Origin of the sequence: Bacillus cereus group sp. BfR-BA-01347 (assembly GCF_022663835.1) — a bacterium.
GTDB lineage: Bacteria > Bacillota > Bacilli > Bacillales > Bacillaceae_G > Bacillus_A > Bacillus_A thuringiensis_K.
On sequence record NZ_JAKUGG010000010.1, the window covers coordinates 1 to 115,343 of the forward strand.

The window sequence follows — 115,343 nt, forward strand, 5'->3', positions numbered from 1 at the left end:
GGTCGGCTACGCATCGTTGCCTTGGTGAGCCGTTACCTCACCAACTAGCTAATGCGACGCGGGTCCATCCATAAGTGACAGCCGAAGCCGCCTTTCAATTTCGAACCATGCGGTTCAAAATGTTATCCGGTATTAGCCCCGGTTTCCCGGAGTTATCCCAGTCTTATGGGCAGGTTACCCACGTGTTACTCACCCGTCCGCCGCTAACTTCATAAGAGCAAGCTCTTAATCCATTCGCTCGACTTGCATGTATTAGGCACGCCGCCAGCGTTCATCCTGAGCCAGGATCAAACTCTCCAATAAAGTTAGTTTGTCTAGCATCTAAAATAAAAATTGACGTTTCACGTTGTTTGTTTCGTTCAGTTTTCAAAGAACTTGTCCGTCGCTTCAGAAGCGACTTCATCATATTAACATCTTCATTTTTCGATGTCAACTAAGTTTTAAAATTTCTTTTTTGTCGTTTTCTGCGTTTCCGCATCAGCGACGTTTATTAATATACCATCACACTTTTTAAATAACAAGTGTTTTTTTATAAAAATATAAAAAAATTATCTACCCTACTTTCTTCTATAGAAATAACTATTATCCTCTCTACTAAAAATAGTTATTCTGATTGTATACTACTACACTTCATTCAACAAAATTGAATTTCACAATACCTTCCCAAATTTTCATTCTCTTCTATATTAAGGTTTATAATAATTATCCTTCTATAAAATAACTATACAAATTAGCCGTAAGAAAAAATCCCATCTACATTAAACAGTCACTCACGCGCATTATCCCCTTCCTTCTCATTCGAAAATTCCCCCCTACAAATTAACAACATTCCAATCCTAATATAAACTTAAGGGTATTGTTAGAATTTTTTTACATTTAATTAATGAAAAATATCCATTTTTTGTTATATAGTAAGAAAGGACGCACTCAACTATAAATAAACCAATGGAGGAATTATTTTATGGATAGGTTAACAAAGTTTTCATTAAAAAACCGAGCTGCCATTATCATCATGATCTTTCTCATTTCCATACTCGGTGTTTATTCCGGCTCTAAATTACCTATGGAATTTTTACCAAGTATCGACAATCCGGCAATTACCGTCACAACCTTATCTCAAGGACTCGACGCTGAAACGATGACAAAGGATGTAACTGATCCTCTCGAAAAACAATTTCGCAATTTAGAACACGTCGACACCATTACTTCTTCTACATACGAGGGATTATCACGTATTGACATTGCGTATACATCAAAAGCAAACATGAAAGATGCAGCACGCGAAGTCGAAAAAGCCGTCAATACAATTAAATTACCTAAAGATGTAACCAAGCCCGTAGTTAGTCAATTAAACACTTCTATGATTCCACTCGCTCAAATTACTATCCAGAAACAAAACGGTTTTTCAAAAGCAGATGAAAAACAAATTGAAAAAGAAATCGTACCACAACTCGAAAACATTGATGGTGTTGCCAACGTTATGTTTTTCGGAAAATCCACCTCTGAATTATCTATCGTACTTGATCCGAACCAATTAAAAAATAAAAACGTAACATCACAGCAGGTACTAACTGTTTTACAAGGAAAAGAAACTTCTACTCCAGCTGGGGCAATTACTGTTAATCAGGAAGAATACAACCTCCGCGTCATTGGGGACATAAAAAATGTAAATGCCATTAAAAACATCACTGTGGCACCCCAGGTGAAATTGGAAGACATTGCTCAAATTGAAATTAAACAACACTACGATACAATCTCACATATAAACGGAGAAGAAGGCACAGGATTAATCATCATGAAAGAACCGAGTAAAAATGCAGTTGCCATTGGAAAAGAGATTGATAAAAAAGTTAAAGAGATAGATAAGGAATATAAAGATCAATTTTCTATTAAACTTTTGGCTTCAACCCATGAACAAGTTGAAAATGCTGTTACTAACATGGGAAAAGAAGTAATACTTGGAGCAATCGCTGCAACTCTAATTATCTTAATCTTTTTACGTAACTTCCGAACAACACTCATCGCTGTTGTCAGTATTCCATTATCTATTTTATTAACACTCTTTTTACTACATCAATCTAACATTACGCTTAACATTTTAACACTCGGTGGTTTAGCTGTTGCAGTTGGACGTCTCGTCGATGATAGTATCGTTGTCATCGAGAATATTTTCCGCCGTTTACAAAAAGATTCTTTCTCTAAAGATATCATTCTCGATGCAACGAAAGAAGTCGCAGTCGCAATTACTTCTTCTACTTTAACAACGGTTGCTGTTTTTTTACCTATCGGCCTCGTATCAGGAGCAATCGGAAAATTAATGTTACCTATGGTATTAGCAGTTGTATATTCTATTCTATCATCCTTAATCGTTGCACTAACAGTTGTTCCACTTATGGCTTTTTTACTACTCAAAAAAACAAAGCATCGAAAGCCAAGTTCTTCATCACGATATGTCGCTACGTTAAAGTGGGCTCTTTCTCATAAATTCATTATTCTACTTACTGCATTTTTATTATTTGTAGGATCAATTGCAGCCTATATATTACTACCGAAAGCAAACATAAAATCTGAAGACGACACAATGTTATCTATTAACATGACATTTCCAGCAGATTATAATGCTGAATCTCAAAAACAAAAAGCATTTGATTTTGAAAAGAAATTACTTTCTAATTCAGATATAACAGACGTTATTTTACGAATGGGATCTAGCGCAGAAGATGCACAATGGGGGCAAACAACTAAAAATAACCTCGCTAGTATATTCGTAGTCTTTAAAAAAGGTTCTGATATTGATCAATATATTAAAGAGTTAAAAAAGGAAAATAAAACTTTTGAGCCTGCTGAACTTGATTATATAAAAACAAGTTATTCAAGCTCTGGCGGCGGCAATAACTTACAATTTAACGTAACAGCTACTAACGAAGCGAATTTAAAAGAGGCGGCTACTATCGTTGAAACAAAACTAAAAAGCATGGATGATCTTTCTAAAGTAAAAACAAATTTAGAAGACTCTAAGAAAGAATGGCAAATTCATATTGATCAAACAAAGGCTGAACAACTAGGTTTAACACCAGAAATAGCTGCGCAACAAGTAGCATTCCTTATGAAGAAATCACCTATTGGCGAAATTACAATTAATAACGAAAAAACTACTATTATGATAGAACACAAAAAAGAAAACATTAATAAACAAGAAGATATTTTAAATACAAACATACTATCACCTATTAATGGCCCAATACCTTTAAAAGACATCGCAACTATTTCAGAAAAACAAACGCAAACAGAAATTTTCCATAAAGATGGAAAAGAAACAATCCAAATTACCGCCGAAGCTTCAAATGAAGATTTGAGCAAAGTAAACACAGCAGTAAATAAAGCGATGACTGACTTAGATTTACCTAGCGGTGCAAAAGTAAATATCGCAGGAGCTACTGAATCTATGCAAGAGAATTTTACGGATTTATTCAAAATTATGGGGATTGCAATCGGTATTGTATATTTAATTATGGTTATCACCTTCGGGCAAGCACGTGCTCCTTTTGCAATCCTATTCTCCTTGCCGCTAGCTGCTGTCGGTGGTATTTTAGGATTAATCATTTCACGAACACCTGTTGATGTAAATTCCTTAATTGGCGCATTAATGTTAATCGGTATTGTTGTTACAAACGCTATTGTATTAATAGAAAGAGTCCAACAAAATCGGGAACACGGAATGGAAACAAGAGAAGCCTTACTTGAAGCAGGTTCTACTAGACTACGCCCAATTATTATGACAGCTATTACAACAATCGTTGCTATGCTCCCACTCCTATTTGGCCAATCCCAAGCAGGAAGTATGGTATCAAAAAGTTTAGCCGTCGTTGTCATTGGTGGTTTGGCAGTCTCAACTGTTCTTACATTAGTAGTCGTTCCAGTTATGTATGAACTGTTAGATAAAATTGGGAGAAAAAGACGCTCCCGTAGGAAAATCAGCACTTCTACAGAAACACCTGATATTTAAAAACAAAAGGCGTTATCTTCAAAAATGAAGATAACACCTTTTCTCTACTTAATCATATAATGCATCATTTTTTCCACATATCGCTCTATAGGTTTACTAGAATCCACAATAAGATATTCATTATTTGAAGGTCTTTTACTACCATTTAACCACTTTTTAAAACCTACTTCCGACTCCACCTTTTCAATTTGACTGATCATACGCTTACGTGTTTGCAGTCTCCTATTAATCTCTTCCATATCATTAAGATAACACTCAATATATTTATATTTCACACCATGTTTATTTGATAGTTCAATCCCTTTTTCAACCATTCCCTCATATAAACACGGACTATCCAATATAACACTATGCCCTTGTTCTAAATAAGAATCAATCAATACCCATTCGGCATCATACGCAAGCCCTCCAACAATCGTTGATTCAATTCCTTTTACTTTTAATGATTTTAACAACGCGGATTTCAAAACATCATGATCTACAATTACAGCACCTGTTGATTTCGCTATATACTTAGAAACTGTCGATTTTCCTGACCCAGGAAAACCTGACATTTGCAGAAAAAACAAATTAAAACTCCTCTCTAAATTACATCTGTTCTTCTTTATAATTAATTACAAATTCAACAATCATTACATCCATTCCTTCTATATTAAAATACAAAAGAACCCCCTACTTATAAATAGAGAGTTCTCCTTTGTAACTTATGCCGCTTTTACCTTCTTCGTCGTTTTACTTTTTCTTTTCGTTCCTGTAAAACGCTTGTGTAATATAGACGCTACCAAGCGTGAAATAACATTGAATAATAATACCATAATAATTAATACAGCTGCAGATTTTGTCGCAATCAACTTCGCATCTGGAATAACTCCTTCAGAATTTAATTTCCAAATGTGAACCGCTAATGTTTCAGCTGGTCTAAACGGATTTAAAGGATGCGCAGGACTTGAGAAATCCGCTGCTGAATTTAAAATCGGCGATGTTAAACCCGCTGTGTAAATTAATGCTGCCGCTTCTCCAAATATACGACCCGCCGCTAAAATAATACCTGTAATAATTTGCGGTAATGACGATGGGATAATAATACGAGCAATCGTTTGCCACTTCGTTGCACCTAATCCAAGACTTGCCTCTTTTACATTATGAGGAACTTCTGAAATCGCATTTTCACAAACACGTGTTAAACCTGGTAAATTTAAAATAGTTAAAGCAAGAGCACCACCCATTACTGTGTATCCCCAGCCTGTCATTGTAACGAACACTAACAAACCGAATAAACCAACAACAATCGAAGGTAAAGACGCCATTGTCTCAATACATAAACGAACAAAATTTAAAAAACGTCCTTGTTTTGCGTACTCCGCTAAATATATTCCAGCACCTAAACCAAGAGGAATAGATATAACAAGCGTTATAACAAGCATGTAGAAGGAATTGAATAACTGTGGACCAATCCCACCACCAGCTCTTGTATTACTTGGTTCTCCAAACAAGAAATTAGGATCCCAAAATCCCCATCCCTTTTGCAGAATTTCAAACACTAAGAATACTAGTAAAGCTACAACAAAAGCTGCAACTGCATAAAAGATACCTGTCCAAACTTTATTTACCGTTCTTGCATTCATTATTATCGCTCACCTCTTTGCCCAATCGCTCGAATTACTAAAATAAACAGGAATGAAATAACAAGTAAAATCATCGCTAAAGTCCATAGCGCATTGTTCCAAGCAGTTCCGTTTAATGTATTTGTCATGTCCATTGTCAAAATACCAGTTAACGTTGCTGTCGGACTGTATATTCCTTCTGGTAATTTAATTGTGTTCCCGATTACCATTTGAACCGCTAATGCTTCACCAAAAGCACGCGCTAAACCTAAAACAATACCTGTTAAAATCCCTTTTTTCGCAGCAGGAACAATCACTCGGCTAACCGCTTGCCATTTCGTTGACCCTAAACCATAAGAAGCTTCTAAATAATCAAATGGAACAGAGCGTATTGCATCAGAAGCGATACTAGCAATAGTAGGTAAAATCATAATACTTAATACAACAATACCTGCAATTAAACTAAAGCCCACTCCTCCAAACGAATCACGTAATAGCGGCACTAAAATCGTAACCCCTAATAACCCGTATACAACCGAAGGAATACCAACTAATAATTCTAAAACAGGCTTCAATACTTTATTTCCAAACTTCGGCGAAATTAAATTCATGAATATAGCAAGAGCTATAGCAATTGGCGCACTAATAATAACCGCACCTAACGAAACCACTGTTGAACCTACAATGAAAATCAAAGCCCCGAAGGTTCCTTCGTCAGCATTTGGATTCCATTTTGTGGATGTTAACATCTCAGTAAATGAAATACCGCTTTGTGTAAAAGATTGAATACCTTTACCACAAATAAACGCGATAATAGCTAATGTAATTAAAACAATAAAAATACCACAAAACGTAACAAGCGATCTTCCTATATATTCACTTTTTACGTAATTAATTTGTTTTTTCCCCTTCATCACAGGTCAGACCCCACTTCATAGATTGAAATGAACAGGACTGGCCTTGCAGCCAGCCCCATAAACTTTATTACTTATTTAATTTAGACATTGGGATGTAACCCATATCTTCTACTTGCTTTTCAAAGTCTTTACCTTTTACATAATCAATGTAAGCTTTTGTTGCTTCTTTCGCTTCACCTTTTGTTACCATGTACTCGTAAGACCAGAATGGATATTTACCAGACGAAATGTTTTCAACTTTTGGTTCAGCACCATCAATTTTCACTGTTTGTAGTGCACCTTTTTTGTCGCCAACCATGTAAGACATCGCTAAATAACTTACTGAACCTGGAGTAGAGTTAATCGCTTGCTCTACTGCACCGTTAGAATCTTGTGTCGTACCAGTTCCATCATTAATCTTTGCTTCTTTCATAACTGTCTTTTCAAATGTAGCACGTGTACCAGATGAAGCCGGACGGTTAATTACGTTGATTTTTTCATCTTTCCCGCCTACCTCTTTCCAGTTTGTTACTTTTCCAGTGAAGATATCTTGTACTTGTTGCACTGTTAAGTTATCAACTTTTACATCTTTATTTACGACAAGTGCGAATGCAATACCCGCAACCTTGTTATCTACTAATTCTTTCGCTTTTTCAGCATCTTTTATTTTATCTCCTGATGGAACATCTGAATTACCAATTTGTACTGCACCCGATGCTACTTGGTTAATCCCAGTTCCACTACCGCCACCTTGTACTTGAATAGAAACTTTTGAATTTTTCTCCATGAATTTCTTTCCAGCTTCCTCCGCAAGAGGTAGAAGAGCTGTAGAACCAGCTGCTGCAATCGTACCTGATAACTCTTGTTTTGTATTATCGCTTCCTTTAGCAGTTTCTTTACTAGCTGTATCTTCTGCTTTCCCACATCCAACTAACGCTCCTGCCACCACTAAAGCTGCTAAAGAAAATTTAATACCTTTTTTCATAACCATGTCTTGTACCCCCATTTGGATTATCGCTTTTCGAATTCATTTTCTTTCGAACACAAATTCATTGTAGGACAACAATATTATGTGAGTGTTAAGCAATTTTTAATTTTAAGTAAATGACGATAATACTCTTTAAAAGCTAGGAATCCCAACATTTATAGTTAAAGAATCCAACAAAAACCACACTAACTATGCTGTAATGTAAATTTATTCTTAACAATGTAAATTCAATGTAAATGTTTTTCTATCTTTTCCCTTTCTAGTTAAAGTTAGATTTACAATTCCGCGCATTTTGTAACTTTTACACGCCTAATTTGTGAACATTAAAAAGAATTTCAGTAATATTTTTTAGTACAACTAAATAAATTGGAACAATTCTAAAATTAAATGAATATTTTTAAAGTACTAATTGACAACATAATCCAACGTGGTCTACTATATTACTAACAAAAAGTTTACCTTAGGAAACTTTTTAAACTTAAACTAACAATATAGAGATGAGGTAACTTTTATGGTATCGGCTAATACAAAACCACTTTCCGAATTTAGAACAGGAGAGTTTGTACAAATTGAGAAGATACAATTAGAAGGAACTATGAAACGACGTTTATTAGATTTGGGATTTATCCCTGGGGCAACGATTAAAGTATTGCAACGCAGTCCACTTGGAGATCCAGTTGCTTATCAAGTAAGCAACACAACTATTGCACTGCGCAAAGAAGAAAGTTCCCTTATTTTCGGGGTATTAATAGGAGATGATTTCAGATGAGCAAACATCGTATCGCTTTAGCTGGTAACCCGAATACCGGGAAAAGTACATTATTTAATACTTTAACAGGCTTAAAACAACATACTGGCAACTGGACGGGAAAAACTGTTTTAAAAGCTGAAGGGGAATATGAACATAACGGAAGTAAATATACATTAATAGATTTACCTGGAACTTACTCACTATATTCAAACTCTGCGGATGAAGAAGTAGCAAGGGATTATATTATATTTGAAAAACCAGAAGTAACTGTAGTCGTTGTAGATGCAACTGCAATGGAAAGAAATTTAAATTTAGCACTTCAAGTGATTGAAATGACGAGTAACGTAGTCATTTGTATTAACTTAATTGATGAAGCTGAGAAAAAAGGCATCGTTATCGATGAAAAGAAATTAGCAAAATCACTTGGTGTGCCTGTCGTTAAAATTTCAGCACGTAACCGAGTAGGTATTGGTCATTTGCTGAATGTTATTGCAAAAGTAGCAAATAAAAAAATAATTCCAACACCAATTAAAATTACTTACAGCGAAAAAATCGAAAATATGATTCAGGAATTAGAACCACAAATTTATAAAGTGTTCGGTGATACGTATCCAGCACGTTGGATTGCGTTACGTATACTAGATGGAGATAAAAATTTCTTAACTACACTTCAAAAACACCATAATGAACCACTTGTAAGGGAGGTCGTAATTAATGGAATCTCACTCAGCCAGTAAAGCTCTTCCATTAGACTATATTATTCAACATGCACAAACACTTTCAAAAGAAGATATACGAGATGATATAGTCGGAGATATTTACCGAACATCTGCAAGCATATGTAAAGAATCCGTCCAATATACAAATACTGATAAATTATATCGTTCCGAAAAACTAGATAAAGTTTTCACATCTCCAATATGGGGATTCCCAATTATGCTTGGTATTTTATCTATTATTTTTTATCTTACAATTGCAGGCGCTAACGTACCATCTGATATGATTGCCGAATTCTTCGGATGGGCCGAAGGATATTTAACATCTTGGTTCCAAGCAGCACATGCACCTGAATGGTTACACGGCATTTTAATACTTGGTTTATTCCGTGGTATCGGTGCTGTTATTAGCGTTATGTTACCACCTATGGCAATCTTTTTCCCTATGTTCGCGCTATTAGAAAACTACGGATACTTACCACGTGTCGCGTTTAATATGGACCGCTTATTCAAACGATCCGGTGCACACGGGAAACAATCTTTAACAATGGCAATGGGATTTGGTTGTAATGCAGCAGCCATTATGTCAACACGTATCATTGAATCACCACGTGAACGTATGCTAGCAATCTTAACAAACAACTTCGTACCTTGTAACGGTCGCTGGCCTATGTTAATTTTAATGGCCTCATTATTTATGGCTGCTGGTTATACAGGTAGTATGCAAACACTTGTTACTGCCGGCGTTGTAGTTGGAATGGTTGTAATTGGTATTATTATGACATTAACCGTTTCTTGGGTACTATCAAAAACAGCTTTAAAAGGCGTTCCAACTCACTACACACTTGAGTTACCGCCGTACCGTAAGCCAAAGGTTTGGAATACAATTGTGCGTGCAACACTCGATAAATCAGTCTATGTTTTAAAACGAGCTGTTGTTGTAGCTGCCCCTGCGGCTGCATTAACTTGGTTACTAGCTAATATTTTCATCGGTGATACAAGTCTACTTATGTATTTTGTAAACTTCCTGGATCCATTCGCTAAAATGTTAGGACTTGATGGCTTTATTCTAGCTGCGTTCATTCTTGGACTACCAGCAAATGAAATTGTTATCCCAATTTTATTAATGTCTTACTTATCAACCGGGGCTTTAACTGAAATAGATGATTTTAATCAAATTAAAAATTTATTCTTAGAAAATGGTTGGACTTGGTTAACAGCGTTAAACACAATGTTGTTCTCACTTCTTCATTTCCCATGTGGAACAACACTGGTTAACATATATAAAGAAACAAAAAGTGCAAAATGGACATTCTTATCGTTTGCAATCCCTACCGTTATCGCTATTGTTGTGACATTCCTCTCTACACAATTGGTACATTGGTTAGGGCTTGTATAAAGCAAAGCATACATAGAAGGTATCCCCCTTCACATATGCTTTGTATAAAAGAAACCTGAAATCATTCAGGTTTCTTTTTTTGCACATCAGTATTCCAAGGTTGCGCTCCATACGTTGTGAGTTTCTTATGAATAAAGTATATGGCTCCTGGAAGAATCGCTATTAATATTGTGCAACTAATTCCTAATCCAGTAAACAACTTCCATCACCTTACTTCACTTTCTTTGGTAATGCTGAACCTGAATGTTCAATTGTTGGATCAACGTGAACATTAATTTCAGCATTACTAAAATAATTCTGACCTTGATCCCAATTCTTACTAATTTTCTTCCACTCTTTATAATTATGCCTCTTATATACCTCTCCTAATTCCAATACATCTACCTTATATTTTTTTTGAACAAGCTGTATAGACTTTTCAATACGCTTCTTCATTTCCTTTGAAATCTCTTTCTTTAAAAACTTTTCATTCATCACTTGTTTCGGTTCATTAAAATGTAACTCAGCTAATATGCCTTCTGTGGACAAATGAATATCAAACTTCGGTTTTGTAGCATTTTCAGTAGACACCTGAATCTTTCGGCGCAACTTATGAATTTCATATGTAATGAGCTGATTCTTTTTACGAACAGTAAAGAAACCTCCAATTTTTTTACCTATTACATAGTTCATTCCTAATGTTTGTTCTCCACTCAAAGTTCCAACGCACTTATTATCCTTTCCACGGATCAATGCCGCTCCTTCCATTTGTACTCCTTGTTTAGTTAATCCTAAGAGAGGTAATGCAAAACTTCGATCTGCGATCATTTTCCCTTGTACCTCACCAATTCTCGCCGCCTCAATCATTTGAGCGTTTTTCGGAGGATGTTCAGCTAACATATCAATGTACTGCGCCGGTAAGTTTTCAGGTTTGGCGCTCTGTTTTAAAATAGATTCTGCATTTTTCTTGGAAACGAACAAACGAATATTTCTTCTCATTTCATGATCACGAAAATATACATCTAACGTATTTTGCAAAACATACGGATTCGCTAGTAATTCATCCGAAAAAATAATGACTTGTATATGCGGAAAAAATAATGTTCGACTAATTTTTTTAGCAATTATTCTTATTTGCTCGAAGACGCTATCTGCTTTCGCACTTACGTTAATATAATTTTCACTATCTCCATCGCCCTGTCCACCTTGTTGTGCTAACTTACTGGGAAGTACCATCTGATACGTCCCTTTCATAATCGGATTTGATTTCTTTTTCTTCACAATATCGTAAGCTGCGCCTACTACAAATCCTCTTTCTTCTATTTCTTCTAGTTCAGAACACCCACTTATAAATCCAGCTAAAACCATAACCATTATAATTTTAAGAAGGTTTTTCATTTCTACCATTCCTTCTTTTCATTTTATATACAATAAAAACTAGCAAAGGAGCTAATACGACAAACCCCATATCTATCCACGCTAAATACGTTCCGTAACTTGATAACGTATCTAAATTACCAGGGAGCATATTCAGCATAAAAATCAGAGGCGCGCTTCCGAAAATAAAAATATGTTTCTTCACTTTCGGAAACATGGCACAAAACAATAAAGATGCGACGTCATAATACATTGCTGTAGTGTTATAAATAGTAATAATCCAAGTCGTAAAAAAAATTGCATCGAACCTTTCTAAAAAGCCTCCACCAATTTCAATTTCTTTCCCTAATTCAATTGTTGGATATGTCAATCCACGAGTTGTCATATACGTAAAAACACTAATACAAGTTACATAAATTAAAATATATGAGAGCACATTTACTATCACGGCTTTTGCAACTGCCATTGGTGCCTTTTTCGCTGTCTTATCATTCAACAACACAGCATAAAACAGAGCTACCTCAAATCCAATAAATGTGAATATAGAATTTTTAACCCCAACAGCGTACTGACTTACTTCCGTTTGAAAAGCTGGAAATAAATTGTTTATTTCCATTAAATTTATATTCAATAAAGAAAGAAGCACTATCGCAATTAAAACAATAGGTAAAAATAGAACATTTAACCTTAATAAGGCCGCTCTTGATCCTGCTATTCCGTAAATAACAACTAGTAAGAAGAAGAAAGACAGTAGTTGTATCGGTGTCTCACTAAATAAATACGTTTGAGAAATAATTGAAATCATTCGCGATTCATATGCTGTCAAAGCAGCAAACGTTAATACTAAAACCATACTAATCGTGTATGCTACCGGCTTTGTCAAATGTGCACTCGTATATTGAACAAAGTTTTGTTTTGGAAATAAAATAGCCACCCTCGTTACAAACCAGCCTAAAACTGCACATATCAATCCACCCAAAAGCAAAATAATCCAACCATCTGAAAATAAAGTTTGGTTAGCAATATCCCTTGGCATAGATAATGCTCCTATACCAATAATGGTCGATGATACCGCAAACCCAATTTCCCGAGATCCAATTTCTTCATCGCCATACTCAAATGGTTTCAATTATTTTCGCTCCTTTGGACGTACTGTAGAATCTTTCGTTTGTAAATATTCCGGTCTCTCTTTCAACATTGATTTTGGCATGCGAATAAACTCCTCTTTCCAATCTTTATAAAATGCAGGAGCAATTGGAGTTGTATACGGTACACCAACACTTGTTAAATTTGTAATATGAACAGCAAGCGCAATAAGAGCTAGAATGATTCCATACAACCCAAAAGCCGTTGCTGCTAATACAAAGACGAAAAGTAAAATCCGAAACGTAATTGTGATGCTATACACTGGAAGTGAAAATGTAGCAATAGCTGTAACCGCAATAATGATAACTAAAAATGGATTTACAATTCCTGCATTCACCGCTGCCTCTCCAATTACAAGACCACCTACAATCCCAATTGTTTGCCCCATCGGTTTCGGCAACCTAATTCCTGCTTCTCGTATTAGCTCCATCGTTAATGCCATCATTAACGTTTCAATATATGCAGGAAACGGAACCCCTTCTCTTGCTCCAGCAATTGAATAAGCCAATTTAGAAGGAATAAGTCCTTGATGATATGAGACGAGCGCTACATACATCGCTGGCATTAAAATCGCAATTATACCAGAACCCATCCGCAAAATTCTTAATAAAGTCCCAATTACCCAGCGCTCATAATGATCTTCCACAGATTGAAAAATATCAACAAATACTAATGGCGCAATAAGAGCAAACGGTGATCCATCCACTAAAATAGCCGCCTTACCTTTCATTAATGAGGCCACAATATTATCAGGCCTTTCTGTGTTCAAAAATTGTGGAAACGGTGACAAATTATTATCTTGAATTAACTGCTCAATCGTTCCCGTCTCAAAAACGACATCTGTCACTATTGATTGAAGACGCCGATCTAACTCTTTTACAATGTAAGGATTAATAACGTCTTCTACATATACTAAAGTTACTTCTTTTTGGGATCTCTTCCCTATAATATAAGATTGAAATCTCAGCTTTGGGTCACGTAAACTACGGCGAATTAACATTTTATTCACGTTAATATCTTCATTTAATCCGATCCTCGGTCCACGTATTAAATCTTCTGTCACTGGTGGTTCTAAACTTCTCTTCTCCCAAGCCCTACTATTAATAACGATAGCAGTTTGAATATTATCAATTAATATAACTGTATCTCCCGCTAAAATCGCATTCATAATGTCTGGAAACTTCGTCTTTACACCAACTTCTGCGATAGAAATAAAACGATCCAATAACGTTTGAACAACGGCTTCCTCACTTGGAATTTCTTCGTATTGCAGCGTACGAACGACATATTTATAAACATTATCCTTGTCTGTTAACCCACATAAAAACACAACCGCACAACGTGTAAAACTCCCAGCAAGAGCAACTTCTCTAATTGTTAAATCATTAGGTGAACCTAACTCATCCCTAATTTCTTTCATAACTTCAAATAAGTTACCTTCAAGCTCTAACAATTTCCCCACCTAACTTCCTTTTCAACAAGTTTTTAGTTAGATTCCGCTAATAGAAGAAAATATATACAAAAAAGAGCTATCTCTTTTCAAAGATAGCTCTAATAAACGAATTACTTTTCTACTATTATGCTGTTTTTCTTTATAGATACACTTTTTGTAAATCCACTAACTACAAACATCACAATCATATTAATTAACAATGCGACTATACCTACATTTAAATCTTTTATAGACTGCGGAAAACTCGGAAACATCGTAGCTATATTAGAGCCCGATAAAGTGATATATGCAACAACTAATAACCCCATTCCCATTCCTGCAATCGCTCCTTGCTTCGTAATAACCTGACGTGGAAACAAGCTACATACAAGTGCAGGGAAAAGTTGTGTAACAATACTGTACCCCATTAATAGAAGGGCTCCTATTGTTTCTCCTCCTTTAAATGTAAATAAAACTGCTACGAGCGTTACTACAGGTACAAATAACTTTGCAGCTTTAGCAACTTGTCTATCTGAAGCAGATGGAACCATCGTTCGATAAATATTTTTCGCTAACAGTGTAGAAGCCGCCATAACAAGCATAGAGCCTGGAACTAACGCCGTTAATACTCCCGCACTACCAATAATTCCAATAAACCAAGGATCAAAAGTTTGTAAAGCAAGACGGAATAACGAAAGATCCACATCCGCTCCCTTTAACCCAGGAACTTGCAATATAGCAGCAAACCCTGCAAAAAATACGAAAAGTAACACTAAAGAATACAATGGCATAATTGCTGCATTTTTACGAAATACTTTTTCATTTTTTGCAGAAAAAGCAGAAGCAAATGTATGAGGCCACATATAAAAACCTAGGGCCGTTAATATAATAGTAGAAACAAACCAAGAAATACTCATTCCTTCTTCAGGTAAAGATAAAAATCCCGGCTTCGCTGCTTCTACAGCCTCAAACATAGGCTGAAATCCTCCATAATAATGATACGGTAAATATATACCTAAAAACATAACGATAAACAGTATCATAATATCCTTCAAAGCAGCCGTCCAAGCCGAACCGTGTATACCTGAAACCATTACATATATAGTTATAACAATAGCACCAATCCATACTGCAACAACAGGTGACACCCTTCCGTAAGAAGCTTCTGAAACGATAATCCCTAGTCCCTTTAACTGTAAAACAAGATATGGGATGATGGAAACAACACCAACAACTGAAACAATAAGTCCAAGAGCTTTACTTCTATATTTCTTCGCAAAAAAATCCGACTGCGAAACAAGGTTATGCTCTTTCGCATACTTCCAAATTGGTGGTAATAAAAAATACGATAAAAGATAAGCTAAAGCACCATATCCCAAAATATAAAAGGTAGGTGCTCCTTTACTATACGCCCAGCCGCTTCCCCCTAAAAATGTAAACGTCGTATAAATCTCACCTGCCATCAGGAGAAAAACAAAAATAGTGCCAAATCCTCTTCCCCCAACTGACCATTGCTCTAAATTCATATCTTTTCCATGTTGTGCCCGAATCCCTAAAAATAGTGCGAGAAACAAAAATAAAATAATGATAAGTAATGCAGTCATTTTACATCCTCCTTATTAGCAGGATCAAACACGTACACAAGCCCCATACAAAGAGATGTAATAAACACTGATAATAATACCCAAAATAATAAAAATGGCATCCCTAATACGTAAGGAGTAACTGAATTCGCAAATATTGGCCCAACTACTAAACAAAGAACTGGGATAAGCGCTAGAATGTGTATTTTCTTCATCTCATTCTCCTTTACTTATAAAGTTCATAATGGCTGATACAAAGACTTCCACTCCAATCGGTAATGCATCTTCGTCAATCGTAAAACGAGGGTGATGATGAGGATATATAATACCTTTCTCTTTATTTCCCGCTCCGATAAAAAAGAATGCCCCTGGTGCCTTTTGTAAAAACGCTGAAAAATCTTCTCCAGCCATCGTCGGCTGCAAACGAACAACTCTATCTCTTCCATAAAGTTGTAATGCCGTTTGTTCAATAAGCTCTGTAACTTCATAATTATTTACAACTGGTCGATATCCATATTCATAAGAAAACGTATATTTCGCTCCGTAAGATTCCGTAATATGCTTCACAATCCGCTCAATCTTCTTCTCTGTTTCACCTCGTAACTCATGTCTTAAACTCCTCACTGTCCCTTCAATCTCCGCTTGCTCTGGTATTACATTATGAGTTGTCCCCGCATGAAATTGCGTAACGGATATTACGAGAGAATCTAATGGATTCGTGAGGCGAGATACAATTTGCTGAAGTTGCGAAACGACTTGTGTACCGATTGCGATACTATCTACCGTTTCATGAGGGATTCCAGCATGTCCACCTTTTCCCTCTATCCTAATTTTAAAAACATCCGGTGCAGCCATTGCAGGACCATAAATAACGCCTATTTTCCCAACCTCTAACGACGCCCAAAGGTGAGCACCAATGATATAATCCACACCTTCCATTACACCTGCCGCAATCATTTCCTCTGCACCACCAGGAAAATTTTCTTCAGCATGTTGGAATAGAAAACGAATCTCCCCTTTAATCTTCTCTCTTGCTTCTACTAACTTATGTACAACCCCAAGTAATATCGCTATATGTCCATCATGGCCACATGCATGCATTACACCCGGATATTTAGAAATAAAGTCAAACTCATTTTCTTCATGAATAGGAAGAGCATCCATATCGGCTCGAACCGCAACTGTTTTGCCCGGCTGTTTACCTACTAACTTTGCCATCACACTATATTTAGTCGGCCGTGACACTTCTAAATATGGGCATTTCCGAAGTATATCGAACACAAACTGCGATGTTTTTTCTTCTTGAAAAGATAACTCTGGATACTTATGAAAATGCCTTCTCCACTCAACTAACTGATTTTTTGACAAAACAAGTTCCTTTGCAACATCCATACCCCTTCACTCCTTCTTCACCAAGTTAAATGTTATTATAACGTGAATTGTTAACTTTTAAAAGAATCTTCTGAATTTTCAATTACAATAAAACAAAAAGAAAAAGCCATCCAAAAGATGACTTTTTCTTTATTATAAAATAGTAATCGCTTGTTTTCCCATTTGCTCCCAAGCTTTCTCAAATTCTGCTCGTGGAACAGCCAAACGTGGATTATTTTTCAGAGGATCATTTACATATACAAAGTTTTGATCATATCCAATTACTACTGCACTATGCTCATAATATGTAATTTTCACTTCGCCTGAACTCGTATTCCATGTTTCAAAACTACTTTCAGCTAGCGGCTTAAACGTCGTATTAATAATGACCCATACCGGGGAGCCAGAACTAATTACTTTATATATATCTTGCATGTCTCTACCTGTTAAATTAATTACTTTTTCAGGAACATATTTTTCTGCTAAATCAAAGATTGGTTTATTGTATACACCATATCCAGGCTTTGCCTTTGTATAAATATTTCCTACAAATCCCTCGTAAGGATTTCCACGCAAACCATTTTGTTCAAATGGAACACGATAAATTTCGCTAGCAAGTTGCATCTTATCTACTTGTACACCTTTATATTGCAGCAACATAGCTAAACTTGTCACTTCACATCCTCGAGGTAATTCTGGTAATTGTTTAATAAACGGAACATCTTCAATCATAGCTGCTTCTTTCATTTCAGATAGAAACTCTAAGCGTAAAACTTGCGCCTTTTGCATGATTTTATCTTTCCCTATAAAAAATGCAGCAACAAGTATAATACCAAAAACAAAAAGATATTTTAACTTTTTCATTATAAACAAAACTCCATTAATTATTATTTTACAGACACAACTCTTATCATTGTACCTTTCTTCTTACTAGTTTGCTAGAAAGATCATGTGAATTATCGCTCATAAAATTAATTGTAAAAATTCTAATTATTTTTAATAAAAAGAAAAATAAATATACATTTCCAGAATATTTTGCTAAAATCAAAATTGTTAACATAGTGAAGATATCACCATGTTAACAAACATTCTTAGAGTATTTAGTCATAGTTCGTTTTTTACATACTCCATTCATTTCATAGCAAATAAACCGAGTGTGTGTTGCATCCCCCACTAATGATTAAAAACTCAGAATAAAATGAAGTTCACACATTCAAGAAAATACGGGGTGAGGGGCATATGAATCAACAAATTGAACAAACAAATTTAAAACGAACAATGAAAAGTAGACACCTATTTATGATTGCACTCGGTGGTGTTATCGGAACCGGGCTATTTATGGGATCTGGTCAAATCGTCCATAATGCCGGACCTGGTGGCGCTATTCTTGCATTTTTAGTCGGTGGATTTGTTATGTATTTAACGATGTTATGTCTTGGTGAATTATCTGTTGCTATGCCAGAAGCAGGTTCATTCCAAAGCTATGCAAGCAAATTCATTTCACCTGGTTTTGGATTTGTTGTCGGTTGGATGTATTGGTTAAATTGGGCTGTTACAGTTGGTGTAGAGTTGACAACTGTAAGTATTTTAATGAAACGCTGGTTTCCAGACGTTTCTTCATGGATTTGGTGCGTTACATTTGCAGCAGCGCTCTTCCTCGTAAACGCTTTATCAGCAAAAGCATATGCAGAAGCAGAGTTTTGGTTCGCAAGTGTAAAAGTCGCAACAATCGTTATTTTCATTGTACTTGGTGGGGCTGTTATGTTCGGTTTACTAGACTTTAATGGAAAGCCAGCTCCGATGCTTCATAATTTCACTGAAAATGGCGGGCTATTTCCAAATGGTGCATTAGCTGTTCTTCTTACGATGATTACAGTAAATTACTCCTTCCAAGGAACAGAATTAATCGGAATCGCTTCAGGAGAAAGTGAAAATCCTGAAAAAACAATTCCAAAAGCGATCAAAAATACAATTTGGCGAACTCTCTTCTTCTTCGTCTTAGCGATATCAGTTGTTGTAGGTTTACTCCCATGGCAAGAGGCTAATCTAGTCGAAAGTCCGTTTGTACTTGTTTTTGATGTAGCCGGTGTCCCATATGCAGCGGACATTATGAACTTTGTTATTATTACAGCTGTATTATCCGTTGCTAACTCTGGTCTATACGCAAATTCTCGTATGCTGTGGGCGATGGCAAAACAAGGAATGGCAAGCCCAGCATTTACGAAATTAACTAAAAAAGGTGTACCGCTAAATGCATTAATTTTCAGTCTGATTTTTGCTAGCCTTTCCTTATTAACAAGTGTATTTGCAGCAGATACTGTCTTTCTAGTTTTAACATCTATTGCAGCAATGGCTGCCGTTGTCGTTTGGATGTCAATCGCCGCTTCACAGTTTTTCTTCCGTAGAAATTTCGTGAAAAATGGTGGCGACATAAATGATTTAAAATATCGTACACCGCTCTATCCACTAGTTCCAATCGTAGCGTTCTCGCTCAATTTCATTACATTTGTTAGTTTGGCTTTCATTCCAGATCAAAGAATTGCTCTTTATTGTGGCATTCCATTTATGATTATTTGTTACATTTTATACCAAGTTAAATATAAAAAAATTGTCACACTTGAACAGCCGCGAACTGTCACACGATAAATAAACTAAATATACAAAACATTCAGCTATCTTTCTTATGATAAGATAGCTTTTTTCTATTTCTTGGATATCCTGGTATAACTTTATTTATCTTAAAATTTTCACAATCACGTTTTTCTCTGGAAAATAGTTTACAATGTAATCAAGTTACAAATGATATTCACCTTAAAAAGTGTGCATTTGTGTCTATTTTTTAACAATATATCAAAAACTATTGCCTTCTATAAATTAATAGGTTTATATTGTTTTATTGGCATAGTTTCAATCCAAGGAGAAAGGAGATTTTCAATCGTGCAACTAAAGAAAGCGTTTTGGAAGTTGGCTTCGCTTCTTCCGTTATCATTACTTCTGTTCCTCGGTGGCTGTGATAAAAAACTCGCAGTATTAAATCCGCAAGGACCTGTTGCAAAAGCACAGTATGATTTAATTGTTTGGTCATTCTTGCTTATGTCATTAATTATCGCAATTGTATTCATTCTGTTTACAGTCATCTTGATTCGTTATCGTGAAAAACCAGAGAATATGGACTATGAGCCACCTGAACAACACGGTAACACATTACTAGAAATTATTTGGACGCTTGTTCCTGTTATTATCGTTATCGCATTATCGATTCCAACAGTAAAAGCAACTTATGCTTCTGAAGAGGTGCCGAAAGAGTCCAAACATATTAAACCAGTTGAAATTTATGTTACATCTGCAAACTGGAAATGGTTATTCAGTTACCCAGAGGAAAAAATTGAAACCGTTAACTATTTAAACATCCCAGCTGGTGTACCAATTCAATTCAAACTGACTTCTGTCGGCCCAATGAATGCTTTCTGGGTACCAGAACTTGGTGGTATGAAGTACACAATGGATGGCATGATTATGGATCTTTATTTACAAGCTGATAAGCCAGGTTCTTACCTAGGTCGTAGCGCGAACTTCTCTGGTGAAGGATTCACACACATGGAGTTCGAAGTTGAAGCAAAAACTAAAGAGAAATATGACAAGTGGGTTAAAGAAGTACAACAAACTGCTCCTAAACTAACAGAAGATAAGTACAACGAAATTGTTAAACCTGGTGTAGTTGGTCGTATGACATTCTCTAGTCACCACTTAAGTTATGTAGATCCAAAATCACTTGAATATTGTGATTACAACTACTACAAAAACAAAAAATAATAGCTATTATTCCAACAGATTGGAGTGAACACAGTGAAGCTTGATGAATTCTTTGTCACAGGTGACCCGATTATTTACGGTGCAGACGCTTCTATCGTTCTTGTGACATTAGCAATCATTTTCGTACTAACAAAGTATAAAAAATGGAAATGGCTTTGGGACGAATGGTTGACAACTGTTGACCATAAAAAAATCGGAGCTATGTATATTATTTCTGCGGTTATCATGTTATTCCGTGGTGGTATGGATGGTTTAATGATCCGTGCACAGTTAACATTCCCAGAAACAACTTATTTAAACGCTGAACACTATAACGGGATCTTTACAACACACGGTACAGTAATGATTCTTTTCATGGCAATGCCATTCGTTATGGGATTAATGAACCTTGTAGTACCATTACAAATTGGTGCTCGTGACGTTGCATATCCGTTCTTAAATGCTTTAAGTTTCTGGTTATTCTTTGTCGGAGCAATGTTATTCAACATCGCTTTCGTAATCGGTGGTTCTCCAGACGCTGGGTGGACTTCTTACTTCCCAATGGCAGGTACAGAGTTTACTTCTGGTGTAGGAAATAACTACTACGCAATTGCATTACAGATTTCAGGTCTCGGTACGTTAATGACAGGTATTAACTTCCTTGTTACTATCTTAAAAATGCGTACACCTGGTATGACTTTAATGAGAATGCCAATGTTTACTTGGTCAATCTTAATTACAACAATTATCATTATTTTCGCTTTCCCAGTATTAACAGTTGCTCTTGCATTAATGACATTTGACCGTCTATTCGATGCTCACTTCTTTACGATGGCGAGCGGCGGTATGCCAATGTTATGGGCCAACCTATTCTGGGTATGGGGTCACCCTGAAGTATATATCGTTATTTTACCGGCATTCGGTATTTTCTCTGAAATCATTAGTACATTCTCACGTAAGCGTCTATTCGGTTACAGTGCGATGGTATACTCAATGGTTGCAATTTCTTTACTAAGTTTCGTCGTATGGCTTCACCACTTCTTCACGATGGGTGCAGGTCCAGCGGTTAACTCATTCTTCTCGATTTCGACAATGGCGATTTCGATTCCAACCGGTGTTAAGATCTTTAACTGGTTGTTTACGCTGTATAAAGGACGTATTCGTTTTACAGTTCCAATGCTTTGGTCATTGGCATTTATTCCAAACTTCGTAGTCGGTGGGGTTACAGGGGTTATGCTTGGTATGGCAGCAGCTGATTATCAGTACCATAACAGCTACTTCTTAATTGCTCACTTCCACTACGTATTAATCGCAGGTACAGTATTCGCTATGCTTGCTGGATTTACATTCTGGTATCCAAAAATGACTGGTCATATGTTAAATGAACGCCTAGGTAAATGGACATTCTGGATCTTTATGAGCGGATTCAACATCTGTTTCTTCCCAATGTACTTCTTAGGTTTAGATGGTATGACTCGTCGTATGTACACTTACTCTGAAAGTCTTGGATGGGGATGGCTAAACCAAATCGCATCTGTTGGTGCGGTAATGATGGGTATTGGTTTCCTACTTCTTTGTTACAACGTAATTTGGAGTGCTCGTCACGGTGAACGTGACACAACTGGAGATCCATGGGATGGCCGTACACTTGAATGGGCTACTCAATCTCCTGTACAACATTACAACTTCGCGAAACTTCCTGAAATTAAAGAAGCTGATGCTTTCTGGTACATGAAGAAGCGCGGGGAAACAGTTACACCAGCAGAAGAAGACATCAAACCAATTCACATGCCAAGTAACTCTGGTGTGCCTATTATTGCGTCTGGATTCTTCGGTCTTGCAGGTTTCGCATTAGTATTTAGCTGGTTCTGGCTTGCAGCAATCGGCGGCATTGGTATTTTAGCTTGCTTAATCTATCGTTCATTCGATTACGATGAAGGTTACTATATTAGTGTTGATGAAATTAAAAAATCAGAACATGTAGCATGAGAGGTGAAATGATATGGCGGCTTTAGATAAAAGCTTACCTTTGGAATATCAATCCGAACAAAGCAGATTGAATATCCTAGGATTCTGGATTTTTCTTGGGGCTGAAATTATGCTGTTCGCAACACTTTTCGCCTCTTATCTAGTACTTGCTGGTCGTACGGCAGATGGTCCAACACCAGCACAACTGTTTGAACTTAAAACGCTTTTAATTCAAACATTACTACTTTTAACAAGTAGTTTCACATGTGGTATCGTGATTCACGAAATGCGTAAGCACAACCAAAAAGCGATGCTTGGATGGTTCGTCCTTACATTACTTTTAGGTGCAGGCTTCCTATTCTTCGAGATTGAAGAGTTCATTATGTATATTGGTGAAGGCGCAACAATTCAAACAAGTGCTTTCCTATCTGGATTCTTCGTTCTTCTTGGAACGCACGGAGCCCACGTAACAGGCGGTATCATTTGGGCAATTTGTGTTATTATCCAAATTTTAAAACGAGGTTTAACACCAGTTACAGCTCGTAAAGTATTTATTATCAGCTTATACTGGCATTTCCTTGATCTAGTTTGGGTCTTTATTTACACACTAGTTTACTTGAACGGGATGGTGGCGTAAATGAGTCAAAATAACAATCAAGCAAACGGGCATGCGCATAGCGGATTCCCTTGGTCACACGTTTTCGGATTTATTTTATCGCTTGCACTAACGTTTCTAGCTCTATACGTGGCACTTTACACAAACCTGCCACTATCAACGATCTTAACTACCATTATCATAATGGCTGTTGCGCAAGCGTTGTTACAATTAATTATGTTCATGCATTTAAAAGAAGGAGAAGGAAGAGTTCAAATTCTTACTATGATCTACAGTTTCTTCGTTGCAACCGCAACTGTTGGTTTAACTGTATGGATCTTCTTCTCAATGTAATGTACATGAAAAGGACTGCTGAGATTGCTCAGCAGTCCTTTTTTTATCCTCTCCCCTATTACATCCACATTACGGAATTAACAACATAATCATGAAAAATATACTTATTATGACAAATGTTAAGAAAACTCTTTCTTTATGAAATCGAATCCATATGCGTTGCTTTTCTACCTATTATATGGCTAAATAGGTACTATATTTATTTGAAGGGAGAGAACGCAATGGAACATCATACTTCTGTTCTATCACTTATGGTTGTCGTTGCAATCGCGTTTTTCGTTCCCCTTTTGTTACAACGCTTTAAATTAAAAGCACTTCCTGTGGTCGTTGCAGAAATTATTGCAGGAATCTTTGTAGGTAAAAGTGGGTTTAATATTATTGAGCCAGATATATGGCTTCAAGTTTTATCAACATTAGGATTTATCTTCCTCATGTTCTTAAGCGGTTTAGAAATTGATTTTTCTATCTTTAAACAAAAAGGGAAAAAGAATACGACAAACGAACCAAATACATTTCAAGCAGCAAGCATTATCTTCTTATTTATTTTCATCTTATCTTATGCCCTATCATTACTATTCGTATGGCTAGGATTCGTAGATAATGCAATGTTCATGACTTTAATTATTTCAACTATTTCTTTAGGTGTTGTTGTACCAACATTAAAAGAGAACAACCTAGGAAAAACTGCAATCGGACAAATCATTTTATTAGTTGCTGTTATTGCAGATTTAGTTACAATGATTTTACTCGCTGTTTTCGTCGGATTAAATTCCGAAAGCGGCCAAAGTATGTGGCTCTTACTTATTCTATTCGGTGCCGGTATTATCATTTACTTTATTGCAAAACGCTTTAAAAACATTCCATACTTAGATAGTTTAAAAGCTGGTAGTGTACAAATTGATACACGAGCTGTTTTTGCACTCATTTTAATCTTAGTTGGGTTATCGGAATCTGTTGGAGCAGAAAATATTTTAGGAGCCTTCTTAGCAGGTGTACTTGTATCGTTATTATCACCAAATGAAGATATGGTGGAAAAACTTGATTCTATCGGCTATGGTTTCTTCATCCCTATTTTCTTCGTAATGGTTGGTGTAAATCTAGAGGTGTGGTCTATTTTCAAAGAACCTTCTAGCATGCTAATGATCCCAATCTTAATTGTAGGACTCTTTATTTCGAAACTCTTACCATCACTCGTCTTAAGAAAATGGTATCCACGTAATATCGTACTTGGAAGTGCAATTTTATTAACATCGACACTTTCTTTAGTTATTGCGGCTGCACAAATTGGTGAAAAACTGGGGATTATCAGTCCAAGTTTATCTGCCTCTCTTATTTTAAGCGCAGTTATTACTTGTATTTTTGCACCTATATTGTTTAAAAAAATGTTCCCAAAAGTAGAAACACCAAAACCAAAAGTAGCTATTATTGGCGCGAGCAGAATTACCCTTCCGTTATCACTAGATTTAAAACGAGAAGATTATGACGTAACGCTATATATGATGCGGCAAAACAAAATAAATGATGAAGAAGCGAAATCACACGACTTTCCTATCGTGAAATTAGATGATATTACAATCGCATCATTAACTGAACAAACAGCATTTGATGCAGATCGCGTCGTTGTTGCAACAAGCGATGATGAACAAAACTTATTATTGGCAGAACATGCAAAAGAGCTAGGTGTTGAACATGTTATTGCAAGTGTAGAAGATCCACTTCTACAAGAAAAAGCAACGCAAGAACATATCGCTGTATTCTCAACAATTAACTCTACACGTATTTTATTACGTGCACTTATTGATAAACCTAGTCTCGTTCGCTTAATTACAACAGCAAACGAAACAGTACGTGAAGTTGAACTGCGCAGCAATAAATATAACGGCGTTGCGCTTCGCCGCCTCCCGTTTTTAGGTGATGTACTTGTCATTCAAATCTACCGCGGTAACAAAGCATTAATACCACATGGTGATACAAGACTACAACACGGTGACACATTACTTGTAACAGGTTCAAAAGAACATATCGATACACTAAAAAACATATTAGAGTAAAAAAATGCCCCTCACATAATTGAGGGGCATTTTTTTAACTTCATATGGTAAAATGTTACTATCACATATTATGAGGATGGATCACATTATGTCTATTGTAACTTTAGCTCTTTTATTATTAGCAGAAATACTCATTGCCATTATTCTCATCGGTGTTAGTATTGAGATTTGTAGTTACGGATGGAAAAAATCGAATGGAATAAAATATTCTTGCCTCCTACTTTCACTCCTTCTCGGAACTGCTAGCATACTCGGACTTCTCGCCGCACCTGCTTATTTCTTTATACAATTAACAGAAAAAGCCTTATAAGAAAGGATGTTAATATGATTATCGTGAAAAATATTGAGGGATCTGAAACTTACGTATTACGTCAAAAAATTTTACGCCCCAATCAAACATTAGCAGATTGTAAATATCCTTCCGATTATGAAACAGACACCTTCCACTTAGGCGCATTTATAAACGATGAACTAATTAGTATCGCTTCCTTCTCAAAAGAAATATATCCTGACCTACCAGCCGGTATTCATTATCGTCTACGAGGAATGGCCACATTACCTGAGTTTCGAAACAACCACGCTGGAAGCTCCTTAATTCAGAATGCAGAACAAATCTTACAAGAGCGTCAAGCAAATATGTTATGGTGTAATGGCCGAATTACTGTAGCTGACTATTACAAGCGCTTAGGCTTTCAGGAACATGGTGAAATTTTTGAAATTGAACCAATTGGCCTTCATAAAGTTTTGTATAAAAAGATATAAGAAAAGCTTTCCTCAATACAGGAAAGCCTTTCTTATATTTCAATCTTCTCTTTTTATTTTTTTCATATATATGTATATAAACAAACTAGGAACTAAAAAACAAGCAAACATAATAAGTCCTGTCATACTAATTTCCTTTATCGAAATATCTGGTGTTACAACGATACAAATAGCTAAAATCCCAATAATAATACCCACCGGAATGAATAATAGCTTCATAAAATAACGACGCGACACTCCGCCCGTATGCTCATACACTTCCACTGAATTTTTCAGATTTAAAAAGTTAATAATTATTATCCCGCCCATAAATACCATTAATAAATCCGAAACACTTTCATATCCTGCCCCTTGCAAGACATAGCGGTAAAAGACGATAGCTAGTATGACGATATTTTGTAAAATGAAAGCTAATCTAATATGTTTTAACCCTTCAATCATTAAACGTTCATCTTTCACGATTTTCATCCTACCACTCCTTTTCCTCCCAAAACAAATCATTCAACGTTTTATCTACTGCATAACAAATTTTTAAACATAAATCTAAAGATGGATTGTATTTCCCCTTCTCAATTAAACTAATCGTTTGCCTTGTAACGCCTACTTTTTCTGCTAATTGTTGCTGTGTTAAATCTAACTGAACACGCGCGACTTTTATTTTACTTACAGCCATTCATGTTCCTCCTCTATCTTTATTGTAACATATATATTCCATTAAGTAATTTATATTTTACGAAACCAATTAAGTTTTCATCTTATCCCGATTGGTGCGGGCTAATACACAGTGAGGATATCCCCTACTGCCCATAGTTTCACTTTATTATACACAAAAAGGGAGCCTCCCATAAGAAGGCCCTCTCCTATATTTATATTATAAGAATAAATGACATCCAAATAAGAATGCAAATAGGTATAGTAATTGATGTACTTCCATCCCTTTACCCTTCACAATTTTCAAGACTGGATATACTAAAAATCCAATTGCGATTCCATTTGCAATACTAGATGTTAACGGAATACCTATAAAAATTAAAAATGCTGGTAACGCATCTTCAAATTCATTCCAATTAATATCTCGAATGCTTTGTGCCATTAAACTACCTACTATAATTAATGAAGGAGCTGTAATAGCGGCTACACTTGATAAAGAAGCAATAACAGGACTAAAAAATGCCGTTATAATTGTTAGACCAACAACTACAATCCCTGTTAATCCAGTTTTACCACCTGCAGCAATACCTGCTGACGATTCAATCGTCGCTGCTGTTGGGCTTGTTCCAAAGATAGAACCTGTAGTCCCGCCAATTGCATCTGCAATAAACGCTTTACCAAAACGCTTCTCTGTATTGTCTGTAATTAAACCTGCTTGTTTAATTAAACCGAGTAATGCACCTGTTGTATCGAATAAAAGTACAAGTAAAAATGAAAATACAACGCCGTATAATCCGTATTCAATTACATCTGAAAAGGCATTGATTGGGTTTGAAACGATAATACCCTCTGGTAAATGAGGCATCGCCACAATTTTATCAGCAAACTTCAATTGCCCTGTAAAGAAGGCAATAATTCCTGTCACAATCATACTAATAAATAATGCACCGCTCACACGCAATGTCATTAATACCGCCGCTAATATTAAACCAATTAAAGTTAAAATAACAGCTGGAGAATGAAAATCACCAATCGTAACTAAATTAGACGGATGATCCACGATAATTCCAGAAAGGCGCAATCCAATAAAAGCAATAAATAGTCCAATTCCACCTGCAATTGCATGCTTTAAACTATCAGGAATTGCTAAAATTAACTTTTGCCTAAACGAAGTAAAAGATAATAAAAGAAAAATAATCCCCGTTACAAATACAGCTGAAAAGGCAACTACATATGTAATCCCTTCTGCCTTCTGTACAACAGAATAAGCAAAATATGCATTCATTCCCATAGCTGGAGCAATAACAATCGGGTAATTCGCGAAAATCGCCATACCTACTGTTCCAACAACGGTTGCAATAATTGTTGCTGTAAACGCTTGGTCAAATGGTACACCTGCATCAGATAATATTTTTGGATTGATGACAAGAATATACGCAAATGTAAAAAAAGTTGTGATGCCAGCTAAAAACTCTTGCTTCACAGAAGTGTTATATTTTTGTAATTGAAACATGCTTATGTACCCTTTCTACACCTGAATTATTATCACACATTCTTTTTCTTACTAGTATGTGAGAAAATATAATACTTAATCTTAACAATCAATAAAAAGAAGAGTCAATATATTCCCTAATAGTTAGAATTTTAAGTTTAAGTCTGACAAGTACAGATGTAGTACAGTTCATTATGATTATTTTTGTAGCATAACAGATAGAAATGTTTTATAATTTGAAATAGTTAAATATTTAGTAAACGCATTCAAATATCGTTCACTCTACAAGGGGGATTCTTCTTATGCAGCACACAAACAAATCTGGAACTTTAAATCGTGGTTTAAAAGAACGACATATTACTTTAATGTCACTGGGCTCAGCTATTGGCGTTGGGCTATTTTTAGGATCCGCTTCCGCCATTAAACTAGCAGGTCCTTCTATTTTGCTAGGCTATATGATTGCCGGTCTCGTTATTTTTTTCATTATGCGAGCGCTTGGGGAAATGGCAATTGAACAACCTGTTGCTGGTTCTTTTAGTAAATATGCATATGATTATATTGGACCACTCGCTGGTTATATTACTGGTTGGAATTACTGGTTCTTATGGGTTGTTACTTGTATGGCTGAGATTACAGCAGCTGGTATTTACATGCAGTACTGGTTCCCAGATATCCCGCGCTGGACTTGGGCATTACTTGCTCTATTATTAATGAGCGCTTTTAACTTCTTATCGGTAAAAGTATTTGGAGAACTTGAGTTTTGGTTTGCTCTCATTAAAATTGTCACAATTATCTGTATGATAGTAGTCGGAGCTGGTATTATTTTATTCGGATTCGGAAACGGTGGTATCGCTACTGGTATTTCAAACCTTTGGTCACATGGTGGCTGGTTCCCAAATGGATTTTCTGGATTACTACTCTCCATGCAGATGGTACTATTCGCTTATTTAGGCGTTGAATTAATCGGTGTTACAGCTGGTGAGGCTCAAAATCCGAAGAAAACACTCGCAAAGGCAATCGATAACGTATTTTGGAGAATTCTACTCTTTTACGTTGGGGCATTATTCGTTATGATGGCAATTTATCCATGGAATGAACTTGGTGAGAAAGGCAGTCCATTCGTATTAACATTCCAGCAAATTGGTATCGCAAAAGCAGCAGGTATTATTAATTTTGTCGTATTAACAGCAGCTCTTTCTTCTTGTAATGGTGGTTTATTTAGTACAGGCCGTATGCTATATACATTAGCTCAGCAGAAAAAAGCTCCTGAAAGATTTGGTCGTTTAAATAAAAATGGCATTCCAAGCCAAGGAATTGTAGCAACTGCTATCGTTTTACTCATTGGTGTTATATTAAACTATCTCGTACCTGCAAAGGTATTTACATGGCTTACTAGCATTTCAACTTTCGGCGCAATTTGGACTTGGGGAATTATATTAGTTGCTCAAATTAAATTCCGTAAAAGCTTGCCTACTCAAAATAAACAAAAGTTATCGTATAAAATGCCTTTATACCCATTAAGCTCATATTTCTCACTCGTTTTCCTTGTATTAGTATTAGGTATAATGGCGTATTCAGAAGATACACGAATCGCATTGATTGTCGGCCCAATTTGGCTTATCGGCTTAGCAATTGTATATTACATGAAAGGGTTTCATAAGATTGATGAAACACCTAACTCAAAAATTAGTTAAGCAAAACATCCCTTCCTTATTACTTGGAAGGGATGTTTTTATATCTATATAAATATTTCTCAACATAATTCACGGTATTTTTACAATCTTTTAATATTTTTTATGTTTTCCGTCTTTATTTTTACAGAAAAATAAATTACATTATTAAAGCACATATATTTATTATTAGGGGGATTCTTCTATGAAGAATAAAAAATGGATTACATTTTCTTTAGCAACAGCAATTACACTAAGTATAGGGACCTCGTTCATACCGTCTACTTATGCCGAAAGCTCTGTAGACCCAGCTCCTGAAATTGCTGCAAAAGTTGTAAATCAAAACAATGGGAAGAAAGTATTATTCGATAATACACACGGTCAAACTGCTGGGACAGCTGACTGGGTTATTGACGGCGGCTTTTCTGACTTCGGAAACGGCATTGCAAAAAATGGATATCACGTAAAGGAACTTCGTAAATCAACACCTATTACATACGAAGACTTAAAAGATTACAATGTATTTATCGTTCCAGAAGCTAATATTCCTTACAAAAAATCTGAGCAGGACGCTATGTTACAATATGTAACAAATGGTGGTAGTATCTTCTTTATTGCTGATCATTACAATGCAGATCGTAATAAAAATCGCTGGGACTCTTCTGAAGTATTTAATGGATATAGACGCGGTGCTTGGGATAATCCAGCAAAAGGAATGTCTAATGAAGAAGCTAATTCACAAGCTATGCAAGGAGTAGAAAGTTCTGATTGGCTCTCTGACAACTTCGGTATTCGCTTCCGCTACAATGCACTTGGTGATGTTTCAGCGAAAACAATTGTATCACCTGAACAATCTTTCGGAATTACAAAAGGTGTTTCGTCTGTAGCAATGCATGCTGGTTCTACTCTAGCAATTACAAATCCAAAACTAGCAAAAGGACTTGTTTACCTTCCAGAAAATCCATCAAAATGGAATAACGCTGTTGATAGTGGCGTTTATAATGGCGGTGGTATTGCAGAAGGCCCATATGCTGCAATTGCAAAAGTAGGACTTGGAAAAGCTGCCTTTATTGGTGACTCTTCTCCTGTTGAAGATGCTACGCCAAAGTACGTTCGTGAAGATTCTGGCCAAACAAAGAAAACTTACGATGGTTATAAAGAAGAAAACGATGCGATTTTATTAGAAAACATCGTAAATTGGTTATCAAATAAAGAGACATTTACAAGTTTAGATCAAGTAAATGGTTTACAACTTGATTCACCTACCGCTCTACAAACATTTGAACAGCCAAGCTTATCAACAGAACCACAACCTGAACCTTGGAGTGCACCAAATGCAGGTTATCAATGGTTTAATACAAATACTTTTAAACCAGGTTCATACGGTTATAACGGTGCGATAACAACAAGCGACTACGTCGTTACACACCCTAGCACTCTACCAAACAATGAAATTTTCCAAATGAAGATTCAAGTAAACAACTTACTACCTAATACAACGTATAACAACTATTCTTTAGGTATCTTCACTACTGGTGGAACACAAGTGGCTAAAGTACAAAATCCAAACGGCACTTGGCCATCTACTTTTGGATATAGCAGTGCATTCTCTTTCACAACAAACAGCTTAGGCTCTGCTGAGAAAGTTGTAAATGTACAGATTGATTCAAATACAACTGGACAAGCAACGCTTCGTCTACGCCAAAATACAACAGCAAAATATAATGAAACTGTAACCATTAATAAGAAATAATGAAAAAGGCAATCCATACATGGATTGCCTTCTTCTCACTTCTCTTCCTTCGAGAAAAACATTCTTGAAATAACGATACCTATACTACCGACGATTAGGAATAACACTGCCCTGATCATCATCGATACCTCTGGTAAGTCAAGTAAGAATAACTTCCCTACCGTTACGACTAAAACGACTAAACCAGCATATAATATTTCATTCATATTTCTATTTCTTCCAAACCAAACTGCAAATAATGCATATACCATCCATAATAACGATACTGATACACTAATTACGCTTCCATCTGTAGATAAAACTTCACCGATTCTCGTAATTGTAATAAATACAATTATCATAAACCAATAGAGCACTATAGAATACATATATTTGCCGAAGCTCGCTAATACTTCTTTCGCTTCTCTCATGCAATAATAGAACGTTCCTATTAAAATAAGATGAGCAACAAAGCCTGCCGAAATAAATTGATCAAACGGGCTAAAAATAGTCTGTATCATTCCAATTGCGTAAACCGTCGCACTAACATACAACTTTATCTGTTGTTTTACTTTAATAGAAGTGACCATGCCGAGGAAACCTTGTAACAATAGTACAATCGCTGCATTCACTAAACTATACTCATATAAAATTGCTAAACTAAATGCTCCCATTGCGAAACCAAATAAGAGATTTGTAAATGTAGAATGTCTATTTTTCCTATATTCAAATACGAACATAACGGCATGCACGAGTGCACTAATAATTAATCCCCATGTTGTAAAATCAGGTATTTTTGAAATAGCTAGTATAAAGAACACTGCATTCGCACTAAATATTGCCAAACGTGGTTCTAGTATAAAACTTCTCTCCGTAAACATATGCCAAAATAATAGTAAATGAATCAAACCATATACAATCGTTAACTGTATTTGCAAGTTCTCTACTAACATTGACATAACAGCAAAGAAAACGAAAAGGACAATGGCAGCAACAGCGTAAGAAATCATATATAAGTATTTATAACGATTCTTCAACGCATACCATAATAAACTAAGTGTTAATACTGTCTCATATCCAAAGAAAATATAAGGATTAGGAGCCGTACTATTTAATAAGAATGGTACGAAGAACGCTCCGACTGCTACGAAAATAGTGAGATATTCCGATTGATATCTTTTCGCTAAATAAATACCTAAAATAACCCATGCAATATTACAGAGAAACGCGACACTTGCCGGAATAAATCCATATAAATAATGTGCTGCAAACGTTGTTAGAACAATCCCGGTAATACTTCCTCCAGCTAATACTAACCCTAACGCCTGCCGCTCTCTTTTAATTTGAATATCTCCTATATAATACAACCCGATAGATAATGCGATACCAAACACAATTCGTATCGCTGGTGTTAATAAGCCAGCATCTACCCCTGCTTTAAATAACCAGATCACTCCAAGCAACATAATACCGACAAATACACGCGGTAACCATGTTTGACAAAACTTAATAATATTAAATGGCTCTGGTTTAAAAGCCGATATATCTACCTGTTTTACCTCACGTTCTTGCAAAGGCTCTTTTATCTTAACTATTTCTTCTTTTGGCTTTTCCTCCATTATCGTTTCAATATATTCTTTCTTATCCTTACTAGCATGTTGCTGAGCGTTTTCTACTTCTATTTCCCTTTGCTTCACTTTTAATTCAGCAAGTGCTTCTTGAATTGTTTCAATTGCCGTTTCGAGTGCTTCTATTTTCTTATCCAAATCCTTCTTCATACGCTCCCCCCTCATTCGTAACTCTCATTAAACCTATATATTACCAATTATCTTTATCATACTCTTAGTCTATTCATTTTCAATAGTATTTTTCCAAAAAAGAAAGGCGTCTTCCAAAATCGGAAAACACCTTTTTACTCAGTTATTCTTATTTAGAACAATGCTAACGATGAAACCAAGACACATGCCTACAATAGCTGGAACAATCCACCCAACACCTTCTGTATAAAACGGAATATATTTTAATACTGACGTCCACTGATTCATCATTACATTTTTATTCAAAATATCAATTGCACTAAATATTGCTACAACCCAAACAGTTACTGCATATACGTATGCATACTTTCCAATATACTTATGGAATAACCCTAGAATAATAAGAGTTAATGCAATTGGATAAATAAATCCAAGAATTGGTACTGATACTTTTAAAATTTGCGTTAATCCTAAATTAGCTAAGATCATACTAACAACGCTTACTATAAATGCCCACACTTTATAAGATACTTTTGGAAATGCACTCGCAAAAAATTGACTACAAGACGTAACAAGTCCAATTGAAACACATAAACATGCGATAGTAAAAATAAGACCTAATAGAACGACTCCGCCCTGTCCAAATAATGTAATCATAACTTGTGCTAACACTTTCGCACCGTTATCAAATGTTCCTAATGAGCCACTAATTGCCCCCACATATCCAAGGATGACATAAATAATCGATAATAATAATCCTGCCCCAATTCCAGCAATACTCATATATTTCGCTAAACCTTTATCATCTTCAATACCCTTTGCACGTAATGCATTTGCAATAACAATTCCAAAAATTAAAGCAGCTAACGCATCCATTGTTAAATATCCATCTAAAAACCCTTGAAACATAGGAGCTTGTCCATAGTTCCCTATTGGTTCTTTCATATCTCCTACCGTTGTAAACATACTCTTTATAAAAATGAGTGCAATCATACATAATAATAACGGCGTCAAGACTTTTCCAAACAACCCCATTAATTTAGATGGGGATAAACTTAACCAGTAAACAATACTAAAGAAAATAACTGTGTAAAACAATAATAATCCGTTTCCTGCTTCAGGGAATAACTGACCTGGCCCCATTTCAAAAGCTAAACTTCCCGCACGTGGTATACCAAGCCCAGGTCCAATAAATACATACACGATACATGGAAAAATAATTGCAAATGAAGAATGAACCCTACCCGCTAACGTTTGAAAGCTTCCTGCTTTTGCAATAGAGATAACACCTAATATAGGAAGACCTGTTGCTGATATAATAAACCCTACTAATGAAATCCAAACATGTTCTCCTGCTTCATACCCAAGGAAAGGTGGAAATATAAGATTCCCTGCTCCAAAGAACATAGAGAATAACATAAGGCTAATAAGTAAAATTTCTTTTTTCTGTAACAATTTCATTTCTTTCTCCTTCTTTAATTTCATCTTTTATGAAATCAATTTCACATATAAAAAAGTACAATAACCCGCTTCCTTACAAAGAAAACATAGTCCATAGTCTATCACAAAAGAAACACCCATTCTATAGCTATTCCTCTTTTCCAATTTCTTCTGAAAAATCAACCTTTATTGACTTATAATAGTTAATAAAGTAAAATATTAAATGTACAAAATTATTAACTTTGTTTTTGTTTGTGTCAGGAGGAAAATAACATGGAATCAGCGATACAACTAGAAAGAGAACAACAAAGAAAAAAGAAACATCCTCCAGGTTTATACTTACTCTTCTTTACAGAAATGTGGGAAAGATTTAGTTACTATGGATTACGAGGATTATTAACATTATATTTAACGACAGCTTTAGTAAGCGGTGGTCTTGGGTTTAGTCCCGCATGGGCACTCTCTATTTACGGATTTTATACTGGAGCCTGTTATTTCACACCAATGATTGGTGGATACTTAACAGACCGTTTTCTAGGTAGACGAAAAGCAATCACAATTGGTGGTATAACAATGGCAATCGGTAACCTTACACTATTTGCCTTGCAAAACCAATTAGGTCTATACCTCGGATTAGCGCTTATTATTATAGGTAACGGATTCTTCAAACCGAACATCTCTACACTAGTTGGAGAATTATACGAAGAGAACGATCCAAAACGTGATAGTGCATTTACCATTTTCTATATGGGTATTAATGTCGGGTCATTTTTAGCTCCACTCGTTTGCGGATTTTTATCAGAAAATTTATTCAAAACAACAGTTGATGGCGTTGTACATTACGGATTCCGTTACGGTTTCTTAGCCGCTTCAATCGGAATGATCATTGGACAAATTTTATTTACAACACTATCAAATCGCTTCCTTGGTAATATCGGTAAGAAACCAACTCGCGATTTACAAACAGCTGCTGGACAACCATCAGTAGGAGATACACCGTTAACCAAAAAAGAAAAACAACGTACCGCAGTTATTGTCATTTTAACATGCTTCGTTGTCTTCTTCTGGGCTGGCTTTGAACAAGCTGGTAGCTCATTAACATTATATACAAACAAATTTGTAGACCGCTCTGTGTTCGGATGGGAAGTTCCAACATCTTGGTTCCAATCGGTCAATCCATTATTTATTATTTTACTTGCTCCAGTCATTTCTGCATTATGGGCAAAACTTGCAACTCGCAAGCAGGGTGATTTAAAAATCCCAACTAAAATGGGACTTGGTATGATCTTACTCGGTATCGGTTATATCATTCTCGTTATCGCTACATTAAAAACAGGTAGTGATGAACATAACATTACAGAAAAAGCAAACTTACTGTTTATCGTCTTTACGTATCTTTTCCATACGTTAGGTGAGCTATTCTTATCACCTGTCGGACTATCAATGGTTAGTGCGCTTGCTCCGGTAAAATTAGCATCTTTATTAATGGGTGTATGGCTAGCAAGTTCAGGTATCGCCAACATTTTAGGCGGACAACTTGCAAGCTTTACAACTTCACTTGGATACGCTGAAGTATTCACAGTTATTGGCGCTGTGGCAATTGTATTAGGCTGTGTTTTATTATTAATTTCTAAGAAATTAGTGAAATGGATGGATTAAAAAAGATGAGGAATTTCTCCTCATCTTTTTTTATGCTGTTTTACCTTTTTCTATTGCTTGTTCGTACAGCTCTTTATGTTCTTTATATTCACTTGGTACGAAACTCTTATAGAAGAATAAGAACCAGCTGTCTCCTTTTTTATACCCTTCTTCTCGAATTTCCGCTGCTTTTTTATTCGATTTAAATCCTTCAGTAAACCATTTCTTCAACAATTCATTTCGTTCATACTTAGCAGGAACTTTTAAATCATAGTTTTCAAATGCATACTTATAGCCAGCCTTTTCTACTGCCTTTTTTGTAGACTTATAGCCTTTTTCATACGCTGTTTCATATGCCTTCACGTATACTTCTTTCTCTCTATTTCCAGGATTCTTTTCAGCTAATTCTTTCCCTGTCTTTTCCCCTAACTCAGCTTGCTCTTTTTCAATTTTTTCTGTTCTTTCTTTATTCCCTACTTTGAACCCGTCTGCAAAGTTTACCTTAAACTCTGGAGCAACCTGACTATCGTCCATCGTCTCTTGTGCTAAACCTTGTTCTTTTCCTTTTTCAAAATGCGTTTTCTTCTGCTCTTCTAAAGACCATGCGGCTGCATAAGTCGTTTTAAACGCTTGTTTATATGCATCAGATTTTCCAGCTACATGTACTTCTGCATCATTTTTTCCTGCTTTAAAATCAGTTTCTCCATTCTTTTGACCTTCAAGTTGACCTTTTTCCATATCAGCTTGGCGCTGCGCTTCCTCTTGCTTACGTGCCTCTTCAGCTTTTCTTTGTTCCTCGGCTACACGTTGTCTCTCTTCTTCAGCTTTACGCTGTGCTTCTGCAGCACTATTATTATTCTGACTAGGAGCTGGGCTCGTTGCGCCACTACTAGAAGCTGGTTTATTGTGATAATGATATTCCCCGTACTGTAATCCCCACTTCTCACAATTTGTACGACACGTATGTCCGCCATTAGCATCTGTACGCCCTGGATGCGCATAAGCTGAAATTGGAGCTACCAATAACGCTATACTCGTTGTTAAAAGAAGTTTCTTCACTTGTTGTCTCACTCTTGTTCCTCCCAAAATACAGAATTCTAAATTTATTATACATAAATAGAAGAATATTTAAATACGAACCGAAATATTCTATTATTTCTCAACATTAGTAAAAAAGAAGGTGAACTCTTTAAAGAGTTCACCTTCTTTTTTACTTCTTCGCCTTCGTTCCTACTAAATCACCAGCAACAACATAACGCTTAGAATTATCCTTTACAGATACACATGTAATAAGCGTTATCTCATCTTTCCCATGATCCTCTACAACTTCCCACTTATCAGGAGTTACTTCAGATACACCAGTAACCGCATACTCATATTCATTTTCATTGTCATACAAATAAATTTTATCGCCTTTTTTCAAAGAAGCTATATCACTAAATAAAACACCTTTTTTAGACATGTTATGTCCTGCTAGTGCGTAATTTCCTTTTCCCATAACTTGATTCTCTTTTACTGTCGCTGCACCTGATAATAAGTTTTTTTCAGTAGAAGCTTTCAAAACAGGCAGTTCTACTGAAACACTTGGAATCGAAATACGACCGATTACTTGTTTCTTATCTAATGATGCATTCGCTACTTCCGCCAAGTCTGGTTGATTAATTTTGGAAGCATCTACAAATTCCGTCTCATGCTTTTCATAATCCATCTTTTGAACAGCCTGCACATTTTCAGTCTGTTTCTTTTCAGCCTGATATCCATCATAAAATGGCTTTCCAATTAACACGCCACCTACAACAAATAGAAGGATTGCTACTATACTATAAATTCTTTGCTTATTCATATACAATTCCTTTCCCTTACAAAATCTTACTCTATATAAAATGATAAAATAATATCGCCATATGTACAAGTATTAGCTGAAAAGAAACCTTCTTGCCGGTGCAAGAAGGTTTCTTTTTAAGCTAATTTATTTCTGTATAGTGATACGTGAAATACTGTCATTTGAATAAAGAAAATCGAAAATATAATATATAATGGGTATCCAGGAAGATATTCATTAATAATAGGCGAAAAAGTTAAAAATCCAACTGCACAAGGTAACACAAACCATAACGATACAAATGTTGTTCGGCAAGCTTTATCCGTAATCGCTTTTTCACGTTCATCTTCTAGTGGAAATAATAATGGATACATCAAAAAAGATAAATTCTTATATTTTTTCTTTTGAATTCTATAAAAAATTGTAACTATAATTGCTCCAATAAATAATAAAATGAATGGTACTCCATTAAACCATACTTCAAATGGGAATTTCTCGTTTTTAATTATATCTGCTAACTCTGTAATGACACTATAAAATTCAACAAATGTCCAGCATGCTAAAGCAGTATAAAGCACGTTTATGATATAAGAAAAAACAATTCTATTCATCCTCTTCCCCCTCCTTATTTAAAACAAACACATCTTCCATCTTTAACTGAAACACATCACAAATCGTAAGTGCTAATAACAACGAAGGAACGTAATCCCCTTTTTCAATTGCTGCAATTGTTTGTCTCGTTACTCCAACCTTTTCTGCTAATACGCTTTGCGTAAAGTTAAAACGAGCTCTTAATTCTTTTACTCTGTTTAAAATGGTCAAATTTACCACCTCTCACCATTATTGTATGCTATCCTTAACAAAATGTAAACTCAACTTAACATTATTATTATAAAAAAATCCAACTTTACATATTGTAAAGTTGGATTTCGCTTTAGTTTAAAATTGTAACTTTAACTGTTCTTCTGCCCCAACTACTTGATGAACCTTTATCTGGCATTAAAACATCAATTCTATGCCCCTTAATAGCTCCACCAGTATCGGCTGCAATTGCTACTCCATAACCTTCAACATTTACAGTCTTACCTAATGGAATAACATTTGGATCTACAGCAATTAATTTCATTCCTGGGTTTGCAGTTAAGTTATAGTGTCCCCATGCAGAAAATACTTGTTGACCTGGTGCATAACCATTTTCCGCTGGATCAGCTGTATAAGCTGTAGCTTCTACATAAATTTCTTTCCCACCAGCAGTTGGCTTAGAAGGTGGTTCAGGTTGTGCAGGTTTGGTAGGTTGTACCTTCGAATTATTATTAGCAACTGGTTCAGCTGGTTTACTAGCTTTTTCCTGCTTTTGCTTTTCAGCAATTTCTGCTTGTGCTTTCGCTAAAGCTTCTTGCTCTGCTTTTGCAGCCGCTTCTGCTTTTGCACGCTCTTCCGCTGCGATTCTTGCTGCTTCTTGCTCACGAGCAATCGTTTCTTGTACTGTCTTCATATTTGATTCAATTTTAGCTTTTTCTTCCGCTGCTAAATTAAGTTGACTTGCAACTTCATTATATTTAGCTTGAACTGTTTGTAAGTTATCTTGACGCTTTTTCAAGTTATCTTGCAGTTCAGCTTGCGCTTTTGCTAATTTTTGTTTGTCTACTACTAAAGATGCTTCTTTTTCGTCAATTGTTTTCTTATCTTCTTCAATTTGACGAAGATCTTGTTCTTGTAGACGTAAAATTTCTTTATCAGCTTCTAGAATAGTAGAAACTGCGTTCATACGTTGTAAGAAGTCTGCAAAGTTTTTTGATTCTACTACAACTTCTACTACTAAACTTGTATTTGAACTGTTTTGAACAGAAACCATACGTTTTCTCATAATATCTTTACGAGCAAGGACTTTATCCTCCAAAACGACAATTTCTTGCTTTTTTTGCTCAATCTGCTTATGTGTTTCATCGATTTTACGTTGAATAGCAGCTTGATCCTCTTTATTTTTTGCAATTGTATTATTTAAATTATGTAGTTCGTTTTCGATACCTTTAATTTCTTTACTAACAGCTTGCTTCTCTTGCTCTTTCTTTTGCATTTCTGCATCGTTTTGTTGCAATTGCTGTTGCATGTTGTTAAGTTTCTCGTCGTTTGACTCTGCTTTAACAGCGACTGTACTAGAAAGACCGATAATTCCTGCTAATACTAGACAGCTGATTCGCTTAAAATAGTTCATAATCCGACTCCCTTCTTATACAGTTATACATGATTTATTTTACAGTTTGTTTACAAAACGATTAAATACAGTTTATTTTTCGTGACAAAAAAAAGAGAATTATGAATAAAATGTAATAGATTCTTAAATATTTAACAATTCCTATATTTAAAAAATACAAAAGATGCTAAAATCCAAATATAGAGAAAATATAACTTTCGAAGGCGGTTGAAATAAATACATGTTTACTCAAAAAAAATCACTCCAACATACAATTGCTCAATTAGAAGAGCGTATACAAGAATTAGAAGCAGAATTAAAACAAAAAGATATTGAAAAACAAGAGACTATTTCTACTATCCACGATCGTGTACAAAGTGTTGTCCAAGAGCATCAACTTGTAAATAACCAACATAATACACTTCAAAATTTAGTTCAACAATTAAGTTCATGTTTCGAAAATGTTTCAACACGTACGACACATTCCAATGAGCTAAATAATGAAATGTTACAAAAGGAACAAAGCTTAATTCAATCTATTGCAGAAATTATTGACTGCTCTAATGAAGGAAAAGAATCCGTTCACCGCTTACTTATTGTAATTAATAAATTAGGTGAACAATCTCAACGCACGTCTAATAGTATGAATCATCTAAGCGAACGCTCAAAGGAAATCGAGCAAATTGTAGAAGTCATTCAAAACATTGCAGCACAAACAAATTTACTTGCTTTAAATGCGAGTATTGAAGCCGCACGTGCTGGAGAGCACGGTAAAGGATTCGCTGTCGTTGCCAATGAAGTAAGAAAACTAGCGGAAAGTACAGCAGAAAGTACAAAAAACATCGGCAACTTAACGAAAAAAATTCAAGAAGAAATTGAAAAAGCATATGATAACACAAAAGATAATTTACATTTAGTCGATGAAGGTGTAGAAATGAGCGCCGATACAAATGCTAGAATTGAAAATATTTTAGTTATGATTCAAACGTTACAAAATGGTGCTACAAATGTTATTAAGGCTATTGAAAACCAAAAATCTTGTAATGATGACATATTACGAGAATTCGCTAACACACAACAAATGTTCCAAAAATTAAATACTACTATTATGAATCATATTCATGATGTTGAAAAAGTCGATGTTCAATTGTCTAAAAGTCTTCAAGGAACAGTAACTTCTTAATTAAAAATAAAAATCCCTTATACTGCTATAAGGGATTTTTATTTTATTTCGAATATTTATTTCTTTTCAATATTCATCCATATCTTTGTTATAATGGAAAAGTTGTTTCTTTCAACTAATAAACAAGGAGGTTATTATGGAACAATTTTACTACGTTTTAAAATATTTAATTCTCGGTCTGTTCCAAGGACTAACAGAACCAATTCCGATTTCTTCAAGTGGTCATCTCGTTTTAGCACAACATTTGCTAGAACTAAAAATAGAAGGGTTTAGCTTCGAACTACTTGTTAATTCAGCTTCATTATTAGCTGTATTACTTATTTATAGAAATGATTTAATTCGTCTAACAAAGAATGGTCTCTCTTATATATTTACAAGAGCAGAAGACGCAAAATCAGATTTCTTCTTTATTATTTATCTTGTTATGGCAACCATTCCAGCAGGTGTTATTGGTGTTTTATTTAAAGATTACATCGATCAGTACTTAAAAGGTGTGAAGATGGTTGGGATTTCCCTTCTTATTACTGCTGTCGGCCTTTGGATTATTAGAAATTTACGCGGTCGTAAAAATGATGGCGACCTTTCTATGAAAGATGCAATCATCGTCGGATTAGCACAAGCTTGCGCACTGATTCCCGGAATAAGCCGATCTGGTGCCACAATCGTAGCAGCAATGTTACTTGGTATGAAGCAAGAAACAGCTCTTCGCTTCTCATTCTTACTATACATTCCTGTTAGCTTAGGTGGCTTATTGTTAAGCATTACAGACATTGCAAATGATCCAAATCTAGACACATTATTCGTACCATATGTCGTTGCATTCATCGCAACATTTATCATGACGTATATTTCACTAAAATGGTTTATGAACATTATGGCAAAAGGAAATTTAAAATATTTCTCTTTCTATTGTATTATCGTAGGTGTACTTACTCTTATTTTCTTATAAAGTAAAACTTACAAATTGAAAGCGAGTCATCTAGTGTAATAGAATAACTCGCTTTTTTATACCTTTATTAAGTTAAAACCTATTATTTACTTATAATTTTCTGAATAGTATATTTTTTATAAAGTTCACTATTACAGTAATTCTATCTTTCCTACTATTATCGTAAAAGAGGTGTTTATATGTTTATAGTTACTAAACTCATTCACATTAAGTACGGATATGAAAATGAGCTACTTTATGGGCTTAAACAATATTATCCTTCCCCCGGAACGAACGGTTGTATTAACATAGAGTTTTCAAATGTTCATCGTACAAATGATAAGGCAGAGTATATGATTCGTATGTTATGGAAAACACAACAAGATTACCATACATGGCTTTCTCAAAAAGAAGGCAATGAAACTTTGAAGCACAAAATACAAGGCTATATCCTTTCTTCCAAATCAAATGCTACCTATGTGCATTAATCCTTCTCTTTTTATTCCTTACGAGGGCCAAAATGATAAAGTGAAACTTTAATCAGCCCTCATCAATTGGGCTGTTCACAAATAACGAGATAAGGACCCTCTTACTTTTCATACTGTAAGAGGGCTTCTCTTATGCATACACTTTCTTCTCTTGACAATACAAACGAATAACATGTTTATTTTGTTGAAATACATCATGTGTCAGCCGAATAATAATAAAGTTTCGTTTTGTTTGATCATCATGAACAAAAATCTGTTCTCCCTCCTGAAAACGCCATGCACTTTCAAAAGTCGTAATATGATCCCCACTTACAGAAAAAAGTTCATATCGCATCTCTTGTACCCTCTCTCAAATTATGTAATCACAATATCCTTATATTTAATTTATTATAACTTAATCCCTATAAAATTAGTAATTATTTCTATTTCGAAAAATTTTAACTTTGTATTTAAATATTTTTAGCGCTATAATGATAAACGAATTTTTATTGAAAGGAGTTTTACTTTGACTGCATATTTATTTCCAGTGAAAACAGCATTTATTTTATTTCCTTTTTTAGCAATGTTTCTTTTAATCCCTTTTTTAATATTTAATTATCGAAAATACGGTTATTTAAATAAATGGCGCTCATTTATTTTATACTCATTATTACTTTACTTATTAAATGCCTATTTTCTTGTTATTTTGCCGTTGCCACAAACGTTTGATACTTGTAGCCTACAACCGGCTAATACACAACACATGCAACTCTCACCATTTTATTTCATACAAGAGATTAGTAGTCATACATCGGCAGTTTTAACGAAACCAACTACTTATTTCTACTTATTAAAAGAGTCTGCGTTTTTACAAGTTGCCTTTAATGTTCTATTAACTGTTCCATTCGGCATTTACTTACGTTATTATTTCCGACGTAGTTTCTTACAAACAATTTGCATTTCCTTTTTCCTTTCACTATTTTTTGAGCTAACACAAGTGACTGGATTATACGGTATATACAATTGTGCATACCGATTATTTGATATCGATGATTTATTTTTAAATACATTAGGTGGCGTAATTGGTTTTATCATTGCACCAATATTTACGTACTTCCTTCCGAAGACAAACGAGTTAGATAGTCATATTAATTTGGAAACGAAACCAGTCGGATTCATTCGTCGCCTTATCGCGATGCAAATTGATTGGATTTTCTTATCTATCGTCGTACCTGTCGTTAAAAACAAAGGGAATTCTTTCTTCGTTTCTAATATGCAATCTTACACGAATATGTATGAACTCATTTTCATTACGTGTTCAATCCTTATTTACTTTATTATTATTCCATACTTTACGAATGGAAAAACAATTGGGAAAGCATTGCTTCGCATTCACGTGAAAGGAAAATCAAATCGTATTACATTAAAAGAACTATTTATTCGCTACGGTATATTTTATTTTGCGTTAGGCGGAATCAATTATATTCTTTCTAGTAGCTCTATTTTAAATCACACAGAGCCTTTAGTATTACTCGTTACATTGTTATTCCTATTTATCATTAACGGCCTATTCATTATTCATGTTTTACTTCATGTATTTAGCCGTGATAAACTACTATTTTATGAACATATTAGTCATACAAGAAATGCAATTACACTAAAAAAAGCTGACAAATAATTATTTGTCAGCTTTTTCATATACATAATGTGAAACTTTAATCAGCCCCGACCTAACTTCTTTGCTTCCGCTGAATTTTGAGGTGGGGGTCTTACTGCCTGACAAATAGCGGGATAAATAACTTTTCTGCATAAGGATTAAAAAACATTCCAAGTTCATCTAGAGATTTCCTCACCTGTAAAAACGAATGAAACTCTGGATATATATCTTGTAATTGCTCATACGATAATGTATGCATTTTCCCCCAATGCGGACGCCCTTCATACTTCAGAAAAATTTTTTCCACTTCGCCAAAGTAAGCAGCATATTTCATACCTTTATACATATGAACAGCGATATACGCTGAATCTCTTCCATAGGCTGGACTAAGCCATATATCATCCCCTTTTACATAGCGGCATTCGATTGGGAAGTGCACCTTATACTTTTTCTTTTCAATAAGATTTGAGATTTCTTCTACAACCGTCCTCATATACTTTGAAGGAATGCTATACTCCATTTCATAAAATGGTACCGTACGTGATGTAGCAAATACTTCATAGCTCGGGCCAATTATTTTTGTGTTTGGTACAGCTTTAGCTGATAATCGACTCACTCCTTTACTTATAGAAGGAAACCATTTACATCCTTTAGATAGTAAAGAGAACATCCTATTTTCAAGTAACTCTACCTTTAGTTTATGCCATTTCAAATCACTGCCTTTATTCGTTGTTTCGTTCGTAAGTTTCACTTGTACTTCATCAGAATAAGGAAAAACGAAAAATTCAAAATGACGATGCTTCTTATATTCTTCTAGTTTGTTCATTACAGTAGATAATGACTGTTTCTCACTTTCATAAACGAGTGAATACGCTGGAATAACCTTCAATTTTATCTTTACAATGATACCTAACATTCCAAGTGACAACTGAAACGCTCTCCAATATTCTACGTTCTCAGCTTCCGAACAAACTATACTCTCACCATTAGATAAAACTGCCGTAATCTCTATAACTTGTGTTGATAAACTCCCAAAGGTAATACCCGTTCCATGAGTCCCCGTACTAATCGCTCCTGCAATAGATTGTAAATCAATATCTCCTAAATTTTCTTGCGCATAACCTTTTTCCTCAAGTAACTTCCCTAAATCATATAACTTTGTTCCTGCCCATACTTCAGCAACCATCTTCTCTGCATCAATATTCACAATACCCTTCAATTCATCTAAAGAAACTAAAACTTCTTCCGTTTGCACAAGGGGTGTAAACGAATGTCCTGAACCGACAACACGAATTTTCTTCCCCTTTTTTCGCGCAAGCCCCACAACTTCTACTACATCTTGTATACTTTCTGGATACATCGTATAATGCGGCGTTCCTTCTACATTCCCTGTCCAATTTCTCCACTTTTGTCCCTTTATAGAAAGCATTGGCCATCCCCCCGATATGTTGAATACTCCCCAACAATCTCTCCTTTTTTAACACGATACAAAAAAGGAAAACGCTCACATAACTCACCAGCTTTACTATGGCGAAACAATATGGACTCTCCTATATCCACTCGTTCCTCGCCGTTATAAAAAATTGGTGTTTGTACCTCTCCAGCACCTTCTAAAGCTAATAGTTTTGCACCCTTCGGTCTCCAAACTTCAGGCTCTTTATCTTTTCCAACTGCTCCTGAAGCAATATATCCACCACCTAGGCAAGTGTAAATAAACGGGACTGGTTTCCGCACAACTGGTAAGGCAAATCCGACCGCTGGATGAAATTTCACCTCTTTATAATAATCAAACAGCTTTGGAGAATAAAAAGCAGAACCTACTGTAATCTCTGAAACTGAATTATCTTTCTCGGTTGTTTTTATGCTTCCTGTTCCGCCTCCATTTACAAACCTTAGCTCAATACCAATGTTTTGTATTGCTTTTACAATATGTTCTCTTCTTTCTTTAACTTCTAGCACTGATTTCTGCTTTAAATACGAAATCACTTTACTTTTCAACCATTGATTCGGTATATGATCTCCCACCCCAGCAATTTGAGCTTCATAACCCATCACACCATCTAACATTAAATATGATGACCTTCTCACCTTTTCTACTACTTTCAACGCATCCTGCACATTTTTTACTGGGGACCTTTGTACACCAAAATGAAATTGAAAGAAACGACTACTCATATCAATATCCAAACAAACACGAAAACATCCTTTAGATTTCTCAGCAATGTTTTCTAAATACACAATATGCTCTTCACAATCCACCATACAAGTTATAATGAAACCTTTCTTTGTTAACAAACTAATTTCATACAGAGCTCTTTCATCGTAAGCAGGATATCCAAGCAATAAATCATTAAATCCTTGTTCTATTAAAAATAAAATCTCTCTAGGTGAAAAGCACATAATACCTTGAAATCGATCATTTGCAGCTAAAATCTTTTGCATAATCGGAACAGAGCGTAACGATTTACTCGCTATACGAATCTTTTTATTTCCACTTAACTCTATAATCGATTGAATATTTCTATCTAAAGCCACTTCATCCAAAAATGCACACGGTAATGGAACTTCTTTAAAAAGTCCTCGATCCACATTTTTCTCTCCTCTTCTCAATATGTCTTATACATATTGGAAAGAAAGTGTGATTTTCCTGTTTGCAAATAAAAAAAGTTTCTTCTTTACGAAGAAACTTTTTGAAACTACTTCATAGAAAGAGTCGCCTCTACTGGATAATGATCAGAGTAATCATTATACGTATATTTTTGGAACCATGATGTAACAGTCCATTGTGGAGATTTCGGCTGTAACACCTTATTCTCTATATACGATGGGTTCGCATGGTCTTTACTTGCAATAATATAATCTAAATACTCAGCAGGACTATCAGGGAAATTATATTTTGCAATACTGTTTGTCGTCGCGTCCCAAGTCGCTGTATGTCCAGTATAAGATGGTACAGAAGCGTTCAATGTTTTAAACATAGATGCATACTCTGAATCATTCTTGTTCTCTGTATTTATTTTATTTACGTTCATATCACCACCAATTAACACATACTCATTCTTTGGTATATTTTTATTTTTAATAAAGTCTTGAATTTCTTTTAATTGGTCTGTACGTACAGATGCAGGTGAAGTTTTTCCGCACATGCTATCTTCCGCTTGCAAATGCGTACCAATCACGTGAATGAAACGATCATTTTTCTTAATTTTCGTGTATACAAATCCTTTATTCGATAAATTATCTGGCCCGCATCCTTTTGCAAATACATATTGAATCTTTTCAGCGATTGGCCATTTGCTCACAATCGCAACGCCACCATCTTCAGGAGTTGAAGATGAATAGTTTCCTAACGTCTTGTCCCATTTGCTACCACTACTACGACCTAATACCGCTGTTTGATTTGGATATTCTTTCTTCAAATTCCCTAATAAACGATCTGAGGCGCTATTATCAAACACTTCATTTAATATAACTACATCTTGATTCTTTATATAATCTGCCGCCCCAATTAAATCAGCACGCTCAGTTTGTCCCCAGTTCGGATATAAGTTTGTTGATAGCATATATACATTATGCGTCATCACTTTTAATGTATCATTTTGATTTGTAGACGCTTCTGCTTGAGCTGACGTTCCGCTATATAAAGCCCCTAAACCAACACCTAAGCTAAGTACACCTTTTAGCAATTTACCTTTCACGTTTCATACCTCCATGTATTGTATAGTGATAAAAAGGCCAAATACTCTATTCTGAGATTTGACCTTTTTTAAATACTTAACGATTTCCGTACGTATCAAACCAAAGCTGAATATATCCAGCAGTAACACGTTGTGCATCCATTAAACGCTTACCTGTCATTGGTGTAACTTCAGCGCGCCATTTATCTGCATATTCTTGTGATACAGCAGCTCTCACGAACCAATCTTTCGTATTATCATTTACAATGCCAGCGTAATCTTGTTTCGCAACTACTGCCGCTCCATGAATCCAATCTTCTGGATTCGTACCTTTCCAGTTCCAATATCCATTTCCATCCGTTACTTTATAGTTATCTTTTATCGTATCTACAAAGTTTTCATATTTAGAATGGAACCCTTGTGGATATGAAAGGTTCGTAAAGTTTGCCGCATGCATCGGTTGATTTACATCCCCTAAATAATGAAGAGATAATCCTAAATAGAAGAATGCTTGTTTCATATCTTTATTTTTGTAAGACTCACCAGCTAATTTAAAATATTTAGCTCCCGTTTCCTTTGCCTGCTTTGCATACGGAATATAAGTTTTCCCATTGTCAGGGTCATAGAAATGTGAAGCAAATGTGCTATTATCATAATAAGGATTTTCATAGTCAGCAGCATAAATACCGTTCTCTAACTCCGTACGCCATTCATTTAATAGTGCAACTCGATCTTGTTTTACAAGTGTTGTATTACGAGACATAATATCAATTGCACGGTTTACAATCCATAAATGAGAATTCACGCCTTCTTTATGTTTATCTTCAGCAGACCAGCGCGGAATAACTCCAAATCTCTGTGCCCCATCATTTTCATGAGCAAATGCAACACTTTGTAATGGAGCAACTAATGTAATAGCTGCTGCTAAAGCAAGTACTTTCTTTTTCATATAAAATCCTCCATTTTATAATTGAATTATTGTAAACATTTTGTTAGGATCCTATGATGTCGTCCGGTTAACCTATGACTAGAATATCCCACCTTTCACGAAATTTCTATCACTAAATTAAAATATGCAAATGTTCATATCATTATAACTTTATACACAGTGAATATAATGAATGAATACACTTTCATTTTAATAAACTATTATTAAGGCTTGTCTAAACTAATGTAAAAAAAAAGTAAAGCATCTGAATGCTTTACTCTTTTTTTCTATTCGATAATATACTTGGCAATTGTACATTAACTGCTAACTTATGAATAAATCCAAACACTAATCCAATCCCAATAAATATGTATAAGATTGTAAATATCTTTCCGAAATCAGTTTGCGGACTAAAATTCCCATCACCGACAGTCGTCAACGTGACCACACTAAAATATAAAGCGTCAATAGGACGTAATTCTTCAACTGTACTATAAAAAATCGTACCCGATATTAAAGTCAAAATTGTTAATACGAATAATACTTGAAATTCTTTATCTTTCCACGCTCGTAAACAGGCTCTTAACATTCGCTTTAAAGTTAACAAAAATGAAAGCATTAGATTCTCCCTTCCAAACAAAAATACATTTAGTCAAAGGAAAGTCTATCACCTTTCAGTATAGAAAAAAAGTAGCCCTCTTCTATTTCTAGAAAAGGGCTACTCTATTCGATTCTATCTTATTTAGGTGAAACAAGAATTTTCACTTGTGTTTTATCTTTTACAAGTGCTTCAAATCCTTCTTCAACAACTTGATCGACTGTAATTTTTTTCGTAATTAATTTCTCTGCTTGAATTTGACCAGAGCTAATTAATTTAATAACAGCTGGGAAGATGTGACGGTATCCTAAAATACCAATAACTTCTTTTTCTTTTAATACTAAGTTATTTGGAGTAATTGTTGCGTCTTTTTCCCATACACTAACAATTACAGTTTGTCCTTCGAAGCTTGTACTTTCAATGGCTTGACGTAGTACAACTTCAACACCTGTTACTTCAAAGCTAACATTTACACCTAAACCATTTGTTAAGTTACGAATTTCAGCTAACACATCTTGAGTTGCTGGATTTAATACATAATCCGCACCTGCTAATTTCGCTAACTCTTGACGTTCTTTAGAAAGTTCAACTGCAATAACAGGAGTCGCTCCTGCTGCTTTAGCTGCTTGGATAACAAGAAGTCCAATTGGACCGCAACCAAATACTGCTACAGCTTCCCCTTCTTTTAATTTACTTTGACGTACTGCATGAACTGCTACTGCTGCTGGTTCTACAAGCGCACCTTGTTCATACGTCATTTCATCTGGAATGTGATGAACCATATCTTCTGGTACTACTGTATATTCAGAGAAACCGCCGCCTTCTCCGCCAAGACCGTGGAAAACAAGTTGTTCACAAACATTGTAATGTCCATGTTTACAAGCTTCACATTTACCACAAGAATAAATTGGTTCTACAACAACGCGGTCTCCCACTTTATGAGATGTAACTCCTTCACCAATCTCTATTACCTCACCACTAAACTCATGACCTAAAATAACAGGTGCTTTCACATGTGTTAATGGATGTTCTTCTGTTGGAATAAAAATAGGCCCTGCTAAATATTCATGCAAGTCTGTCCCACAAATACCACACCATTTAACTTTGATTTTCACTGTTCCTGGTTTTACTGTTGGTTCTGGTACTTCTTCTACTCGTACATCACGTTGATTATGCCAAAGTAGTGCTTTCATTTTATACATCCCTCTCTATGTATATACTTAACCTGGTGAAGTTTACAATTCTATTATAATACTTCTATCCATATATTTCAAAAAAACAATCGCATCTCTACTAATTTTTTACAAATAACGTTCAATATTTTGTCACTTTGTACTTTTTTCCACATCTGTTAATTCAATTTCATTGCAGGTGAAATTAGCATTGTGCCATAATAGCATAGGAGAGGTGAATATCGCTTGAAATATTTTATTTACTTTATCGTTATCGTGGCTTTTTTAGATACATTTTCACAATTACCTATTATGAGTACTTTCGCTCAAAGCCTTGGAGGAACCCCACTTATTATCGGGCTAGTTGTCGGTATGTACTCATTCGCTAATATGATCGGTAATATTATTGCTGGAGCAGCTGTCGATAAATTTGGTGCAAAAAAAATCCTTTATATAAGCATGGGAATTACGAGTTTCATAGTCTTATTATACACCGTTGTTCAAAGTGGTGAACAACTATTAGTTGTTCGCTTTATGCATGGATTTAGTGATGGCTTTTTAATTCCTGCTGCCTTTACATTTTTATCAAAACAAACAAATGCAAAAAGACAAGGAAAAGCAATGGCTCTATCTGGTGCTGCTGTTGGAACAGCGGCAATCGTAGGACCTGCTTTCAGCGGTATTATGAAAGCAACAGCTGGCGTAGAATGGGTCTTCATTACTATTTCTATTTTAATGGCTCTTGGTACAATCGTATCTCTATTCTTCTTACCAAATAACGTATCAAGAAAAGATACATCAAGAACGCAAATGATGAACAAAGAAGATATGATTGAACTGTTAAAATCAGAACCGTTATTACAAGCATATATTGGTGCTTTCACATTAATGTTTTCACAAGGAATTGTCACTTATATGTTACCAGTAAAAGTTGATGCATTAGCGCTTAAAGCATCTACAACAGGCATGATGTTAAGTGTATTTGGTATTACTGCTATCCTCTTCTTCTTGCTTCCAACAAATCGTATTTACGATCGATTTAATCGTTCGAAACTAATGCTAATCGGAATTGCAGTTATGGCATTCGCATTATCTTTACTCGGATTATTTGCTACAAAAGGTATGCTCTTTATTGTAATGATGATTTATGGAATTGGATTCGCAATCCTCTTTCCGTCTATTAACGCTTTACTCGTTGAAAATACTACAGACGATAATCGCGGAAAGGCATTCGGATTATTTTATGCCTTCTTCTCATTAGGAGTTGTTGCTGGCTCCTTTACAGTCGGCGCAATCGGAGCATCACCTAGCATCAGCTTCATTATCGGGACAGCATTTTTATTAACATTTGCTGGTATGATTTATGTAAGAAGCAAAGTAAAAAAGACAATGATGGGATAATCCATCGTTGTCTTTTTTAAAATGCATATTGATATAATCCGTAATATAATGGAAGCGTTGGAATAATGCCAATTAATTTAAATATAAAAGGTAATGGCTCATCTCGCTCTTCATATAAACGAAAAACAAAAACTGCAGTTAAAGTCCAAATGACGCTAAACAAGAAGATACATTTCCAAACAATCGAGGTTAATATTTGTATATCAAATACAAAACCAAAGAGCCCTATCGAATAGAACTCTTTTTGCTCAATATATTACTTTTGTGTATAACCAAATAACAATGTAAATAAATTGAGCCGTAAAGGCAATAATACATCTCCTCTTTTAAACAGAAAGTTTATAAATACTGACGATACTTCGACAATTTCCTCGGAAATATTTCCTTTCCCCACATAATTTGATACAGTACACATGAATAAACACTTGTATTACATAAAGTGAAACTTTAATCAGTGGGGGGGTGTTCATCCCCACTGATTATTAGTTGAACCAATCGGGCTTTTACGGGCAGTTGATCTCCCACCTAATTTCTTTACTTCCGCTGAATTTTGAGGTGGGGATCTTACTGACCGTTAATGCGGGATAAACTAAAATAATAACTTACTGTACAAATTAAAAAGCACACTCTTCATATGAAGAATGTGCTTTTATGTTATTAACGTTTAATCCAAACAGCGCCTGCCGATTTATCTTCTGCCTGTCCAACAACTTGGAATTTAAGTCCAAGGTTTGGAACTTTTCTTCCTGCGTCTGCAATTTGCTTGTTACTATATACTTTTGAATCATCAAAAGTTGTAACACCTTGTAATCCAGAATAGTTAAACTGACCACGTGTTAATGAATTTACACTCCATGCTGGTGTTTTATCAAATGAAAATGCAGCATCTGCAATTTGCATGCCCGTATTACCGTATGCTGGTTTGCCGTTTAAATTACCAACTAGCGCTTCTGGATGAGAGTCAACAACACCAAGGAATCCTTCACCTGGATGCATCCCAACCCAGTTATCTTTGAAACTATCATCTGCATACCAAACGACAAGACCTGTATTATACACTGGACCTTTTCCTGCTTTTAAACTATTATCTGATCCCGCATAGTTTCTCCACTCTAAGTAGTAATAATGAGCTTTCTTCTCTGTCCCATCAGAAACAACAAAACCATTTAAATTCATTTTAGACTGTCCTTCTGCATCATCAGAAAATACAACTTGTCCATCAACAGTTACATTTACATTGTCCATCGCAAAACCTTTATATGTTACAGCCGGATCTGTAATATAGTCGAATTGTAGTTTCACTTTTTTGCCTTTAAATTGACTTAAATCATATGATTTATCAATCCATTTCCCATCTGTTGTATCTTTATCTCCTTGGACTACTTTTTCTCCAAGTCTATCAATTAATGTTTTCGTTCCATCTTCTGTTACTGCATGTACTTCGACGAAATCGCACTCTGCTTCTAACTCATAATTTGCTTTATAATCGAATTTTGCATTTGTTCCTTTCGTTAAATCAAAGAATGGTGTCTCTAACGTTGTATGCATATCATCGCCTCTTGTACTATAATATGCATGCTTTCCAAACTCCGGTTTAATCGTTTCAACACTTTTACCTGGTAAGTTAACACGTACAACGCCGGGACGATTTGATTTCGTAACACTTTGATCAATATATGTAGGAACTCCCACACCACTCTTAATTTTATCGTAATCTACTTCTAATATTTTTGCCCAGTTGCCACCCATATTCTTTTGTAAGAAGTCTTTATTTTGTGGTGAAAAACTAGTCGGCTCTGTTCCTGCGATTTTCCCTGTCCAACTACCTCCACTCATTAATGACCAAGCTTCGACTGGTGAACCATTTCCAGTATATTTCGTGTCATATTCATCTGGTAATCCAAGATCATGTCCAAATTCATGCGCAAACACACCTACAGCTCCATCTTCTGGTTCAATTGTGTAATCATGTGCTGCTACTTTTCCACCAAAGTAATCTACCTTTGATTTTGTACCTTCAATCGCTACTGGATCTACTGCTAATTTTGAACGATGTGACCAGATCGCATCATCACCTAATTTACCGCCACCAGCTTCTTGACCAACACCAGCATGGATTACCATTAAATGATCAATTACACCGTCAGGTTCGTTTTGATTCCCATCCCCGTTTGTATCATATCTATCAAACTGATCAAACTGAGATAAATCTAGTCCTTTCTCAGCAGCTGCATGCAAAGCTTCTTTCACTAAATCACGTGCACCTTTCGGACCTTTATTATCGTGACCACTGCTACCATCAGCTCCATAATCAGATGCTTTTCCGGGAACAGTTAGCCACTCCGTTACATATCCGTCTGTCGTATAACTACCACCAGACTGCTCTTCATAGTATTGTTTAAACGTTTTTACTTTTGAACCATCAAATAATGTATAAGGCTCCTTACCGAACAACATCTTTTGATAATGTTCTCTACTAAAGTCTTTCGAATACATATAACCTGGTGTTTGATCAATATTATTATGTTTATAATCACTAAATTCAACGAGTAGCACTAATACTTTATCCGATCGAACAGATCCTTTATATGGAGCTTGCTTTGCTTTTGAAGTTGGAACTTGCCCATTCAATTGCTTTTTATTTGGTTCTGGCTTTTGCTCAAGATTAATATTTTTTTCAGTCTTTTTTACATTTTCCTTTTCTTCCATCTTTTTCTCTTTTACTTTTTTTGTGAAATCAGACGTTTCTTGTGAGTGAGCATCTGGAAGAATTTCTTTGTTCGCCTGATCTCCTTGTTTCTTTTCAATATATTGCTCGACAGCCTTTTTCGTCTCTTCTTTAGAAGATGCTGGATTAATTGTTCCTCTTTCTTTCAAAGCTTCCGCTAAACGATCTTCTTGAATTAAATTGTAATCAATTGGCGTTGTAGACACATTCTCTTTCTCTTTTGCTGGCGTTTCTGCATATGCTAACGGCGCACTCATTACAGATGTGCATCCGATAATTGCTGCAATTGCTAATGATGACAACACTTTAAATGGGGCTTTTCTTCTCATTCCATTTCTCTCCTTTTATAAAACTTAAAATTCAGATAAATCGGTGCATTTTTGTCGAAATCTCTGTTTACTACCCTCCCTATATAAAAAGACATAATTCTATAAACATTAAACTTTCTGTTATAGAATCATGCCCTCCAGTTTTCTGGTCAGACCCTCTATCTGTTTATCCCTTGGTTTAACTAATAATCAGTGTGGTGATGAACAAAGCCCCCACTGATTAAAGTTCCACTTTATATCGAAATATGAAAAATAAAGAGTTATGTGATATATATTAAATATCTTATATAACAAATTTAAAAGACAATATGCAAAATTGCATGAAAATTCTTTTAAATAAAAAAGAATCCTAGTCAATTAAACTAGGATTCTTGATTTTCTATTATTTCTCTTGTGTTTTTTCCCAATCAGCTAAGAATTTCTCAATTCCTTGATCTGTTAATGGGTGCTTCACTAATGAAGCAATTACGTTTGCTGGGATTGTTGCAATATGTGCACCGTTTAATGCTGCGTCAGTTACGTGAACACTGTGACGTACAGATGCTGCAATGATTTCTGTTTCGATGCCATGAATCGCAAAGATTTCTGCGATTTGACGAATTAAGTCCATACCGTTATGACCGATATCGTCTAAGCGACCTAAGAATGGTGAAACGTATGTTGCACCAGCACGAGCTGCAAGTAACGCTTGAACTGCTGAGAATACTAATGTAACGTTTGTACGAATTCCTAAGTCAGAGAATGCTTTTACTGCTTTTAAACCTTCTGTTGTCATTGGAACTTTTACAACAACGTTTGGAGCAATTTTCGCTAATTCTTTTCCTTCTTCAATCATTTTATCAGCTTCTAAGCTAATTACTTCTGCACTTACAGGACCTTCTACAACGTTGCAAATTTCACGAATGCGCTCGTGAAAATCTACGCCTTCTTTTGCTACAAGTGATGGATTTGTCGTTACTCCAGCTAATACGCCTAATGCATTTGCCTCTTTAATTTCGTTAATGTTTGCTGTATCAATAAAGAATTTCATTTGTTGTTCTTCCTTCCTAATTTTCATTTTATATTTATTTATTTTTCTTAATAAGCTCTAATTCAATCGGAATAGATTTGTCCACTTTTTTACCTTGTGTTATCTCTTTTGCTGTTTGCATCGCCTTCTCTCCGATTAATTCTGGTTTTTGAGCGACTGTTGCAGCCATACGCCCATCATTAACCGCTTTCACAGCATCTTCTGTTGCATCAAATCCAACAACGACTACATCCGTTTTTCCAGCAGACTTCAATGCTTCAAGTGCACCTAATGCCATCTCGTCGTTATGCGCAAACACGGCTTTAATATCGCTATTTGCTTGCAAAATGTTTTCCATAACAGATAATCCTTTCGCTCTATCAAAATCAGCCGCTTGTTTGGCAACTACTTGTAAAGACTTATCGGCTACGTTATGGAATCCTTTCCCACGTTCACGAGCAGCAGACGATCCAGGGATTCCTTCTAACTCAGCAACGTTTGCTCCATCGCCGACTAATTCACGAATGTAATCACTAGCCATTTGACCACCTTCGATATTATTAGATGCAATGTGAGAAACAACCTTACCTGAATTCGCAACGCGGTCTACTGTAATAACAGGAACATTCGCTGCATTTGCCGCACTTACTGCTGAAGCAACAGCATCTGAATCGGTCGGATTAATAACAACTACATCGACACCCTTTTGAATTAAATCTTCAACATCGTTCGTTTGCTTTGCTGCATCATTTTGTGCATCAACAGCAATCAATTCGATGCCGCTATCTTTCGCTTTCTTTTCTGCACCCTTTTTCAAAGTTACAAAGAAGGGATTATTTAAAGTTGAAACAGAGAATCCAACTTTAATAGTTTTATTTCGACCTTTATCGCTAGAATCCTTTGCCCATTCTGGTGGTTCCATTGAACAACCAGCAGTAATGACCATAATACATGCAACGAGTATAAGTAACCATTTCTTCATGAACTGTCCCTCCATTACGCTTCTTTTCGGCGATCAATTAATACAGCTAGTAAGATTACAAGTCCTTTTACAACTTGTTGGAAGAAAGAAGATACACCTAATAAATTTAAACCGTTATTTAGTACACCGATAATAAGTACACCGATGAATGTACCAACAATCCATCCTCTTCCCCCAGAAAGACTTGTTCCACCTAATACAACTGCTGCAATTGCATCTAATTCATAAGAAGTACCTGCAGTCGGCTGTGCAGAATCTAATCGTGATGTTAAGACAATACCTGCAAGCGCTGCCAAAATTCCGGAAAGACCGTAAATCATTACTTTAATTCTCGTAACATTAATACCTGATAGTGCTGCTGCTTCTTCATTTCCACCAATTGCAAATGTACGGCGACCAAATGTCGTTTTCTTCAAAATGAAGTACAGTACTGCGAAAGCGATCATCATTGTAACAGCTGGTACAGGAATACCAAGAAAATAACCGCGGCCAAACATCTGGAACATTAAATGATCACCAAGACCAGTGATCGGACGTCCGTCCATATAAACAAGCGTCAACCCACGAAAAATAGTCATTGTTGCTAAAGTTGCAATAAATGGAGCTACTTTTCCTTTCGCAATGATGATACCGTTTACAATTCCCATTACAAGACCTGCTAATAGTCCAACTGCCATTGCAAGGAACGGATCCATGCCACTTGCCATCATTCCAGCAACAAGTGCACTTGATAATGCTAAAATAGAACCTACCGATAAGTCAATACCCCCTGTTAAAATTACGAAGGTCATTCCGAATGCAATAAGCGCATTAATCGATACTTGACGCAGTATATTAAATAAATTTGGAATTTCAATAAACGCTGGATTTAAAGCTGTAATTACGACGATAATTAATACTAAACCGATTAAAGAACCGAGTTGTTGTAATACATTCCCCTTCTTAGCCATCCTTACTCTCCCCCTGTAGCTAGTGCCATAATAGACTCTTGTGATGCCTCATCTTTCCCTAAAATTCCGCCGACTTTTCCTTCATGAATAACAAGAACTCGATCACTCATCCCTAAAACTTCCGGAAGCTCAGATGATACCATAATAACGGCATCGCCTTGCTCTGTAAGCTTATTCATAATAGAGTAAATTTCTTTTTTCGCTCCAACATCAACACCTCTTGTTGGCTCATCTAAAATGAGTAATTGCGGATGAATGCCTAGCCATTTTGCGATTACAATCTTTTGCTGATTTCCACCAGAAAGAGATTTCACTGCCTGCTCTCCGCTAGATGCTTTCACATTAAGAAGCTTCATCATATCCTCTGTAAACTGTTGTTCTAGCTCATTGCTTAGAACACTTCCCTTTGAAAGACTTTCTAAATTCGGTAAAGCTAAATTTTCTCGAATTGAAAAATCTAACACTAATCCTTCAGACTTTCTATCTTCTGTAATAAAAGCAATTCTTTGTCTAATTGCATCTATTGGACTATCAATCTTTACCTCTTGTCCATTTATAAAAATTTGTCCAGAGTCTAAAGGTTCGTATCCAAATATCGCTTTCATAATATCTGTACGGCCAGCTCCCATCAAACCAGCTACACCAAGGATTTCACCTTTCCTCACTTGAAACGAAACATTTTCAAATTTCCCTTTCTTCGTTCCGTTACGCATTTCAAAAATGACATCACCAATTTGACTATTTCGCTCTGGATAACGTTCACCGATGCTGCGCCCCACCATCATACTCACTACTTCATCAAATGATGTTTCTGGAATTAATCTCTTTCCGACGTATTCTCCATCACGCAAAATCGTAATAGCATCACATATTGAGAAAATCTCTTCCATACGATGCGAAATGTACACGAATGAAACACCTTCTTTACGTAACTTATTGATTACTGTAAAGAGCGTTTCGATTTCACGATCCGTCAGTGCCGCAGTAGGTTCATCCATAATAATAACGCTCGCGTTTGTCATTAATGCTTTCGCAATTTCGATAATTTGCTGTTGTCCAACCGATAATTCCTCTGCTAACATAGCGCCTCTTACATGCAACCCTAACTCCGCTAGTTGCTGCTGCGCAATCGCATTCATTTGTCGAGTGCGTAAAATACCTGTTTTCCCATACATTAACTCTTTACCGAGAAACATATTTTCAGCTACTGTTAAATTCGGCAATATGTTTAGTTCTTGATGTATAAATGCGATGCCGTACTCTTCAGCTTCTTTCGCATTTTTAAAGGTGCGCTCTTGCCCATCAATTGTGATTGTCCCACCATCTTTTTTGTATACACCTGTTAAAATCTTCATGAGCGTTGATTTACCCGCTCCATTTTCCCCCATCAATGCATGGACTTCTCCTGTTTCAATCATAAACTGTGCATTCTTCAAAACAGGATTTCCATTGAACGCCTTTGAAATGTTTTTCATTTCAATATGCATTCCCATCACTTCCCTTTATTAAAAAATCACGCCTGCATGTAAAATTACATTTGCATAAGGCGTAGCCTCGCCTGTACGAATAATCGCCTTCGCTTTCTTTGTATGCTCTTTAAATTGCTCATGAGATACATACTCAAATGCTGGCTCTATTAATTTCTGCTCTATTTCTTTATTTACTTCCGCATTATTTATAATGACTTCTTCTGCTAACGTCACTTTTTCGATTGCCATATCATCAGCTACCACTTGCAATACATCTAAAAAGCTAGGTTTTCCAATTTCAACAGCTAAATCAATTCTTTTTACTCCGTCAGGAATTGGTAAACCGCAATCAGCAATTACAATCGTATCCGTATGCCCAAGTGAAGCAAGGACTGCCGCGATTTCACTGTTTAATACACCATGCTTTTTCATCCAACAATCACCTGCACTTCACGTACTCGATCTCTCGTTGGCATACCGCCCTGTGCTCCAAGTTTTGTTACAGAAAGACCACCAGCAATATTCGCGAAACGAATTGCTTTTTGAAGTGTCTCTCCTTCAGAAAGTGCAACTGCTAACGCACCATTAAATGTATCACCAGCTCCAGTTGTATCCACTACATCAACAGCAATGCTAGGAACATGTACAATCTCCGTGCCATTATGGAAACGAACACCGTTAGAACCTTCTGTCATCAATAATTTATTTGGATACTTCGCCAATAAATCTTCAATTGGTGAGATGAAATCATCTAATACGATGCGGCACTCATGTTCATTTGGCGTAATATAAGTTGCTTTTTCTAAAATGTCTTCTGATAAAACTTGTGCTGGCGCTGGATTTAACATAACAGGAATATTATGTTCCTCACAAATAGCTAATACATATTTTACTGTTTCAAGTGGAATTTCTAGTTGAAGAACAACCATATCCGCTTTTACAAGAAGGTCTTTGGAGCGATCTACAACTGACTTATTTACAAGAGCATTTGCCCCTTGTACGACAACAATACTGTTATCTTCTTCTGCTAAAACGATATGAGCAATTCCTGTCGTTCTATCTGTAACCGGTACCACATAATCGATAAAAATGCGTTCGTTCTCTAGATTTTTTCTAACTACTGTTCCATAATCATCATTTCCTACCGCTCCAACCATTGCTACATTTGCTCCTAATCTAGCTGCAGCAACTGCTTGGTTTGCTCCTTTCCCTCCTGGAATTGTATGAAACGCTTCACCAATTACTGTTTCTCCTGCTTTCGGCCGTTTTTTTGAAACAGCCACTAAGTCCATTGAAATGCTCCCTACCACTGCAATATTTGGCATCTTTTTCATCTCCTTACTTCGTTGTATTTCGTTCTATAATTTCAATCGGCAAACGATAATGTTTCTCTTCTAATGTATTTCCTTCCATTTGCTCTAACAACAACTCTGTTGCAATTTTCCCCATTTCATATATCGGTTGTGCAACTGTTGTAATAGATGGATACATCATTTCCGTTAAAGAAATGCCATCAAATCCGATAATTTGTAAATCATTTGGAATGACAATCCCCTTTTGAAGTGCAGCCTTTACAATACCGATCGCAATTAAATCATTCCCAGCAACAATACCATCAACATGCGGGTATTCTTCTAATAATTCCATCGCTACACGCTCACTATTTGCTGGATCAAACGTACTCTCTGCAATCATATACGAAAGATTATTTTGCGTAATAACGTCTACAAAACCTTCAAAGCGTTCATTTGCAGTACTCACATCACGTGGACCGCGAATATGTGCAATATGTTTACATCCTTTATCTAGTAACAACTTTGTCGCAGCCTGACTTCCTGCATAGTTATCTGCATATACAGTAGGAATACGCTCATTAAACATACGGTCAATCGCAACAACTGGAACAGATATATTCATGTAATTAACACTATTTTGTGGATTCGTTGCTACAATAAATCCATCTACATTATTTTGTCTAAGCACATCAATATATTGTTTCTCTTTTTCTAAACTTTCATCAGAGTTACAAAGGACAACTGTGTAACCTTGTTTATGTGCTACATCTTCTACGGCACGTGCAACTTCCGGAAAGAATGGATTCACGATATTTGGAACAACTAAGCCAATTAAACGAGACTTTTTATTATACAGTGAACGCGCTACTGTACTAGGCTTATAATCTAACATCTCAATTGCACGTTCTACCTTTTTTAATGTATCTTCGTGAACATATCCATTTTTATTTAGAACTCTGGAAACGGTCGCAACAGATACTCCCGCTAATTTCGCAACGTCTTTGATCGTACTCATTCTCTTTTCTCCTCATTTCATGTAACCGTTTACAGAAAATAATATAACGTATTTCTAAAAATACGTCAATCATTTCTCACTAAAAAGCTTTTGAGTATAACCTCAAAAAAGCACCGCCATAAGGCGATGCTTCTTCATTACGAGTATGATACAGTTTTTTCTTTTTCTTCTACAACAGGCTCTTCAGCATCTTTTTTACGATCTGATAATTTAATTTTTTGTAAGAAAATCGTAAAGATAGCACCTACTACGATAAATACTAATCCTGTTAAGAATACAGTATGAAGCGAGTCTACTAAAGAGTTTTTCAAAATAGGTACAATACTGTTAGCGAACGCTTCTGGCATTTGTTTTAATGCCTCTGGGCTAAATAGCATCGAATATAAACCTTGTGGATCTGTGTGAATCATATCTTTAAATTTCGTTACCATTTGTCCCGCTTCTTTCGGGAATGTATCTAATACAGGTACTAAATTCTTTGTTAATGTCGTACCTGAAGTGTTATTCATAATTGATCCTAAAATTGTAATACCAAATGTACCACCGATTTGTCGGAAGAACTGACTTGATGATGTTACAACACCAAGGTCTTTTTTCGGGAAGCTTTCTTGTAACGCTAATGTTAATGTCGGCATTACAAGACCCATTCCTAAACCGATAACCATCATATAAGAAGTAGCTGTAAGCTTCGTTGTGTGCATATCCATCGTTGTTAATAACCAGAAACCACCGGCCATAATAAGCATACCTGCGATAATTTGTGGTTTTACACCAACTTTTAATACAAGTTGCCCACCGATAATACTCATCACAATCATTGTAATCATCATTGGAGTCATAATTGTTCCTGATTCAGCAGCACTTACTCCTACAATACCTTGCATGAAGAATGGTACGAACATAATCGCGCCGAACATTCCAATACTCATAAAGAATCCAATCGCATTCAGTATTGTAAATGTGCGATTTTTAAAGAAATGCATTGGTAAAATTGGCTCTTCAGCTTTCGTTTCAACGATAACAAAGCTAACAATACCAATTACAGCTAGTGCAAATAAACCGATAATTTGCCAAGAATCCCATGCATAATCTTTTCCGCCAAACGTTAGCGCAAGTAATAAACTTACAACACCGAGAATCATCGTAAAGATTCCAGCGATATCAATTTTAATTGGTCCTGTTTGTTTATGCGATTTTAATCCCATTGCAATAAAGATTGTTGCTAAAATACCAACCGGTAAGTTAATGTAGAATACCCATCTCCAGTTCACTGCATCTACAATCCAACCACCAACTTGTGGTCCAATTACAGAAGCAAGGCCGTATAACGCACCAAAAATACCTTGCCATTTTGCACGTTCTTTCCCCGTGAACATATCTCCAATAATAATCATAGCCATTGGCATCATAATACCGCCACCAAGACCTTGAATACCACGGAAAATAATTAATTCTGTCATACCATTTGCCATACCACATAACGCCGAACCAATCATGAAAATAACTAGCCCTGTTATATATACGTTACGACGACCAAGTAAATCCGCTAATTTACCTGCAATTGGTACAACTGTCGTTGATGTTAACATATAAGCTGTTGTTAACCATGTCATTAAACTTAATCCACCTAGGTCACCGACGATACGTGGCATTGCTGTACCAACAATTGTTCCATCTAATGCAGCAAATAGCATCGCGATAATTAAACCGATTAACAACAACTTTCTATTTTGATTTTCTTGTTGCTCCATGTAATCTCCTCAATTCCTCTTAGTTATTCTCTTTTTTCTCTTGTGTCCCACAAATAATGGTTTCTAACTTCTCAAAGAGACGTAATAAATCTTCTCTTTCTTGCAACTCTAAATGTGAAAAGTATTTTGCAATATGCTCGTTACGAGCTGTCATTGCCTCTTCTACTCTAGATTTCCCCTTTTTCGTTAACTCGATGATGACAACGCGACGGTCATCTTTGTCGTGATAGCGTTCTACAAGTTCTTGATCGATTAGACGATCAATCATCACTGTAATCGCGCTAGGCTTCACATACATCTTTTTCGCTAATGTTGTCGCTCTTGAAGCCCCATAATGATCTAGAATCTTTAAAATATAAAACTGCGGTGGTGTAAGTCCTGTTGCTTGCATTTGTTCTAATAACTCCGTCTGCATTTTCTTTCCAATCGAAAAGGCTAGAGCTTGAATTTTATCGATATGCGTCATATCATTTGGCATGTTATCCACCTCTTATTTAAACAATAAAATATTTAACGTATTTAAATATTAATCCCACGAACAAAATCCGTCAATACTTTTATTCATAAAAACGTTTACATTTTTGTCACAAAGTTGTATAATTTTCGACGAAGTTAATATTGACAGTCACGGAGAAACGGAGTACACGGCTATGAATCATAAAAAAGGAAACTTTTTTATATTTCATGGCCTTTTTATGTTCTCTGTCTTAAAACGCTTCGAATTAATTAGGGGAGGATTTTCATTTTATGTTTTTCACACAATTATTTAAACCTGCGCCCCACGCGGAACGCTTACCAGCTGATCGCGTTGATAGCGAATACCGTAAATTACGTTTACAAGTATTCTTAGGTATCTTCATCGGTTATGCAGGTTACTACTTTGTTCGAAAAAACTTTTCACTAGCAATGCCATACTTAATCGAGCAAGGCTTTAGTAAAGGGGAACTTGGGGTTATCCTTTCAGCAGTTTCTATCGCTTACGGATTAAGTAAATTTCTTATGGGTATCGTATCCGATCGTTGTAATCCTCGCTACTTTTTAGCAGCTGGGCTATTTTTATCAGGTATCATTAATATTATTTTCGGCTCATTTTCTTTCATTACAACGAGCATTATACTTATGTTTGTACTTCAGTTTTTAAATGGATGGGTACAAGGTATGGGATGGCCTCCTTGTGGTCGTACGATGGTTCACTGGTTCTCTATTAGCGAACGTGGTACAAAAATGTCTATTTGGAACGTCGCTCATAATGTTGGCGGAGCGCTTATGCCTTCACTTGTAACATTAGGCTTATACTTCTTCGCAGATGACTGGAAAAGTATTTTTTACTTCCCAGGTATTCTTTCAATTTTAGTTGGTATTTATGTATTAATTACGATGAAAGATACGCCTCAATCTTGTGGACTACCTTCTATTGAAGAACATACTGGAGAATATCCACCAGATGAAAAAGTAAAAGACCGCGAACGCGAGCTTTCAGTAAAGGAAATTTTATTTAAATACGTATTAAACAATAAGTTTTTATGGTACATCGCTATTGCGAACGTTTTCGTATATTTCGTACGTTACGGCGTTGTAGACTGGGCTCCTACTTATTTAGTAGAAGAAAAAAGCTTTACTCATAGTAGCTCACGTACTGCTTACGCTCTATATGAATGGGCTGGTATTCCAGGTACACTTCTTTGCGGATGGATGAGTGATAAACTATTTAAAGGACGTCGTGCACCTGCTGGTATTTTATTTATGGTTGGTGTATTTATCGCAGTTCTTGTTTACTGGTTAAACCCTCCTGGTAATCCAATGGTTGATAGTATCGCACTTGTCGCAATTGGATTTTTAATTTACGGACCGGTTATGTTAATTGGTCTACACGCTCTAGATTTAGCACCAAAGAAAGCTGCTGGAACTGCAGCAGGCTTAACTGGATTCTTCGGTTACTTAGGCGGAGCTGCTTTCGCTAGTGCAGCTATGGGCTTTATCGTAGATGCATTCGGATGGGATGGCGGATTCATCTTATTACTCGCATCTTGCGTACTTGCAATGTTCTTCCTTGCTCTTACTTTAAAGACAGGGTCAGTAAAATCAAAACAAGCTTAAATAACATATAACAAGCATAAAAATAGCTCTTAGCATCTACATACATGCTAAGAGCTATTTTTTATTTTCATTGCTGTTCCTACTAATAATAACAACCAATTCCTTCCCTACTCTAATATTAAAAGATTTGATGAAACACCTTTATTAAAACAGCTAACGTAACAGATGCAGCAAATCCCCCTAGACAAATTAAACTTACCCCTTGACTATATGACAAATTTTGAAATGATTTCATTGCTTCCATCCTCCCTATCTCCCCTTTGATACTTTTATTTTACCAATGGGAAAAATTTCATAACATCGATTTCTCTAACAACTAACTTACAAATTTGTAAGTTAACATCTTTTCAACTTATATATCTAGTATTTCCACAAATAAGAGTCATTTATACATAAAAAAGACCTCAGTTATACTAAGGTCTTCGTTACATTCTATTTCATTTTATAATCATCACCGGACATTTCACTCGTTTTGCTATTTTATGACTTACACTTCCAAGCACCATTTCTTGCAATGTATTTAATCCTCTACTTCCAGCGATAACAAGATCTATATCTCCTGTATTTACATATTGAACAATCGTATCTCCAGGATCACCATGTAATATCGTAATTGTATAAGAAATGTTCTCTTTCTTTAATAAACCTTCAATCTCTTTTAATTTATCTTTTCGACTAGCTGATATTGTTTCTAAATCTGTTTGACCTTGTATAATATCTGATTTTGCCGTTCTATTATCTACTACGTACACAACTTCAACATTTGTTTCTTCGCTACATTTCGCAATATATGTTGCATGCTCCGCTGCTCGAAGTGCATGTTCAGAACCGTCACATGCTAATATAATTTGTTTGTACATATGCTGAATCCCCTTTTCGTTATCCTACTCGTATTATATAATAAAGCCCCCTAAAAAGGAGGCTTTTAACTAGCAATTCTTTTATTATAAGTAGCTAAATTTGCAACAAGTTTTGAGCTACGTTCATTTAATCCCGTTATACTCACTTTCACACCACTTTGTTCATACTTCATGATAACTTTATCAATTGATGCCACTGCTGAATCATCCCATACATGCGCATGAGTAAAGTTCATCTCAATTTCTTTCACATCTTCATTAAATGAAAAAGCATTTATAAAATCTGCCGTAGACGCAAAGAAAAGTTGACCGTGAATTTCGTATATTTTCTTATTTTCAATATATAAATGTTTCACGTGAATCTTTGCCATATTGAATGCAAATAATACGGCACTAATTACTGTCCCAATGACTACGCCTAACCCTAAATTGTGGGTAATAAGAACGACTACTACTGTTACGATCATAACGAATGCATTCCCTTTTGGTACTTTATGAATCGTTGTTACAGAGTTCCAATCAAATGTTCCGATCGAAACCATAATCATAACTGCAACTAATGCTGCCATCGGAATATGAACAACATAATCACCTAAAACGAATAGTAATACAATTAAAAACCCGCCCGCTATAAACGTCGATAATCGTCCGCGTCCACCTGATTTAATATTAATAACAGATTGACCAATCATTGCACAACCTGCCATTCCTCCGAAGAAACCAGCAACAACGTTTGCGATCCCTTGTCCGCGTGCCTCTTTATGCTTATTACTTTCCGTATGCGTCATATCATCTAAAACTGAAGCTGTTAATAAAGACTCTAGTAAACCAATGATTGCAAGCATAACTGCATAAGGTAAAATAATCCCTAATGTTTCTAATGTAAATGGCACATCAGGAATACTAAAGAACGGTAATTCTTTCGGTAGGCTTCCCATATCCCCTACTGTTTTCAACTGTAATCCGCTCATAAGTGCAATACTCGTCACAATAATAATTGAAATAAGCGTAGAAGGTACAGCCGTTGTAATACGTGGAAATAAATATATAATTGCAAGTCCTAATACAACGAGTGCATACATTTGCCAAGTTGCATTTTTAAAATGCGGTAATTGCGCTGTAAAAACTAAAATTCCAAGTGAATTTAAAAAACCACTCATAACAGATTTCGGAACAAACTTCATAAATGAGCTCAGTTTGAACACGCCAAAAATAATTTGGACGATACCTGTTAATATTGTTGTAGCAAATAAATATTGCAAACCATGATCTTTAACAAGCGTTACCATTAATAATGCCATTGCACCTGTTGCAGCTGAAATCATTCCAGTTCTTCCGCCAACAAATGAAATGGTAACCGCAATACAAAAGGCTGCGTATAGTCCAACTGTCGGATCCACGCCTGCAATAACAGAGAAGGCTATCGCTTCAGGGATTAATGCTAAAGCAACGACAATTCCTGATAACACGTCCCCTCTCACATTAGAAAACCAGTCATTTTTTATCGTTTGAAACAAAATACCACTCCTCTACTCCTTTATAATTTGATTTTCTCCATAAGAAAATCTAGCCGACTGCACGAAAGCTATTATATAACGAGTAGAAGATTTTTTGCTATGTAAAAGTTTCCTAAAGAAAAAGACGCTACCTCAGTAGCGCCTTTACTCCTTTTATTAATGCCCATCATGCCCTTGACCACTTTCTTGCACAATCTCTAATCTCTCATCTAATATTCCTTGTGTTTCGAATGAAATATCACTCGTACTTCCTAATAAGAAGCCGTGATTATACGGTCCAAGTGTTGGGTCATCTTTAAACTTCGGCTGAATACTTGCAAGGAAGTCATACACTGGTTGTGAAGCTTTTCCTTCCTCTAAAAAGATAACAGGGGCATGTTTACCCATATGTGAAAATGGTGCCCCAGCAACTGCTAAATCTGGTGTTTTGCTTGAAACAAATGATAAACCGTGACCAGGTTTTATGAATCCCCAGCCAAATTTTGTTTTTTCATCTTTAAACTTCGCAAATGCGATAGAATTTTCTGTTGGATTCTCACCGCTAATACGCGTTACTTTCCCGTATTTGCTTAACTCTTTTTCTACTTCTTTTGAAACAATTTTTTCTGGTCCTAGTAAATATATATTTGCTTTATCTTTTCTCATCTTTAATGCCTCTATTGTCGCTTCTGGCACTTTATCCTTTTCTGTATACAGTAGTGGTTCCGGCATATGAGAAATCCAGTTTACAGCGGGTGTTGTATATAAACGTCCTTCTTCTTCAGACGAACCGATAATAACACTATTTGGGTAGCTTCCTGTTATATCGGTGTATTCTTTATCCACATCTTTAGCGAATATAGCTGGATCCGTTTCCTTTATTTGCTTTACTTTATAATCTTTTAATTGTGCAAGCGTGCTAGCACCTACATCCCCCATTACCATAATTTGTGTTCCATCTTTCGTTCCGAGCGGATTTAGCCGTTTTATTTCTTTTAACGTCATTTCGGGTACCTTTTCTTTTTCTATAAATAAAATCGGCCCGTTATTCGGATGATGAATAAGGTCCGCGCTCGCAATGCCTAATTGCCACTCGCTTGCTGGTACTAAAATAACAGCACCTGGCTGGTTCTCTTTATGGGTTGCTGGCCATATCGTTTGCGAAGTTAACACTGCCATTTGCAGGGGATCATTTGTATTTAACCTCGTCACATTTTTTAGACTTGTCGTTAATAAATCATTCGATGCCCCTTGGTTCATTTCTTTCGGCGCAGTTACTTCCTGAACCATTTTCATTTCCTTTTGCTCTGTTTTCTTCTCTTTTGTAGCTTCATGGTTTTTATGGTCTGTATTCGTTTGTCCACATGCAGCAAGACCCACTGCTGTAATTATTGTTATCCCAAAAATTCGGGTCATTTTTTTCACTATACCGCCTCCGCATTAATCATTTTTGAGCCAATATGATTACCTAAAATGTAATTTCAACTCCACAATAACAAGCAATTCTGAAGAAATTATGCAGACGCATCATAATCTGCACCATTTCTTCATGATTTTGCATTACACTTTAAGTAACGATTATAAATATGGAGGGCTCTCTATGATTGATATACTGCTCGTAGACGATGAACCGAGAATGCTTGAATTATTAACGCTTTATCTTACCCCAATTGGATATAACTGCGTATGTGCGACTTCAGGAGAAGAAGCTATTTTACATATAGAAAATCGAAACTTTAAATTTGTTTTACTCGATATTATGATGCCAAAGATGGACGGATGGGAAACGTGCAAAAAAATCCGATCTTTTAGTAACATTCCTATTATTATGGTTACAGCTCGTGATCAAACAGTAGATGTCGTTCAAGGATTAAAACTTGGAGCCGATGATTACGTAACGAAACCTTTCCATGAGGAGGAACTTTTCGCAAGAATTGAAGCTGTTTTAAGACGTACAAATGAACATAAACAAATCCAATATCACGGTATTGTATGGGATGAAACAAAACACTTCGTTTCTGTCCATAATGAAGAACTCCTTCTCACACCAATTGAATTTTCTTTACTCGGATTATTTTTACGCCATGTGAACTACGTATTAAACCGTGATCAGCTCATCGAACGAATTTGGGGGTTAAACACAAATACAGAAGATCGCACAGTCGATTCACATATTCGTAATTTACGTGATAAATTACGAAAAGTAAATTTCCCTATTGATTATCATTTAAAAACTGTGTATGGAGTAGGTTATCGATGGGTTGATACTGAACAGTAAGGGGCAAAACGATGAAACGAATTTCAATTCAATTCGGATTTTATTTTTTAATTGTTACACTTTTAATTGAAAGTGTTCTCTTTATTTTGCTCTATTATAGTCTCGTAAACACTAGAGTAAATGAAGAAATGACAGCTTTATTAAAGCGAGGAAATAGTCATCGAGATGTACTTGAAAAATATTACGATGAGCAAACCATCTCTCACGTAGCATTAATGGAATCTGAAGCTGAAACAACTGTCGTTATTACAAATACAAATAAAGAAGTGCTAGCTAAATCTAACGAAATAAACACGACTATAAAAAATCACATTAGTAGCATGCAGACTCGAACAGACCATAACGGAGCGATTATAGAAAATCATTGGAAAACATCTAATTATATATGTACAGTTAGTCCTATCATAGTAGCTGGAAAACATGAAGGGTATGTCTATATGTTTCTTGGAACAAAATCCATTGAAAAGTTGGTAAATGGATTAACGAAACAATTCATTATTGCTGGCGCCATCACGTTTCTACTCACAGTCATCACAATTTTCCTATTATCACGTTTATTAACAAAACCATTGTTACACATGAAACATGCAACTGAAAAAATGAGTAAAGGCGATTTGTCCGTTTCATTAACGACTACTCGAAATGATGAAATTGGTGAACTAGCATCATCTATTCAAACGCTTGCAAATGATTTACATTATATGAAAACAGAGCGAAGTGAATTTCTAGCAAGTGTTGCTCACGAATTACGAACACCGTTAACATACGTAAGAGGTTATGCTGACATTGCTTCAAAAGAAAGTACCCCTTCTGAACAACGTTTGCGATATTTATCAATTATAAAAGATGAGTCTGATTACATTACAAACTTAGTTCAAGATTTATTTTCACTTGCACAAATGGAACAACATAACTTTTCTATTCAAGTAAAGGAAGTACATTTACACACCTTCCTAACTCGCATAGCCGAAAAAGTAAATGCCATATATAAAGAAAGATACATTAAAGTTTCTTTCTCTTGTCCTCCTACACTGCTAGTAAACTTAGATGAACAACGATTTGAACAAGTTGTGGTGAACATTTTAAATAACGCTTATAGACATTCAAAAGAACATTCTCATATAAACATTTCTGTTACAGAAGAACATAAAAGTATTTCTATTACAATTGAAGATGAAGGCGAAGGTATTCCTCCTGAAGATCTCCCTCACATTTTCGACCGCTTTTATCGAGTTGATAAAGCGAGATCACGATCTACAGGCGGAACTGGTTTAGGACTATCTATCGTAAAAGAAATTGTAGAACTACACGGCGGAAATATTACTGTAACGAGCGAAATCGATTACGGGTCTTGCTTTATAGTTTCATTACCATCCATAAAGAAACACGACTATCATCAATAGTCGTGTTTTTTTATCACTTTACTTTATAATATAAATTTACAAATTGCCCAAAACGTTTCGTATCCGTTAAAGTTAAATTAATTTCCGGGTTCTTGTCTTGAAATAACGGAACTCCAGAACCTAATATGTGAGGTGTAATCGTAACAACATATTCATCAATTAGATTATTCTTAAAGAACTCTCTTAAGAGACTCCCTCCACCGACCATCCATATTTTAGATCCTTCTTGCTCTTTCAACCTTTTTGTAAACTCCACTACATCTTCATTTACAAACTCCACGTGTTCGTTTGAACCTTTTTCTGAGTTAGAAAAAACATAACATTTTTTATCTAAATACGGGAATGGTTCTATATGCTCTACTACATAATCGTACGTTCTTTTTCCCATAATTATTGTATCAATCGTTTCGTACATTTCTGTATAACCGTTATCTCCCTCCCCTTCGGTTTCCATTAACCACTGTAAATCATCATCTTCTTTCGCAATATATCCATCTAAGCTCGCCGCAATAAATAAAACTATTTCACGTGACATATTTTTTCCTCCTTACATCTCATCTTGATAACATTATGCTGTAAACAATATACTAACAATAAAACACGACAATTTATGTCATGTTTAAAAAGAAAAAAGGTGATACATTTGTCAAAAGCTAAACGCTTATTAGATATTCTTATATTTGCTTCTGCGAAAAAAGCATTTACAGCGCAAGAAATAGCTGATGAATTTAATATTTCTGTTCGTACTGTCCATAGATACATTTTAGATTTAAGTGATATGGGATTACCCATTTACGCTGAACAAGGTCGCAACGGAGGATATAAAGTATTAACGAATAGAGTAATTCCACCTATTTTATTTACCGAAGAAGAAGCAGTCTCCATCTTTTTTGCCTTTCAATCTTTAAGCTACTACAGAGACTTGCCTTTTAACACAGAAATAAATTCCGTTACACATAAACTATATAGCTCCCTACAACATGATGCGAAAGCTAAAGTTGACAAAATACGTTCTTATATCGCCTTTTGGAATCCGAAAAGAACAATTGAGACACCACTTTTAAACGAAGTGTTAACAGCGGCTATTGAAAATAAAAATTTACACTTTCAATACGAATCTAAATCAAGGATCAAAACAAAACACGTTCATCCTATCGGTGTATATGCGCATGATGGTTTATGGTATTTACCTGCTTATGATTTTAATGTAGAAAAAACATTACTGTATCGCGTCGATCGTATTCTTTCTATATTATCAACGGAAGAAAATGAAGATACATTCATGAATTTAGAAGAGTGGTTTGCCTCTAACTCTCACGTAGTACATAATCCTACTCAGTTACATGTTTTACTGTCAACAGAAGGCGTACGCCAATGTAAAAGCGTGCCTTACCTTGAAGAATTCGTTGTAACAAACGAAAACGGGACAGGACATATACATTCAACAATTGATAAAGGAGAAATCAATTTTATTACCCCTTTATTTTATAGACTCGGAAAAGATGCAAAAGTTTTAGAACCGATAGAATTGATAGATGGTTTACGTATGCGTGCGAAAGAAGTTTTACATATGTATGGAGACGAAAAAAGCTGCTAAATATAAGCAGCTTTTTAATCTAGTTGTTTTTATTATGTTTACGATTGACGAATATCAAACCACCAACGATTTTTCGAATTCATATTTTCAGTGTCACCAATCCCTCTGTAATTGAAAGCATCCAAAAAGATTGAATCTAATTTATCTTCATCTACAAAATAACCTAAATTAACTTTTACCGTTTCTCCTGGTGTGATACTGCCAATATTGTAAAAGCTTTTTCCATCTCCATGAGGCTCTAAATAATCAACTTCGCCTGTCATAATATTTTTTTCTGCGATTCCATCTTTCCCAGCATACTGCCATGCATTTCCTTTATCTTCAAGAACTTTTATAGATGGAGTCATATAGATTTCTTCTGTCGCCTGTTTACCTATATTTTTCACTGTTGTTGTCAGGTAGACAAATTTAGGATGAATTAATTTTGATTCTACTAATTGATCAATTGAATCTTTACCATTTCCAGTTTTATATTTATCCCTTCTATATGGTATCAATTGTCCAGCTTGATCCAAAGCTTGATTCCTGCTTAGTATTCCTAAGCCCATTTCATTAAAGTTCTCTTGTTTAAAATCTTTGATTGAATCAAAGGCTTCAACTTTTTCTATCACATATTCAATTTGACTGTTATCCATAGATATCGTTACTGGAACCTTTTGCCCTATATGAAATAGTCGTTTGCTATCCTTCTTCAAAGGAATTACCTTAGTTGTTTTACTTTCTTGGCTAAAATACTTTTTATCATAATCGCTTATATATGATGACTTTTCTTTTGACGTGGGCTCAAGTGAAATGCTCCCTAGCACATCTATCATTTGTTCTTCGTTTATATCATTTCCAATATAACTTTGTAACATAATTCCTTCTTCCTCAAAATAGAGAAAAATTACTCTATTAAACATTAAATCTTTATTACCATTTTCTCTATGGACAATTACTGCCTTCTTACCATTTATCTCTTTTTCTTCATAATTTTTCGAGTACAGGGTTGGAAAATCTGAATTCCCTCCTACTCTCCAAAGAACGAATGAAAATCCACCCATTGCGTAGTTATCTTTAAAGGAATATTTCATAGCAGAGTCATCAATTGCTTCCATATTTTCTGGTAATTTATCGATTTTCAGCTTATACCACTTATCAGCCTTTTTCGAGTCCTTATTTGTTACTGAAATATTTACTTCATAATTTTGTTTTTGAACGATCATATTATAGACTTTTACTGCTCCAAAAACGGTTGTCGGCATGCCGATCAATAAGCAAGCAGCAGCGATTAACATACGATGTCTTTTACGCTTTTTCTGCGGTTGTCCATCTTTCAGCTTCATTTCCTCCATAAACAATTTCTTTTTGCGCGTATATGTATGTGAAAATTCATGTTGTTCTTCAAGTTTATCAAAATCATCTAAAGCAATTTTTTCAGCAAGTTCATATATTTCTTTGGAGTTCTTTGAATTCGTCATGTTGTATACCTCCTATCATATTTTGGACTCGTTTTCGAGCGCGTTCAAACTGCTTGCGGACATTTGCCTCCGTTATCCCCATAACACTTGAAATTTCTTGATACGTTAAGTTATAGAAGACTTTGTACTTAAACACCTGTCTGTTAGATTCATTTAACTCTTTTAGCAATGCATCAATTTGAAGCTCAGACATTTTACGTTTTTCCCACTCTTCAATATTTTCATCTACTGCCTCTACTGATTCTCTTTCATATTCTTCTAAAAATGTTTCATGTCGTTTATTTTTCCGGTAACTATCAATTGCCTTGTTTTTCGCGACCCTCAAAATGTAACGTTTAAGCTCTTGAGTAGCCAAGTTATGGAGCTTTTCCAAGTTCTTATAAAGAGTAATAAACGTCTCTTGAACTGCATCTTCTGCCTGCTGAATATTATTTAAAATAGAATAAGCTACGTAATAAATTTTTTGTTCGTACAACTCGTATAGCTCTTCCATCTTTTCATAATCGTTGTTTGTAACTTTCATATAATTCCTCCTCTCACTCTATATAACGAATGAGCCATATACTTTGTGACACTACAAAATCTATTTATAAATAAAATTTAATAATAAAATAAACAAAAGCCCAATTTCTCTATTTTAACTGAGAAATTGGGCTTTTTAATATTAGAATTTTCTTGACTGTTTCCCTAGGAATATCCCTCTTACGCCTTTTCAGTAAGCAGCATATGCTCTATCGCTTCTTTTAACAAATTCTTTGTCTCTTCCAAGTTATGATTCTTCTTTTCCTCTGGTTGCACCGTATAAAACTCAGCAAATGAGCGCTCTTTATATCTTGGTATGACATGCATGTGATAATGTGTTAACTCGTTAAATACTCCACCATTTTGACAAACTGTAACTCCGTCAGGTTTATATACTATCTTAATCGCTTTTGCAATAAGCTTAGCAGCATCCATAATGGATTTTGCTACAACGTCATCTAATTCGTCTACTTCTACAACATGCTGCTTTGGCACAATTAAAGTATGTCCTGGGTAGAAAGGCGCATGATCTAAAAAGCAAGTTACATAATCATCTTCATATACTTTATATATTTTTTCCTCTTCGTTTGCTAATTTACAACCTAAACAGTCCACTACACTTTCCCCTCTTTCTAAAAACATAAAAACGTGAGAATACGGCTCTCACGTTTTTATGTTTCACTTTATTAGCTCAATTGTTTCCGTAACCTTTATACTATCTTTTACAGATTGAACAATCGTACAATTTTTCACTGCAAGCTGCAGCGCCTTGTCCAGCTGCTCTTCTGTAATGTTTTCTGCTTTAATTTTATAGTGCAAATGAACACTTTCAACTGGCTTCGATAAAGCTTCACTTCTACCAATTTCAGTTTCGATTGTAAACGTATCATATGTAATACGTTTCTTTTCTAAAATCGTTCGAAAGACAATTGCACTACACCCTGCGATAGAAGAAACGAGTAATTGTAACGGTGAATACCCGTTTTCTTTTCCAATCGCTAATTGATCATACGATAAATCTGCTTCTATATCATCGTGTTTGATTGTTAGTTTCATTTGTTTTTTCCATCTCCACTTTCATCGGTTTCTGCCGTTTCTTACTAATATAATAATATATATAGCAGAAAATGATAAATGGAATACCACAGTATAACGCCATTCTTTGTTCAGGAATAAATGCTAAACTAATAACAACGATACTATTTGTAATTAAAGCTAAAATTGGAACAATTGGGTATAGTGGTGTTCTATACTTTAAGTCCTCTAACTTTCCTCCGCCTTTTATATACTGACTTCTAAAGCGAAGTTGCGATAGAGCAATAATGATCCAACTTGAAACAGCTGATAAACCAGCTATAGATAATAAGTACATGTATACTGTATCTTCTGCAAGGAAACTTGTGAATAAAGAAAGACCTGCTACCGCAATCGTTACGACTAGCGCTGTAATTGGAATACCACGCTTATTTACTTTCTGGAAGGAAGTTGGTGCCATTCCCTCATTTGCAAGTGACCATAGTATACGTGTCGCTGCATATAATCCAGAGTTCGCTACAGATAATAACGCAGTAATAATAACGAAGTTCATAATATCAGCTGCGTATGGAATACCAATTTTATCAAATACGACTACGAATGGACTTTCAATTACGCCTGCTTCTTTCCAAGAAATTAATCCTACTAAAATTGTCATCGTTAAAATGAAGAATAACATAATGCGCCATACTGTATTACGGATCGCACGTGGAATTGTTTTTTCTGGATTTTCACTTTCTCCCGCTGCAATTCCGATTAACTCTGTTCCTTGGAATGAGAAGTTAACTGTAATCATTGTAAGTAGTACGGCAGCTAGTCCATTCGGGAAAAGTCCACCATCGCTTACAAAGTTAGAGAAAAGAGGTGCTGCTTCTTTTCCGTCATATGATATAAATCCTAATAATGCACTACCACCAAGAACGACAAATGCAAGGATTGTAATTACTTTAATACTAGAAAACCAAAATTCTAATTCAGCATAACTTTTTGCCGAAATTGCGTTTGAAGCATATAAAATAACACCGAATACAAGGCACCATACCCAAACATCAACATTTGGAAACCATCTTTTCATCATTAAACCTATTGACGTTAATTCTAGACCCACTGTTACTGCCCAGCCAAGCCAGTATAACCAGCCAATCATAAAGCCCGTTCCTGGTCCAATAAACTTCGTTGCATACTTTTGGAAAGATCCTGAAACCGGCATCGCTACCGTTAACTCTCCAAGACAAAGCATTGTTAAATACATAATAAATCCGCCTACTAAATATGAAAGGATGGCTCCCCCTGGTCCAGCCTGATTAATAGTGTAACCTGAACCTAAGAAAAAACCAGTTCCGATTACACCACCAAGTGCGATCATAAATAAATGTCTACTCTTCATCGTGCGATGTAATTTCTCATTCGTTGGTTGCTGCATCTAAATCCTCCCCCTACCAATACCCCTATATCTTGTTAAAATTTTCTGATAATAAAAATATACACGAAAGCGATTACATTTTCTATATAAAATTAAAACTTTTCTGATAAAATAATATAAAAAATCTAATTATTGCAAGATTTAGATTCTATTTAGAGGAAAATAAGGAGAAACAAGGAAAAAACCCTTACATATATTGTAAGAGTCAACGAAGTTCTAATCTTCTCGATAAAATTGATAAACTATAATTTACGATAAAGTACATACAAGCTACTAATATAAATGTTGGAATCATGTAATTCACATTTTGCCCGCTAATAATTTGAGCATTATGCATAAGCTCAGGGAGTGATATAACAACCGCTAGCGACGTATCCTTCAGCAATGAAATAAATTGACTGACAAGCGGCGGAACCATTCTCCTTAATGCTTGTGGCAAAATAATATGCCAAAGCGCTTGCACATAAGTTAATCCCGAAGATCGTGCGGCTTCAACCTGCCCTTTTTCAATAGACAATAAACCACTTCTAACAATTTCAGATATCATTGCTGCCTCAAATATTGTTAAAGCAACAATTGCAGCTGTTATAATTTCTAATTTCAAGCCTGCTTCTGGAAGTGCAAAATACGTGAAAAATATAATTAACAGTAGTGGTAAGTTTCGAATCAGTTCAACTATAACTCCTAATACTTGTGAGACGACAGGTATTTTCGTGTAGCGCAATATACCGATTACACTTCCAATAATAAAACTAAGTACAATTGCTATGAGCGCTACCTCTAATGTTATAAGTAACCCTTTTAATAAAAATAGAATATGATCTCCTGTAATTGCTCCCTTGAAATCCATTTACACCGCCTCCTTTGCCAAGCGTTTTTCTAAATAACGCACTAGCATACTGAGCGGAATTGTTAATATTAAATAAAACATCCCGACAAATATATAAACATCAAACGTAACAAACGTCTTCGTTGAAATTAAATCTCCTTGATACATTAAATCAGCACCAGCAATGATTCCAAGTATTGAAGAGTTTTTAACTAAATTGAGAAACTGGTTTCCTAAAGGGGGAATTACAATTTTCACAGCTTGGGGTAAGACAACATAATACATCGCCTGCACATACGTTAGCCCTGAAGAGCGGGCAGCTTCCATTTGCCCTTTCGCAACTGATAAAATACCAGCGCGAATTACTTCCGCAATAAAAGCTGCCGTATATACCGTAAGCGTAACTGTTCCTGCTACAAAACCATTTAAAGTAATTCCTATTACAGGTAAAGCAAAATAGAATATAAATGCAATTAATACGAGTGGAATATTTCTTACAAACTCCACAAAAGCTGATCCTATCCAATTTAAAATACGAATAGGTGCAATACGCATTACTGCCAAAATTACTCCTAAAATAAAACTGCCTATCAATGCAATTACACTAGACATAACTGTATATTTAAATCCTTCTAAATACATATCAATGTTATTCGTTAATATAGAAAAATCAGGCACATATTCTCCCCTCTTTCTTTACAAGAAGAGGATGAGTACTCTCATCCTCTCACTTTTACTATCTACTTTTCTGGTTTTTGTCCAATCCACTTCTCATATAATTTGTCATACTCCCCGCTTGCTTTCATGTCTTTAATTAAAGTATTAATCTCTTTCGTTAAATCATCTGCCCCTTTTTGCACTGCAATTCCGTATGGTTCATCTGTAAAAATTTTTCCTACTACTTCATAATTAGAATCTTGTTTTGCCATTCCGTAAAGGATCGCATTATCTGTCGTCAACACATCACCTTTACCTGCCTTTAACGCTGTAAATGCCTCACTATAATTTTCAAACTCTAATACAGTCGCTTCTGGTGACTTTTGACGAATGTTATTTGTAGATGTTGATCCTTTTACAGCTAATACTTTAACGCCTTGTTTTATATCATCAACGCTCTTAATATTGCTTCCTTTTTTCACAAGTAACGATTGTCCTGCTTTAAAATATACATCTGAAAAATCCACTTCTTTTTTGCGTTCTTCCGTAATTGTCATTGTTGCAATAATTGCATCAATATCACCATTTTTCAGCATTGGAATACGTGTTTTAGACGTTACTTCTTTCAGCTCTAGCTTCTTTTCATCTCCAAGAATCTTTTTCGCAAGTGCCTTCGCGACATCAACATCGAATCCTTCTACCTGCCCTGTTGAAGGATTTTTTAATCCAAATAAATTCGTATCATTCTTTACCCCGACTACTAATTTCCCTCGTTTCTTAATTTGTTCAACAGCCCTGCCTTGCTTCGTATTTGTTTCCTTCGCCTCATCTTTTTTACTTCCACACCCAGCAACGACAAGTACGAATAAACACGAGAATATGATTAACATAAACAACTTTTTCATTTTAAGCATAAAACTCCTCCTTTAATGGTTTAACACTCGGCTTAAAAATAGACGCGCTCTTTCTTGTTCAGGACTCGCAAAGAATTGCGCCGGTGTTGTATCCTCAATGATTTTGCCATCATCCATAAATAAAATCCGATCCGCTACTTCTCGCGCAAATCCCATCTCATGCGTGACAACAACCATTGTCATCCCTTCTTTAGCCAGTGCTTTCATAACATCAAGTACCTCTCCAATCATCTCTGGATCAAGAGCAGACGTAGGCTCATCGAATAGCATAATTTCCGGCTGCATTGCAAGTCCTCTAGCAATTGCCACCCGTTGCTGTTGTCCTCCGGATAATTGATGTGGATATACGTTAGCCTTCTCTGGAATTCCTACTTTCTCTAAATAAAACATTGCTGTTTTCTCTGCTTCTTCTTTGGAAACTTTATTTACTTTAATCGGTGCTAATGTAATATTTTGAAGAACCGTTTTATGTGGATATAAATAAAAATGTTGAAAGACCATCCCAATATTTCGCCGCAATTCATTCATGTCCGTTTTTTTATTGTGTACCTCTGTATTTTGTACAATTAATTCTCCATCTGTAATTGGCTCTAATTGATTTATACACCGAAGCAACGTACTTTTTCCTGATCCTGAAGGCCCGACAACTACTACCACTTCGCCTTTTTTCACTTGCACATTAATATTTTTCAAAACTTGAAAGTTACCATAATATTTATTTACATTACGAAATTCTATCAACATACTCCCCCTTCCCCTAACAATGCATGTACATTCTTTTTATATTCAAAAATAGTCCCAAAAATAACTTTTAGCTTCAATTTGTCCATAAAAAAAAGCAAAGAGTTTCCCCTTTGCTTCTTCATTTCTATTCTGTTAAGATACTTCTTCTTTCTTATCTTTCCCGTATTCATGCTCCCAAAAATCAGCATTTTTAATTCCTAATGGCTGCGGATCGAATACTGGATCTTTTCCTTCTTTTTTCTGTTTTTCATAATCCTTTAATGCGACTAATGCAGGTTTTTGTAATAGTAAAATCGCAATGATATTTACCCATGCCATAATTCCTACACCGATATCACCTAAAGCCCACGCCGTTGCTGCTGTTTTAATACAGCCGTAGAATACAGCTCCTAAAAAAACAAATTTTAGTACCATAGACAACCAAGGACGATCTTTATCTCGATTTAAGTACGCGATATTCGTTTCTGCAATGTAGTAATACGCCATAATTGTTGTAAACGCGAAGAATAATAACGAGATTGCAACGAAACCGTTTCCAAATCCAGGGAAAACAGATTCTACCGCCGCCTGTGTATATCCTGGTCCTGGCTGAGCACCATTTAATTTATTAACGATAAAGTTTTTTCCGCTTGCATCAAATACGTTATACATGCCTGTAATAATCATCATAAATGCTGTTGCTGAACAAACAAATAATGTATCAATGTAAACGGAAAATGCTTGCACTAAACCTTGCTTAGCTGGATGTGATACTTCAGCTGCTGCTGCTGCATGTGGTCCAGTTCCTTGCCCTGCTTCATTGGAATAAATACCACGTTTTACTCCCCAAGAAATTGCTAAACCGATAATACCACCAAAAGCAGCTTCTAATGCAAATGCACTTCTTATAATTAACATAAATGCTTCTGGCAATTTTTCAATATTCATAGCAACAATGACGCAAGCTACTAAAATATAGCCTATTGCCATAAACGGTACGACAACTTGCGCTACGTTAACAATTCGCTTCACTCCACCGAAAATAATAAGAGCTAATACGACAACTAATATAGCCCCTGATACGGTAGTATTAATACCAAAAGCCGTTTCTAAACTTACAGCAATACTATTTGCTTGTACACCTGGTAATAAAAGTCCTGTTGCAAGAATTGTCGCTGCAACGAACACTAAAGCATACCATTTAACTCCTAAACCTTTTTCGATGTAATAAGCAGGACCACCTCGGAACTGCCCTTGATGTTTCGTCTTATATATTTGCGCTAATGTCGATTCTACATAAGCAGAACCTGCTCCTAAGAAGGCTACTGCCCACATCCAAAATACAGCCCCTGGTCCACCAAATGCAACCGCTGTTGCTACCCCAGCGATATTCCCTGTCCCAACGCGCCCTGATAAAGAAAGTGCTAACGCCTGAAATGAAGAAACACCAGCCTCTGATTTTTCTCCTTGAAATGTCAGCTTCACCATTTCTCCTACGTGTCTTACTTGTAAAAACTTTGTTCGAATGGAAAAATATAAACCTACTCCTAAACATAAATAAACAAGTGCTGGACTCCAAACAATATTATTTAACCAATTTACGAAAGTTTCCAACATTCCCCCTCCTTCTTTATAAAGAATATTCAGAATATATATAAAATTATAAGTGCATACCGAATCTAGGACAATATTATTTTAATAAAACAAACATATTTTTGTATAAAAAAACAAAGTATACATTTATTTTGTATACTTTGTTTTGAACAAAATGTATTATATATTCACAATTGCTTCTTCGCTTATAATTCTTTCATATAACTCTTCAGATAATTTTTGGAAGTTATCTGGCATATCTTTCCCCTTAAACTTCTTTTGGAGTGTGCCGTATAGACCTATGTCACGTAAACGTAAAAATAGTGGTAACGATTCATACCAACTATCCACCAGCCTGTGCTCATACTCATATCCTTTTCGTAACACTTGTAACTGTTTACGAGCAAAATCTGTTTTCTCTTCTGCTGTCCACGGTGTAAATAGAACAGAGTAGTATAGAACCATCGCTAAATCATGTATAAAGTAATTATAAGCCGCATCATCAAAATCAAAGATTGTTAGCTCTTTACCATCATAATGAAAATTACCTGGATGAATATCACCGTGCATAAGACCGAACGTTTCTCTTTCAACTGGAAGAGCCTTAATTTCATCCATTAATACCGCTGCAATCTTTTTCACTTGATCATCTTCTAATTCATTAATAATCCCACTTTCGTCTTCTTCCCACGTATCACGATGATTCGTTTTAGGATAGTTCATTGTTAGGCGATGCAGTTGTCCAATCGCTTTTCCCCATGCTTCAAAATAAGCATCTCCCCAATAAGGTGATCCTTCCCCTTTTACTTGCTCGCCTTTTGCATATGTAAATAAAGACGCGAAAAAGAACGTTCCATCCTCTGCTATGATTTCTTCTACGAGATTTCGAGACGTTGAATCAAGAGGTCCTGCTACCTTTGCCCCATTCTCTGCAACATATCGTAAAAAATCTAGTTCAGCCTCTACCTCTTGTTTAGAGCGATGAGAAGAATGTGTTAAACGTAATACGTAATCTTCATCATTATCACCCTTTGCCTTAAAAATATAATTTTCAAAATCTCCAAGTGGCTTTTCTTCTACTGTTACATGAAATTCCCTTGCCGCTCTTGCTAAAATTTCCTTTGTAAAAACACGTTCTACAGCTATTTCCATATATATCCCTCCTATATATCTTCTTAATTCGACACAAACGTGAGAAGTACTGCTATGAAATTGAATAATGCACAAAAGACAATGTAACGTAACTTTCAATTCTCTTCTTAAAAAAATAATCTAAGCATAAATTTCTCACAAAAAGCAAAAATTAACAGAAGTAATTTTATTCTAAAAGAGGTGGAAAGTATGACAGAGAAAAAAGAACAACAAGAGAGTAAAAAACAAAAGCATATGTTTCCATCACTTCCGGAGAACATTAATTACATTGAAAATAAACTTTCTCATTCTGATGATATAAAAAAATTAGATCTCCCTTTTCAAAACGGAAAAGGAACAATCTTATATATTGAATCTTTAGCAGATCCAAATTTAATTCATCAATTAGCTCTTGAACCATTATTAACTCGATCGGATCTGTCCTTAGATAAAGCCTTTTCCACATTAAATATGCAAAAAGAAACGAATTTAAATTATGGAGTACAGGTTTTATTACAAGGTAAATCCTTATATTTTCATGAACATGTCAATAGTTTTTGTATTTTCGAAACAGCTTTATCTTTAAAGAGAGATATAGCAGAGCCTGATAATGAAGGAATTGTGCGCGGTCCACATACTGGTTTTGTAGAGGATCTAGCAACGAATTTAACCTCTATTCGCAAACTCATTAAGAGTCCAAATTTAGTTGTTAAGTACTTTACAATCGGTGAAGAGATGCACACGAAAGTGGCAATTGCTTATATGCAAAATATAGCCAATGACGATCTAGTTGCCGAAGTGAAAAGAAGGTTAGAAAAAATTAAGACAGATGCACTTATGCCTCCAGGATACATACAAGAATTCATAGAGGATACGTCCTTCTCGCCATTTCCGCAGCAATTAAATACAGAGCGTCCAGATAGGACCGCTGCTAATTTAATGGAAGGACGGGTTGCAATTTTATCTGATGGGGACCCAACAGCGCTCATCGTACCTGTTACGTTATTCGCTTTTTATCAATCACCAGATGATTATAATAACCGCTGGATTGTAGGTTCTTTCGTCCGAATGATTCGCTTAGTAAGTTTTTTAATTGCCTTTCTCTTGCCAGCTTTATATATTGCAACTGTCGCTTTTCATCCTGATGTGTTACCGCTCGAACTTGTGTATACAATTAAAGCTTCATTAGAGAAAGTACCGCTTCCTCCTATTTTTGAAGCTCTCTTAATGGAATTAATCTTTGAATTGTTACGCGAAGCTGGTATTCGCTTGCCGAGCCGAGTGGGACAAACAATCGGTATTGTAGGTGGTTTAGTAATTGGTGATGCAATTGTAAAGGCTGGGCTTGTTTCTTACACAATGATTATCGTTGTAGCTTTAACTGCAATTTCATCTTTTCTCGTTCCATCAAATGATATGAGCTCAGCAGTTCGCATTCTTCGTTTTCCATTAATGCTTCTTGCTGCTATATTCGGATATTTAGGAATATCATTCGGTCTCATTATAACTTTTGTTCATTTATGTCAGCTACATTCATTTCATACACCATATCTTTCTCCTGTTGCCCCGATGCGGATAAAAGATATGAAAGATTCTTTCGTAAGACTACCAATTTGGTCATTTTGGGAAAGACCACATGATCCAAAGCCGAAAAAAATGCAACGCCAACATGTAACGAGAGAGGATGAGGACGGTGACAAACACGCAAAGTAAAATTTCACTAGTTCAATTTACCTTTTTCGTTATTCAATGCCAAATCGGAGTGGGCATACTTTCTCTACCGAACCGTCTTCACCTAATAGCAAAAGGTGGTGGATGGATTTCTGCTCTTATCGCTGGTCTGGCAATTCAACTTATTATTTTACTTATGTGGCTTTTCTTAAAACGATTTCCTGATGCAAATATGTATGAAAGTGTTTGTATGCTATTTGGTAATAAGTTTGGAAAACTATTAGGTTTTGCTTATGTTTTTTATTTTACACTTATCGGTATGACGGTTATGTTAAATGCTTGTAATGTCATTAAAGTATGGGTTTTACAAGCAACTCCGTGGTCTGCAATTCTCATATTATGTACAGTAGCTTGTTGTTATGTCGCTTATAATACATTTAAAGTCATCGTACGATTTTATGTCATGGCCTCTATTCTCATTATTCCAATGGCCCTTTTAATTGCCCTAGGGTTTTCCCGAGCTGATTTTTCTTATATTTTCCCACTTACAGAGGCTGGGTGGTGGAATATTATTCAAGCATCGAAAGAAACAATTACAGCCATGTATGGTTTTGAAATTATTCTTATTGCCTTTCCAAAAGTAAACGGGAGTTCTGTGGCAAAACTGAAGGCCATTTCTATCGCTAATGGATTTGTAACACTTTTTTATACTTTTACCGTTTGGATTTGCTTTATCGTATTTAGTCCAAAACAAGTTGAGCTTATTCCAGAGCCAGTTGCTTACTTATTACGCTCCTTGCATATTGGAATTATAGACCGAACGGACCTAATCTTCATACCAATTTGGATGATAACTGTCGCTGCCTCTATTGCTAGTTATTATTGTGCTGCTTCTATCGGCATTGGACACATATTTAACCTTGCTAATCATAAAAAAGCTGTTCCAATCGTTGGTATAATTGCTTTTAGTGTAGCCTTATTTATAGATACACCTGAAGAATTAAAAGTAATTGCAACTTTCACTGATAAGTTTACCTATATTTTCATCGTTGTCCTCCCTCTTTTATTTCTACTTTATTCAGTAATAAGAAAGAAGAAAGGAGAACAATATGTTCCAAAAAAGAGTTAAATTACTTTTTATATTATGTACTAGTTCCCTCCTTTCTGGCTGTTGGGATCAAGAACCATTAAGAGAAGCGAGATTAGCTTATAGTATTGGAGCTGATATTACGGAAGAGAATAAACTCCAGCAAACAATCGAGCTCGTAAAAAGTTCAAGCGGAGAACAATCTTCATTCGAGAATGAAATACATTCAGCAACCGGGCATAACATAAGAGATACAAGCGATTCCCTAAAAAAAAATGTGACTGGAAATATTCGCTATTTTAAATATGGTGTTCAATTACTAGGAACCAAAATTCTAAAAAAAGGGATACTACCCTATTTAGATGTCAGTTTTCGGGATCCAACAAATCCAACTGCTTTAGTAAAGCTTATTGCAGTAGATGGTGAAACGTCCGAGGTACTCGAAAAAAAGAAAGTAGGAAATTTATTAATTGGAGATTTTTTAAAGAAAAAAGTGAAAAGCTTAGAAGATATGAGTGTATTTCCAAAAGAAACTTTAGAAACAGCTGCTACAAAAATGTTAGACCCCGGTAAAGACTTTATACTCCCTTCCATAAAAATAAAAGGAAAAGAAGTAATTACAAACGGGTTAGCTTTATTTAACAATGATAAATTAACTGGGCATTTACCTTTGAAACAATCGGTTTTATTCGTATTATTAACCGGAAAAATGGGAACAAGTGCGCGTATAACCCAAAAGCTTACTAGCGAGAAATCAGAGAAGACATCTGATTATTTAACAATGGAAATTAGCAATCGAAAGTTAAAACGAGACTTAAAAATAACGACAGATAAAAAAGGAAATGTTTATGCTCACATTAAACTACAACTAAAAGTGATAGCGCTTGAAGCTCCAAGAGATAACCTTTATAAAATGGATGAAAGAAAAAAACTAAATAAAGAATTGTCTAAACAGCTTACGAAAGAAGCTAAAAAGATAACTAACAAGCTACAAAAAGCTAACTGTGATGCTTTCGGTATCGGAAGACACCTTATCGCCTATCACCCTGACTTATGGAAGAAAAAAAATTGGAATAAAGATTATGCAAAAGTAAAATTCAAACCTGAGGTAGATGTAAATATTTTGTATAGTGGTGTCTTAAAATAAAAAGGTTGTATGCCGCTCGGGCATACAACCTTTTTATTTCGTATATCGATACACAATTGATTCATATGGTCTTAAGTTAAGTTTTGTAATATCCTTGCTGCAATCTTTATAATTCGACAGTAGTACCTCTTGTTTCATTCCATCTAATTGAACATGAGCTGGTACAGAATACTTTATTTCTTCTCCATAGAAGTTATTGATAACAAGTAATATCTCATCATTTACAGTACGTGTATATGCCCAAATCTTAGGATGATTCTTATCTAAAATAGCATATTCTCCTTCTGTCATAACATCATATGTTTTTCTTAGTTCAATTAGTTTTTTATAATGATAAAATACAGACTCTTTATCGGCTAGTGCCTTCTCTACGTTTATTTCTTTAAAATTTTTAGCCGCTGAAATCCAAGGTGTACTTGTTGTAAACCCGCTATTTATTTCTTCATTCCACTGCATCGGAGTGCGAGAGTTGTCACGAGATTTTTGCTTTAAAATCCCGATAATATCTTCTTTTGATAGCCCTTCTTTTAGCTTTATATCGTATATATTTAACGATTCCACATCACGATATTGCTCGATGGACTCAAATTTAGGATTCGTCATACCGATTTCTTCCCCCTGATAAATATAAGGCGTTCCTTGCAGCATGTGCATAGCTGTCGCTAACATTTTTGCAGATTCGTTTCGGTACTTTCCATCATCACCAAAGCGTGACACAATGCGAGGCTGGTCATGATTACACCAAAATAACGCATTCCATCCTCCGCCCTTTTGCATTTCAATTTGCCAGTTAGACATAATCTCTTTTAATTTAATGAAATCAAACTCTGCTTTCTTCCACTTATCACCATTCGGATAATCTACTTTTAAATGATGGAAACTAAACGTCATGCTCAGTTCATTGCGCTCAGGATTAGAATATTTAATACAATTATCAATTGTCGTAGAAGACATTTCTCCAACTGTAATTACATCTTTTCCTGCAAAAACATTGCGGTTCATCTCTTGTAAATATTCATGAACACGCGGGCCATCTGTATAATACTTGCGTCCATCACTTGTCGCAGTATTACCTTCATCGTTTAAGAAGCATTGGTCTTTTGAAATTAAATTAATGACATCTAATCGGAATCCCGTTACCCCTTTATCCAGCCAAAAGCGCATCATATCATATACTTCTTCACGAAGTTTTTCATTTTCCCAATTCAAATCAGCTTGTGTTTCATCAAATAAATGTAAATAATATTGCTCCGTCTTCTCATCATATTTCCAAGCAGATCCACCAAACTTAGACTGCCAATTATTTTTTTCATCACGCCAAATATAGTAATTACGATATGGACTATTTTTATCTTCCTTCGCTTCTTTAAACCACTTATGTTCAGTCGAACTATGATTTACAACAATATCAAGCATAATCTCAATGTTACGTACTTTCGCTTCTGCTAAAAGTTCTTCAAACTCTTCCATCGTTCCGTAAGATGGATCAATGCTGTAGTAATCACTTACATCATATCCATTATCATTTTGTGGTGATTGGTATATCGGTGTTAACCATATATAATCCACTCCGAGTTCTTTTAAATAATCTAGTTTCTCTGTAACCCCTTTTATATCCCCGGTTTCCCTATTGTAATAACTATTAAAGCTCTTCGGATAAATTTGATAGACTACACTTTTATGCCAATCCTTCATGTTTAACTTCCTCCTACTTCTGTTTGACTCTTTTTGCAAATAACCATGTTAAAGTAAATGGGATTACAACTGCGATAATCATTCCGACAATAAATATTGGAATCGATTTCGGAATGATAGAAATAAATGCTGGCAATCCGCCAATTCCGATAGCAGGTGCTAATACACCATTTAATGTAATGAATATCGCTGCCACAGCAGACCCTATAATCGCTGCATAAAACGGGAACTTATTTCGTAAATTCACACCAAACATCGCTGGTTCTGTAATACCGAAGTATGCTGAAATGGCTGATGTTGATGCCATACTTTTATCATTTTGATTTTTAGAAATCCAGAACATCGCAAGTGCCGCACTACCTTGGGCAATGTTAGAAAGAGCAATCATCGGCCAAATAAATGTACCGCCATGTTGTGCAATCAATTGTAAATCAATTGCAATAAACATATGATGCATACCTGTAATTACAAGCGGTGCATATAATGCTCCAAATAATACTGCTCCAACTACTGGTACTGTTTCATATACACCTACTAATCCTACTGTTAATAAATCTCCAATATGACGTGTAACCGGACCGATAATTCCTAATGCTAACACACCTGTCACAACGATTGTTGTAATTGGTACAACTAATAATTGAATTGCATTTGGTACATGTTTCTTTAAGAAAATTTCTACTTTACTTAATACAAATGCTGCTACTAAAACAGGTAAAATTTGTCCTTGATATCCTACCTTCTCAATTTGGAACAGTCCTAGAATATTGAAGTACTCAATCTTTTGCCCCTCTAAACCAGTCGCTGCTTTTCCATAATCCCAAGCGTTTAATAAGGCCGGGTGCACAAGCATTAATCCCATAACAATCCCTAGTATTGGACTACCACCAAAACGCTTCGTTGCTGACCACCCGACAAGTGCTGGTAAGAATACGAATGCTGTATTGGCCATCATATTAATTAAATCCCAAAGCCCGCCTAAGTTTGGATAAACATCTAATAAATTTTTCCCATCAAAAAATAAGTCCTTTGCGCCTAATAGGTTGTTAATACCCATTAGTAAACCAGCTGTTACGATCGCTGGTAATATTGGCATAAATACATCCGAAAATATTTTTACAAACTTTTGAGCTGGATTTAACTTTTGGTTACCTGAATCTTTTACGTCAGCTACAGTCGATTCTTTCATACCCGCAAGCGTTATCAATTCCGCATATACTCGATCTACATCCCCTGGACCAATTACAATTTGAAATATCCCAGCGTTATGAAAAGCTCCTTTCACTAATGAAACAGACTGTAATTTATCATTATCTATTTTACTTTCATCTTTTAAAGCGATACGGAGCCTCGTCACACAGTGCGCAGCTTGTTCAATATTGTCTTTCCCACCAATATACTGCAACACTTCCTCTGCTGTTTTACGATAGTCTTTCCCCATATTCCCGTCCCTCTTTTCTTTTTTTGATACCGTTTACAATTACATATTAACTCGTATATATAAGTTAGTCAACACTCGTATGTACGAGTTTGTGTTTTTTTTATAAAAAAAAGAGATGAAACAATATTTTGTTCCACCTCTTTACTTCCTACGTGCCACATCCGAAAAGTGAAAAATATCTAAGCGGTGGCGTGATTCTGTATATTCAAACTGACTTCCATCATACAAATGTGTAAAGTTTTTCACAACGACAACATAGTCTGTTCCATTTAAATCTAAATACTTTCTGTCATCCTCTGTACATGGCTGTACTTCAATTACCCTCTGTGAATAACTAATATGTAGCCCAAGCTCTTTCTCAATGTATTTATAAATCGATGTAGCTGCAATTTCTCTCGTTAAGCCTGGAATATATTCCGATACAAAATGGTTTATATCTAAAATTACTTTTTCTCCATCAATATTTCGTACACGTTTAATATGGTCAATCACTGTTTTTTCTTTCACGTTTAATAACTTTGCTACGTCTTTCGTCGCTTCAATTTTCTCCATTTCTACGACGTCTGTAATACAATGACGCCCTAAACGTTCATTTTCTTCTTGGAAACTTACAATACCACCAAAATTAAATTCAATATTTTTTCGCTTTAAAACAAACACACCTTTTCCGTGAATTTTTTGTACATATCCACGCTCTTGCAGTAAATCTACCGCTTTTCTTACCGTGCCTCGGCTTGCCTCATACTGCTTCATTAATTCTGTTTCTGATGGGATTTTGCATCCCTCTTTTAATTGTTTATTATCAATAGATTTACTGATTTCTGTATAAATTTGTTCATACTTACTCATCATCTACAATAGCCCCTTGTCACCTTATAATTCTATATGTATTATAACATGCTTCACTCTTCTGCCAATCTCTCACTTATTTTCCATTACAAGAAAAATATAGGTAAATATTTAATCTTTAAAACGTATTTTTATAAAATTTTTTATATTTTTCTTTTCATTCAAAAAAACATGTAGTATACTAACTTCAAAATCAGAGGAGAAAGGGAGCAAAGAACTATGCTTACTTATACAACAACTGTAGTTACATTTGCACAAAAACATCATCATCATACGTAACCCTTGAAACCTAGCGGAAAAATTACGCGTAGGTACAAGGGTTATTCCCGTTGTACCTACGCTTTGGCGAAAGAGCCATGTAGGTATTTTTTTATCTACATGGCTCTTTTTTTATTGTCAAAAAGCTAGTGAAAAATGATGTTTAAGCAAAACTTACTACAAAGGAGTTAACAAAAATGGAAACGAAAAAATGGGGATTATGGGTTTTAACAGCATTTGTTATCGGGAATATGGTTGGCGGTGGCGTATTTATGCTTCCAGCAAATTTAGCACAAGTATCAGGTCCAATGGGTTCTACACTCGCATGGAGTATTACAGGCCTTGGCGTATTTATGATTGCACTTGTATTTGGAAATTTAGCGATTCGTAAACCAGAATTAAAAGCTGGACCACAAAGCTATGCTCAAGCAATGTTTCCTTCAAAAAAAGCTGGTAAAGTTGCAGGATATAGTATGGCATGGGGATATTGGGCTGCTAACTGGGCTGCAACAGCATCTGTTATTATTTCCTTCGCTGGATATTTATCAACATTCTTTCCAGTTTTACAAAGTAAGCAAATTCTTTTTTCAATAAACGGATTTTCACTAGAACTCGGAAAAGGGTTAACTTTCCTCGTATGTAGCCTTATGCTGTGGGGAATTCAATATATTCTTTCTCAAAATATTGATCGAGCTGGAAATATGAATCTACTTGCTACCATTGCAAAAATTATCGGATTTACAATGTTTATTGTAATTACATTATTCATTTTCAATGCTTCTAATTTCGGAGACGGTCAAACCTTTATGAATGAAGCAGGACAATCAATCTCATTAGGTGGACAAATCAATTCAGCTGCTATTGCAACACTCTGGGCATTTATCGGTATTGAATCAGCAGTTATGCTTTCTAATCGTGCAAAATCACAGCGCGATGTAAAAAAAGCTACGATTTTCGGATTAATTATCGCTCTTCTTATTTACATGTCAATTACTTTACTTACAATGGGAGCTCTTCCGCAAGATGCTTTAAAAGAGTCTCAAAAACCATTAGTAGACGCATTAAATTTAGCAATTGGAAATAAAGGCGCATATATAATGGCTTTACTCGCTCTTATATCTTTATTTGGATCTACAGTTGGCTGGATCGTTGTTAGTTCAGAAGTACCTTACCAGGCAGCAAAAAATGGACTTTTCCCTAAGTTTTTCGGGAAAACAAATAAAAAAGGTAGTCCTTCAAAATCATTATTGATTACAAATGTAATGACGCAAATTTTCTTATTTTCAACGATTTCTGGTACTGTTTCAGAAGCGTATAGTTTCGCTATCGTCGTAGCAACATTAGCCTATTTAATTCCATACCTTGTTTCTACCTTGTACCAATTAAAATTAGTTATTACAGGAGAAACGTATGATATACTGCCAGGATCTCGAGTAAAAGATGGAATCATTACTACATTGGCGTTGGTATACTCTATTTGGGTTATCAAAACGGGAACTGCTGATTTAAAAACATTCTTCTTAGGAATTGGATTATTCGTATTAGGCCTTATTCTCTATCCAGTACTAATGAAAGACTCACAAAAAACGGATTAAATAAAGAGAAGCTGCTGGCTTCTCTTTTTTATTAAAAATCTGTAATTAACTTTTCTTTTAGCTCTCCTACAGATAAAGGTTTCGCATAATAAAATCCCTGTACATAATCACAGCTCATTGATTGTAACAAACTCTCTTGCTCTACTGTTTCTACTCCTTCAGCAACTACTGCTAAATTTAAACTATGAGCAATTTCGATAACGGATTTTACAATCGTTCGTTCTGGTTGTGCGTGATCATAATGAAATTCACGAATAAAATTACGATCAATTTTTACAATATCCAGTGGTAGTTGTTTTAAATAATATAAGGAAGAATAGCCAGTTCCGAAATCATCCAAAGCAATTAAAACACCCATATTTCTTAATTCTTGTAATGTAGCAATAATATAATCAAAATGGCGGACTGCAATGCTTTCCGTTATTTCTAATATTAAACGGTTCGGAGGAAAACCAGTTCTCTTTAAAATGCTACGTACGGACAAAATAAAACGTTTCTGCATTAATTGTTGTATAGATAAATTCACAGATAACTTTAGTCCTTCTTGATAATTTGGCAATGTTTTAAACAAGCGACATGATTTTTCTAATACCCAGTCTCCTAGCTTTATAATAAGTCCAGACTCTTCAGCTACAGGGATAAATTCGCTTGGTGAAATAGGTCCGTCTTCTGTCATACAACGTACTAGAGCTTCTATACCAGAATATCTCTTCGTTTTCAAATCAATAATAGGCTGCAATGCTACATCTAACTCTTCGTCACGAATTGCCTTTTGCAAAGCAAACTCAACTTTCATTCTACGATTTATTTTCGCACGTAGCTCATCTGTAAAGAAACATGCAGCGTTTCTCCCCTGTTCTTTTGCACTATACATAGCTAAGTCAGAGTTTTTCAATAAAGTTTCCACATCTTGTCCGTCTTGTGGATAAGAACAAAGTCCTAGACTAGCTGAAATGTATACTTCATGGCCTTCCAGCATAAATGGTGCCTGAAAACATGACAACACAGATGTCGCTAACTGACTCATATCATCTTGTCTATGATTTTTTGTTAACAGCACAAATTCGTCGCCACCTAGCCTAGCCAGAACATCTTTCTCTCCTAGTACATAATGCAACCTTGAAGCAACTTCGCTTAAAAGTAAATCCCCTATCATATGACCTAATGTATCATTTACTAATTTAAAACGATCCAAATCAAAGTAAATCATACCAAATTCTTTTTTATCTGCAATCAATTTATTAACGGTCGTTATTAATTGTAAACGGTTAGGCAAACTCGTTAAGGCATCATGATAGGCAAGTTCCCTATAACGACTTTCACTTAGCCGCAATCTATGTTCCGCTTCTTTTCTACTACTAATATCATTTCGAATTGCGATAAACTGGTATGGCTCTCCTTTTTCATTTAAAAATGGAACAATTGTTGTTTTGACCCAATAATATGTACCATCTTTTGCTCGATTCCGAATCTCACCTGTCCATACTTTCCCATTCAAAATACGTTTCCATAATTCTTGAAAAAAGTTTTTTGGATGATGTCCTGAATTTAAAATACGGTGATCTTTTCCAATTAATTCTTCTCTTTTGTATTTAGAGATTTCACAAAATTTATCATTTACATATGTAATAAGACCTTTTCGATCTGTAATTGCAACAATTGAAGACTCATCTAATGCTAACTTTAAATCTCGCAATGAAGAGTCATATAATGCATGACCTCTCTGTTCTAGCATGCGCATCTCTCCTTGCTTCTATCTGACTAAAACACAACCTGTTTCTCTTCATAGAAATAGAGATATTTCATTTTCTAATACTAGCCCATTACATAAATTATCTTTTTAAATAGACCGATTAAAATAACATAATATTATTTGTAATAAAAAGCAATATTATACCGTTCCAATTATAACTAGTAGCTTCTCATCTCCCTAATGATTTCGCGCCTTATTATACTGCAATCTCTTTAAGTGGCTCTATGCAAGCCTTGTTTCCAACTAATACCACTCACATCTGATCTCTTTGTTTTTAATAACGAAATAGAAATTAGACCATACTACATAACTATTCACGAATAATAATATAAAACTCTATATCAATGTATATGTTTTTGAATTACAATAACAAAATATTAACATATTTTCACCTTAATTTTGGAAGTATTTTATAAATAAATACCGTATTAAACTAAAAAAGAGGATAGCCTCTTTTTTAGTTTAATACGAATATGGTATTTGCTGATAACCTGGGTATGGCATTGGATACGTTACAGGGTATGGTGATGGATAAGCTACTGGATATGGAGCTGGATAATATCCTCCACTTGTTGCACCTGTTAATGCACCAGCTGTCAGTCCGCCTAACACTCCTCCTGCAAAGCTTCCAGGGAAAAATCCGCCTCCCCATGAACTACCACCACCCCAGCCCCATCCGCCTCCGTGATGATGATGGTGATCATAGTGATGATGTCCGCCGTTATGATTGTGCCCACCATGATTGTGTCCTCCATGATGATGATTTCGATAATAAAATCCATTATTTTCTATATAATTCATGCTTCTCCGCTCCTTTTCGATTTTTTCATTTTCATATGCGTTAAGAGTGGGATAAAAAATGGGATAGTACACTGTATGTAGGACAAATGCGGAAAGTATAGGTGAAATGTCTATATTTTGTAAAAAAAGCAAAACACCTTATAATAAAGATGTCATATTACATCTTCTATTTAAGAAGTCTATATTGAAAAAAGATTAGGGGAATTATATAGAAATGAAGAAGCCTATCGTTCAATTACTATTAATATTTATAATTGTATCTATCGTTCTGTTCCTATTAAATACATCGTATATTTCGTTATATACATTTGTCGGTGCCCTATGGTCCATCACAATCGTAGGAATTTCATTCGTTATTTTTATAGAAAATAGATCTCCACAAAGTACATTAGCGTGGTTTTTAGTATTAGCACTTCTTCCTATTATAGGTGTGCTTTTATACGCTATTTTCGGGCGCAGCCGCTGGAGAAGAAAAAAACATCTCCATCGTTCAGAAGAACAAAGAAAATTATTCCGTGAAATATTAGAAGGAAGAAGACTAGAGTTATTACTCACAGTCCCACTAAATGAACGTTCCATACATTTAACAGAAGTCATACAAAAATTTGGAGGCGGTCCTGTCGCAGATAGAACAACTACAAAACTTTTAACAAACGGAGATCAAACATTTTCAGAAATTTTGCGAGCTATAGATCAGGCAAAACATCATATACATATTCAATACTACATTTATAAATCTGATGAAATTGGTACAAAAGTTCGAGATGCTTTAATACAAAAAGCAAAAGATGGTGTTATTGTACGTTTCCTTTATGATGGTCTTGGAAGTAATACGTTAAGAAGACGATTTTTGCAACCTATGAAAGAAGCTGGGATTGAAATAGTAGAATTTGACCCTATTTTTTCAGCTTGGTTACTTGAAACGGTCAATTATCGTAACCATCGAAAAATCGTTATTGTAGATGGAAAAATTGGTTTTACCGGAGGACTCAACGTCGGTGATGAATATCTTGGCCGTTCCAAGAAATTTCCTGTTTGGCGTGATAGTCATTTAAAGATAGAAGGAAAAGCATTATATAAATTACAAGCAATCTTTCTAGAAGACTGGCTCTATGCCTCTAGTGGTTTAAATACTTATTCCTGGGATCAATTCATGAATAGACAATACTTCCCAGGTAAAGAGATTTCAAATGCAGAAGGTGCTGTTCAAATCGTAGCAAGTGGACCAAGCTCCGATGATAAAAGTATTCGTAATACATTATTAGCTGTTATGGGCTCTGCAAAAAAATCCATTTGGATCGCTACCCCCTACTTTATTCCAGATCAAGAAACTTTAACATTATTACGCTTAAGTGCAATTGCCGGAATAGATGTACGGATTTTATATCCAGGTAAAAGTGATAGCATCATTAGTGATCAAGCATCTCAATCCTATTTCACTCCGCTTTTAAAAGCTGGTGCTTCTATTTACAGTTATAAAGATGGTTTTATGCATGCAAAAATTGTACTCGTTGATGATACAATTGCAACTATTGGAACAGCGAACATGGATGTACGTAGCTTTGAATTGAATTACGAAATTATTAGCGTACTTTATGAATCAAAAACAGTTCACGATATTAAACGTGATTTTGAAGAAGATTTTAAACATTCAACTGAAATTAAATGGAACTCTTTCCAAAAAAGAAGTATAAAAAAACGCATATTGGAGTCTTTCATGAGGCTCATTTCTCCTTTACTGTAGGCAATCAACTTCATCTTGATTGCTTTTTCTTTTCCCTTTATCCTCCTTCCTTTTCTTTGCATACGATATTAAAACAAGTTATCATAAGATGTATTACTTTATGAAAATAATGTTAGGTGGGAAATACATGTTAGAACAATTTCATATACATGCTGATTTAAAACAACAGCTTTCTACGATTCATGAAAAGAATAAACAAGAAGCTGGTGAAAATGCACATTTAATCGGAACGAAAATATATAAAGCGTCTGATAATAGCATTATTGAAGATGCAATTACAGCACTTCTTCTTGGCAAGAACATTCTATTAAAAGGACCGACTGGTAGTGGTAAAACAGTACTAGCGGAAACTCTTTCTTCTTTATTCCAAAAACCAATGCATAGCATTAACTGCTCTGTCGACTTAGATGTAGAGGGTATTTTAGGATACAACACACTACAAACGAAAGATGGTGCATCTGAAGTTTCATTCGTTAACGGTCCTCTTATGAAAGCAATGAAGAACGGTCACTTCCTATATATTGACGAAATCAATATGGCAAAACCTGAAACTTTACCGCTACTTCACGGCGCATTAGATTACCGTAAAATGATTACAAACCCATTTACACAAGAGGTTGTATTCGGTGATGACGAATACCGTGTAATTGCTGCGATTAACGAAGGTTACGTTGGAACAAGTGAGCTAAATGAAGCATTAAAAAACCGTTTCGTTATTATTGAAGTTCCTTACATTCAAGGTGACACATTAAAAGAACTATTATTAGCAGAATCAAAATTAAATGATGTTGCAACAATTGAAAAGTTTGTTGCATTTGCAAGCGACCTTATGCCTTTAGCTCGCGATGGACGTGTAAGTGAAGAAGCAGCAAGTATTCGTGGTATTATCGACGCATGTGATTTAGGTGTATATATTCCTGTTATGCGAGCGATTGAACGAAGCATAATTGCAAAACTTAATGATGAAACAGAACAAATGACTGTCCGTGAATTAGCAGAAAGTTATTTCTTTGAGGGATAATTTATGAGACAAATTTTTAGTGACAAAAAAATTGATGCGTCGCTGTTTCTACAAATGGAAAATTTAATGTATGCCCTTCTAAAAGAAGACGATGCCTATCTTGAATATGGCTATAAAGCATACTACGACGAAATTGAAAAGAAAGTTGTCATTAGTCACTTTTGGGATGATCGAAAAGAAGAAGATACAGTAATCGGATTAAAAAGCGAAGTGTTCTTAAAAGCACTTGGTAATAAACATTACTCGGACATGACTTTAATTCGTTCTTATGCGATTGAATTGCAAGAATCGCCCCTAAAAAAGTTTTTAACACAATTATTTGTTCTATTAGAAGATTTACGCGTTGAGGAAATCGTAAAGAACTTACGTCCTGGCACGAAGCATGTTTTTAAACGTCGAAAAGAAATGTACCGCAACTATTTCGGCTCTCAAAATGAAATAAACCGCGTTCGTAATTATCACGGTGATCGTCTATTTTGCCTATGCTATCTTTCATTAACGAGCGATAAATATGAAATGTTTAATAATGAATATTTTGAGCAAATTGAAGCGATTTTACATGAAACATTCCAAGCACGTAACACAGAAGATATTATGTATATCGTTGAGAAAATTCGCTATCGCTTAGAGGCGCTTCTTGAAAGTGATATGCTTAACAACTATTTCGGACATGCTCCACTTTACTTATCTGTCCTTGCAGACGAAAAGAACTGTCGCGTCGAAGATTTAGCAAATGATGATACGCAGCTTATAGATGACGATGAAAATAAAAACAAAATGGATGAAAGTTTCTCCACATGGCATCGTGAAAATAAAAATAACGAAAACGAGAACTTTTTACGCTTTGAATTAGAAAGCGGAACAAAAACTAATATGATGGGTGATACTGCCCGTGAATCAGAAGATGGCGACCAAGCACTTGGTTCTGTACAAGGTACTTCACAAAAAAGTACACAATCCAACTTTGATGGCGCTGATACAGAAGAAGCAAGGGCTTCACACGCTTCTAGCCAGCACGACGGTGCATACGGTAAGTATAATGTAGGTGCTTCTCATACATTTAAAGAAGCTCGCAAACCAAACTCAGATGAGAAAAAAGATTACCAAGCTATCAAATCAGTCGTTAATAAAGATGTAAAAGAATTAAAGAAAATTATCGAAAAAACAATTGAAAATAAAACGAATGCGAATAGCGATAAATATTACGGAAGACTTCGTAAGAAATTCCTTCGTATTTATACCGAAAAACAACCGCGTATGTTTTATAAAAAAGGACAAGAGTCACAAGAACTCGATGTTGCATTCCAACTGTTAGTTGACTGTTCTGGTTCTATGTATAACAAAATGGAAGAAACGAAGAAGAGTGTTGTACTATTCCATGAAGCTTTAAAATCTTTAAAAATCCCACACGCTATTAGCGGATTTTGGGAAGATGCCTCTAGCGCTAAACCTGAAGATAAACCAAACGTTATCCATGAAGTTGTAAATTATAAAAACTCAACGTTACCAAACGTTGGTCCAGAAATTATGCAACTTCGTGAAGAAGAAGATAACCGCGACGGATATATTATTCGTATCGTTTCTGAAAAACTTGCCAAAAGACCTGAGAAACATAAATTCTTACTAGTCTTCACAGACGGTGAGCCTTCTGCGCTAGACTATCAACAAGACGGAATTTTAGATACGCATGAAGCTGTTAAACTCGCGCGTAAAAGTGGTATGGAAGTAATCGGTATCTTCATCGAAGAAGGCGAAGCGAAAGAAGCAACTTATCAATTGATGAAAAACATTTATAACCATCACTTCTTAGTTGCAAATCATGCTGAAGATTTACGATTGAAGATTAAACCATTGCTGAAAAAACTATTACTGAAGACGATTGAATAGAAAATAGGAGCCTTGTGGCTCCTATTTTTTCGTTCAATTACTTTGTTTCTGGTTGAAACTTGTACGGAATGGCTACTTCTAATAAAGATTCAAATCCTGCGTCATAGTATGGGAAACGCTCATTCGCAATTTTTCGATTCACCCACTCTATTGCAGAAATTTCACCTTCATCTTCCGCAATAAGTTCACCTTTTACTACATTCGCTCGGAATGTAAAAAATAGTGCATGATTCCCTGATTCTTCAAAGAATTTTTCATTGATCGCAACAAGTCCACCTAACGTAGCAGTTAAACCTGTCTCTTCTTTCACTTCTCTTATTAGTGCTTCCTCTAATATTTCACCTTTTTCCACAGCCCCGCCTGGCAATGACCAAACATTTTGTTCTACATTATGTACCATTAATATTTTATCTGTTTCTTCGTCATGTATTAGTGCATATACAACGTCAACTCTTTGCACAAGACTTCTCTCCCTCCCAAAATGATGAAGAGCCGATTCCTAAGAATCGACCCTTCCTATTAATTCATCACTAACCCAGCTGTGAGCTTTTTTTTTAACTTATCCAGCATGTCAGTTGTCATTTTGTCTAAATCGTATTCTGCTTTAAAGCCCCACTCTTTCATTGCTGCAGTTGCGTCAATAGAGTTTGGCCAGCTATCAGCGATTGTTTGACGAGCTGGATCTACTGCATAATCCATTGTAAACGTCGGAATGCGTTTACGAATTGACGCTGCAATTTGCTCTGGCTCGAAGCTCATTGCTGTAATGTTAAATGCATTTCTATGCACTAGCTTACTTGAATCAGCTTCCATTAATGAAATGATTGCTTGTAAAGCATCAGGCATATACATCATGTCCATATATGTTCCTTCAGCAATGTATGAGGTGTATGCACCTTTTTTAATCGCCTCATAATAAATTTCAACTGCATAATCAGTCGTTCCGCCTCCTGGAGGAGCTACGTAAGAAATTAAACCTGGGAAACGGACACCGCGCGTATCTACGCCAAACTTTTGATGATAATAATCACATAGTAATTCTCCTGCTACTTTGTTCACCCCATACATCGTAGTAGGACGCTGAATTGTATCTTGCGGTGTATTATCTTTTGGCGTCGATGGACCGAATGCACCGATAGAACTTGGCGTGAAGAACTTACAGTTTAATTCACGAGCTGCTTCTAATGCATTTACAAGTCCACCCATATTTAAATTCCATGCAAATAACGGATTTTTTTCTGCTGTTGCTGAAAGTAAAGCTGCTAAATGAATAATTGTATCTACTTCATTACGCTTTGCGATATCATGTAGTTTTTGTCCATCTGTTACATCTAACGTTTCAAATGGACCAGATGTTACTACTTCACTATCTGTTTCACGAATATCTGTTGCAATAACATTTGATGCGCCGTATACATCACGAAGTTTCATTACTAATTCAGAACCAATTTGCCCTAAAGAACCGGTTACTAGAATTTTTTTCATTTTCCCCACTCCTCATTTGCAAGCTATTCAAAAGATGTCGTTACTTAAATGATGCCCATTTCTTTTCCTACTTTTTCATACTTACGAATTGCTTCATCTAACATTTCTTTCGTATGAGCTGCTGTAGGCATATTACGAACACGACCTGTTCCTTTAGCTACAGTTGGGAACACGATAGATTTTGCGTATACGCCTTCCTCATTTAGACGTTTACTAAACTCTTGTGTTAACACTTCGTCACCAATAATACAAGGTGTAATTGGCGTTTCACTTTCCCCAATGTTAAAGCCAAGTTCTTTTAATCCTTGTTTCAAGTAGCGGCCATTTTCCAATAAACGATCATGTAGCTCTGTGCTTTCCATTAAAATTTCAATGGATCGCATACATGCAGCTGCATCAGCTGGTGTTAATGCTGTAGAGAATAAGAATGGACGTGAACGAACTTTTAACCAGTCAATTAAGTTTTGTTTCCCTGCTACATATCCACCAATTACCCCAATTGCTTTTGATAATGTACCAATTTGGAAATCAACTTTATCAGATAGACCGAAGTGCTTTACAGTTCCTGCACCTTTTCCAAGTACGCCTGAACCATGTGCATCGTCTACATATGTCATTAAATCTAATTCTTCTGCAATCTCAACAATTTCTGGTAATTTCGCAACATCTCCGTCCATTGAGAAGACACCGTCTGTAATTACCATTAATTTATTGTAAAGACCTGATTCTTTCGCCGCGATTGCTTTTTGGCGTAAATCTTCCATATCCGAATGTTTATAAACAATAATTTTTGCTTTTGATAGACGACTACCATCAATAATAGAAGCATGGTTTAATTCGTCTGAAAGAATTGCATCATTTTTATCCATAACGGCTGAAATCGCTGCCATATTACAGTTAAATCCTGATTGGTAAGCAATTGCTGCTTCTGTATGTTTAAACTTTGCAATTGTCTCTTCTAATTTAATATGCAAATCTAAAGTACCGTTAATTGTACGAACAGCTCCTGCCCCAACACCGTACTTATGAATTGCACCAATTGCTGCTTCTTGCAAACGGCTATCTGTTGCTAATCCAAGATAGTTGTTTGAAGATAAGTTAATATATTCTTTTCCGCCAATTGTAATGATCGGTCCATTTGAACTCTCAAGCGGATCAATTACGTTATAAAGCCCCTTTGATTTTAAATCCTCTAAATTTTCTTCTAAAAATTTCGCAAGTGTTTTACTAGACATCGTGAAGCCTCCCATCGTTCATGTAAGCGAATTATTGTCTTAATAGTTCCAATAATCCCTCTACTAGCTTAACACGTTTTCAGAATTTATTATAGAAAAATAGTTTAAAGTAACCGCTTACAATTTTAGATTATATATGATTCATTACAATAAATCTATCATTTACTTTTCATATTTGATAGAATTAAAAAAATATTTCGGGAGGTTTCAAACATGGCATTTACAGAATCTGATGTATACAATAACACAGCATTTTTCGAACAATATATGAAACGAAGATACCGAGAAAATAGCCCAAATGAATCCATTGAAAAACCAGTATTCTTTCAGCTCATTGGTCATGTACAAGGAAAACAAATTCTCGATTTAGGCTGTGGTGACGCTAAGTTTGGCGCGGAATTATTAGAAAAGGGATGCCACTCTTACACCGGCATTGAAGGCTCCGAACTTATGTATGAAAAAGCTAAAAAACAACTAGAAAATAAAAATGGATCTGTTCATTTTTTAAACCTCAAAGATTATACCTACCCCTCTTCCACTTTTGATTTAGTAACATCTAGACTCGCCTTACATTATATTGAACATCTTGATACCATTTTTCAAAAAGTGTTTCAAACTTTAAAAACAAATGGCACCTTTACCTTTAGCGTTCAACATCCCGTAATTACTTCTTCGTTTGAAAGCTTACAAACAAGTGGTAAAAGAACGAGTTGGCTCGTCGATGATTACTTTAAACTAGGCAAACGGGTTGAACCATGGATTGACCAAGAAGTTATTAAATATCATCGTACAACGGAACAGTATTTCACATTATTACAGCAAGCTGGATTTACCATTACATCATTAAAAGAAGCTACACCAAATTCAACCTATTTTCAAAATGAAGAAGAGTATAAACGTCGCTTACGAATTCCTCTCTTTCTCTTATTTTCTTGTACAAAATAAAAAAAAACGATGAATCACTCATCGTTTTTTTATCTCATTGCCTGGGCAACTTCTTTAACTACACGTCTTCCTCTTCCGTGCGGGATACAAAGTGGTGTTCCAAACAACGGATCCGTACTAATTTGACACTCCATTCGGAATACATCACGTACTAGTTTCTCATCTACCACTTCTTCAGGTTTACCTTGTGCATATATTTGTTTATCTTGAATTGCTACAATGTTATCTGCATAGCGGCATGCCAAATTTAGATCATGTAATACCATAACAATTGTTCTTTGTTCTGTTTCATTTAATTCGAATAATAAATCTAGCACTTCAATTTGGTGAGTCATATCTAAGTATGTAGTTGGCTCATCCAGTAAAATAATATCTGTATCTTGTGCAAGTGTCATTGCGATCCAAGCACGTTGACGTTGTCCACCTGAAAGGGCATGCACATCTCGCTCAGCAAATTCTGTCATACCTGTTGCTGCAAGTGCCTTCTGTACCATTTCCTCGTCTTTTTCTGACCATTGCTTCAGCCATGTTTGATATGGATAACGCCCTTGCTTTACAAGTTGTAATACTGTAAGTCCTTCTGGTGCTTGTGGTCCTTGCGGTAAAATCGCCATTTGACGAGCAATTTGCTTCGTTTGCATACTTTGAATTGCTTGATTATCTAACAAAATATCACCATTTGTTGGCTTTAATAATCTGGCTAGTGAACGTAATAAAGTTGATTTCCCGCAACCGTTAGAACCAATAAAAATTGTAATTTCTCCTTTTGGAATTTCTAAGTTCAGCTCATCAATAATAATTGTTTCACCATAAGACAACGTCAAGCGTTTCGTCTCCAATGCTTTTTGCATATTCATCTCCCTTTATGAATTCCGACTTTTATAAAGTAAATAAATAAAATAAGGTGCACCAATTGCTGATGTAAATACCCCTGCTGGAATTTCAAGTGGTGTGAAAATTGTACGCCCTATTAAATCTGCAGCAAGTACTAGAATTGCACCGACAATAGCTGCAACTGGGAGTAATGCACCGTATAAAGAACCAACTAATCTTCGTGAAATATGTGGTGCCATTAAACCGACAAATCCAATCCCTCCGGCAAAAGCTACCGCACCACCAATTAAAGCTGTACTAAGTAATAACATAAATACACGCGACTTTGTTAAAGGAACCCCAAGTCCTACCGCTATATCATCCCCTAGCTCTTGTGCATTTAAATGCCTAGCTGCGATAAATGATATTACTGTTAAAATGAGAACCCAAGGCGCAAGTACCATAACATTTTGCCAAGAAGATCCGTAAACGGTACCTGTAATCCATACATTCGCTTGACTCGCTTGATAAATTGGTGCTAATAACATAAACAAAGTCGTTGCCGCCTTCGTTAATGCCCAAAATCCAACACCAATTAAAACGAGACTAATTGGTGATAATCCATCATTTTTCCATGCAAATAAGTATACAAAAACCGCTACAATCGTTGCTCCTGCAAAAGCTGCGAGCGGCATATAATGAATACTTACCGTTAGTGCATTATTTTTATCACTAAATAGCGCTAAAAATAATACAACTGCGACACTTGCCCCGCCCGTAATCCCGATGATATCAGGAGAAGCAAGTGGATTTCGAACGAGCCCTTGTAAAATACAGCCCGCTACCGCAAGCGCAATTCCTACAAGGATAGCAATTAAAATACGTGGCATACGAAACTTATTTACAACCATGTTAGACATCGCATCGCCATTTCCGGTAATTGCTTGCCATACGTCATAAGGAGCAATTTTCATGTCTCCCATACCTGCGCTCGCAAAGAATAATCCTATTAAAACAACTAGTAAACTTAACAAGACGAGACAAGCTCGTTTATACATTAAAAACGAGAGCTCGCCTTTTCCTATACGAAACGGAATATATTTCTTCATTTGCTAAGCCCTCTCTTACGTGCAATATAAATAAAGAACGGTGCTCCAATAAATGCTGTCATAACTCCCACTGGTACTTCTTGTGGCATAATGACATATCTTGCTGCTATATCAGCCAATATTAGTAGTATTGCACCTAACAATCCGCTATAGGGCACTCTCCATCTGTGGTCAACTCCAACAAGAAATCTAGCAAAATGCGGAGTAATAATTCCAATAAATCCAATTGGGCCAGCAACCGCAACTGAACCACCAGACAACAGTACAATAATAAGTAACACGAACGATTTCATTAAAATTGTTCGTTGTCCAAGTCCTTTCGCGACGTCTTCTCCCATCATCAATGTATTTACTTTCCCTGCCATCATAAGAGATGCAATCCATCCTATTAATAAATACGGGAATACAGATTGTAAAATTTCTAACTTTCTCCCTTGCACAGATCCAGCAAGCCAAAATAATACCTCTTCAAGTGCTTTTTCATTTAACACAAGTAATCCTTGTGTTAATGATGAAAATAACGCACTAATTGCGACCCCTGCTAACGTTAACTTAAGAGGAGTAGTCCCTTCTTTTCCTAAAGAACTAGAAGCAAATACAAGTACAGCTGCAACCGCCGCTCCTAAAAAAGCAATCCATGTGAAAGCTGATAATGATGTCACGGAAAAGATTACAATTGCTACAACTATGAAGAACGCAGCACCTGAATTTAATCCAATAAAATCTGGAGAAGCAAGTGGATTCTTCGTTAAAGTTTGCATAAGACAACCAGCAATGGCTAAACTAGCACCAACACTAGCTGCAATTAACGCCCTAGGCAGACGTACATTTTCAATAATAATATGTTCATTGGAACCGTTAAAATGGAAAAAAGCATCCAATGCTAGTTTCCAACTCGTATTTGTATATCCGAAAATAATACTTCCCCAAATACAAATGACGACTGCAATGATTCCAACAAATAATCCAATCCATTTTGCTCGATTTGTTTTTAATAACATGCAGCGTTTCCCCTTCAATGTATAATGATACGTTGTTAGTGTATTTCAACTTAATTCTCATTGTCAACGGAAATGAGAATTATTTTCACCCATATATATTGACAATTAAAAGATAAAGGCTTAATATCATGCTTGCTATTGAAAAATATTCTCAACATATAGGGGGTACATAATGAATTTCATGCGGAAGAAATCGTTTACAGTATTTGTATTTTTACTAGCATTTTCAATGCTTTTAAGCGCTTGTGGAAAATCAAATAACAAAGAAGAATCTCCAAAAGAAGATACTAAAAAAGAAGTGGTTACTGTAGAACATGCAATGGGTAAAACAGAAGTTCCTGCTAATCCAAAACGTGTAGTTATCTTAACAAATGAAGGAACTGAAGCTTTACTTGAATTAGGTGTGAAACCAGTTGGTGCTGTAAAGTCTTGGACTGGTGACCCATGGTATCCACATATTAAGGATAAAATGAAAGATGTAAAAGTTGTTGGTGATGAAGGACAAGTTAACGTTGAAACAATCGCTTCTTTAAAACCAGACTTAATTATCGGTAACAAAATGCGCCACGAAAAAGTGTACGAACAACTAAAAGCAATTGCACCTACTGTGTTCTCAGAAACATTACGTGGTGAATGGAAAGATAACTTCAAATTTTATGCAAAAGCATTAAATAAAGAAAAAGAAGGTCAAAAAGTTGTAGCTGATTACGAATCACGTATGAAAGATTTAAAAGGCAAACTTGGCGATAAAGTAAATCAAGAAATCTCTATGGTTCGTTTCATGCCTGGTGATGTTCGTATTTATCATGGCGATACATTCTCTGGTGTTATTTTAAAAGAACTTGGATTTAAACGTCCTGGAGATCAAAATAAAGATGATTTTGCAGAGCGTAACGTATCTAAAGAGCGTATTTCTGCTATGGATGGTGACGTATTATTCTACTTCACATTCGATAAAGGAAATGAGAAAAAAGGATCTGAACTAGAAAAAGAATATATAAACGATCCTCTATTTAAAAATTTAAATGCCGTAAAGAATGGTAAAGCATACAAAGTCGACGATGTTATTTGGAATACAGCTGGCGGTGTAATGGCTGCTAACCTATTACTAGATGACATCGAAAAGCGCTTTGTTAAATAATATTTCCTTAACCAGCTCCCTTCTATGGAGCTGGTTATTTTTCAATTCACTTAAATGTCACATTATTTCGTTTTGTATTTTTATTCCCAATATGTTATATTATAAAAGTAAATAGAGTATATTTTCTTTATATCAGAATATTTTTTTAATCTAAATTTTCTGATTAATCACTATTTTATTTTCTTTTAGAATTCAATTATTACATTTGAAAACGCTTATCATCTCGTTTTCAGGGCAAAATACAGTAACGGTTGAAGAAAAATAGAACTTTTTTAGAAATTTTCTTTCTATTTCCATATAATTCTATTGACTTCTAAATATTTTGTAAATTAAAATGATTACATAAATATCCGTTATACAGGATTAGGGGGAAACAAAAATGGATGCAGCTTTAAAATTAGACAAAGCTGGAGAGCAACAATCACCAAAAAAACATCCACCAGGGTTATACTTGTTGTTCTTTACAGAGGCGTGGGAAAGATTTAGTTATTACGGAATGCGTGGCTTATTAGTTCTTTATTTAACAACGAGCTTAGTAAGCGGCGGTTTAGGATTTGATAAAGCAGTTGCAGTTCAAATTTACGGTATTTTCACAATGCTTGTATATTTCACACCTATTATTGGTGGTTGGTTAACTGACCATTTCATTACGAAGCGACATGCCATTACTATTGGTGGTATCATCATGGCAATTGGTAACTTTGTATTATTCTCAATGAACACAAAAACTGGACTTTTCTTAGGATTAGGATTATTAGTTATTGGTAACGGATTCTTCAAACCAAATATTTCGACTTTATTAGGTCAATTATATAGCGAAAATGATTCTCGTCGTGATAGTGCCTTCACTATCTTCTACATGGGGATTAACTTAGGAGCTCTTATCGCTCCATTCATTTGCGGTTACTTCGCAGATTATAGATACGGTTTCTTAACAGCTTGTATCGGTATGATTATTGGGCAGCTTGCCTTTAATTTCTTAGCACCTCGTTACTTAGGGTCTATCGGAACAACTGTTGTAGGTAAACAATCTAAAGAAAAAAATGCAAAAGCAATTGAGAAAAAACCTTTAACAACACAAGAGAAAAAACGTACTGCTGCAATTTTAATTTTAACTTGTTTCGTAGTATTCTTCTGGGCAGGATTTGAGCAAGCTGGTAGTTCTTTAACACTTTACACAGATAAGTTCGTAGATCGTACAATCGGTGGATTTACAATTCCAACACCTTGGTTCCAATCTGTAAACCCACTATTCATTATCTTACTAGCATTACCTGTTTCTGCGTTATGGATTAAGCTTTCAAAAACAAAAAATGGTGATTTGAAAATCCCAACAAAAATGGCATTAGGCATGATTTTACTAGGGATTGGATATTTAGTTCTAACTTTAGCTGTTTTAAAAACTGGTAGCGATGAAGGTAACATTACAATGAAAGCAAATTTACTATTCATTGTATTCACTTACATGTTCCACACAATCGGTGAGTTATTCTTATCACCAATCGGATTATCTATGGTAAGTGCAATCGCTCCTGTTAAATTAGCATCATTATTAATGGGTGTATGGTTAGCTGGTACTGGCTTCGCAAACTTATTAGCAGGACAATTAGCCGCTTTCACTCAATCTTTAGGATATTTAGAAGTATTCGCAAGCATCGGTATTATCGTAATTGTACTGGGATTAGTACTTCTGATGTTCTCTAAGAAAATTGCACATATGATGGAATAACAAAAAGACGCTTCTAAAATTAGAAGCGTCTTTTTTATTATTTCTCCTCTAAAGCTGTCACGTCCACATGAACGCTCTCACCAGGATTAGATACATCATACACTTGAGCACTCCCCTTCTGCTCATCACAGCTCTCAATCCATACTGGTACGCCCTCATATGTAACGTCAATTCTACTTGAAGAAGATAAGATTTGTTTCACACGTTTCACATCCATACTACTATCCCTCCTTTTGCTTACTACACTCCTTTCTATTTTTTCTTTTCCTTTTAGAATATATTCGGTAAGGCAGCATGTTGATTAATAGTCATTTCTTCCTCACATGCTAATATTTACTCTCTCGCTACCTTTCTGACAAATAAAAAAAGACGTATATTACATACGTCTTTTTCCACAATATTCAAATTTTATGAAAATAATGTTTTTACTACCGCACTTACTTTATCATTATGAATTTGATAATACACTTCTAATCCTCGTCTTTCAAAGCGCACTACTTTATTTTGCTTTAACTTCGTTAAATGTTGTGAAACCGTTGATTGCGGAATTTCTAATACTTCCTGTAGTTGTGTTACATTACATGTTCCTCTTTGCATAAGTTCCATTACTAGACGTAGACGAAGTGGGTGAGCTAACGCTCTTAACATTTGTACATCTTCTTCTGAAATACGACATTCGAATTGATTTTGGCTCATAAAGTTCCCCTCATTTTCGTTTTTATTTGCGTTTTTATGTTCTTTTTATTTATTTATATATCTGTTCTTATATTTCCTGTTACGACATAACTTTATCAACCTATAAAGCCGAAAAATTTTTCCATCTTTATCAGCAAAAATTCAGGAAAAAATCCTTGCTGATTTTGAATATTATACTATATGATATAACGAAAAAGCAAAATAATGGCCTACGAATACTTTGCTTGCAAACGTTGTTTTATCAGGCTTTTTGTTATATTTTCACCTCATTGAAATGCACAGTAACGGTATTGTAAAATACCGTCTATAATTGATAACCTATCGTAATGTAGTTGAACTATAATTAACCTCTTTGTTACGTTAAAAGGAATTTTCAGTAAAAAGAGATGATGTGATATTAAAAATTTGTTTCTAATTTTTTATTCGTATTGCAAGCGGTTGGACTGTTGTGCAAAACTTCCTATTAAATCCACTCAACGTGCCTCCCTCACTAGATCAAACAGGACAGATAAATGCATATATTAAACTTTATACTCGATATAAAAGACAGCATCTAATATACACCAGAGAACATGCCATCTGAATAAGCAAAATAATATGCAAATAGTTTATACAGCACACTTAAATTCATTTGAGTGTGTTTTTTGTCTACTTTATGAACAAAGCTTTTCTTTTAACACTATTATGGAATAATTATACTTTTTTACGTTGACAATAGTGTTGAAGGAGAATATACTAAGCATGTAAGTTGATTGTGAATAGTTTCACAAATAATGTGAATTTCTTCACATATAATAGATAGGAGTTGTCATTATTATGAGTACTTGGACACAAATTTATGACCCATTAAACAATATTTGGTTATCTGCACTAATCGCAGCACTTCCAATCTTTTGTTTCATCATTTGTTTAATGGGATTCAAAATGAAAAGTTACATGGCTGGTCTTTATAGTGTGATCGTCGCTATTATCCTTGCAATATTTGTTTATAAAATGCCAGCAACAGTAGCTGTAGCATCTGCCGGATTCGGTGTTTTATCTGGATTTTATCCAATTTGTACTATCGTTATCGCCGCAATTTTCCTTTACAAATTAACTGTTAAAACAGAGCAATTCAATATTATTCGCGATAGTATTTCAAGCATTACAAATGATCAACGTTTACAAGTATTATTAATCGCTTATTCTTTCGGTGCTTTCTTAGAAGGCGCAGCTGGTCTAGGGGTTCCAGTTGCTATTACAGCTGCACTACTTGTGGGTATGGGCTTTAATCCATTAAAAGCAGCAGGTATTTGTTTAGTAGCTAATATTGCTGGTGGTGCTATGGGTGCTATGGGTATTCCAGTTACAGTGCCAGCACAATTAACTCAACTTGACGCATTAACTATTGGTCGTCAAACTGTTCTTATTTTACCTTTCATTAGTATTATTTTACCTTTCTTACTTGTTTCAATGGTCGATGGAATTAAAGGTATTAAAGAAACTTGGCAAGGTATTCTTGTAAGTGGTGTTTCTTTCGCTATTACTCAATTCGCTGTAACTTACTTCTTAGGTGCAGAACTTACTAATATTTTCGCAGCAGTTGTAAGTATGATTGCTCTTGCATTATTCTTACGTGTTTGGCAACCAAAATCTTCTACTAAAGAAGAAAAACAAGAAACTAAAGTATCACATACATTCAATCAAATTTTATATGCTTGGTCTCCATTCGTATTCTTAACTGCATTTGTAACAATCTTTAACTTAAAACCGATTAAAGCTTTATTTGCTCCAGATGGTGCGTTAGCAAACTTAGTATTTAACATTCAGTTCCCTGGTCTTCATAATGCTGTTATGAAAACTACACCAATTACAAAAGCTGATACACCTTTCGCAGCTGTTTTCAAATTTGATGTATTCTCTTCTACAACTACTGCGATTGTACTAGCAATTATCGTTTCACTTATTGTTTACCGCGTAAAAGGTAAAATGGTTAAAGAATTAATGATTGAAACAATGAAAGAATTAAAAGCTCCAGTATATACAATTTGTAGCGTTATCGCTTTGGCTTACGTAGAGAACTACTCTGGTATGTCATCTACACTTGGACTTGCATTCTCTTCTACTGGTAATGCATTCCCAGTTCTTTCTCCAATCTTAGGATGGATTGGCGTATTCATTACAGGTTCAGTAGTTTCAAGTGGTTCTTTATTCGCACCACTTCAAGCAGTAACAGCAGACCAGTTAAACATCGTTCCTTCTACACTCGTTGCCTTAAACGTAGTAGGTGGTACAATGGCAAAAATGGTTTCACCACAATCTGTAGCAGTTGCTTGTGCCGCAGTTGGACTAGTTGGTAAAGAATCTGCTCTATTTAAAACAGCAATGAAATACAGTTTAATCTTCTTAGCTGTTATTAGCTTACTTCAATTAAACGCTGTATTTAATATCTTTTAAAACTAAAACACCGATCCAAGAGGATCGGTGTTTTTCACATTACATTTTTTTATTTTTTAATAAAGAAGCTCCAGCAATTTCAGGGTGAGTCATTTCGAATGGATCTAAAATAATATCCAATTCCTCTTCTGTCAGTACACCATGTTCTAAACATAACTCCCTAACAGATTTTCCTGTTTCAATTGCTTCACGTGCAATACGAGATGCTACTTCATAACCAATATGAGGATTTACTGCTGTAATAATTCCAACACTTTTCTCAACATATTGCTTCAACAATTCTTCATTTGCCGTAATTCCTTCAATACAATATTCACGGAATACACGGAATCCATTATTCATAATACTAATAGATTGAATTAAATTAAATACAAGCACAGGCTCCATTACGTTTAACTCTAATTGTCCTGCTTCTGATGCTAAGCAAATTGTATGATCGTTTCCAATTACTTGGAATGCGACTTGGTTAATCACTTCTGCCATAACTGGATTTACTTTTCCTGGCATAATCGATGAACCTGGCTGACGTGCTGGCAATTGAATTTCAGCTAACCCAACACGTGGACCCGACGCCATAATACGAAGATCGTTTGCAATTTTAGACATGTTCATCATACATACTTTAAGTGCTGCAGATACTTCTGTGTATGCATCTGTATTTTGCGTTGCATCAACTAAATGCTCTGCACCAACAAGTGGGAATCCACTAAACGTTCTTAAATGTTTTACCACTTGTTCAATATACGTAGGATTTGCATTTAATCCTGTACCAACAGCTGTCGCGCCCATATTCACTTCATATAAATGTTGACGAGACTGTTTAATTCTTTTTATATCACGCGCAAGCACTCGGCTATACGCTTCAAATTCTTGTCCAAGGCGAATTGGAACTGCATCTTGTAAATGTGTGCGTCCCATTTTAATAACGTGATCAAACTCTTTTGCTTTTTTACGAAAAGCAGAATGAAGTTCTTCCATTGTTATAAGAAGCTTTTCTAACATCATAAGAGTTGCAATATGAATCCCTGTTGGAAACGCATCGTTCGTTGATTGGGCCATGTTCACATGAGTGTTTGGGCTA

General features: G+C 35.5%; 102 protein-coding genes, 1 rRNA gene and 2 pseudogenes (1 of these 105 running past the window's edge). 35 read left to right on the plus strand and 70 right to left on the minus strand.

Annotation, left to right across the window (positions count from 1 at the left end; all coding sequences use genetic code 11):
- Positions 1-303: ribosomal RNA gene (locus MR143_RS15735) — 16S ribosomal RNA — on the minus strand; the annotation flags it as partial.
- 658 nt (positions 304-961) lie between these two features.
- Here MR143_RS15735 and MR143_RS15740 point away from each other — a divergent pair.
- Positions 962-4,006 (plus strand): efflux RND transporter permease subunit, encoded by a 3,045-nt coding sequence (locus tag MR143_RS15740; protein WP_000375533.1) that lies wholly within the window; start codon positions 962-964, stop codon positions 4,004-4,006.
- A 44-nt stretch (positions 4,007-4,050) separates the two neighbouring features.
- Here MR143_RS15740 and MR143_RS15745 read toward each other — a convergent pair whose 3' ends face one another.
- From MR143_RS15745 to MR143_RS15760, 4 genes are all read right to left on the minus strand, one after another.
- Positions 4,051-4,575, minus strand: coding sequence for a P-loop nucleotide/nucleoside kinase family protein (locus tag MR143_RS15745; protein ID WP_000465766.1), 525 nt, complete (start codon positions 4,573-4,575; stop codon positions 4,051-4,053).
- Between the two features lie 135 nt (positions 4,576-4,710).
- Positions 4,711-5,631: a phosphate ABC transporter permease PstA gene (gene pstA / locus MR143_RS15750; RefSeq protein WP_000994135.1), complete on the minus strand. Its 921-nt coding sequence runs from the start codon at positions 5,629-5,631 to the stop codon at positions 4,711-4,713.
- Positions 5,632-5,633: 2 nt separating this feature from the next.
- Complete coding sequence (gene pstC, locus MR143_RS15755) at positions 5,634-6,524, minus strand: phosphate ABC transporter permease subunit PstC (protein ID WP_000676674.1); 891 nt, start codon at positions 6,522-6,524, stop codon at positions 5,634-5,636.
- 70 nt (positions 6,525-6,594) lie between these two features.
- The gene (locus MR143_RS15760; RefSeq protein WP_000245105.1) at positions 6,595-7,497 is read right to left on the minus strand and encodes a phosphate ABC transporter substrate-binding protein PstS family protein; all 903 of its coding nucleotides are present in this window, start codon (positions 7,495-7,497) and stop codon (positions 6,595-6,597) included.
- Between the two features lie 508 nt (positions 7,498-8,005).
- On the opposite strand from MR143_RS15760, the gene MR143_RS15765 reads away from it, so the two are divergent.
- From MR143_RS15765 to MR143_RS15775, 3 genes are read left to right on the plus strand one after another with little or no spacing between them, the layout of a single operon-like run.
- Positions 8,006-8,263: a FeoA family protein gene (locus MR143_RS15765; RefSeq protein ID WP_000252992.1), complete on the plus strand. Its 258-nt coding sequence runs from the start codon at positions 8,006-8,008 to the stop codon at positions 8,261-8,263.
- Positions 8,260-8,982, plus strand: coding sequence for a FeoB small GTPase domain-containing protein (locus tag MR143_RS15770; RefSeq protein ID WP_000033858.1), 723 nt, complete (start codon positions 8,260-8,262; stop codon positions 8,980-8,982). The genes MR143_RS15765 and MR143_RS15770 overlap by 4 nt, the downstream gene beginning before the upstream one ends.
- Positions 8,960-10,360 (plus strand): nucleoside recognition domain-containing protein, encoded by a 1,401-nt coding sequence (locus MR143_RS15775; protein WP_000443617.1) that lies wholly within the window; start codon positions 8,960-8,962, stop codon positions 10,358-10,360. Before MR143_RS15770 ends, MR143_RS15775 begins: the two co-directional genes overlap by 23 nt.
- A gap of 210 nt (positions 10,361-10,570) precedes the next feature.
- Here the strand turns inward: MR143_RS15775 and gerLC are convergent, their stop codons facing one another.
- From gerLC to MR143_RS15810, 7 genes are all read right to left on the minus strand, one after another.
- Positions 10,571-11,737 (minus strand): spore germination protein GerLC, encoded by a 1,167-nt coding sequence (gene gerLC, locus MR143_RS15780; RefSeq protein ID WP_000793363.1) that lies wholly within the window; start codon positions 11,735-11,737, stop codon positions 10,571-10,573.
- Entirely contained in the window at positions 11,721-12,845 is a 1,125-nt protein-coding gene (gene gerLB / locus MR143_RS15785) for a spore germination protein GerLB (RefSeq protein ID WP_000801999.1), read from the minus strand. The genes gerLC and gerLB overlap by 17 nt, the downstream gene beginning before the upstream one ends.
- Positions 12,846-14,324, minus strand: coding sequence for a spore germination protein GerLA (gene gerLA / locus MR143_RS15790; RefSeq protein WP_003300032.1), 1,479 nt, complete (start codon positions 14,322-14,324; stop codon positions 12,846-12,848).
- Between the two features lie 101 nt (positions 14,325-14,425).
- Positions 14,426-15,898, minus strand: coding sequence for a sodium:solute symporter family protein (locus MR143_RS15795; protein WP_000125940.1), 1,473 nt, complete (start codon positions 15,896-15,898; stop codon positions 14,426-14,428).
- Positions 15,895-16,092, minus strand: a complete 198-nt coding sequence (locus MR143_RS15800) for a DUF3311 domain-containing protein (protein ID WP_000719836.1) — start codon at positions 16,090-16,092, stop codon at positions 15,895-15,897. The genes MR143_RS15795 and MR143_RS15800 overlap by 4 nt, the downstream gene beginning before the upstream one ends.
- 1 nt (position 16,093) lies before the next feature.
- Positions 16,094-17,269, minus strand: coding sequence for an amidohydrolase (locus MR143_RS15805; RefSeq protein WP_000382121.1), 1,176 nt, complete (start codon positions 17,267-17,269; stop codon positions 16,094-16,096).
- 132 nt (positions 17,270-17,401) lie between these two features.
- Positions 17,402-18,112 (minus strand): C39 family peptidase, encoded by a 711-nt coding sequence (locus MR143_RS15810; protein WP_000734496.1) that lies wholly within the window; start codon positions 18,110-18,112, stop codon positions 17,402-17,404.
- A gap of 375 nt (positions 18,113-18,487) precedes the next feature.
- On the opposite strand from MR143_RS15810, the gene MR143_RS15815 reads away from it, so the two are divergent.
- The 8 genes from MR143_RS15815 (at position 18,488) to MR143_RS15850 (ending at position 26,770) form a co-directional block, all read left to right on the plus strand.
- Entirely contained in the window at positions 18,488-19,894 is a 1,407-nt protein-coding gene (locus tag MR143_RS15815) for an amino acid permease (protein WP_001075768.1), read from the plus strand.
- Between the two features lie 291 nt (positions 19,895-20,185).
- A complete protein-coding gene (locus MR143_RS15820) occupies positions 20,186-21,061 on the plus strand; it encodes a cytochrome aa3 quinol oxidase subunit II (protein WP_001176167.1) in 876 nt (291 codons plus the stop codon).
- Positions 21,062-21,094: 33 nt separating this feature from the next.
- Positions 21,095-23,029, plus strand: a complete 1,935-nt coding sequence (gene qoxB, locus MR143_RS15825; protein WP_000762377.1) for a cytochrome aa3 quinol oxidase subunit I — start codon at positions 21,095-21,097, stop codon at positions 23,027-23,029.
- Between the two features lie 13 nt (positions 23,030-23,042).
- Positions 23,043-23,645: a cytochrome aa3 quinol oxidase subunit III gene (gene qoxC, locus MR143_RS15830; RefSeq protein WP_000729317.1), complete on the plus strand. Its 603-nt coding sequence runs from the start codon at positions 23,043-23,045 to the stop codon at positions 23,643-23,645.
- On the plus strand, positions 23,646-23,957 hold the full coding sequence (gene qoxD, locus MR143_RS15835; RefSeq protein ID WP_000081349.1) for a cytochrome aa3 quinol oxidase subunit IV: 312 nt from the start codon (positions 23,646-23,648) through the stop codon (positions 23,955-23,957). It begins immediately after the preceding gene.
- Positions 23,958-24,178: 221 nt separating this feature from the next.
- Complete coding sequence (locus MR143_RS15840; RefSeq protein ID WP_000399958.1) at positions 24,179-26,008, plus strand: monovalent cation:proton antiporter family protein; 1,830 nt, start codon at positions 24,179-24,181, stop codon at positions 26,006-26,008.
- Between the two features lie 52 nt (positions 26,009-26,060).
- Entirely contained in the window at positions 26,061-26,318 is a 258-nt protein-coding gene (locus MR143_RS15845) for a DUF4022 family protein (RefSeq protein ID WP_003300023.1), read from the plus strand.
- Positions 26,319-26,332: 14 nt separating this feature from the next.
- A complete protein-coding gene (locus MR143_RS15850; RefSeq protein WP_000587679.1) occupies positions 26,333-26,770 on the plus strand; it encodes a GNAT family N-acetyltransferase in 438 nt (145 codons plus the stop codon).
- Between the two features lie 39 nt (positions 26,771-26,809).
- Here MR143_RS15850 and MR143_RS15855 read toward each other — a convergent pair whose 3' ends face one another.
- The 3 genes from MR143_RS15855 to MR143_RS15865 all read right to left on the minus strand — a co-directional run bounded on the left by MR143_RS15855 (position 26,810) and on the right by MR143_RS15865 (position 28,934).
- The gene (locus MR143_RS15855) at positions 26,810-27,238 is read right to left on the minus strand and encodes a hypothetical protein (protein WP_000706629.1); all 429 of its coding nucleotides are present in this window, start codon (positions 27,236-27,238) and stop codon (positions 26,810-26,812) included.
- A gap of 1 nt (position 27,239) precedes the next feature.
- A complete protein-coding gene (locus tag MR143_RS15860) occupies positions 27,240-27,443 on the minus strand; it encodes a helix-turn-helix transcriptional regulator (protein ID WP_000301183.1) in 204 nt (67 codons plus the stop codon).
- A gap of 198 nt (positions 27,444-27,641) precedes the next feature.
- A complete protein-coding gene (locus tag MR143_RS15865; protein WP_000487193.1) occupies positions 27,642-28,934 on the minus strand; it encodes an NCS2 family permease in 1,293 nt (430 codons plus the stop codon).
- 281 nt (positions 28,935-29,215) lie between these two features.
- Between MR143_RS15865 and MR143_RS15870 the strand changes: the two genes are divergently transcribed.
- Entirely contained in the window at positions 29,216-30,607 is a 1,392-nt protein-coding gene (locus MR143_RS15870; protein WP_001164897.1) for an amino acid permease, read from the plus strand.
- Between the two features lie 181 nt (positions 30,608-30,788).
- Positions 30,789-32,336 carry a hypothetical protein gene (locus MR143_RS15875; protein ID WP_000791512.1) on the plus strand — a complete coding sequence of 516 codons (1,548 nt, stop codon included), beginning with the start codon at positions 30,789-30,791 and terminating at the stop codon, positions 32,334-32,336.
- 35 nt (positions 32,337-32,371) lie between these two features.
- On the opposite strand, the gene MR143_RS15880 is transcribed toward MR143_RS15875, so the two are convergent.
- Complete coding sequence (locus MR143_RS15880) at positions 32,372-34,093, minus strand: DUF2339 domain-containing protein (protein ID WP_199717825.1); 1,722 nt, start codon at positions 34,091-34,093, stop codon at positions 32,372-32,374.
- Positions 34,094-34,231: 138 nt separating this feature from the next.
- The gene (gene brnQ1 / locus MR143_RS15885) at positions 34,232-35,533 is read right to left on the minus strand and encodes a branched-chain amino acid transport system II carrier protein BrnQ1 (protein ID WP_000771696.1); all 1,302 of its coding nucleotides are present in this window, start codon (positions 35,531-35,533) and stop codon (positions 34,232-34,234) included.
- A 252-nt stretch (positions 35,534-35,785) separates the two neighbouring features.
- Between brnQ1 and MR143_RS15890 the strand changes: the two genes are divergently transcribed.
- Positions 35,786-37,171, plus strand: coding sequence for a peptide MFS transporter (locus tag MR143_RS15890; RefSeq protein ID WP_000443143.1), 1,386 nt, complete (start codon positions 35,786-35,788; stop codon positions 37,169-37,171).
- A 30-nt stretch (positions 37,172-37,201) separates the two neighbouring features.
- Here MR143_RS15890 and MR143_RS15895 read toward each other — a convergent pair whose 3' ends face one another.
- The 5 genes from MR143_RS15895 to MR143_RS15915 all read right to left on the minus strand — a co-directional run bounded on the left by MR143_RS15895 (position 37,202) and on the right by MR143_RS15915 (position 41,187).
- Positions 37,202-38,221 carry a YHYH domain-containing protein gene (locus MR143_RS15895; protein ID WP_001249803.1) on the minus strand — a complete coding sequence of 340 codons (1,020 nt, stop codon included), beginning with the start codon at positions 38,219-38,221 and terminating at the stop codon, positions 37,202-37,204.
- Between the two features lie 139 nt (positions 38,222-38,360).
- The gene (locus tag MR143_RS15900; protein ID WP_001041724.1) at positions 38,361-38,993 is read right to left on the minus strand and encodes a class A sortase; all 633 of its coding nucleotides are present in this window, start codon (positions 38,991-38,993) and stop codon (positions 38,361-38,363) included.
- 116 nt (positions 38,994-39,109) lie between these two features.
- Positions 39,110-39,583 carry a DUF2178 domain-containing protein gene (locus MR143_RS15905; RefSeq protein WP_001080039.1) on the minus strand — a complete coding sequence of 158 codons (474 nt, stop codon included), beginning with the start codon at positions 39,581-39,583 and terminating at the stop codon, positions 39,110-39,112.
- A complete protein-coding gene (locus tag MR143_RS15910) occupies positions 39,576-39,794 on the minus strand; it encodes a helix-turn-helix transcriptional regulator (RefSeq protein ID WP_000154019.1) in 219 nt (72 codons plus the stop codon). Before MR143_RS15910 ends, MR143_RS15905 begins: the two co-directional genes overlap by 8 nt.
- Before the next feature lie 112 nt (positions 39,795-39,906).
- Positions 39,907-41,187: a 3D domain-containing protein gene (locus tag MR143_RS15915; RefSeq protein ID WP_001105790.1), complete on the minus strand. Its 1,281-nt coding sequence runs from the start codon at positions 41,185-41,187 to the stop codon at positions 39,907-39,909.
- 484 nt (positions 41,188-41,671) lie between these two features.
- On the opposite strand from MR143_RS15915, the gene MR143_RS15920 reads away from it, so the two are divergent.
- From MR143_RS15920 to MR143_RS15930, 3 genes are all read left to right on the plus strand, one after another.
- On the plus strand, positions 41,672-42,349 hold the full coding sequence (locus MR143_RS15920; RefSeq protein ID WP_374266095.1) for a methyl-accepting chemotaxis protein: 678 nt from the start codon (positions 41,672-41,674) through the stop codon (positions 42,347-42,349).
- Positions 42,350-42,485: 136 nt separating this feature from the next.
- Positions 42,486-43,298 carry an undecaprenyl-diphosphate phosphatase gene (locus MR143_RS15925; RefSeq protein WP_000434790.1) on the plus strand — a complete coding sequence of 271 codons (813 nt, stop codon included), beginning with the start codon at positions 42,486-42,488 and terminating at the stop codon, positions 43,296-43,298.
- A gap of 179 nt (positions 43,299-43,477) precedes the next feature.
- Entirely contained in the window at positions 43,478-43,765 is a 288-nt protein-coding gene (locus tag MR143_RS15930) for a hypothetical protein (RefSeq protein ID WP_242280863.1), read from the plus strand.
- A 130-nt stretch (positions 43,766-43,895) separates the two neighbouring features.
- Here MR143_RS15930 and MR143_RS15935 read toward each other — a convergent pair whose 3' ends face one another.
- Positions 43,896-44,099, minus strand: a complete 204-nt coding sequence (locus MR143_RS15935; RefSeq protein WP_001268332.1) for a hypothetical protein — start codon at positions 44,097-44,099, stop codon at positions 43,896-43,898.
- Positions 44,100-44,270: 171 nt separating this feature from the next.
- Here MR143_RS15935 and MR143_RS15940 point away from each other — a divergent pair, with 171 nt between their 5' ends.
- Positions 44,271-45,422 carry a VanZ family protein gene (locus MR143_RS15940; protein ID WP_000128028.1) on the plus strand — a complete coding sequence of 384 codons (1,152 nt, stop codon included), beginning with the start codon at positions 44,271-44,273 and terminating at the stop codon, positions 45,420-45,422.
- Between the two features lie 91 nt (positions 45,423-45,513).
- Here the strand turns inward: MR143_RS15940 and MR143_RS15945 are convergent, their stop codons facing one another.
- From MR143_RS15945 to bdhA, 6 genes are all read right to left on the minus strand, one after another.
- Entirely contained in the window at positions 45,514-46,830 is a 1,317-nt protein-coding gene (locus MR143_RS15945) for a D-arabinono-1,4-lactone oxidase (RefSeq protein WP_000948945.1), read from the minus strand.
- Complete coding sequence (locus MR143_RS15950) at positions 46,818-47,990, minus strand: amino acid deaminase/aldolase (protein WP_000373793.1); 1,173 nt, start codon at positions 47,988-47,990, stop codon at positions 46,818-46,820. Before MR143_RS15950 ends, MR143_RS15945 begins: the two co-directional genes overlap by 13 nt.
- Before the next feature lie 107 nt (positions 47,991-48,097).
- Complete coding sequence (gene sph / locus MR143_RS15955) at positions 48,098-49,099, minus strand: sphingomyelinase C (RefSeq protein WP_000676801.1); 1,002 nt, start codon at positions 49,097-49,099, stop codon at positions 48,098-48,100.
- Between the two features lie 76 nt (positions 49,100-49,175).
- Positions 49,176-50,027: a phospholipase CerA gene (cerA, locus tag MR143_RS15960; RefSeq protein WP_000730995.1), complete on the minus strand. Its 852-nt coding sequence runs from the start codon at positions 50,025-50,027 to the stop codon at positions 49,176-49,178.
- Between the two features lie 253 nt (positions 50,028-50,280).
- Positions 50,281-50,625 carry a potassium channel family protein gene (locus MR143_RS15965; RefSeq protein ID WP_000948209.1) on the minus strand — a complete coding sequence of 115 codons (345 nt, stop codon included), beginning with the start codon at positions 50,623-50,625 and terminating at the stop codon, positions 50,281-50,283.
- A 119-nt stretch (positions 50,626-50,744) separates the two neighbouring features.
- Entirely contained in the window at positions 50,745-51,797 is a 1,053-nt protein-coding gene (gene bdhA / locus MR143_RS15970; protein ID WP_000645827.1) for a (R,R)-butanediol dehydrogenase, read from the minus strand.
- A gap of 225 nt (positions 51,798-52,022) precedes the next feature.
- Here bdhA and MR143_RS15975 point away from each other — a divergent pair, with 225 nt between their 5' ends.
- Entirely contained in the window at positions 52,023-53,177 is a 1,155-nt protein-coding gene (locus tag MR143_RS15975; protein ID WP_199717827.1) for an MFS transporter, read from the plus strand.
- A 16-nt stretch (positions 53,178-53,193) separates the two neighbouring features.
- Here the strand turns inward: MR143_RS15975 and MR143_RS15980 are convergent.
- The 11 genes and pseudogenes from MR143_RS15980 to MR143_RS16030 form a co-directional block, all read right to left on the minus strand.
- Positions 53,194-53,406 (minus strand): annotated as a pseudogene (locus tag MR143_RS15980) (hypothetical protein); the annotation flags it as partial.
- 428 nt (positions 53,407-53,834) lie between these two features.
- Entirely contained in the window at positions 53,835-56,234 is a 2,400-nt protein-coding gene (inhA2, locus tag MR143_RS15985) for a M6 family metalloprotease immune inhibitor InhA2 (RefSeq protein ID WP_001252975.1), read from the minus strand.
- A 382-nt stretch (positions 56,235-56,616) separates the two neighbouring features.
- Positions 56,617-57,264 carry a fructose-6-phosphate aldolase gene (gene fsa, locus MR143_RS15990; RefSeq protein ID WP_000667661.1) on the minus strand — a complete coding sequence of 216 codons (648 nt, stop codon included), beginning with the start codon at positions 57,262-57,264 and terminating at the stop codon, positions 56,617-56,619.
- Between the two features lie 34 nt (positions 57,265-57,298).
- Entirely contained in the window at positions 57,299-58,225 is a 927-nt protein-coding gene (gene rbsB, locus MR143_RS15995; RefSeq protein WP_000758971.1) for a ribose ABC transporter substrate-binding protein RbsB, read from the minus strand.
- Between the two features lie 14 nt (positions 58,226-58,239).
- Positions 58,240-59,175, minus strand: coding sequence for an ABC transporter permease subunit (locus tag MR143_RS16000; protein ID WP_001074641.1), 936 nt, complete (start codon positions 59,173-59,175; stop codon positions 58,240-58,242).
- A 2-nt stretch (positions 59,176-59,177) separates the two neighbouring features.
- Positions 59,178-60,662 carry a ribose ABC transporter ATP-binding protein RbsA gene (rbsA, locus tag MR143_RS16005; RefSeq protein WP_002163845.1) on the minus strand — a complete coding sequence of 495 codons (1,485 nt, stop codon included), beginning with the start codon at positions 60,660-60,662 and terminating at the stop codon, positions 59,178-59,180.
- A gap of 18 nt (positions 60,663-60,680) precedes the next feature.
- Positions 60,681-61,076 (minus strand): D-ribose pyranase, encoded by a 396-nt coding sequence (gene rbsD, locus MR143_RS16010; protein ID WP_000716137.1) that lies wholly within the window; start codon positions 61,074-61,076, stop codon positions 60,681-60,683.
- On the minus strand, positions 61,073-61,969 hold the full coding sequence (rbsK, locus tag MR143_RS16015) for a ribokinase (protein ID WP_001132862.1): 897 nt from the start codon (positions 61,967-61,969) through the stop codon (positions 61,073-61,075). The genes rbsD and rbsK overlap by 4 nt, the downstream gene beginning before the upstream one ends.
- 13 nt (positions 61,970-61,982) lie before the next feature.
- Positions 61,983-62,954: a ribose operon transcriptional repressor RbsR gene (rbsR, locus tag MR143_RS16020; protein WP_000104033.1), complete on the minus strand. Its 972-nt coding sequence runs from the start codon at positions 62,952-62,954 to the stop codon at positions 61,983-61,985.
- Between the two features lie 137 nt (positions 62,955-63,091).
- Entirely contained in the window at positions 63,092-64,705 is a 1,614-nt protein-coding gene (locus tag MR143_RS16025) for an MDR family MFS transporter (protein ID WP_046946751.1), read from the minus strand.
- A gap of 19 nt (positions 64,706-64,724) precedes the next feature.
- Positions 64,725-65,183, minus strand: a complete 459-nt coding sequence (locus tag MR143_RS16030) for a MarR family winged helix-turn-helix transcriptional regulator (RefSeq protein WP_001132366.1) — start codon at positions 65,181-65,183, stop codon at positions 64,725-64,727.
- Positions 65,184-65,452: 269 nt separating this feature from the next.
- On the opposite strand from MR143_RS16030, the gene glpT reads away from it, so the two are divergent.
- The gene (glpT, locus tag MR143_RS16035; protein ID WP_000466383.1) at positions 65,453-66,802 is read left to right on the plus strand and encodes a glycerol-3-phosphate transporter; all 1,350 of its coding nucleotides are present in this window, start codon (positions 65,453-65,455) and stop codon (positions 66,800-66,802) included.
- A gap of 118 nt (positions 66,803-66,920) precedes the next feature.
- Here glpT and MR143_RS16040 read toward each other — a convergent pair whose 3' ends face one another.
- The 4 genes from MR143_RS16040 to MR143_RS16055 form a co-directional block, all read right to left on the minus strand.
- Positions 66,921-67,037, minus strand: a complete 117-nt coding sequence (locus MR143_RS16040) for a DUF4027 family protein (RefSeq protein WP_000834733.1) — start codon at positions 67,035-67,037, stop codon at positions 66,921-66,923.
- Between the two features lie 202 nt (positions 67,038-67,239).
- Positions 67,240-67,662 (minus strand): universal stress protein, encoded by a 423-nt coding sequence (locus MR143_RS16045; RefSeq protein WP_000277998.1) that lies wholly within the window; start codon positions 67,660-67,662, stop codon positions 67,240-67,242.
- 65 nt (positions 67,663-67,727) lie between these two features.
- Positions 67,728-69,179 carry a SulP family inorganic anion transporter gene (locus MR143_RS16050; RefSeq protein ID WP_000487913.1) on the minus strand — a complete coding sequence of 484 codons (1,452 nt, stop codon included), beginning with the start codon at positions 69,177-69,179 and terminating at the stop codon, positions 67,728-67,730.
- Positions 69,180-69,335: 156 nt separating this feature from the next.
- Positions 69,336-70,583: a cell wall-binding repeat-containing protein gene (locus MR143_RS16055; protein ID WP_000738852.1), complete on the minus strand. Its 1,248-nt coding sequence runs from the start codon at positions 70,581-70,583 to the stop codon at positions 69,336-69,338.
- Positions 70,584-70,758: 175 nt separating this feature from the next.
- On the opposite strand from MR143_RS16055, the gene MR143_RS16060 reads away from it, so the two are divergent.
- Both MR143_RS16060 and MR143_RS16065 read left to right on the plus strand, forming a co-directional pair.
- Positions 70,759-71,436 (plus strand): response regulator transcription factor, encoded by a 678-nt coding sequence (locus MR143_RS16060; protein WP_000565480.1) that lies wholly within the window; start codon positions 70,759-70,761, stop codon positions 71,434-71,436.
- A gap of 11 nt (positions 71,437-71,447) precedes the next feature.
- Positions 71,448-72,839: a sensor histidine kinase gene (locus MR143_RS16065; RefSeq protein ID WP_000822533.1), complete on the plus strand. Its 1,392-nt coding sequence runs from the start codon at positions 71,448-71,450 to the stop codon at positions 72,837-72,839.
- Between the two features lie 13 nt (positions 72,840-72,852).
- On the opposite strand, the gene MR143_RS16070 is transcribed toward MR143_RS16065, so the two are convergent.
- Positions 72,853-73,374 (minus strand): dihydrofolate reductase family protein, encoded by a 522-nt coding sequence (locus tag MR143_RS16070; RefSeq protein ID WP_000085766.1) that lies wholly within the window; start codon positions 73,372-73,374, stop codon positions 72,853-72,855.
- A gap of 75 nt (positions 73,375-73,449) precedes the next feature.
- Between MR143_RS16070 and MR143_RS16075 the strand changes: the two genes are divergently transcribed.
- Complete coding sequence (locus MR143_RS16075) at positions 73,450-74,436, plus strand: helix-turn-helix transcriptional regulator (RefSeq protein ID WP_242280864.1); 987 nt, start codon at positions 73,450-73,452, stop codon at positions 74,434-74,436.
- A 38-nt stretch (positions 74,437-74,474) separates the two neighbouring features.
- Here the strand turns inward: MR143_RS16075 and MR143_RS16080 are convergent, their stop codons facing one another.
- From MR143_RS16080 to MR143_RS16130, 11 genes and pseudogenes are all read right to left on the minus strand, one after another.
- Positions 74,475-75,896 (minus strand): DUF4367 domain-containing protein, encoded by a 1,422-nt coding sequence (locus MR143_RS16080; protein ID WP_000185102.1) that lies wholly within the window; start codon positions 75,894-75,896, stop codon positions 74,475-74,477.
- Positions 75,862-76,419 (minus strand): RNA polymerase sigma factor, encoded by a 558-nt coding sequence (locus MR143_RS16085; protein WP_000869264.1) that lies wholly within the window; start codon positions 76,417-76,419, stop codon positions 75,862-75,864. The genes MR143_RS16080 and MR143_RS16085 overlap by 35 nt, the downstream gene beginning before the upstream one ends.
- 179 nt (positions 76,420-76,598) lie before the next feature.
- Positions 76,599-77,033, minus strand: a complete 435-nt coding sequence (locus MR143_RS16090) for an HIT family protein (RefSeq protein WP_000340515.1) — start codon at positions 77,031-77,033, stop codon at positions 76,599-76,601.
- Positions 77,034-77,096: 63 nt separating this feature from the next.
- Entirely contained in the window at positions 77,097-77,474 is a 378-nt protein-coding gene (locus MR143_RS16095; protein WP_000778819.1) for an OsmC family protein, read from the minus strand.
- A complete protein-coding gene (locus MR143_RS16100; protein WP_001187097.1) occupies positions 77,449-78,876 on the minus strand; it encodes an amino acid permease in 1,428 nt (475 codons plus the stop codon). The genes MR143_RS16095 and MR143_RS16100 overlap by 26 nt, the downstream gene beginning before the upstream one ends.
- 205 nt (positions 78,877-79,081) lie before the next feature.
- Positions 79,082-79,726 carry an amino acid ABC transporter permease gene (locus MR143_RS16105; RefSeq protein ID WP_000345957.1) on the minus strand — a complete coding sequence of 215 codons (645 nt, stop codon included), beginning with the start codon at positions 79,724-79,726 and terminating at the stop codon, positions 79,082-79,084.
- A complete protein-coding gene (locus MR143_RS16110; protein WP_001112667.1) occupies positions 79,727-80,383 on the minus strand; it encodes an amino acid ABC transporter permease in 657 nt (218 codons plus the stop codon). It abuts the gene before it with no gap.
- A gap of 62 nt (positions 80,384-80,445) precedes the next feature.
- Positions 80,446-81,276, minus strand: a complete 831-nt coding sequence (gene glnH / locus MR143_RS16115) for a glutamine ABC transporter substrate-binding protein GlnH (protein ID WP_000916458.1) — start codon at positions 81,274-81,276, stop codon at positions 80,446-80,448.
- A gap of 12 nt (positions 81,277-81,288) precedes the next feature.
- Positions 81,289-82,208, minus strand: a pseudogene (locus tag MR143_RS16120) (amino acid ABC transporter ATP-binding protein).
- Positions 82,153-83,613: an alanine/glycine:cation symporter family protein gene (locus tag MR143_RS16125; protein ID WP_000447398.1), complete on the minus strand. Its 1,461-nt coding sequence runs from the start codon at positions 83,611-83,613 to the stop codon at positions 82,153-82,155. The pseudogene MR143_RS16120 and the gene MR143_RS16125 overlap by 56 nt, the downstream one beginning before the upstream one ends.
- A 159-nt stretch (positions 83,614-83,772) precedes the next feature.
- Positions 83,773-84,744 carry a phosphotransferase enzyme family protein gene (locus tag MR143_RS16130; protein WP_000401632.1) on the minus strand — a complete coding sequence of 324 codons (972 nt, stop codon included), beginning with the start codon at positions 84,742-84,744 and terminating at the stop codon, positions 83,773-83,775.
- 189 nt (positions 84,745-84,933) lie between these two features.
- On the opposite strand from MR143_RS16130, the gene gerKA reads away from it, so the two are divergent.
- The 3 genes from gerKA to gerKC are packed head-to-tail and all read left to right on the plus strand — an operon-like array spanning position 84,934 to position 88,628.
- On the plus strand, positions 84,934-86,436 hold the full coding sequence (gerKA, locus tag MR143_RS16135; RefSeq protein ID WP_000136665.1) for a spore germination protein GerKA: 1,503 nt from the start codon (positions 84,934-84,936) through the stop codon (positions 86,434-86,436).
- Positions 86,417-87,523: a GerAB/ArcD/ProY family transporter gene (locus MR143_RS16140; RefSeq protein WP_000185767.1), complete on the plus strand. Its 1,107-nt coding sequence runs from the start codon at positions 86,417-86,419 to the stop codon at positions 87,521-87,523. The genes gerKA and MR143_RS16140 overlap by 20 nt, the downstream gene beginning before the upstream one ends.
- Positions 87,504-88,628: a spore germination protein GerKC gene (gene gerKC, locus MR143_RS16145; protein ID WP_000486845.1), complete on the plus strand. Its 1,125-nt coding sequence runs from the start codon at positions 87,504-87,506 to the stop codon at positions 88,626-88,628. The genes MR143_RS16140 and gerKC overlap by 20 nt, the downstream gene beginning before the upstream one ends.
- Before the next feature lie 33 nt (positions 88,629-88,661).
- Here gerKC and treC read toward each other — a convergent pair whose 3' ends face one another.
- The 3 genes from treC to treR all read right to left on the minus strand — a co-directional run bounded on the left by treC (position 88,662) and on the right by treR (position 92,616).
- Complete coding sequence (treC, locus tag MR143_RS16150; protein ID WP_000656138.1) at positions 88,662-90,323, minus strand: alpha,alpha-phosphotrehalase; 1,662 nt, start codon at positions 90,321-90,323, stop codon at positions 88,662-88,664.
- A 13-nt stretch (positions 90,324-90,336) separates the two neighbouring features.
- Complete coding sequence (gene treP, locus MR143_RS16155) at positions 90,337-91,764, minus strand: PTS system trehalose-specific EIIBC component (RefSeq protein ID WP_000513934.1); 1,428 nt, start codon at positions 91,762-91,764, stop codon at positions 90,337-90,339.
- A 141-nt stretch (positions 91,765-91,905) separates the two neighbouring features.
- Positions 91,906-92,616, minus strand: a complete 711-nt coding sequence (gene treR / locus MR143_RS16160; protein WP_000987236.1) for a trehalose operon repressor — start codon at positions 92,614-92,616, stop codon at positions 91,906-91,908.
- A gap of 452 nt (positions 92,617-93,068) precedes the next feature.
- Between treR and MR143_RS16165 the strand changes: the two genes are divergently transcribed.
- Positions 93,069-94,466 (plus strand): amino acid permease, encoded by a 1,398-nt coding sequence (locus MR143_RS16165; protein WP_000448449.1) that lies wholly within the window; start codon positions 93,069-93,071, stop codon positions 94,464-94,466.
- Positions 94,467-94,497: 31 nt separating this feature from the next.
- Here MR143_RS16165 and MR143_RS16170 read toward each other — a convergent pair whose 3' ends face one another.
- Entirely contained in the window at positions 94,498-96,201 is a 1,704-nt protein-coding gene (locus tag MR143_RS16170; protein ID WP_000893344.1) for a putative bifunctional diguanylate cyclase/phosphodiesterase, read from the minus strand.
- 480 nt (positions 96,202-96,681) lie between these two features.
- Complete coding sequence (locus MR143_RS16175; RefSeq protein ID WP_001106370.1) at positions 96,682-97,020, minus strand: hypothetical protein; 339 nt, start codon at positions 97,018-97,020, stop codon at positions 96,682-96,684.
- A gap of 214 nt (positions 97,021-97,234) precedes the next feature.
- Between MR143_RS16175 and MR143_RS16180 the strand changes: the two genes are divergently transcribed.
- The 3 genes from MR143_RS16180 to MR143_RS16190 all read left to right on the plus strand — a co-directional run bounded on the left by MR143_RS16180 (position 97,235) and on the right by MR143_RS16190 (position 101,672).
- A complete protein-coding gene (locus MR143_RS16180) occupies positions 97,235-98,764 on the plus strand; it encodes a cardiolipin synthase (RefSeq protein WP_000743015.1) in 1,530 nt (509 codons plus the stop codon).
- 127 nt (positions 98,765-98,891) lie between these two features.
- A complete protein-coding gene (locus MR143_RS16185) occupies positions 98,892-99,785 on the plus strand; it encodes an ATP-binding protein (protein WP_000892970.1) in 894 nt (297 codons plus the stop codon).
- Between the two features lie 3 nt (positions 99,786-99,788).
- Positions 99,789-101,672 carry a vWA domain-containing protein gene (locus tag MR143_RS16190; protein WP_001248851.1) on the plus strand — a complete coding sequence of 628 codons (1,884 nt, stop codon included), beginning with the start codon at positions 99,789-99,791 and terminating at the stop codon, positions 101,670-101,672.
- Positions 101,673-101,709: 37 nt separating this feature from the next.
- On the opposite strand, the gene MR143_RS16195 is transcribed toward MR143_RS16190, so the two are convergent.
- Genes MR143_RS16195 through MR143_RS16205 form a run of 3 tightly spaced genes read right to left on the minus strand, consistent with a single transcriptional unit; the run spans position 101,710 to position 104,392 of the window.
- The gene (locus MR143_RS16195) at positions 101,710-102,132 is read right to left on the minus strand and encodes an NUDIX hydrolase (protein WP_001189944.1); all 423 of its coding nucleotides are present in this window, start codon (positions 102,130-102,132) and stop codon (positions 101,710-101,712) included.
- Between the two features lie 59 nt (positions 102,133-102,191).
- Positions 102,192-103,157, minus strand: coding sequence for an L-threonine 3-dehydrogenase (locus MR143_RS16200; protein WP_199717829.1), 966 nt, complete (start codon positions 103,155-103,157; stop codon positions 102,192-102,194).
- Between the two features lie 44 nt (positions 103,158-103,201).
- Positions 103,202-104,392: a glycine C-acetyltransferase gene (locus tag MR143_RS16205; protein WP_242280865.1), complete on the minus strand. Its 1,191-nt coding sequence runs from the start codon at positions 104,390-104,392 to the stop codon at positions 103,202-103,204.
- Between the two features lie 213 nt (positions 104,393-104,605).
- Here MR143_RS16205 and MR143_RS16210 point away from each other — a divergent pair, with 213 nt between their 5' ends.
- Positions 104,606-105,337 carry a class I SAM-dependent DNA methyltransferase gene (locus tag MR143_RS16210; RefSeq protein WP_000885967.1) on the plus strand — a complete coding sequence of 244 codons (732 nt, stop codon included), beginning with the start codon at positions 104,606-104,608 and terminating at the stop codon, positions 105,335-105,337.
- A gap of 29 nt (positions 105,338-105,366) precedes the next feature.
- Here the strand turns inward: MR143_RS16210 and MR143_RS16215 are convergent, their stop codons facing one another.
- The 3 genes from MR143_RS16215 to MR143_RS16225 are packed head-to-tail and all read right to left on the minus strand — an operon-like array spanning position 105,367 to position 108,260.
- Positions 105,367-106,188 carry an ABC transporter ATP-binding protein gene (locus MR143_RS16215; protein ID WP_001167953.1) on the minus strand — a complete coding sequence of 274 codons (822 nt, stop codon included), beginning with the start codon at positions 106,186-106,188 and terminating at the stop codon, positions 105,367-105,369.
- 12 nt (positions 106,189-106,200) lie between these two features.
- The gene (locus MR143_RS16220; RefSeq protein ID WP_000760057.1) at positions 106,201-107,259 is read right to left on the minus strand and encodes a FecCD family ABC transporter permease; all 1,059 of its coding nucleotides are present in this window, start codon (positions 107,257-107,259) and stop codon (positions 106,201-106,203) included.
- Positions 107,256-108,260, minus strand: coding sequence for a FecCD family ABC transporter permease (locus MR143_RS16225; RefSeq protein ID WP_000925225.1), 1,005 nt, complete (start codon positions 108,258-108,260; stop codon positions 107,256-107,258). Before MR143_RS16225 ends, MR143_RS16220 begins: the two co-directional genes overlap by 4 nt.
- Positions 108,261-108,432: 172 nt before the next feature.
- Here MR143_RS16225 and MR143_RS16230 point away from each other — a divergent pair, with 172 nt between their 5' ends.
- Both MR143_RS16230 and MR143_RS16235 read left to right on the plus strand, forming a co-directional pair.
- Positions 108,433-109,401: an ABC transporter substrate-binding protein gene (locus MR143_RS16230; protein ID WP_001010268.1), complete on the plus strand. Its 969-nt coding sequence runs from the start codon at positions 108,433-108,435 to the stop codon at positions 109,399-109,401.
- A gap of 379 nt (positions 109,402-109,780) precedes the next feature.
- Positions 109,781-111,130 (plus strand): peptide MFS transporter, encoded by a 1,350-nt coding sequence (locus MR143_RS16235; protein ID WP_000338314.1) that lies wholly within the window; start codon positions 109,781-109,783, stop codon positions 111,128-111,130.
- Between the two features lie 37 nt (positions 111,131-111,167).
- On the opposite strand, the gene MR143_RS16240 is transcribed toward MR143_RS16235, so the two are convergent.
- Positions 111,168-111,347, minus strand: a complete 180-nt coding sequence (locus MR143_RS16240) for an acid-soluble spore protein H (RefSeq protein WP_000382679.1) — start codon at positions 111,345-111,347, stop codon at positions 111,168-111,170.
- 191 nt (positions 111,348-111,538) lie between these two features.
- Positions 111,539-111,826, minus strand: a complete 288-nt coding sequence (locus MR143_RS16245; protein ID WP_000081428.1) for an ArsR/SmtB family transcription factor — start codon at positions 111,824-111,826, stop codon at positions 111,539-111,541.
- An 816-nt stretch (positions 111,827-112,642) separates the two neighbouring features.
- Here MR143_RS16245 and MR143_RS16250 point away from each other — a divergent pair.
- Positions 112,643-114,262 carry an L-lactate permease gene (locus MR143_RS16250; protein WP_000109096.1) on the plus strand — a complete coding sequence of 540 codons (1,620 nt, stop codon included), beginning with the start codon at positions 112,643-112,645 and terminating at the stop codon, positions 114,260-114,262.
- Between the two features lie 39 nt (positions 114,263-114,301).
- Here the strand turns inward: MR143_RS16250 and aspA are convergent, their stop codons facing one another.
- Positions 114,302-115,343: the 3' portion of an aspartate ammonia-lyase gene (aspA, locus tag MR143_RS16255; RefSeq protein ID WP_000562131.1), read on the minus strand. 392 nt of this gene lie beyond the right edge of the window; only the last 1,042 of its 1,434 coding nucleotides appear in the window; its start codon lies beyond the right edge, outside the window; it ends in the stop codon at positions 114,302-114,304.

Coding starts and splice junctions, on each gene's coding strand:
- MR143_RS15740 (WP_000375533.1), top strand. CDS start 962: ATGGATAGGTTAACAAAGTTTTCATTAAAAAACCGAGCTGCCATTATC.
- pstA (WP_000994135.1), bottom strand. CDS start 5,631: ATGAATGCAAGAACGGTAAATAAAGTTTGGACAGGTATCTTTTATGCA.
- pstC (WP_000676674.1), bottom strand. CDS start 6,524: ATGAAGGGGAAAAAACAAATTAATTACGTAAAAAGTGAATATATAGGA.
- MR143_RS15760 (WP_000245105.1), bottom strand. CDS start 7,497: ATGGTTATGAAAAAAGGTATTAAATTTTCTTTAGCAGCTTTAGTGGTG.
- MR143_RS15765 (WP_000252992.1), top strand. CDS start 8,006: ATGGTATCGGCTAATACAAAACCACTTTCCGAATTTAGAACAGGAGAG.
- MR143_RS15770 (WP_000033858.1), top strand. CDS start 8,260: ATGAGCAAACATCGTATCGCTTTAGCTGGTAACCCGAATACCGGGAAA.
- MR143_RS15775 (WP_000443617.1), top strand. CDS start 8,960: ATGGAATCTCACTCAGCCAGTAAAGCTCTTCCATTAGACTATATTATT.
- gerLC (WP_000793363.1), bottom strand. CDS start 11,737: ATGAAAAACCTTCTTAAAATTATAATGGTTATGGTTTTAGCTGGATTT.
- MR143_RS15795 (WP_000125940.1), bottom strand. CDS start 15,898: ATGACTGCATTACTTATCATTATTTTATTTTTGTTTCTCGCACTATTT.
- MR143_RS15800 (WP_000719836.1), bottom strand. CDS start 16,092: ATGAAGAAAATACACATTCTAGCGCTTATCCCAGTTCTTTGTTTAGTA.
- MR143_RS15805 (WP_000382121.1), bottom strand. CDS start 17,269: ATGGATGTTGCAAAGGAACTTGTTTTGTCAAAAAATCAGTTAGTTGAG.
- MR143_RS15810 (WP_000734496.1), bottom strand. CDS start 18,112: ATGAAAAAGTTAAAATATCTTTTTGTTTTTGGTATTATACTTGTTGCT.
- MR143_RS15815 (WP_001075768.1), top strand. CDS start 18,488: ATGAATCAACAAATTGAACAAACAAATTTAAAACGAACAATGAAAAGT.
- qoxC (WP_000729317.1), top strand. CDS start 23,043: ATGGCGGCTTTAGATAAAAGCTTACCTTTGGAATATCAATCCGAACAA.
- qoxD (WP_000081349.1), top strand. CDS start 23,646: ATGAGTCAAAATAACAATCAAGCAAACGGGCATGCGCATAGCGGATTC.
- MR143_RS15840 (WP_000399958.1), top strand. CDS start 24,179: ATGGAACATCATACTTCTGTTCTATCACTTATGGTTGTCGTTGCAATC.
- MR143_RS15845 (WP_003300023.1), top strand. CDS start 26,061: ATGTTACTATCACATATTATGAGGATGGATCACATTATGTCTATTGTA.
- MR143_RS15850 (WP_000587679.1), top strand. CDS start 26,333: ATGATTATCGTGAAAAATATTGAGGGATCTGAAACTTACGTATTACGT.
- MR143_RS15855 (WP_000706629.1), bottom strand. CDS start 27,238: ATGAAAATCGTGAAAGATGAACGTTTAATGATTGAAGGGTTAAAACAT.
- MR143_RS15860 (WP_000301183.1), bottom strand. CDS start 27,443: ATGGCTGTAAGTAAAATAAAAGTCGCGCGTGTTCAGTTAGATTTAACA.
- MR143_RS15865 (WP_000487193.1), bottom strand. CDS start 28,934: ATGTTTCAATTACAAAAATATAACACTTCTGTGAAGCAAGAGTTTTTA.
- MR143_RS15870 (WP_001164897.1), top strand. CDS start 29,216: ATGCAGCACACAAACAAATCTGGAACTTTAAATCGTGGTTTAAAAGAA.
- MR143_RS15875 (WP_000791512.1), top strand. CDS start 30,789: ATGAAGAATAAAAAATGGATTACATTTTCTTTAGCAACAGCAATTACA.
- MR143_RS15880 (WP_199717825.1), bottom strand. CDS start 34,093: ATGAAGAAGGATTTGGATAAGAAAATAGAAGCACTCGAAACGGCAATT.
- brnQ1 (WP_000771696.1), bottom strand. CDS start 35,533: ATGAAATTGTTACAGAAAAAAGAAATTTTACTTATTAGCCTTATGTTA.
- MR143_RS15890 (WP_000443143.1), top strand. CDS start 35,786: ATGGAATCAGCGATACAACTAGAAAGAGAACAACAAAGAAAAAAGAAA.
- MR143_RS15900 (WP_001041724.1), bottom strand. CDS start 38,993: ATGAATAAGCAAAGAATTTATAGTATAGTAGCAATCCTTCTATTTGTT.
- MR143_RS15905 (WP_001080039.1), bottom strand. CDS start 39,583: ATGAATAGAATTGTTTTTTCTTATATCATAAACGTGCTTTATACTGCT.
- MR143_RS15915 (WP_001105790.1), bottom strand. CDS start 41,187: ATGAACTATTTTAAGCGAATCAGCTGTCTAGTATTAGCAGGAATTATC.
- MR143_RS15920 (WP_374266095.1), top strand. CDS start 41,672: ATGTTACAAAAGGAACAAAGCTTAATTCAATCTATTGCAGAAATTATT.
- MR143_RS15925 (WP_000434790.1), top strand. CDS start 42,486: ATGGAACAATTTTACTACGTTTTAAAATATTTAATTCTCGGTCTGTTC.
- MR143_RS15930 (WP_242280863.1), top strand. CDS start 43,478: ATGTTTATAGTTACTAAACTCATTCACATTAAGTACGGATATGAAAAT.
- MR143_RS15935 (WP_001268332.1), bottom strand. CDS start 44,099: ATGCGATATGAACTTTTTTCTGTAAGTGGGGATCATATTACGACTTTT.
- MR143_RS15945 (WP_000948945.1), bottom strand. CDS start 46,830: ATGCTTTCTATAAAGGGACAAAAGTGGAGAAATTGGACAGGGAATGTA.
- cerA (WP_000730995.1), bottom strand. CDS start 50,027: ATGAAAAAGAAAGTACTTGCTTTAGCAGCAGCTATTACATTAGTTGCT.
- MR143_RS15965 (WP_000948209.1), bottom strand. CDS start 50,625: ATGCTTTCATTTTTGTTAACTTTAAAGCGAATGTTAAGAGCCTGTTTA.
- bdhA (WP_000645827.1), bottom strand. CDS start 51,797: ATGAAAGCACTACTTTGGCATAATCAACGTGATGTACGAGTAGAAGAA.
- inhA2 (WP_001252975.1), bottom strand. CDS start 56,234: ATGAGAAGAAAAGCCCCATTTAAAGTGTTGTCATCATTAGCAATTGCA.
- fsa (WP_000667661.1), bottom strand. CDS start 57,264: ATGAAATTCTTTATTGATACAGCAAACATTAACGAAATTAAAGAGGCA.
- rbsB (WP_000758971.1), bottom strand. CDS start 58,225: ATGAAGAAATGGTTACTTATACTCGTTGCATGTATTATGGTCATTACT.
- MR143_RS16000 (WP_001074641.1), bottom strand. CDS start 59,175: ATGGCTAAGAAGGGGAATGTATTACAACAACTCGGTTCTTTAATCGGT.
- rbsA (WP_002163845.1), bottom strand. CDS start 60,662: ATGCATATTGAAATGAAAAACATTTCAAAGGCGTTCAATGGAAATCCT.
- rbsD (WP_000716137.1), bottom strand. CDS start 61,076: ATGAAAAAGCATGGTGTATTAAACAGTGAAATCGCGGCAGTCCTTGCT.
- rbsK (WP_001132862.1), bottom strand. CDS start 61,969: ATGCCAAATATTGCAGTGGTAGGGAGCATTTCAATGGACTTAGTGGCT.
- rbsR (WP_000104033.1), bottom strand. CDS start 62,954: ATGAGTACGATCAAAGACGTTGCGAAATTAGCGGGAGTATCTGTTGCG.
- MR143_RS16025 (WP_046946751.1), bottom strand. CDS start 64,705: ATGGAGCAACAAGAAAATCAAAATAGAAAGTTGTTGTTAATCGGTTTA.
- MR143_RS16030 (WP_001132366.1), bottom strand. CDS start 65,183: ATGCCAAATGATATGACGCATATCGATAAAATTCAAGCTCTAGCCTTT.
- glpT (WP_000466383.1), top strand. CDS start 65,453: ATGTTTTTCACACAATTATTTAAACCTGCGCCCCACGCGGAACGCTTA.
- MR143_RS16040 (WP_000834733.1), bottom strand. CDS start 67,037: ATGAAATCATTTCAAAATTTGTCATATAGTCAAGGGGTAAGTTTAATT.
- MR143_RS16045 (WP_000277998.1), bottom strand. CDS start 67,662: ATGTACAAACAAATTATATTAGCATGTGACGGTTCTGAACATGCACTT.
- MR143_RS16060 (WP_000565480.1), top strand. CDS start 70,759: ATGATTGATATACTGCTCGTAGACGATGAACCGAGAATGCTTGAATTA.
- MR143_RS16065 (WP_000822533.1), top strand. CDS start 71,448: ATGAAACGAATTTCAATTCAATTCGGATTTTATTTTTTAATTGTTACA.
- MR143_RS16070 (WP_000085766.1), bottom strand. CDS start 73,374: ATGTCACGTGAAATAGTTTTATTTATTGCGGCGAGCTTAGATGGATAT.
- MR143_RS16075 (WP_242280864.1), top strand. CDS start 73,450: ATGTCATGTTTAAAAAGAAAAAAGGTGATACATTTGTCAAAAGCTAAA.
- MR143_RS16080 (WP_000185102.1), bottom strand. CDS start 75,896: ATGACGAATTCAAAGAACTCCAAAGAAATATATGAACTTGCTGAAAAA.
- MR143_RS16085 (WP_000869264.1), bottom strand. CDS start 76,419: ATGAAAGTTACAAACAACGATTATGAAAAGATGGAAGAGCTATACGAG.
- MR143_RS16095 (WP_000778819.1), bottom strand. CDS start 77,474: ATGAAACTAACAATCAAACACGATGATATAGAAGCAGATTTATCGTAT.
- MR143_RS16100 (WP_001187097.1), bottom strand. CDS start 78,876: ATGCAGCAACCAACGAATGAGAAATTACATCGCACGATGAAGAGTAGA.
- MR143_RS16105 (WP_000345957.1), bottom strand. CDS start 79,726: ATGGATTTCAAGGGAGCAATTACAGGAGATCATATTCTATTTTTATTA.
- glnH (WP_000916458.1), bottom strand. CDS start 81,276: ATGCTTAAAATGAAAAAGTTGTTTATGTTAATCATATTCTCGTGTTTA.
- MR143_RS16130 (WP_000401632.1), bottom strand. CDS start 84,744: ATGGAAATAGCTGTAGAACGTGTTTTTACAAAGGAAATTTTAGCAAGA.
- gerKA (WP_000136665.1), top strand. CDS start 84,934: ATGACAGAGAAAAAAGAACAACAAGAGAGTAAAAAACAAAAGCATATG.
- gerKC (WP_000486845.1), top strand. CDS start 87,504: ATGTTCCAAAAAAGAGTTAAATTACTTTTTATATTATGTACTAGTTCC.
- treC (WP_000656138.1), bottom strand. CDS start 90,323: ATGAAGGATTGGCATAAAAGTGTAGTCTATCAAATTTATCCGAAGAGC.
- treP (WP_000513934.1), bottom strand. CDS start 91,764: ATGGGGAAAGACTATCGTAAAACAGCAGAGGAAGTGTTGCAGTATATT.
- treR (WP_000987236.1), bottom strand. CDS start 92,616: ATGATGAGTAAGTATGAACAAATTTATACAGAAATCAGTAAATCTATT.
- MR143_RS16165 (WP_000448449.1), top strand. CDS start 93,069: ATGGAAACGAAAAAATGGGGATTATGGGTTTTAACAGCATTTGTTATC.
- MR143_RS16170 (WP_000893344.1), bottom strand. CDS start 96,201: ATGCTAGAACAGAGAGGTCATGCATTATATGACTCTTCATTGCGAGAT.
- MR143_RS16175 (WP_001106370.1), bottom strand. CDS start 97,020: ATGAATTATATAGAAAATAATGGATTTTATTATCGAAATCATCATCAT.
- MR143_RS16180 (WP_000743015.1), top strand. CDS start 97,235: ATGAAGAAGCCTATCGTTCAATTACTATTAATATTTATAATTGTATCT.
- MR143_RS16185 (WP_000892970.1), top strand. CDS start 98,892: ATGTTAGAACAATTTCATATACATGCTGATTTAAAACAACAGCTTTCT.
- MR143_RS16190 (WP_001248851.1), top strand. CDS start 99,789: ATGAGACAAATTTTTAGTGACAAAAAAATTGATGCGTCGCTGTTTCTA.
- MR143_RS16200 (WP_199717829.1), bottom strand. CDS start 103,157: ATGAAAAAAATTCTAGTAACCGGTTCTTTAGGGCAAATTGGTTCTGAA.
- MR143_RS16205 (WP_242280865.1), bottom strand. CDS start 104,392: ATGTCTAGTAAAACACTTGCGAAATTTTTAGAAGAAAATTTAGAGGAT.
- MR143_RS16210 (WP_000885967.1), top strand. CDS start 104,606: ATGGCATTTACAGAATCTGATGTATACAATAACACAGCATTTTTCGAA.
- MR143_RS16215 (WP_001167953.1), bottom strand. CDS start 106,188: ATGCAAAAAGCATTGGAGACGAAACGCTTGACGTTGTCTTATGGTGAA.
- MR143_RS16220 (WP_000760057.1), bottom strand. CDS start 107,259: ATGAAGAAATATATTCCGTTTCGTATAGGAAAAGGCGAGCTCTCGTTT.
- MR143_RS16225 (WP_000925225.1), bottom strand. CDS start 108,260: ATGTTATTAAAAACAAATCGAGCAAAATGGATTGGATTATTTGTTGGA.
- MR143_RS16230 (WP_001010268.1), top strand. CDS start 108,433: ATGAATTTCATGCGGAAGAAATCGTTTACAGTATTTGTATTTTTACTA.
- MR143_RS16235 (WP_000338314.1), top strand. CDS start 109,781: ATGGATGCAGCTTTAAAATTAGACAAAGCTGGAGAGCAACAATCACCA.
- MR143_RS16240 (WP_000382679.1), bottom strand. CDS start 111,347: ATGGATGTGAAACGTGTGAAACAAATCTTATCTTCTTCAAGTAGAATT.
- MR143_RS16245 (WP_000081428.1), bottom strand. CDS start 111,826: ATGAGCCAAAATCAATTCGAATGTCGTATTTCAGAAGAAGATGTACAA.
- MR143_RS16250 (WP_000109096.1), top strand. CDS start 112,643: ATGAGTACTTGGACACAAATTTATGACCCATTAAACAATATTTGGTTA.